The sequence below is a fragment of the Mameliella sp. CS4 genome, assembly GCF_019392335.1.
Taxonomy (GTDB): domain Bacteria; phylum Pseudomonadota; class Alphaproteobacteria; order Rhodobacterales; family Rhodobacteraceae; genus Antarctobacter.
On record NZ_JAHXRQ010000012.1, the window covers coordinates 1 to 112974 of the forward strand.

General features: G+C 64.9%; 99 protein-coding genes, 1 tRNA gene and 2 riboswitches (1 of these 102 only partly in view). Of the genes, 51 read left to right on the top strand and 49 right to left on the bottom strand.

Features of this window, described 5'->3' with window-relative positions:
- The first annotated feature begins 129 nt into the window (after positions 1 to 129).
- The 5 genes from KZZ07_RS14985 to KZZ07_RS15005 all read left to right on the top strand — a co-directional run bounded on the left by KZZ07_RS14985 (position 130) and on the right by KZZ07_RS15005 (position 3971).
- Positions 130 to 1359 (top strand): Hint domain-containing protein, encoded by a 1230-nt coding sequence (locus KZZ07_RS14985; RefSeq protein WP_219515314.1) that lies wholly within the window; start codon positions 130 to 132, stop codon positions 1357 to 1359.
- 202 nt (positions 1360 to 1561) lie between these two features.
- Positions 1562 to 2188, top strand: coding sequence for a Hint domain-containing protein (locus KZZ07_RS14990; protein WP_219515316.1), 627 nt, complete (start codon positions 1562 to 1564; stop codon positions 2186 to 2188).
- Positions 2189 to 2300: 112 nt separating this feature from the next.
- A complete protein-coding gene (locus KZZ07_RS14995; protein WP_219515317.1) occupies positions 2301 to 2588 on the top strand; it encodes a hypothetical protein in 288 nt (95 codons plus the stop codon).
- Between the two features lie 22 nt (positions 2589 to 2610).
- The gene (locus KZZ07_RS15000; RefSeq protein WP_219515320.1) at positions 2611 to 3519 is read left to right on the top strand and encodes an agmatine deiminase family protein; all 909 of its coding nucleotides are present in this window, start codon (positions 2611 to 2613) and stop codon (positions 3517 to 3519) included.
- Between the two features lie 74 nt (positions 3520 to 3593).
- The gene (locus tag KZZ07_RS15005; protein WP_219515322.1) at positions 3594 to 3971 is read left to right on the top strand and encodes a nuclear transport factor 2 family protein; all 378 of its coding nucleotides are present in this window, start codon (positions 3594 to 3596) and stop codon (positions 3969 to 3971) included.
- Here the strand turns inward: KZZ07_RS15005 and KZZ07_RS15010 are convergent.
- Complete coding sequence (locus KZZ07_RS15010; protein ID WP_219515325.1) at positions 3968 to 4978, bottom strand: Hint domain-containing protein; 1011 nt, start codon at positions 4976 to 4978, stop codon at positions 3968 to 3970. The two genes, KZZ07_RS15005 and KZZ07_RS15010, sit on opposite strands and share 4 nt — an antisense overlap.
- 129 nt (positions 4979 to 5107) lie before the next feature.
- On the opposite strand from KZZ07_RS15010, the gene KZZ07_RS15015 reads away from it, so the two are divergent.
- Both KZZ07_RS15015 and KZZ07_RS15020 read left to right on the top strand, forming a co-directional pair.
- Positions 5108 to 5887, top strand: a complete 780-nt coding sequence (locus KZZ07_RS15015) for an SDR family oxidoreductase (RefSeq protein ID WP_219515326.1) — start codon at positions 5108 to 5110, stop codon at positions 5885 to 5887.
- Positions 5888 to 5891: 4 nt separating this feature from the next.
- The gene (locus KZZ07_RS15020; RefSeq protein WP_219515327.1) at positions 5892 to 7031 is read left to right on the top strand and encodes a YhaZ family DNA alkylation repair protein; all 1140 of its coding nucleotides are present in this window, start codon (positions 5892 to 5894) and stop codon (positions 7029 to 7031) included.
- 6 nt (positions 7032 to 7037) lie between these two features.
- On the opposite strand, the gene KZZ07_RS15025 is transcribed toward KZZ07_RS15020, so the two are convergent.
- From KZZ07_RS15025 to KZZ07_RS15040, 4 genes are all read right to left on the bottom strand, one after another.
- Positions 7038 to 7724 carry a M48 family metalloprotease gene (locus KZZ07_RS15025; protein ID WP_219515328.1) on the bottom strand — a complete coding sequence of 229 codons (687 nt, stop codon included), beginning with the start codon at positions 7722 to 7724 and terminating at the stop codon, positions 7038 to 7040.
- Positions 7725 to 7763: 39 nt separating this feature from the next.
- Positions 7764 to 8240: a DUF6653 family protein gene (locus KZZ07_RS15030; RefSeq protein ID WP_219515329.1), complete on the bottom strand. Its 477-nt coding sequence runs from the start codon at positions 8238 to 8240 to the stop codon at positions 7764 to 7766.
- A gap of 97 nt (positions 8241 to 8337) precedes the next feature.
- A complete protein-coding gene (gene purL, locus KZZ07_RS15035) occupies positions 8338 to 10497 on the bottom strand; it encodes a phosphoribosylformylglycinamidine synthase subunit PurL (protein WP_219515331.1) in 2160 nt (719 codons plus the stop codon).
- A 583-nt stretch (positions 10498 to 11080) separates the two neighbouring features.
- A complete protein-coding gene (locus tag KZZ07_RS15040) occupies positions 11081 to 11986 on the bottom strand; it encodes a LysR family transcriptional regulator (protein WP_219515333.1) in 906 nt (301 codons plus the stop codon).
- Between the two features lie 165 nt (positions 11987 to 12151).
- On the opposite strand from KZZ07_RS15040, the gene KZZ07_RS15045 reads away from it, so the two are divergent.
- The 3 genes from KZZ07_RS15045 (at position 12152) to murI (ending at position 17431) form a co-directional block, all read left to right on the top strand.
- Entirely contained in the window at positions 12152 to 15571 is a 3420-nt protein-coding gene (locus tag KZZ07_RS15045; RefSeq protein WP_219515337.1) for an indolepyruvate ferredoxin oxidoreductase family protein, read from the top strand.
- Positions 15572 to 15685: 114 nt separating this feature from the next.
- On the top strand, positions 15686 to 16582 hold the full coding sequence (locus KZZ07_RS15050) for a lysophospholipid acyltransferase family protein (protein ID WP_219515583.1): 897 nt from the start codon (positions 15686 to 15688) through the stop codon (positions 16580 to 16582).
- Positions 16583 to 16618: 36 nt separating this feature from the next.
- Positions 16619 to 17431: a glutamate racemase gene (murI, locus tag KZZ07_RS15055; protein WP_219515340.1), complete on the top strand. Its 813-nt coding sequence runs from the start codon at positions 16619 to 16621 to the stop codon at positions 17429 to 17431.
- 33 nt (positions 17432 to 17464) lie between these two features.
- Here the strand turns inward: murI and KZZ07_RS15060 are convergent, their stop codons facing one another.
- Positions 17465 to 18208: a DUF3592 domain-containing protein gene (locus tag KZZ07_RS15060; protein ID WP_219515343.1), complete on the bottom strand. Its 744-nt coding sequence runs from the start codon at positions 18206 to 18208 to the stop codon at positions 17465 to 17467.
- Between the two features lie 239 nt (positions 18209 to 18447).
- Between KZZ07_RS15060 and argC the strand changes: the two genes are divergently transcribed.
- Positions 18448 to 19476, top strand: coding sequence for an N-acetyl-gamma-glutamyl-phosphate reductase (gene argC, locus KZZ07_RS15065; protein WP_219515345.1), 1029 nt, complete (start codon positions 18448 to 18450; stop codon positions 19474 to 19476).
- A 239-nt stretch (positions 19477 to 19715) separates the two neighbouring features.
- Positions 19716 to 20165 carry a cytochrome c maturation protein CcmE gene (gene ccmE / locus KZZ07_RS15070; protein ID WP_219515349.1) on the top strand — a complete coding sequence of 150 codons (450 nt, stop codon included), beginning with the start codon at positions 19716 to 19718 and terminating at the stop codon, positions 20163 to 20165.
- Here ccmE and KZZ07_RS15075 read toward each other — a convergent pair.
- The 6 genes from KZZ07_RS15075 to KZZ07_RS15100 form a co-directional block, all read right to left on the bottom strand.
- Entirely contained in the window at positions 20144 to 21493 is a 1350-nt protein-coding gene (locus KZZ07_RS15075; protein ID WP_219515352.1) for a sensor histidine kinase, read from the bottom strand. The two genes, ccmE and KZZ07_RS15075, sit on opposite strands and share 22 nt — an antisense overlap.
- A gap of 177 nt (positions 21494 to 21670) precedes the next feature.
- Entirely contained in the window at positions 21671 to 22945 is a 1275-nt protein-coding gene (gene eno / locus KZZ07_RS15080; RefSeq protein ID WP_219515354.1) for a phosphopyruvate hydratase, read from the bottom strand.
- Positions 22946 to 23158: 213 nt separating this feature from the next.
- Positions 23159 to 24028, bottom strand: coding sequence for a DMT family transporter (locus tag KZZ07_RS15085; protein WP_219515355.1), 870 nt, complete (start codon positions 24026 to 24028; stop codon positions 23159 to 23161).
- Positions 24029 to 24201: 173 nt separating this feature from the next.
- Entirely contained in the window at positions 24202 to 25161 is a 960-nt protein-coding gene (locus KZZ07_RS15090) for a glucokinase (protein WP_219515358.1), read from the bottom strand.
- 11 nt (positions 25162 to 25172) lie between these two features.
- Positions 25173 to 26495 carry a GH1 family beta-glucosidase gene (locus tag KZZ07_RS15095; RefSeq protein ID WP_219515359.1) on the bottom strand — a complete coding sequence of 441 codons (1323 nt, stop codon included), beginning with the start codon at positions 26493 to 26495 and terminating at the stop codon, positions 25173 to 25175.
- A gap of 9 nt (positions 26496 to 26504) precedes the next feature.
- Positions 26505 to 27527 (bottom strand): substrate-binding domain-containing protein, encoded by a 1023-nt coding sequence (locus KZZ07_RS15100; RefSeq protein ID WP_219515361.1) that lies wholly within the window; start codon positions 27525 to 27527, stop codon positions 26505 to 26507.
- 243 nt (positions 27528 to 27770) lie between these two features.
- Here KZZ07_RS15100 and KZZ07_RS15105 point away from each other — a divergent pair, with 243 nt between their 5' ends.
- The 5 genes from KZZ07_RS15105 to KZZ07_RS15125 all read left to right on the top strand — a co-directional run bounded on the left by KZZ07_RS15105 (position 27771) and on the right by KZZ07_RS15125 (position 34357).
- A complete protein-coding gene (locus KZZ07_RS15105; RefSeq protein WP_219515365.1) occupies positions 27771 to 29036 on the top strand; it encodes an ABC transporter substrate-binding protein in 1266 nt (421 codons plus the stop codon).
- A gap of 83 nt (positions 29037 to 29119) precedes the next feature.
- Entirely contained in the window at positions 29120 to 30121 is a 1002-nt protein-coding gene (locus KZZ07_RS15110; protein WP_219515367.1) for a carbohydrate ABC transporter permease, read from the top strand.
- Between the two features lie 48 nt (positions 30122 to 30169).
- A complete protein-coding gene (locus KZZ07_RS27735) occupies positions 30170 to 31504 on the top strand; it encodes a carbohydrate ABC transporter permease (protein WP_255564377.1) in 1335 nt (444 codons plus the stop codon).
- Between the two features lie 91 nt (positions 31505 to 31595).
- Positions 31596 to 33248 (top strand): beta-galactosidase BglA, encoded by a 1653-nt coding sequence (bglA, locus tag KZZ07_RS15120; protein ID WP_219515368.1) that lies wholly within the window; start codon positions 31596 to 31598, stop codon positions 33246 to 33248.
- A gap of 20 nt (positions 33249 to 33268) precedes the next feature.
- Positions 33269 to 34357, top strand: coding sequence for an ABC transporter ATP-binding protein (locus KZZ07_RS15125; RefSeq protein WP_219515371.1), 1089 nt, complete (start codon positions 33269 to 33271; stop codon positions 34355 to 34357).
- Between the two features lie 96 nt (positions 34358 to 34453).
- On the opposite strand, the gene KZZ07_RS15130 is transcribed toward KZZ07_RS15125, so the two are convergent.
- From KZZ07_RS15130 to KZZ07_RS15140, 3 genes are all read right to left on the bottom strand, one after another.
- Positions 34454 to 34813: a group I truncated hemoglobin gene (locus KZZ07_RS15130; RefSeq protein WP_219515373.1), complete on the bottom strand. Its 360-nt coding sequence runs from the start codon at positions 34811 to 34813 to the stop codon at positions 34454 to 34456.
- Positions 34814 to 34906: 93 nt separating this feature from the next.
- Positions 34907 to 35599 (bottom strand): winged helix-turn-helix transcriptional regulator, encoded by a 693-nt coding sequence (locus tag KZZ07_RS15135; protein ID WP_219515375.1) that lies wholly within the window; start codon positions 35597 to 35599, stop codon positions 34907 to 34909.
- A 212-nt stretch (positions 35600 to 35811) separates the two neighbouring features.
- Entirely contained in the window at positions 35812 to 38271 is a 2460-nt protein-coding gene (locus tag KZZ07_RS15140; RefSeq protein ID WP_219515377.1) for a vWA domain-containing protein, read from the bottom strand.
- 234 nt (positions 38272 to 38505) lie between these two features.
- Here KZZ07_RS15140 and uvrA point away from each other — a divergent pair, with 234 nt between their 5' ends.
- A complete protein-coding gene (uvrA, locus tag KZZ07_RS15145; RefSeq protein WP_219515380.1) occupies positions 38506 to 41364 on the top strand; it encodes an excinuclease ABC subunit UvrA in 2859 nt (952 codons plus the stop codon).
- Complete coding sequence (locus tag KZZ07_RS15150) at positions 41361 to 41699, top strand: hypothetical protein (protein WP_219515382.1); 339 nt, start codon at positions 41361 to 41363, stop codon at positions 41697 to 41699. The genes uvrA and KZZ07_RS15150 overlap by 4 nt, the downstream gene beginning before the upstream one ends.
- A 73-nt stretch (positions 41700 to 41772) precedes the next feature.
- Here KZZ07_RS15150 and KZZ07_RS15155 read toward each other — a convergent pair whose 3' ends face one another.
- The 5 genes from KZZ07_RS15155 to KZZ07_RS15175 form a co-directional block, all read right to left on the bottom strand.
- A complete protein-coding gene (locus tag KZZ07_RS15155; protein WP_219515383.1) occupies positions 41773 to 42099 on the bottom strand; it encodes an excinuclease ABC subunit A in 327 nt (108 codons plus the stop codon).
- A gap of 106 nt (positions 42100 to 42205) precedes the next feature.
- A complete protein-coding gene (locus KZZ07_RS15160) occupies positions 42206 to 42409 on the bottom strand; it encodes a YgaP family membrane protein (protein ID WP_219515385.1) in 204 nt (67 codons plus the stop codon).
- A gap of 73 nt (positions 42410 to 42482) precedes the next feature.
- A complete protein-coding gene (gene mmsB / locus KZZ07_RS15165; RefSeq protein WP_219515386.1) occupies positions 42483 to 44393 on the bottom strand; it encodes a 3-hydroxyisobutyrate dehydrogenase in 1911 nt (636 codons plus the stop codon).
- 97 nt (positions 44394 to 44490) lie between these two features.
- Positions 44491 to 45630 (bottom strand): acyl-CoA dehydrogenase family protein, encoded by a 1140-nt coding sequence (locus KZZ07_RS15170; protein ID WP_219515387.1) that lies wholly within the window; start codon positions 45628 to 45630, stop codon positions 44491 to 44493.
- 144 nt (positions 45631 to 45774) lie between these two features.
- The gene (locus tag KZZ07_RS15175; RefSeq protein ID WP_219515388.1) at positions 45775 to 46911 is read right to left on the bottom strand and encodes a glycosyltransferase; all 1137 of its coding nucleotides are present in this window, start codon (positions 46909 to 46911) and stop codon (positions 45775 to 45777) included.
- A gap of 222 nt (positions 46912 to 47133) precedes the next feature.
- Here KZZ07_RS15175 and KZZ07_RS15180 point away from each other — a divergent pair, with 222 nt between their 5' ends.
- The 3 genes from KZZ07_RS15180 to KZZ07_RS15190 all read left to right on the top strand — a co-directional run bounded on the left by KZZ07_RS15180 (position 47134) and on the right by KZZ07_RS15190 (position 50770).
- The gene (locus KZZ07_RS15180) at positions 47134 to 47760 is read left to right on the top strand and encodes an NADPH-dependent FMN reductase (protein WP_370631183.1); all 627 of its coding nucleotides are present in this window, start codon (positions 47134 to 47136) and stop codon (positions 47758 to 47760) included.
- Positions 47761 to 48001: 241 nt separating this feature from the next.
- A complete protein-coding gene (locus KZZ07_RS15185) occupies positions 48002 to 49432 on the top strand; it encodes an NCS1 family nucleobase:cation symporter-1 (RefSeq protein ID WP_219515390.1) in 1431 nt (476 codons plus the stop codon).
- A 177-nt stretch (positions 49433 to 49609) separates the two neighbouring features.
- Positions 49610 to 50770 (top strand): hypothetical protein, encoded by a 1161-nt coding sequence (locus KZZ07_RS15190; RefSeq protein ID WP_219515392.1) that lies wholly within the window; start codon positions 49610 to 49612, stop codon positions 50768 to 50770.
- Positions 50771 to 50777: 7 nt separating this feature from the next.
- On the opposite strand, the gene KZZ07_RS15195 is transcribed toward KZZ07_RS15190, so the two are convergent.
- The 3 genes from KZZ07_RS15195 to KZZ07_RS15205 form a co-directional block, all read right to left on the bottom strand.
- Entirely contained in the window at positions 50778 to 51905 is a 1128-nt protein-coding gene (locus KZZ07_RS15195) for a carboxylate-amine ligase (RefSeq protein WP_219515395.1), read from the bottom strand.
- Between the two features lie 69 nt (positions 51906 to 51974).
- A complete protein-coding gene (locus tag KZZ07_RS15200; RefSeq protein WP_219515397.1) occupies positions 51975 to 52412 on the bottom strand; it encodes a hypothetical protein in 438 nt (145 codons plus the stop codon).
- A gap of 259 nt (positions 52413 to 52671) precedes the next feature.
- Positions 52672 to 54171: a CoA-acylating methylmalonate-semialdehyde dehydrogenase gene (locus KZZ07_RS15205; RefSeq protein ID WP_219515399.1), complete on the bottom strand. Its 1500-nt coding sequence runs from the start codon at positions 54169 to 54171 to the stop codon at positions 52672 to 52674.
- Positions 54172 to 54274: 103 nt separating this feature from the next.
- Between KZZ07_RS15205 and KZZ07_RS15210 the strand changes: the two genes are divergently transcribed.
- The 4 genes from KZZ07_RS15210 to KZZ07_RS15225 all read left to right on the top strand — a co-directional run bounded on the left by KZZ07_RS15210 (position 54275) and on the right by KZZ07_RS15225 (position 57097).
- Positions 54275 to 55186 carry a LysR family transcriptional regulator gene (locus KZZ07_RS15210; RefSeq protein WP_219515402.1) on the top strand — a complete coding sequence of 304 codons (912 nt, stop codon included), beginning with the start codon at positions 54275 to 54277 and terminating at the stop codon, positions 55184 to 55186.
- Between the two features lie 105 nt (positions 55187 to 55291).
- Entirely contained in the window at positions 55292 to 55729 is a 438-nt protein-coding gene (locus KZZ07_RS15215; protein ID WP_219515404.1) for a CBS domain-containing protein, read from the top strand.
- Between the two features lie 88 nt (positions 55730 to 55817).
- Positions 55818 to 56315 (top strand): pantetheine-phosphate adenylyltransferase, encoded by a 498-nt coding sequence (coaD, locus tag KZZ07_RS15220; RefSeq protein WP_219515406.1) that lies wholly within the window; start codon positions 55818 to 55820, stop codon positions 56313 to 56315.
- Positions 56316 to 56383: 68 nt separating this feature from the next.
- Positions 56384 to 57097 (top strand): hypothetical protein, encoded by a 714-nt coding sequence (locus KZZ07_RS15225; RefSeq protein WP_219515408.1) that lies wholly within the window; start codon positions 56384 to 56386, stop codon positions 57095 to 57097.
- A gap of 135 nt (positions 57098 to 57232) precedes the next feature.
- On the opposite strand, the gene KZZ07_RS15230 is transcribed toward KZZ07_RS15225, so the two are convergent.
- The 6 genes from KZZ07_RS15230 to KZZ07_RS15255 all read right to left on the bottom strand — a co-directional run bounded on the left by KZZ07_RS15230 (position 57233) and on the right by KZZ07_RS15255 (position 60349).
- Positions 57233 to 57391 carry a DUF1127 domain-containing protein gene (locus KZZ07_RS15230; protein WP_219515411.1) on the bottom strand — a complete coding sequence of 53 codons (159 nt, stop codon included), beginning with the start codon at positions 57389 to 57391 and terminating at the stop codon, positions 57233 to 57235.
- Positions 57392 to 57661: 270 nt separating this feature from the next.
- Positions 57662 to 58663, bottom strand: coding sequence for a type I glyceraldehyde-3-phosphate dehydrogenase (gap, locus tag KZZ07_RS15235; protein ID WP_219515413.1), 1002 nt, complete (start codon positions 58661 to 58663; stop codon positions 57662 to 57664).
- A gap of 139 nt (positions 58664 to 58802) precedes the next feature.
- Complete coding sequence (locus KZZ07_RS15240; protein ID WP_219515416.1) at positions 58803 to 58946, bottom strand: hypothetical protein; 144 nt, start codon at positions 58944 to 58946, stop codon at positions 58803 to 58805.
- Positions 58947 to 59003: 57 nt separating this feature from the next.
- A complete protein-coding gene (locus tag KZZ07_RS15245) occupies positions 59004 to 59501 on the bottom strand; it encodes a helix-turn-helix transcriptional regulator (RefSeq protein WP_219515420.1) in 498 nt (165 codons plus the stop codon).
- A complete protein-coding gene (locus KZZ07_RS15250) occupies positions 59498 to 60037 on the bottom strand; it encodes a cytochrome b/b6 domain-containing protein (protein WP_219515423.1) in 540 nt (179 codons plus the stop codon). Before KZZ07_RS15250 ends, KZZ07_RS15245 begins: the two co-directional genes overlap by 4 nt.
- A 54-nt stretch (positions 60038 to 60091) precedes the next feature.
- On the bottom strand, positions 60092 to 60349 hold the full coding sequence (locus tag KZZ07_RS15255) for a PepSY domain-containing protein (protein ID WP_219515425.1): 258 nt from the start codon (positions 60347 to 60349) through the stop codon (positions 60092 to 60094).
- 286 nt (positions 60350 to 60635) lie between these two features.
- Here KZZ07_RS15255 and KZZ07_RS15260 point away from each other — a divergent pair, with 286 nt between their 5' ends.
- Complete coding sequence (locus KZZ07_RS15260; protein ID WP_219515426.1) at positions 60636 to 61232, top strand: imm11 family protein; 597 nt, start codon at positions 60636 to 60638, stop codon at positions 61230 to 61232.
- A gap of 271 nt (positions 61233 to 61503) precedes the next feature.
- On the opposite strand, the gene KZZ07_RS15265 is transcribed toward KZZ07_RS15260, so the two are convergent.
- Positions 61504 to 61965, bottom strand: a complete 462-nt coding sequence (locus KZZ07_RS15265; protein WP_219515429.1) for a disulfide bond formation protein B — start codon at positions 61963 to 61965, stop codon at positions 61504 to 61506.
- A gap of 87 nt (positions 61966 to 62052) precedes the next feature.
- Positions 62053 to 62667 carry an exopolysaccharide biosynthesis protein gene (locus KZZ07_RS15270; protein WP_219515430.1) on the bottom strand — a complete coding sequence of 205 codons (615 nt, stop codon included), beginning with the start codon at positions 62665 to 62667 and terminating at the stop codon, positions 62053 to 62055.
- Between the two features lie 191 nt (positions 62668 to 62858).
- Here KZZ07_RS15270 and KZZ07_RS15275 point away from each other — a divergent pair.
- Positions 62859 to 62942 (top strand) — tRNA-Leu (locus KZZ07_RS15275).
- A gap of 218 nt (positions 62943 to 63160) precedes the next feature.
- On the opposite strand, the gene tenA is transcribed toward KZZ07_RS15275, so the two are convergent.
- From tenA to thiM, 4 genes are read right to left on the bottom strand one after another with little or no spacing between them, the layout of a single operon-like run.
- Positions 63161 to 63880 (bottom strand): thiaminase II, encoded by a 720-nt coding sequence (gene tenA / locus KZZ07_RS15280; protein ID WP_219515432.1) that lies wholly within the window; start codon positions 63878 to 63880, stop codon positions 63161 to 63163.
- Positions 63877 to 64680, bottom strand: a complete 804-nt coding sequence (thiD, locus tag KZZ07_RS15285; protein WP_219515436.1) for a bifunctional hydroxymethylpyrimidine kinase/phosphomethylpyrimidine kinase — start codon at positions 64678 to 64680, stop codon at positions 63877 to 63879. The genes tenA and thiD overlap by 4 nt, the downstream gene beginning before the upstream one ends.
- A complete protein-coding gene (gene thiE, locus KZZ07_RS15290; RefSeq protein WP_219515438.1) occupies positions 64677 to 65288 on the bottom strand; it encodes a thiamine phosphate synthase in 612 nt (203 codons plus the stop codon). The genes thiD and thiE overlap by 4 nt, the downstream gene beginning before the upstream one ends.
- Positions 65285 to 66073 (bottom strand): hydroxyethylthiazole kinase, encoded by a 789-nt coding sequence (gene thiM / locus KZZ07_RS15295; RefSeq protein WP_219515442.1) that lies wholly within the window; start codon positions 66071 to 66073, stop codon positions 65285 to 65287. Before thiM ends, thiE begins: the two co-directional genes overlap by 4 nt.
- Positions 66074 to 66128: 55 nt before the next feature.
- Positions 66129 to 66223, bottom strand: a riboswitch (TPP riboswitch).
- Positions 66224 to 66419: 196 nt separating this feature from the next.
- Between thiM and KZZ07_RS15300 the strand changes: the two genes are divergently transcribed.
- The 10 genes from KZZ07_RS15300 (at position 66420) to KZZ07_RS15345 (ending at position 78311) form a co-directional block, all read left to right on the top strand.
- The gene (locus tag KZZ07_RS15300) at positions 66420 to 66944 is read left to right on the top strand and encodes a hypothetical protein (RefSeq protein ID WP_219515444.1); all 525 of its coding nucleotides are present in this window, start codon (positions 66420 to 66422) and stop codon (positions 66942 to 66944) included.
- Positions 66945 to 67276: 332 nt separating this feature from the next.
- Positions 67277 to 68536: a hydroxymethylglutaryl-CoA reductase gene (locus tag KZZ07_RS15305; RefSeq protein WP_219515447.1), complete on the top strand. Its 1260-nt coding sequence runs from the start codon at positions 67277 to 67279 to the stop codon at positions 68534 to 68536.
- Positions 68533 to 69438 (top strand): UbiA family prenyltransferase, encoded by a 906-nt coding sequence (locus tag KZZ07_RS15310; RefSeq protein ID WP_219515448.1) that lies wholly within the window; start codon positions 68533 to 68535, stop codon positions 69436 to 69438. Before KZZ07_RS15305 ends, KZZ07_RS15310 begins: the two co-directional genes overlap by 4 nt.
- Positions 69435 to 71879: a PEP/pyruvate-binding domain-containing protein gene (locus KZZ07_RS15315; RefSeq protein WP_219515450.1), complete on the top strand. Its 2445-nt coding sequence runs from the start codon at positions 69435 to 69437 to the stop codon at positions 71877 to 71879. The genes KZZ07_RS15310 and KZZ07_RS15315 overlap by 4 nt, the downstream gene beginning before the upstream one ends.
- Entirely contained in the window at positions 71872 to 72963 is a 1092-nt protein-coding gene (locus KZZ07_RS15320; protein WP_219515453.1) for a BtaA family protein, read from the top strand. Before KZZ07_RS15315 ends, KZZ07_RS15320 begins: the two co-directional genes overlap by 8 nt.
- Entirely contained in the window at positions 72960 to 74288 is a 1329-nt protein-coding gene (locus KZZ07_RS15325) for a hypothetical protein (protein WP_219515455.1), read from the top strand. Before KZZ07_RS15320 ends, KZZ07_RS15325 begins: the two co-directional genes overlap by 4 nt.
- On the top strand, positions 74285 to 75133 hold the full coding sequence (locus tag KZZ07_RS15330) for a hypothetical protein (protein ID WP_219515458.1): 849 nt from the start codon (positions 74285 to 74287) through the stop codon (positions 75131 to 75133). The genes KZZ07_RS15325 and KZZ07_RS15330 overlap by 4 nt, the downstream gene beginning before the upstream one ends.
- On the top strand, positions 75126 to 76544 hold the full coding sequence (locus tag KZZ07_RS15335) for an AMP-binding protein (protein ID WP_219515461.1): 1419 nt from the start codon (positions 75126 to 75128) through the stop codon (positions 76542 to 76544). Before KZZ07_RS15330 ends, KZZ07_RS15335 begins: the two co-directional genes overlap by 8 nt.
- Before the next feature lie 312 nt (positions 76545 to 76856).
- Positions 76857 to 77051 carry a hypothetical protein gene (locus tag KZZ07_RS15340; RefSeq protein ID WP_219515463.1) on the top strand — a complete coding sequence of 65 codons (195 nt, stop codon included), beginning with the start codon at positions 76857 to 76859 and terminating at the stop codon, positions 77049 to 77051.
- Positions 77052 to 77069: 18 nt separating this feature from the next.
- Positions 77070 to 78311, top strand: a complete 1242-nt coding sequence (locus KZZ07_RS15345) for a cytosine deaminase (RefSeq protein WP_219515465.1) — start codon at positions 77070 to 77072, stop codon at positions 78309 to 78311.
- A gap of 169 nt (positions 78312 to 78480) precedes the next feature.
- Here KZZ07_RS15345 and KZZ07_RS15350 read toward each other — a convergent pair whose 3' ends face one another.
- From KZZ07_RS15350 to KZZ07_RS15360, 3 genes are all read right to left on the bottom strand, one after another.
- Complete coding sequence (locus tag KZZ07_RS15350) at positions 78481 to 80100, bottom strand: GMC family oxidoreductase (protein WP_219515466.1); 1620 nt, start codon at positions 80098 to 80100, stop codon at positions 78481 to 78483.
- 105 nt (positions 80101 to 80205) lie between these two features.
- Complete coding sequence (locus KZZ07_RS15355) at positions 80206 to 80661, bottom strand: hypothetical protein (protein ID WP_219515467.1); 456 nt, start codon at positions 80659 to 80661, stop codon at positions 80206 to 80208.
- Positions 80658 to 81737: an isopenicillin N synthase family dioxygenase gene (locus KZZ07_RS15360; RefSeq protein WP_219515468.1), complete on the bottom strand. Its 1080-nt coding sequence runs from the start codon at positions 81735 to 81737 to the stop codon at positions 80658 to 80660. The genes KZZ07_RS15355 and KZZ07_RS15360 overlap by 4 nt, the downstream gene beginning before the upstream one ends.
- A 236-nt stretch (positions 81738 to 81973) precedes the next feature.
- Here KZZ07_RS15360 and KZZ07_RS15365 point away from each other — a divergent pair, with 236 nt between their 5' ends.
- From KZZ07_RS15365 to KZZ07_RS15390, 6 genes are read left to right on the top strand one after another with little or no spacing between them, the layout of a single operon-like run.
- Positions 81974 to 83047, top strand: a complete 1074-nt coding sequence (locus KZZ07_RS15365; RefSeq protein WP_219515470.1) for an ABC transporter substrate-binding protein — start codon at positions 81974 to 81976, stop codon at positions 83045 to 83047.
- Between the two features lie 6 nt (positions 83048 to 83053).
- Positions 83054 to 84118 carry an ABC transporter ATP-binding protein gene (locus tag KZZ07_RS15370; RefSeq protein WP_219515473.1) on the top strand — a complete coding sequence of 355 codons (1065 nt, stop codon included), beginning with the start codon at positions 83054 to 83056 and terminating at the stop codon, positions 84116 to 84118.
- Positions 84115 to 85092 (top strand): ABC transporter permease, encoded by a 978-nt coding sequence (locus KZZ07_RS15375; protein WP_219515474.1) that lies wholly within the window; start codon positions 84115 to 84117, stop codon positions 85090 to 85092. The genes KZZ07_RS15370 and KZZ07_RS15375 overlap by 4 nt, the downstream gene beginning before the upstream one ends.
- The gene (locus tag KZZ07_RS15380; protein ID WP_219515476.1) at positions 85089 to 85889 is read left to right on the top strand and encodes an ABC transporter permease; all 801 of its coding nucleotides are present in this window, start codon (positions 85089 to 85091) and stop codon (positions 85887 to 85889) included. The genes KZZ07_RS15375 and KZZ07_RS15380 overlap by 4 nt, the downstream gene beginning before the upstream one ends.
- An 11-nt stretch (positions 85890 to 85900) precedes the next feature.
- On the top strand, positions 85901 to 86515 hold the full coding sequence (locus tag KZZ07_RS15385; RefSeq protein WP_219515477.1) for a cysteine hydrolase family protein: 615 nt from the start codon (positions 85901 to 85903) through the stop codon (positions 86513 to 86515).
- The gene (locus tag KZZ07_RS15390; protein ID WP_219515479.1) at positions 86512 to 87264 is read left to right on the top strand and encodes a hypothetical protein; all 753 of its coding nucleotides are present in this window, start codon (positions 86512 to 86514) and stop codon (positions 87262 to 87264) included. The genes KZZ07_RS15385 and KZZ07_RS15390 overlap by 4 nt, the downstream gene beginning before the upstream one ends.
- A 91-nt stretch (positions 87265 to 87355) precedes the next feature.
- On the opposite strand, the gene KZZ07_RS15395 is transcribed toward KZZ07_RS15390, so the two are convergent.
- Positions 87356 to 88138 carry an MBL fold metallo-hydrolase gene (locus tag KZZ07_RS15395; RefSeq protein ID WP_219515481.1) on the bottom strand — a complete coding sequence of 261 codons (783 nt, stop codon included), beginning with the start codon at positions 88136 to 88138 and terminating at the stop codon, positions 87356 to 87358.
- A 160-nt stretch (positions 88139 to 88298) separates the two neighbouring features.
- A riboswitch (guanidine-I (ykkC/yxkD leader) is annotated at positions 88299 to 88411 on the top strand.
- A gap of 93 nt (positions 88412 to 88504) precedes the next feature.
- On the opposite strand from KZZ07_RS15395, the gene KZZ07_RS15400 reads away from it, so the two are divergent.
- The 5 genes from KZZ07_RS15400 (at position 88505) to KZZ07_RS15420 (ending at position 93445) form a co-directional block, all read left to right on the top strand.
- Positions 88505 to 89560 (top strand): putative urea ABC transporter substrate-binding protein, encoded by a 1056-nt coding sequence (locus KZZ07_RS15400; protein WP_219515482.1) that lies wholly within the window; start codon positions 88505 to 88507, stop codon positions 89558 to 89560.
- Between the two features lie 89 nt (positions 89561 to 89649).
- A complete protein-coding gene (locus KZZ07_RS15405) occupies positions 89650 to 90462 on the top strand; it encodes an ABC transporter permease (RefSeq protein WP_219515484.1) in 813 nt (270 codons plus the stop codon).
- The gene (locus tag KZZ07_RS15410; RefSeq protein WP_219515486.1) at positions 90459 to 91229 is read left to right on the top strand and encodes an ATP-binding cassette domain-containing protein; all 771 of its coding nucleotides are present in this window, start codon (positions 90459 to 90461) and stop codon (positions 91227 to 91229) included. Before KZZ07_RS15405 ends, KZZ07_RS15410 begins: the two co-directional genes overlap by 4 nt.
- 319 nt (positions 91230 to 91548) lie before the next feature.
- Entirely contained in the window at positions 91549 to 92790 is a 1242-nt protein-coding gene (locus KZZ07_RS15415; protein WP_219515489.1) for an agmatinase family protein, read from the top strand.
- Positions 92791 to 92995: 205 nt separating this feature from the next.
- Complete coding sequence (locus KZZ07_RS15420) at positions 92996 to 93445, top strand: hypothetical protein (RefSeq protein ID WP_219515491.1); 450 nt, start codon at positions 92996 to 92998, stop codon at positions 93443 to 93445.
- A 76-nt stretch (positions 93446 to 93521) separates the two neighbouring features.
- On the opposite strand, the gene KZZ07_RS15425 is transcribed toward KZZ07_RS15420, so the two are convergent.
- From KZZ07_RS15425 to KZZ07_RS15435, 3 genes are all read right to left on the bottom strand, one after another.
- On the bottom strand, positions 93522 to 95510 hold the full coding sequence (locus KZZ07_RS15425) for a DUF4214 domain-containing protein (RefSeq protein WP_219515494.1): 1989 nt from the start codon (positions 95508 to 95510) through the stop codon (positions 93522 to 93524).
- A 77-nt stretch (positions 95511 to 95587) separates the two neighbouring features.
- A complete protein-coding gene (locus KZZ07_RS15430) occupies positions 95588 to 96397 on the bottom strand; it encodes a hypothetical protein (protein ID WP_219515495.1) in 810 nt (269 codons plus the stop codon).
- Positions 96394 to 97455, bottom strand: a complete 1062-nt coding sequence (locus KZZ07_RS15435) for a GSCFA domain-containing protein (protein ID WP_219515496.1) — start codon at positions 97453 to 97455, stop codon at positions 96394 to 96396. Before KZZ07_RS15435 ends, KZZ07_RS15430 begins: the two co-directional genes overlap by 4 nt.
- Before the next feature lie 762 nt (positions 97456 to 98217).
- Between KZZ07_RS15435 and KZZ07_RS15440 the strand changes: the two genes are divergently transcribed.
- Positions 98218 to 101481, top strand: a complete 3264-nt coding sequence (locus KZZ07_RS15440; RefSeq protein WP_219515498.1) for an Ig-like domain-containing protein — start codon at positions 98218 to 98220, stop codon at positions 101479 to 101481.
- A gap of 196 nt (positions 101482 to 101677) precedes the next feature.
- Here the strand turns inward: KZZ07_RS15440 and KZZ07_RS15445 are convergent, their stop codons facing one another.
- Both KZZ07_RS15445 and KZZ07_RS15450 read right to left on the bottom strand, forming a co-directional pair.
- The gene (locus tag KZZ07_RS15445) at positions 101678 to 102295 is read right to left on the bottom strand and encodes a nucleotidyltransferase family protein (RefSeq protein ID WP_219515500.1); all 618 of its coding nucleotides are present in this window, start codon (positions 102293 to 102295) and stop codon (positions 101678 to 101680) included.
- Between the two features lie 121 nt (positions 102296 to 102416).
- The gene (locus tag KZZ07_RS15450) at positions 102417 to 104822 is read right to left on the bottom strand and encodes a GcvT family protein (protein WP_219515502.1); all 2406 of its coding nucleotides are present in this window, start codon (positions 104820 to 104822) and stop codon (positions 102417 to 102419) included.
- 166 nt (positions 104823 to 104988) lie between these two features.
- On the opposite strand from KZZ07_RS15450, the gene KZZ07_RS15455 reads away from it, so the two are divergent.
- Complete coding sequence (locus KZZ07_RS15455; RefSeq protein WP_219515504.1) at positions 104989 to 107409, top strand: GcvT family protein; 2421 nt, start codon at positions 104989 to 104991, stop codon at positions 107407 to 107409.
- Between the two features lie 2 nt (positions 107410 to 107411).
- Here KZZ07_RS15455 and KZZ07_RS15460 read toward each other — a convergent pair whose 3' ends face one another.
- The 5 genes from KZZ07_RS15460 to KZZ07_RS15480 all read right to left on the bottom strand — a co-directional run.
- Positions 107412 to 108797, bottom strand: a complete 1386-nt coding sequence (locus tag KZZ07_RS15460) for a coiled-coil domain-containing protein (RefSeq protein ID WP_219515505.1) — start codon at positions 108795 to 108797, stop codon at positions 107412 to 107414.
- 13 nt (positions 108798 to 108810) lie between these two features.
- Positions 108811 to 109467 (bottom strand): hypothetical protein, encoded by a 657-nt coding sequence (locus KZZ07_RS15465; protein WP_219515507.1) that lies wholly within the window; start codon positions 109465 to 109467, stop codon positions 108811 to 108813.
- A gap of 118 nt (positions 109468 to 109585) precedes the next feature.
- Positions 109586 to 110908, bottom strand: a complete 1323-nt coding sequence (locus tag KZZ07_RS15470) for an HlyC/CorC family transporter (RefSeq protein WP_219515508.1) — start codon at positions 110906 to 110908, stop codon at positions 109586 to 109588.
- A gap of 352 nt (positions 110909 to 111260) precedes the next feature.
- The gene (locus tag KZZ07_RS15475; protein WP_219515511.1) at positions 111261 to 112190 is read right to left on the bottom strand and encodes a site-specific tyrosine recombinase XerD; all 930 of its coding nucleotides are present in this window, start codon (positions 112188 to 112190) and stop codon (positions 111261 to 111263) included.
- A protein-coding gene (locus tag KZZ07_RS15480; RefSeq protein ID WP_219515512.1) for a hypothetical protein crosses the window boundary here: on the bottom strand, positions 112187 to 112974 show its 3' portion. 685 nt of this gene lie beyond the right edge of the window; only the last 788 of its 1473 coding nucleotides appear in the window; the start codon falls outside the window, past its right edge — the gene reads right to left on this strand; it ends in the stop codon at positions 112187 to 112189. The genes KZZ07_RS15475 and KZZ07_RS15480 overlap by 4 nt, the downstream gene beginning before the upstream one ends.

Consider the following 112974-nt stretch of genomic DNA (forward strand, 5'->3'; position numbering starts at 1 on the left):
GTTCGGCGAGCGCTTCGACGCTTGAGTATCTGAAACCGCATGGACCGGGACAGATACACAGACTTCAGGACACTCCCATTTGCGTTGGCGGGATTGTTCCCTCGAAATTGCAGACGCAAAGGCCATTCTATGACGCTCAATCCCGGCTCACTCTATTTCACCGCCGTCATCACCGATGCCAACGCACCATATGCGGAATCCTTTTCATTCGTGGTGACCCAGGCCGTGGCTCCGGGTGAACAGATCCAGTTCTGGGATGCCGACACCACGCCCGCGGGTTTCACCTATACGGTTGGTGCTGGCGGCCTCAGTCCGCTGGACCGGGTTACCATCGCCGAGTTTTCGACGCCCGCCAGCACCTTCACGATCCTGCAGGATCCGTCGGGCGGTTCGGTCTCGGGGCTGACCCTGGGCAGTGCCGCCACCTGGACCAACAACAACGCGGAAACCATCATGGCCGTGTCCGGCAACCAGGTGATTGCGGCGATCAACTCGCGGGACGCCTGGGACGAGAACTTCTCGGACATCGCGGCGTACGGTGTCAGCCGGACCGCGATCGACTCTTATCTGGCCGGAACGCCCGATCCCTCACCGGTTCTGTCGAACATCATCGGCACCCCGGCGGGGGCGGACAACTACATGTTCACCGGCACCGACCTTACGGGGCTGGACGATCCCGCCAACTGGACCGGGAACATCGACCCGGTCGACCACACGAACCCCAATGTGAACGGCACCACCTACGCGACGCAGGACGCCAACATCAGCTGTTTCGCGCTGGGCACCCTGATCGCCACGCCGCAGGGCGAGGTGGCGGTCGAGACCTTGTGCGCCGGCGACATGGTGCTGACGGCAGACGGGCCAGCGGTCGAGGTTCGGTGGATCGGGCGACAGACCGTCGTGAAACGCTTTGCCGGGGAAAAGGCTCAACTGGTCCGCATCGCGTCTGGGGCGCTGGGCAACCATTCAGAGCTTTTCGTGACCGGCGATCATGGCATGGTGCTTGACGGATATGTTGTGAATGCCTCGGCGCTGGTGAACGGCGGCAGCATCGACTGGGTGCCGCTGTCCGAGACGCCGGAGCGCTTCACCGTCTACCACGTCGAGACTGAGGCGCATGACGTCGTCCTCGCCAATGGCGCGCCGGCGGAAACCTTTGTCGACTATGCCACGCGGCGGACTTTTGACAACTACGCCGAGTACCGGGCGCTATATCCGGAAGACCGCAGCATTCCTGAACAGGCAGGGCCCCGGGTGTCCAGTGCCCGGCAAGTTCCGGCGCACATCCGGTCCAGGCTGAACGGCGGGCCAAGTCCGCACCGCGCCGCATCCCTGGCGCGGAGCTGTCCGAGCATTTGACTGACGCCTGCTCAGAGCAGGACTTTCCCGGTCGCTGTGGTCTTGCCGGGGGCCGGGCAAGAGATGATCGCAATCGTCCGGCGGCTGGCGCTGGCCGGGGCGCCCTGACATCGGGGTGGCACGACTGTCAGAATTGCGCGGTTGACGGGTGGTCTGGCGGATGGGTTGCCGTCCCAGGCAATAATGTCATGTTTCCAGTGGTTTGATCTCTGCATACCCAGTTCCGGGCGCGCTTCTGGGCGCCCCGCAGGCCCGGACCTACACCTACTGCTTTGCCGCCGGAACAGGGATCGATACGCCCTCGGGGCCGCGCGCGGTCGAGGAGCTGCGCGAGGGGGACGACATCCTGACCGCCGATGGCCGGGCCGTGCCGATGCTGTGGCTGGGCCGTCAGACCTTGGTCAAGCGGTTTCGCGGGGCCCGGGCGCAGCTTGTCCGCATCGCCGCGGGGGCGCTGGGCGGTGGTTTGCCCCGCCGCGACCTGCTGGTGACGGGCGACCACGGCATGGTGCTTGACGGTCTGGTGATCAACGCCGGGGCATTGGTGGGCGGAGCGGGCATTGACCTTGTGCCCCTGTCGCGAACGCCGGACCGGCAGACCGTCTACCATGTCGAGACCGCACGCCACGAGGTGATCCTGGCCGAGGGGGCCGCCTGCGAAACCTTCGTCGACTATGCGGGGCGCGCGGCATTCGACAACTACGCCGATTACCTGGCGCGACATGGGGCCGGGTGGCTCATCCCGGAAAACCCGCTGCCCCGGATCAGTGCCGCGCGGCAGATCCCCTGGCATCTGCGCCGTCGGATCGGCCTGGGCCGGGCGTCCTGACCCGCACGATTCCGGTAAGGTCTTGCCGGTTTCGGGGGCTTATGGCGCTGTCATTGGCAGAAAGGCGGTTGGCGGCTATGCTGACGGGACCATTTGAGAAGGAGTATCTTTCATGTCGGACTCGTCCCGCATCAAGTCGCGCCTCAATCGGGCGCTCTGTGCCTTTGTCTCGGTCCCGCTTAGTGCGCTGCCCGTGGCCGCCCAGGACGGCAAGCTGTCAGACCGCATTCCCGGACGGACGCAGGGCCGAACGCAAATCCGCATCGACCGCAGCAGCAAGATCCGCGTTCCGGGTCGCACCACTATCGGCAAGCGCCTGACCACCGGCGCCCGCATCGATGGCGGGCAGCTACGCACACCCAGCGGCATCCGGGTGAACCGGACCAGGATCGGCGACTGATTCCGCGTGCGGGCGGCATGTGATGGGGCGCGCCCGGTGCCTTGTGCCGGATTATGCGCTGCCTGACGCGCTCTGCGTGCCTTACTGGCGTTTCGACGTGCGCGAGGCACTGGAGGCCGTCGCCCGCACTGCGGCGCGCCACTGTGGCGTGATCCTGATCACGCCCGACCCGGCAAGTGCCCGCGACTTCATTGCCACGGTGGATCACCCCGATCACTTCGGTATCGTGTCGGGCGCCTTCGACAGCCCCTGGCTGCGCGATCACGCACCGATTGCCGTTAGAGAGGGGGACAGCATTCAGCTTGTGCGGCCTGCGCGGCCCGAAGGGGATCGCAAACACGATCTCTCCCTGTTCGAGACCATCCTGCCCGGAGCGGAGGAGGTGACCCGGCACATCGTGGCGGGCGGAAACCTGGTCGGCGGGCCGGGCGGCTCGGGATTCTCCACCACGGATATCCTGCGCGAAAACGGGTTGGACGAGCCTGAAGCGCTGGTCGAGACCGGACGCCAGCTTGGCCTCGATCACTGGCAGTTCCTGCCGCCTTTTCCGGACGATATCAGCGCCCATGCGGATTGCATGTTGCGGTTCCTGGGGCCGGGGCTGTGCGCGATCTGCGCGCGCGACGATACCCCCGAGGCGCGCGAGGTCAGTGCTGAAATACGCGCCCGCGTCGCGGAGACCTGCCCGGAGGTGGCCATCCTTGCGCTGCCCTGCGCCGCCACGGAGGCGTTCAACAGCCCGCTCAACTGGATCCAGCTGGGCCGCTGCCTGCTGTTGCCGCACTTTGATCATGCCGACCCGCTGACTGCGACGCGCACGCAACTGTTGCGCGAGGCCGGGTTCGACCCGGTGCCGATCCCCGCCATGACAGAGGGCCTGGGCGGGGCGCTGCACTGCCTGACCGCCTCGATCTTTGCCGCCGGGCCGTAAGGGGGGGGATTTGTCTTGCTCCTGTTACAAGGCCATGACATTGTGAACGTATAGTGAACATTTGGGGGTGTGACATGGATCTCAAGACGATTGCGCAAGAGCTGGTCGCGGGGTGCCGCGAGGGGCGCGAACTGGAAAACCTCGACAAACTCTATGCCGCCGACGCCGTTTCGGTCGAGGCTATGACGATGCCCGGCAGCGACAGTGCCGAAACGCATGGGCTGGACGGGATCAAGGGCAAACACGCCTGGTGGTCCGAGAATTTCGAGGTTGTCGAGGGCGACGTCGACGGGCCCTATGTCCACGGCGCAGGCAGTTTTGCGGTGATCTTCGACATCAAGGCAAAGAACCGGGCCACGGGTCAGGTGGACGCGATGAAGGAAGTCGCGATCTATACCGTCGCCGGCGGCCGGATCGTGCGCGAGGAATTCTATTACAACAGCGGGGACTAGCCGCCGGACGACTTGCGCAGCACCTCGGCCGCATCGGGGCGGGCCAGCAGTCGTTCCTCGACCTCCAGTGCCCGGGGATCGCTGCGGCGGTGTCCGGGCAGCAGGTCGGCGACTTCGAGATCCTTGGGCAGGGCGGCGCGGGTGCGGGTGTCGACCAGCATGGATTCCGCGGCGATCCCTTCGGCATAGATGATCTGATGTGTATCGAAGAGCATCTGGTAATAGTCCACGAACCCGCCCTTGCGACGGGCCACGGTATCGCCGTTCACCAGATGGCGGGCGCGGACCAGCAGTTCCGACCGGCCGGCGCCCAGGTGGTCACGCCGCTGGTAGATGAACAGCCGATGGTCGGGAGACACCAGCAGGTCACGCGTGTTGTTCAGCACACCTTCGCGAATGCAGATCGGGGCAAAGGCGCCCACGGCGCGCACCGTCTGTTGGCCGATCCAGCGGATCGGCTGCGGGCCGTCGTCGCGCGTCAGGATGCGGTCGCCGACCTGCAGATCCTCGACCGCGCGCTGCGCGCCGTTGGCCAATGTGATCATCGTGCCGGCGGTGAAGGAAACGCAGGCGACCTGGGCATAACGCTGCAGGGCGCCGTCACAGTCCACGCCGACCAGCACGTAATCCGCCCGTGGGTTCATCGGGGCCAGCGGCAGCAGATAGATCTCTGCCGCGTTGCCCTCATTATCGGTTTCGACCAGCACCAGCGCCTCTGTCGTCTGGCCATCGCCGGACATGAAGGTTACGCAACAATCCAGGTGCAGGTCGGCCCCGGCGGATCCCAGGGCGCTGGCGTCAGAGATGCGAAAGGGCGGCGTCGCCCCGGTCACGACGGTCAGCGGTTTCAGCGCCGCCAAAGGCGAGAGACGGTAGACATCGTCATGCACCAGCTCCTCGGCAAAGCCGATGGAATCGCCCAGGTTGGCGCCGTTCACCACCCGCAGCGCATCGGCGCGGTAGACCTGCAGGCTTTGCGTGGCGCGGGCGGGATCGGTCTGGGGCATGGCTCTTTCGCAAAGGGTTTGGTCACTGGATAGACAGGGTGGGCCATTGTATGCCAGCACAATGTGTCTTCAAATGGCCCCATATTCGACGTTTTGTCGGCAGGGCGGAAACAAAACAGGGAGCGGAACATGGATCTGGGAATTCGCGGAAAGAGGGCCTTGGTATGCGCATCGTCCAAGGGGCTGGGGCGCGGTTGTGCCGAGGCTTTGGCAGAGGCGGGCGTCGACCTGGTGATGAACGCGCGCGGTGCCGACGCGCTGGAAGAGGCGGCGCAGGACCTGCGTGACCGTTACCAGGTTTCGATCAAGACGGTCGCGGCGGACATCGTGTCGGAAGACGGCCGCGCGCAGGTTCTCGAAGAGGCGGGGGACGTCGACATCCTTGTGACCAACGCGGGCGGCCCGCCGCCGGGCATGTGGTCCGACTGGGGGCGCGAGGATTTCATCAAGGCGCTGGACGCCAACATGCTGACGCCCATCGCGCTGATGACCGCCCTGATGCCCAAGATGATCGACAAGGGATGGGGCCGTGTGGTCAACATTACCTCTGTCTCGGTCAAGGCGCCGGTGGCGGTTCTGGGACTGTCGAACTCGGCCCGCACCGGGCTGACGGGCTATGTCGCGGGCACCGCGCGGCAAGTTGCCCCCAACGGCGTGGTGGTCAACAACCTGCTGCCGGGGCTTCATGCCACGGATCGGGCGGTTTCGCTGGACCAGGGGGCGGCGAAGTCCGGCGGGATCAGCTATGAAGAGGCCAAGGCCCAGCGTGAGGCGACGATCCCGGTCGGTCGCTATGGCACGCCCGGGGAATTCGGCGCGATGTGCGCGTTCCTCTGCTCGCAGCATTCGGGCTTTATCGTCGGCCAGAACATCCTTTTGGATGGCGGTGCCAGCAACATGACCATGTAGGCGCATGGCACGCGGACCGGACGGGCAGGGCGGCGGCGCGGGGTTTTCCCTTGCTGACCAGTTGTTCAACGCGGACAGCTTGGGGGATCTTGCGCAGGACTATGCCGTCTTGCCCGGCTTTGACGCCGATCGTTTCCACCGGGAGGCGGTCGGCGGGCTCGAGGGGCGTGGGCTGCTGGAGCGGCTCGATTGGATTGCCACCTGTGTCGAGCGCCAGTTGCCGGCACCATTCCCCGCGATGGCCGAGGCGCTGGAGGCGGCCCTGCCGCCGCCTCTGGACCCGGCGCTGAGTGATGACGACTTTGGCCGCTTCATCCATGCGGTGCCGGGCATTCTGGCCGTGCGGCACGGGCTGGAGGATCACCGGGATCGCGCGCTGGACCTGCTTTACGAGGCCACCAAGCGGTTCTCGATGGAGTTCTATATCCGGCCCTTTATCAACCGCTGGCCGGACCAGACGCTGGCCCGGCTGGAGGATTGGACGGGGGATGACAACTACCACGTCCGGCGACTGGTCAGCGAGGGTACGCGACCGCGTCTGCCCTGGGCCGCGAATATCACGCTGGACCCGGCGGTGCCGCTGCGGTTCCTCGACCGACTGCATGCGGATCCGACGCGCTATGTCACGCGGTCGGTGGCGAACCACATGAACGACCTGTCGAAGGTCATGCCGGATAGAGTCGTTGCGCATCTGCGCGACTGGCAAGCGCGCAATGCGCAGGACCCGAAGGAAATGGACTGGATCACCCGTCATGCCCTGCGCACGGCGGTCAAGCGGGGCGAAGGCCCGGCGCTGGAGCTGCTGGGCTATCGCCCGGGCCATGTGCGCGCGCGGATCGAGGGGCTGGCAGACCGGGTACAGATTGGCGACACGCTGGCCTTTGACGTGTTGCTTGAGGCGGACGAGGCGCTGCCGGTGCTGGTGGACTATCGCCTGCGCTTCAACCGGCCAAAAGGCACGGCGGAAAAGGTTTTCAAGCTGAAGACCGGCAAGCTGGCCCCGGGCAAACCGTTGCGCCTGTCCAAGCGCCACGCGCTCAAGGGCAATGCTACAACTTACACCCTGCACCCCGGCGCGCATCGGATCATCGTGCAGGTCAATGGACAGGACGTGGCAGAGGCAGAGTTCGACCTGACTGCCTGAGTGGGCTCAGGCCTGATCCCAGCGCGCCTCGAGCACTTCCAGCGCCTTGATCCGTTCGGACGTCTTCGGGTGCGACATCAGCCAGGCGGGCACGGCGCCCGCACGCGACTTGGTCAGCTCCTCGAGCTTGCCAAAGAGCGATTTCTGCGGTGTCACGCCGATCCCGGCCTTTGTCAGCAGGGCGGCGGCATAGGCGTCGGCCTCGTATTCGTCAGAGCGCGACAGCCGTGCAGCCAGAAGAGAGGCCAGCCCGTTGGCGATGAGGACGCCGATGCCGGGCAGAATGCGCCCCAGGACCATCGCCAGAGCCGTTCGCAAGGCGTTCTGGCCGGAAAAGTCGATCATGCGCCGCCGCGTGTGCCCCAGCGCGACATGTCCCAATTCGTGGGCGATCACGCTGGCCAGTTCCTCGGCGCTGACCTCGCCCTGCTGGTACTTGCGATAGAACCCGCGCGTGATGAAGATCCGCCCGTCCGGCGCCGCCAGCCCGTTGATCGGGTCGATCTCGTAGATGTTCACGCGGATGCGCGGCAGGTCCAGCGCCGCGGCCATGCGGTCGGTCAGCCGCTTCAGCCGGGGGTCGGCCAGTTCCGTCGACTGGGAATCCAGCTCTTTTGCCGTGCGCCAGGCGGAGAAACGGTAGTAGATCAGACCATAGGCCAGGGCGAGCAGGATCGGGGTGAGTTTCAGCATGAGGGGAATATGGGGGCTTTGCGCCAATTGGGAAAGGTGTCAGGGCGCCATGTCGCGCTGCACCCATGTCATTCGGTCGAGCAGCCAGAGCTTGCCGAGCATGGTGACGGCGAGGCCAGTGAGGGTGAGGGACAGATTCAGCGCGACAAGGCCGACAAGCAGGACCAGCGTCCCGGCTGCGGTGAGCCCGGTTAGGGTCTTCACGACCGGGGCGTGATGGGCAAGGCGTGGATCGGTGCGGTTCTCGATCCAGGTCTTCTCACCGAGGACGCCCCGGCTCATCCAGTTGTCTCTTTTTGCCGGCTCGGGGAAGAGGCGGGGATTGAGAAAGGTCCAGAGCAGGACGAGGGCCAGCAGGAGCAGCCAGTACCAGCCGAGCCAGAGGCGGGAGAAGGCGGCGAGGGACAGCAGCGGGAGCACCGAGAGGCGGGACCAGCCGCTCCACGGGTTGGCATGGCGGGCCCAGGTGTCGTCCGTCATGGCGAGCAGGCGTTCGGATCGGTCGAAGGCGCCCATGAAACGCTCCATTCGGCTGGTTGAGCGTTGAGTGTCCGAAATCCAGGAAAAACCCGCAAGTCTGGCGCGCTCGCGGGTTTTCCCGATCGGTTTCAGCTTAACCGAAGGTCTTGCCAAAGCTCTCGCGGTGGAGCGCGGAGAGCTCTGCCAGCGGCGCCTCGGACTTGCCAAAACGCAGCGTGTCGCCGGTAAAGCGGCCCACGGCCGTGATGGAGACCCCGGCCTGGCCCGCGGCGATCATCAGCGCCTCGGCCGAGTCGAAGTTGCAGGAGATCAGGTAGCGGCCCTGGTCCTCGCCGAACAACAGGGCGGTGTCGTCCGTGTCCAGGTGCAGACCCACGCCCGAGGCCGCGGCCATCTCGAAACCCGCCAGTGCCAGCCCGCCGTCCGACAGGTCGGTGCAGCAGCGGATCCAGTCCCGGTTGGCGCGGATGAATTCGCCCGCCGCCTTTTCGGCGGCCAGGTCGACCGCAGGCGCATCGCCGTCCTCGCGGTTGAAGACTTCGTAGAGCAGGGCGGATTGGCCCAGGTGGCCCTCGGTCTCACCGACCAGCAGGGCGACATGACCGTCGCGCGCATAGTCGAGGATCGGGTCCTCATCCGCGGCGATCAGGCCTACGGCCCCGATGGTGGGCGTCGGCAGGATGCCCTGACCGTCGGTTTCATTGTAGAGCGAGACGTTGCCCGAGACGATCGGCATATCAAGCGCTAGGCAGGCCTGCCCGATCCCGTCCAGCGCGCCGACGAACTGGCCCATGATCTCTGGCTTTTCGGGGTTGCCGAAATTCAGGTTATCGGTGGTGGCCAAGGGTTTGGCGCCGACGGCGCAGAGATTGCGATAGGCCTCTGCCACCGCCTGCTTGCCGCCTTCGACCGGGTTGGCGCGGACATAGCGGGGGGTCACGTCGCTGGTGAAGGCCAGTTTCTTGTCGGTGCCGTGCACGCGGATCACGCCTGCGCCAAAGCCCGGCATGCGCATGGTGTCGGCCATGACCTGGCTGTCGTATTGCTCGTAAATCCAGGCGCGCGAACAATAGTTGGGGCTGTGCAGAAGCAGTTTCAGCGCGTCCACGGGATCAACCTGCGGCACGTCCTCCAGGGGAGTGGCCGGTTCGGTCGGCTCCCAGGGGCGGTCGTATTCCGGGGCGGAGGACGACAGGCGCGACAGCGGCATGTCCGCCTTGCACTCGCCGTTATGCATGATCAGGAAGCGGTCTTCGGGGATGGTCTCGCCGACGATGGCAAAGTCCAGGTCCCACTTGTCGAAGACAGCCTTGGCCTCGGCCTCTTTCGACGGGTCCAGCACCATGAGCATCCGCTCCTGGCTTTCGGACAGCATCATCTCGTAGGCGGTCATGTTGGTTTCGCGCTGCGGCACGTTTTCAAGGTCCAGCCGGATGCCCAGCTGACCCTTGTCGCCCATTTCGACCGCCGAGCAGGTCAGGCCCGCCGCGCCCATGTCCTGGATCGAGATCACGGCGCCGGTCTGCATCAGCTCCAGCGTCGCTTCCATCAGGCGTTTCTCGGTGAAGGGGTCGCCGACCTGGACGGTAGGGCGCTTTTCTTCGATCGACTCGTCGAATTCGGCGCTGGCCATTGTGGCCCCGCCGACACCGTCGCGGCCCGTCTTGGCGCCCAGGTAGACCACTGGACGCCCGACGCCCGAGGCCGCCGAGTAGAAAATCTTGTCCGCATCGGCGAGGCCCGCCGCAAAGGCATTCACCAGGCAGTTGCCGTTGTACGCTGGGTGGAACCGCACTTCGCCGCCCACGGTGGGCACGCCGAAGGCGTTGCCGTAGCCGCCGATCCCCTCGACCACACCATGCACCAGCTGGCGTGTCTTGGGGTGGTCCCTTTCGCCAAAGCTGAGGGAATTCATCGCCGCAATGGGCCGCGCGCCCATGGTAAAGACATCGCGCAGGATGCCGCCCACACCGGTCGCCGCGCCTTGGTAGGGTTCGATATACGAGGGGTGGTTGTGGCTTTCCATCTTGAAGACCACGGCCTGACCATCGCCGATGTCCACGACGCCCGCGTTCTCACCCGGGCCGCAGATCACCTGCGGGCCGCTGGTCGGCAGCTTCTTGAGGTGGATCTTGGACGACTTGTAAGAGCAATGTTCGTTCCACATCGCCGAGAAGATGCCCAGCTCGGTAAAGCTGGGGTCGCGATTCAGGATGCGCAGGATCTCGGCGTATTCGTCGGGCTTGATCCCGTGCGCCTCGATCAGCTCTTCGGTGATGGCCGGTTCCTGCATCGTTTGTCCCCCGTCTGCACTGTCGAGCGGTCTTTACGCGATGGCTAGACGCAGGGAAAGGGGGCGGATTGCGGCGCATGTGCGCGGAGACCGGTTATGCTGCAGGTGCGAAAGGCGCGGGCGGTTTGGTCTGTGGAATTACATCCTCATGGCGAACCCCTAGCGGAGCGAATTGTCTTTTGTTCACCCTAGGCGTGCAATGGTGGACTATGCCGAGATGTGAATTTTCGGCCATTTGTCAGAGTGGGTGATGAAAATGCGGGCAGATCTCACGGGTTGCCACTGGTTGACGCTTGGTCAACTGTTGGTCTGTGGCCCAGATCAAGCAAATGTCCTGCCAGGCGCCACATGATCTAGAGGCAAATCATGCGCAGACCGTCGGGCCAAAAAAAAGGCCGAGCTCAAAGCTCGGCCGAAGTCCAACAGGGAGGTATGAAGATGAACCGCGAATGAGCGTTTCATCGTTCATTTGCCGAATATGTCATCACGACTGACTCGATCAACCCATTTTACGTCGCAGTCGCAGCATTCCCGCTATGCGTGATGCGCATACCACAGTGATTAATGCACGTTTGGGGCGAGTTCAATCGTCTCCCATCGCGCGAACTTGGCGGCGATGGGCCATGATTTCTTCCTGCACGAAGTCGCGGAAAGCGGCTACACGCTTGGATTGTCTCAACTCTTCCGGGTAGGCGAGGAAAACCGGCACCTCAACCGACTCGACCTCTGGCAGGACGCGCCTGACGTTCGGGAAATCCTCGATGATGTAATCGGGCAAAACGCCGATTCCGAGGTTCGAGATCACGGCCTGCAACACGCCGAAATAGTTGTTCACGGTCAGCGTGGCCGGCAATTCGTAGGTCAGCAGCTCCTGAACCAGTGCCTTGCCCGAGGCGACCTGCGCGGAATTCGGATTCTGGCAGATCAGCCGGTGGACCTGCATGTCCTCCAGCGCCTTGGGTTCGCCATGCGCCTCCAGGTACTGCGGCGAGGCGTAAAGGCGCATCCGGATGCTCATCAGCCGTTTGCGGATCAGGTCCGCCTGGCTGGGTTCCTTCATGCGGATGGCCACGTCGGCCTCACGCATGGGCAGGTCCAGAACACGTTCCTCCAGCATCAGGTCGATGTTCAGCTCGGGGTACTTCTCGTAGAGCTTGAAAAGGCGCGGTGCCAGCCAGAGGGCGCCAAAGCCATGCGTGGTCGTGACCCGCAGCTTGCCAAAGACTTCTTCCTCGCTGTCGCGGATGCGGGCGGTGGCGGCGTCGATCCGCTTGATCATCGACGAGGTGGCGTCGAACAGCAATTCGCCCTGTTCGGTCAGGATCAGCCCGCGCGCGTGACGGTGGAACAGGGTGGTGTTCAGCGATTCCTCGAGCGCACGGATCTGCCGCGACACCGCCGATTGTGACAGGTGAAGCGTATCGCCCGCGTGCGTAAGGCTGCCTGCATCAGCAACCGCGTGAAATATTCTGAGCTTATCCCAATCCATGCCGCCACAGTCTTGTTTGTCTGTCTCATTATACGACAGAATGCGTTTGTTAAGGGGCTTACACGACTAACACGTCATTTTTGCAATATTTTCCCTGTTCGGGTCAGCGTGTATGACCTATATTTGAGCCTGAATGCACATATCTTCTGCGTTAGGAGGCGCGCGATGAGCAAGCACCAGATTACGCTGAACGACCGGTTCGACCTGGACAAGGACCAGGTCCTGCTGAACGGCACCCAGGCCCTTGTCCGGCTGATGCTGACCCAGAAGGCCCGCGACCGGGCCGCCGGACTGAACACCGCGGGCTATGTCACGGGGTACCGGGGGTCGCCGCTGGGCGCGGTCGACATGCAGATGCGCCGGGCCGAAAAGCACCTGCGCGCCGCTGACGTGAAATTCGAGGAAGGGCTGAACGAGGATCTGGCCGCGACCGCGCTCTGGGGCAGCCAGCAGGCCGAACTGCGCGGCGAAGGCAAGTTCGACGGCGTTTTCGGACTCTGGTACGGCAAGGGGCCGGGCGTCGATCGCTCTGGCGACGCGATGCGCCATGCCAACATGGCGGGAACGTCGAAACATGGCGGCGTGCTGATGGCGATGGGGGACGACCATACCGGCGAATCCTCGACCGTGCTGCACCAGTCGGAATGGGCGCTGGTGGATGCCTACATGCCCGTCGTGTCGCCCGCCGGGGTGCAGGAGATCCTGGATTACGGCCTTTATGGCTATGCGCTGTCGCGCTTTTCCGGCCTCTGGGTCGGTCTCAAGACGATGAAGGACACGATCGAGGCAACAGCCGTGGTCGATGGCCGCCCCGACCGTGTGCAACTGGTCACGCCTGACTTCGACATGCCCGAGGGCGGTCTGAACATCCGCCTTCAGGACACGCCGCACGCGCAAGAGGCGCGGATGATCGACTACAAACGCTTTGCGGCCGAGGCGTTTTCGCGCGCCAATGGCATGGACAAGCGCGTCTGGGGCAAGCCGGGGGCCAAGATCGGCCTTGTGGCGGCGGGCAAGAACTGGCTCGATCTGCAGCACGCCATGGCGCTGCTGGGTATCGACGAGGCCGAGGCCGAGCGGCTGGGGATCACCAACTACAAGGTCGGGCAGGTTTTCCCGCTGGACATGCAGGGGTTCTATGACTGGGCTGAGGGGCTCGACCTGATCGTGGTCATCGAGGAAAAGCGCAAGCTGATCGAGGTGCAGATCAAGGAGGCGCTGTTCGACAACCGCCAGGGCCGCCGTGTCTATGGCTGGTACAAGGGCGGGTCGGGCGGAATGCACAGCGAGGAACTGTTCCCGACCCGCGGTGCGCTGGACCCGATCTGGATCGCACGCAAGCTGGGTGAGATCTTTGTCGAGGAAGGCCGCGGCACCGACCGCATCAAGGCCGGGCTGACCAGCATCGAAGAGGCGGCGCGCGCCGACAACCTGCCAGAGATCGCGGCACGTCTGCCCTATTTCTGCGCTGGTTGTCCGCACAACACCTCGACCAAGGTGCCCGAGGGCAGCCGCGCTTATGCCGGGATCGGCTGTCACTACATGGTTCAGTGGATGGACCGCGAGACGCTGGGCTTTACCCACATGGGGGCTGAGGGCGCGAACTGGATTGGCGAGGCGCCGTTTTCCAAGCGCGGCCATGTCTTTCAGAATCTCGGCGACGGGACCTATAACCATTCCGGGGTGCAGGCGATCCGCGCGGCGCTCGCCGCCGGAACCAACATCACCTACAAGATCCTCTTCAACGACGCGGTCGCCATGACCGGCGGACAGAAGAACGAGGGCGGGCTGACCCCGGAACGCATCGCCGCCGAGGTCAAGGCGATGGGTGTCGCGGACCTGGCCGTGGTCTATGACGAAAAGGAAGACGTGAATACCGCCGCTTTCCCGGACGGCGTGCAGTTGTTCGAACGCGCCGAGCTGGAGACGGTGCAGAAACGCATGGCCGAGGTCGAAGGTGTTTCTGCCATCATCTACGTCCAGACCTGCGCCGCCGAGAAGCGCCGCCGCCGCAAGCGCGGCAATTTCCCCGATCCCGATCAGCGCGTGTTCATCAACACCGATGTCTGCGAAGGCTGCGGCGATTGTGGGGTGCAGTCCAACTGTGTCGCCATCACGCCCAAGGAAACCGAACTGGGCCGCAAGCGCGAGATCGACCAGAGCGCCTGTAACAAGGACTTTTCCTGCCTCAAGGGCTTCTGCCCCTCTTTCGTGACCCTCCAAGGCGCGCAGGTGAAGAAATCCGCCACCACCGAATTGCACCTGCCGGACATGCCCGCGCCGCAGCTGCCCGCGATCAACGGCACGCATAACGTCGTCATCACCGGCGTCGGCGGCACCGGCGTGGTGACCATCGGCGCGGTGCTGGCGCAAGCCGCCCAGATCGACGGAAAGGGCGCGGCCATGATGGAAATGGCCGGCCTCGCGCAAAAGGGCGGGGCGGTGCACATCCACCTGCGGCTGGCCGATAAGCCTGACGACATCAACGCCGTGCGCGTGGCCACCGGCGAGGCCCATGCGCTGATCGGCGGCGACCTTGTGGTCTCCGCCGGGTCCAAGACGCTGGGCCTGACCCGCACCGGCCAGACCGGCGCCGTGGTCAACAGCCACGAGATCATCACCGGCGATTTCACCCGCGACACGGAATTCACCCTGCCCACGGACCAGTTGCGCCTGGCGCTGGAGGCGCGGTTGCAGGAGAAAGTGGCCTTTTTCGACGCATCGGAATTGGCGCGGGCGACGCTGGGCGACTCGATCTTTTCCAACATGATGATCCTCGGCGCCGCCTGGCAGCAGGGGCTGATCCCGCTGGGCCATGAGGCCATCGCCGAGGCGGTCGAGCTGAACGGCGCAGCGGTGGAAAAGAACCTGCGCGCTTTCGAGATCGGCCGCTGGGCGGTGTTGAACCCTCAAGAGGCACGCGATCTGCTGACCCCCAAGGTCGTGGCAAAGCCCAAAGGGCTGGACGAAAAGATCGCCTTCCGCGCCGATCATCTGGTGAAATACCAAGGCAAGGGGCTGGCGAAACGCTATCGCAAGCTGGTCGATCCGATCGAGGACAAGCGCCTGAAAGAGGCGGTGGCCAAGGGGTATCACAAGCTGTTGGCCTACAAGGACGAATACGAGGTCGCGCGCCTGCTGCTGGAAACCCGCGACAAGGCGACGGGCACCTTCGATGGCGATTTCAAGATGACCTTTCATCTGGCGCCGCCGATCATGACCAAGACCGGCGCCGATGGCCGCCCGGTGAAAAAGACCTTTGGCGAGGGCATGTTGCGCTGGTTCCGCCTGCTGGCCCGGCTCAAGGGTCTGCGCGGCACGCCGCTGGACATCTTTGGCCGCAGCGAGGAGCGCCGCATGGAGCGCGCGCTGATCAAGCAGTATGAGGCCGACATGGCTGAATGGCTGCCCAAGGCGCGCCCCGAAACGATGGATGCGCTTGTCGCGCTGGCCGAATTGCCGCTGCAGATCCGCGGTTTCGGTCCGGTCAAGGCCGGGAACGAGGGCAAGGCCGCCAAGCGGCGCGAGGAACTGCTGTCCGTTCTGCGGCAGGGCGGAACCCCCTTGAAGGAGGCCGCCGAGTAAGGGAAAAGGCGCCCGCAGCGGGTCACGAGAGCTCTATCGGAATGTCACATATTCTGGTCACAACGGTCGAACGGCAGTAAAATGGCGCACGATACCAAGAAGGACCCGTTGCCGATGCCGAACCGGCGTCAGATCGCCCGTGACATCTCGTACAGCTATTCGGCTAGCACGCGGGGCGGGCGCGCCATGATCCGGCTGATGGAAAACGCCACCGGCCGGATCGGATTGATCCGGCGCGCCGAAGGCTATGAACACGAGGTCGCGCAGGGCCGCGATTTCTGGCAGGTCATGGTGGAACGCTATGGCCTGGGGCTTGAGGTGATTGGCGGCAATCTCGACAATCTGCCCAAGGACGGGCCGCTGATCGTCATCGCCAACCATCCCTACGGGATTCTCGACGGTCTGATGATGGGCCATATCCTGTCGGTCGTGCGTGGCGATTTCCGCATTCTCGCGCACAAGATCTTTCGCAAGGCCGACGAGCTGGACCGGATCGTCCTGCCCGTCAGTTTCGAAGAGACCAAGGAAGCGGTGCAGCAGAACCTTGCGACCCGGAAAGAGGCGCTGGACTATCTCGCGGGCGGCGGCTGTATCGGCATCTTTCCTGGTGGCACAGTGGCCACGGCGGGCAAGCCCTTTGGCCGTCCGATGGATCCGGGTTGGCGGACGTTCACGGCCCGTATGATCGGCAAGTCCAACGCCACCGTGGTGCCGATCTATTTCGACGGCCATACCTCGCGCCTGTTCCAGCTGGCCAGCCATTTGCATACCACCCTGCGCATGGGTCTTTTGATCAAGGAATTCCGCAAACGCGTGGACACGCCGGTGCGCGTCGTCATCGGCGATGCGATCCCGCGGGCGGAAATCGACGCACGCGCCAAGGATGCGCGGGCGATGATGGATTTCCTGCGCAAAGCGACTTATGAGCTTTCTCCGACTCCCCTGGGGTCTTACGACTACGGGTTCGAGTTCCAAGAGAAACACAAGGAAAAGCCGAAGGCGCGCCACTGACAAGACGCGCCGCAGGGCAGGCGGGAGCGCAAGAGCATGGCGGTAGGGATCTTTGACAGCGGCCTGGGCGGGCTGACGGTGCTGGATGCGGTGTCGGAACGCCTGCCGGATGTGCCCTTTGTCTATTTCGGGGACAACAAGCACGCGCCTTACGGGGTACGCGACGCCGACGATGTCTATAACCTGACCTGCGCGGCGACGGAACGGCTGTGGGAGGCGGGCTGCGACCTGGTCATCCTGGCCTGCAACACCGCAAGCGCGGCGGCGCTGCGCCGGATGCAGGAAAGCTGGATCCCGCGCGACAAGCGTGTGCTGGGCGTCTTTGTGCCCCTGATCGAGGCACTGACCGAACGGCAGTGGGGCGACAACAGCCCGCCGCGCGAAGTGGCCGTCAAACATGTCGCGCTCTTTGCCACACCCGCCACCGTGCGCAGCCGTGCCTTTCAGCGCGAGCTGGCCTTTCGCGCCATCGGTGTCGATGTCGAGGCGCAGGCCTGCGGCGGCCTGGTCGATGCCATCGAAGAGGGCGACATGATCCTGGCCGAGGCGCTGGTGCACAGCCATGTCGATGCGCTGAAACGCAAGATGCCCGACCCGGAGGCGGTGATCCTCGGCTGCACGCATTACCCGCTGATGCAGGAGGTTTTTCAGGAGGCGCTGGGGCCAGAGGTGTCGGTCTATTCGCAGGCCAACCTCGTGGCGGAATCGCTCTCGGATTACCTGCAGCGGCATCCGGACATGATGGGCCCCGGTATGGAAAGCGGTTTCCTGACCACGGGCAATCCGCTGAAAGTCTCGCAGAACGCGACACAGTTCCTGCGCCGCAAAATCACCTTCGACGCCGCCTGAGCGAAGGGGCGGGGCGCGCGGATTGGTCCGGGGCTAGTCCGTCGTGCCGGGCCGTTCGCCCACGTCGCCGGACCACCAGGCGCGCTTGATCCCTTGGTAGACGGTAATTTCCTGACCCGGCTGAAAGGGGGTCAGGTGGTGTTCCTTGTAGGCTAGGCTTTCGCCGCGGCGTCCGCTTTGTTCTTCCCAGGTGAGTCGATAGCGATAGCGATTGTTGACGCGGTAGTTGGTGCGTTTCGTGCCTGTCACCCGCGCGGTTTCGCGCGCGCCGTAGCGCCGTGCGCGCACGGCGGCCACGGCCTTTTGTCCGGGGAACCACATCGCCAGCAGGGCCGCGATGCCAAAGACCAGCGCCATCCAACGCGTGATGATCGAGGCGGTCCGGTTTTCGCCACGGCGCATCTCGGTCGTGTCGGGGTCGCTCTCCAGGTACCAGATCGGGACGCGGTCGCCGATGACGTTGTTGCGATAGAGGCTGGAGCCGACAGAGCGGGTGAGATTGATCGTCTCGCCCCTGTTGGTCTCGAAGCGGAGCTGGAAATAATAGGTGACCTCGCGGTCGCCGTCGCTGTCGGTGGTGACGCGCTCGTATTTGTCCAGAAGGTCCGCCGCGGTCTCGCGCCCCTCGGCGTCAAAGCGATGCGCAAGGGTCAGCGTGAGATGGCTGATGAAGGTCAGGATGCTGAGGATGAGCACAAAGACGAGCGTGAGCCATCCGCCCATCTGCCAGAATAACCGCCAGAGCGGTACGGGTCCGTCGCCTGCCACCTGTGCCATGCCGGCATATTGGCGGTGCCTGTGCCGGGGATCAACCGTAGAGGCCGGGTTTTATTCATTGATTGCAACGAAGCGGGCGGCTATAGGCATCTGGCAAAGGAGCCCTGTCATGATCGCCTTTCACGCCCTGCGCCTGCGACGATGACCCGCCCGCCGTCCCCATCGGCGGCGCCCTTCTCCTTTTCTTCCCGCATTTCGCGCGGTGCGACCCGTGCGCCCCTTCCTGCAAGTGACCTGACATGACCCATTCCATCGCCATCATCGGCGCTTCCGGCTATACCGGGGCAGAGCTGATCCGGCTGATCGCCACCCACCCCTCGTTCGAGATCAAGGCGTTGGCCGCCAATTCCAAGGCCGGGCAGAGCTTGGCCCAGGTCTTTCCGCACCTGCGCCACCTGGACCTGCCGGACCTCGTGACCTGGGAGCAGATCGACTTTACGGGCATCGACCTGTGTTTCTGCGCCCTGCCGCACAAGACAAGCCAGGAAGTGATCTCGCAATTGCCGAAATCGGTGAAGATCGTCGATCTCTCGGCGGACTTCCGGCTGCGTGACCCGGCGGATTACGAGAAATGGTACGGTAACTCGCATGTGGCCGTGGAGACGCAGGCAGAGGCGGTCTATGGCCTGACCGAGTTCTACCGCGAACAGATCAGGGACGCACGGTTGGTGGCGGGCACGGGATGCAACGCGGCGACGGGGCAGTACATCCTGCGGCCGCTGATTTCCGGCGGGTTGATCGACCTCGACGAGATCATCCTGGACCTGCAATGCGGGGTCAGCGGCGCGGGCCGGTCGCTGAAGGAAAACCTGCTGCACGCGGAATTGTCCGAAGGGACCAATGCCTATGCTGTCGGCGGCACGCACCGGCATCTGGGCGAGTTCGACCAGGAATTCAGCGCCCTGGCGGGCCGTCCTGTGGAGATTCAGTTCACCCCGCATCTGGGGCCGTTCAACCGGGGTATCCTGGCAACCGCCTATCTCAAGGGCGATGCCCAGGCGATCCACTCGGCGCTGGTTGCGGCCTATGCGGATGAAGCCTTTGTCGAGGTGCTGCCCTTTGGCGAAACCCCCTCGACCCATCATGTGCGCGGCTCGAACTTTTGCCATGTCGGGGTTGCGGCCGACCGGCGCGCGGGGCGGGCCATCGTCGTGGCCGCGCTGGACAACCTTACCAAGGGTAGTTCCGGGCAGGCACTGCAGAACGCCAACCTGATGCTGGGGGAGGCGGAAACCGCGGGGCTGATGCTGGCGCCCTGTTTCCCCTGATCCTGAGGCGATCCACCTGAGGCGATCCAATGGCGCGCGCGGGGCGCGCGCACAGGGGAATTTGCGTTCAGGCCACGCAGGCCTTGAGGAGGGCGCTGCCCTCCTCAAACTCCTCCCGGAGGTATTTTCAGCCCAAAGAAGCCGAAAAGGCGCGGCAAATTGTGCAAGGCCCTCCCCAAGGGCCTGCGGTTTCTCTATATTTGCGGCATAGCTTCGCGACGCGGTGAAAGAGGATCCACATGGCCCTGAAATCCCTCAAGAAACAAAGGCGGATCCAGATCGTTGCGCTGGCTGCGGTGGCGCTGATCGTCTCGACCGGGTTGATCGGCTATGCCATGCGCGACGGGATCAATTTTTTCCGTTCGCCCAGCCAGGTGATGGAAGAGCCTCCGGCGCCGCACGAGGTGTTCCGGATCGGCGGACTGGTCGAGGACGGCTCGTTGGTGCGCGGGGCGGGAGAGCAGATCCGGTTCAGCGTGACCGATGGTGGTGCGACGGTGCCGGTGGTTTATACCGGCGTGCTGCCGGACCTTTTCGAGGAAAACCAGGGCATGGTCGGCACAGGGCGGTACGTCGACGGCGTGTTCGAGGCCTCGGAGATCCTGGCCAAGCACGACGAGACCTACATGCCCAAGGAAGTGGTCGATGCGCTGAAAGAGCAGGGCGTCTACCAGGAACCCGAAAGCTGAGCGCCGGGTTTGCCCGGGTTGCTGGGCGTTTCGACGAGGTAGAGCACCACGCGTAGCCCGCCGCGCAGCGGGCGATCCAGCATCATGCCACCGCCGGACTGGCGTGCGAAGCCGGCGACGGAGGACAGGCCGAGGCCGCGGCCTTCGTGCGGGGGTTTGGTGGTGTAGAAGGGTTCGGCCAGGCGCGGCAGGGCCTCGTCCGGCACGCCCGGTCCATCATCCTCGACGATCAGCGCGACATAGGGCGGCGGCGCCTCTGGTGCCGGCACCAGCCCTTCGGCAGAGCCGCGACGCTCCGCGGTGATCCGGATCGTGCCTTGTCCGCCCGTTGCTTCCTGCGCGTTCAGGCACAGCTGAATGGCGCAGGTTTCCAGCATGTCGCGGTCGGCCAGCGCCACGATGGCGTCGTCCGGGGGCGGTGTCTCGACCCGCATGTCGGGGCCGAGCATGTCGCTCAGGACCTCGGTCAGGTCGACGAGAAACCCCTCCATCGGGATCGGCGTGGGTGACAGGCGGGTGCGACCGCTGGCGGCCATGAGCTGGCGGACCTTGACCGCGGCACGCCCGGCGGCGGCGCGACTTTCCTCGATGGCTGCCTGTCTTTCCTCGGCGTCCGGCAGGGTTTCGAACAGCTCAAGATTGCCGAGGATGACGGTCAACTGATTGTTGAATTCATGCGCGACACCGCCGACGAACTGTCCAAGGGCGCGGGCCATCTGGGCGCTGGCATAGCGTTTCTGGGCGGTGCGCAGGTCTGCCTGCAAGCGCCAGCCCACGATCATCGACCCTATGTAGTATCCCAGCACCGCCAGGGCGACGAAGGCGACCAGCAGCCGGCTGGTCCAGTCATCGAGGAGCGGCTGCAGCAGAATTACGAGCGACAGCATCATGATGGAGACAAGGACGCAGTCGGCGACCAACAGCCCGGATTCGCGCTGTGGGCGTTGCAGGGTGTAGAGAGCGTAGCCCACAAGCCCCGCCGCGCCTGCAAAGGTCGTGCCCGGCTGCATGTGTTCGGCCACGAGGTAGAGTGGCAGCGCCAGGAAACAGAGGCCGGCCAGAACGTAGCTGGCCAGCGCGCTCCAGTAGCGTATCCATGCCGGACCCCGCCGCAGGCGGAGCAACAAAAAGGCCATGCCGCCTTCGAAGACGAGGTAGGCCGCGCTCCAGATCAGGGCGATCTGCCTGTCGATGACAAGCAGCAATACGGCAACCACCACGGCGATGACGACATAGCGGATCACCACTTCGAGCAGCGATCCGTATTCGGCGCGACGCATCTCGTCCAGCCGTGATTGATAGCTGTCACGGGAAGGGAGCCGGGCCATGTCCTGCGTCTCTCCGCCGGGGTCGCGCGAACCTGCGGCTGTGGTCACGGTAAAACATGGCTCAGGGTACGCAATCTCTTGGGCCACGTCACTTGGGTTATTCGGAATGCTACCCGAATGAACAGGGCCCGGAGGCGTGCCTTAGGGCCCTGTTAAGATTTTGAAACCAAAAGGTTGTCAGCGCAGGATGCTACGTCCCGCATAGATTGCAGTGTCTTCCAGCATCTCCTCGATCCGGATCAGCTGGTTGTATTTCGCGAGCCGGTCCGAACGCGCCAGCGAGCCGGTCTTGATCTGGCCGCAGTTGGTGGCAACCGCCAGATCGGCGATGGTCGCGTCCTCGGTTTCGCCCGAGCGGTGCGACATCACGTTGGTCATGCGGGCGCGGTGCGCCATGTCAACCGCCTGCAGGGTTTCCGTGAGCGTGCCGATCTGGTTGACCTTGACCAGCATCGAGTTGGCGCAGCCTTGCTCGATGCCCATCGCCAGGCGCGCGGGGTTGGTCACGAACAGGTCGTCGCCCACCAATTGCACCTTCTGGCCCAGGACCTCGGTCAGCAGGCGCCAGCCGTCCCAGTCGTCCTCGGCGCAGCCGTCCTCGATCGAGACGATCGGGTAGTCGTTTACCAGGGCCTGCAGGTAGGCCACGTTTTCATCCGGGGTCAGCGAGAGGCCTTCGCCCTTCATCTCGTATCTGCCGTCCTTGAAATACTCGGTCGAGGCGGCGTCGAGGGCCAGGTACATGTCCTCGCCGGGCTTGAAACCGGCCTTCTCGATCGACTTGAGGATGAAATCCAGTGCGTCGCGGGTGCTTTTCAGTTCCGGCGCAAAGCCGCCCTCGTCGCCGAGGCCGGTGGACATGCCTGCCGCGCTCAATTCCTTTTTCAGGGTGTGGAAGACCTCGGACCCCATGCGCACCGCCTCGCGGATGTCGCTCGCCGCGACCGGCATGATCATGAATTCCTGGATGTCGATCGGGTTGTCGGCATGTTCGCCGCCGTTGATGATGTTCATCATCGGCACGGGCAGGGTGCGGGCCGAAGTGCCGCCGACATAGCGGAACAGCGGCTGGCCGGTGAATTCCGCCGCCGCCTTGGCGGTGGCCAGGCTGACGCCCAGGATGGCGTTGGCGCCAAGCCGGCCCTTGTTCTCGGTCCCGTCGAGTTCGCACATGGCCAGGTCGATGGCGACCTGCTCTATCGCGTCAAAGCCCAGGATCGCCTCGGCCAGTTCTCCGTTCACCGAAGCCACCGCATCCAGAACGCCTTTGCCCAGGTAGCGGGATTTGTCGCCGTCGCGCTTTTCCACCGCTTCGTGAACGCCGGTCGAGGCGCCCGAGGGCACGGCGGCGCGGCCCATCGACCCGTCTTCGAGGGTGACGTCGACTTCGACGGTCGGGTTGCCGCGGCTGTCGAGAATCTCGCGTGCGTGGATGTCGATAATGGTGCTCATGGATCTGGTCCCTCAAGGCTGTCCGTTCGCCGGTGTCATAACAGGCGCGCGGGGAAAGTAAACGCGGGCGATAGCGCTAACGCCCCTTTGTGTGTGAGGGTTGCGCTAACGTCGCGCGCTAACGGCCCCGGGTGGCGCAGGCCGAAGAGAAAAGAAACCAAGTCTTTGTAACCCCTTGATGACGTTCCGTCGCTTGAGGAATGGCGAGGGGTGTCAGGCTGCGGCGGCCCGTGCCAGCCGCCGCTCACGCAGGAAGGTATAGAGACCGGCGACCAGGATCAGGGCGGCGCCGGCCAGTGTCCAGAAATCCGGGCGGTCGCCGAAGATCAGAACGCCCAATCCGGTGGTGAAAACCAGCCGGGAATAGCGAAACGGGGCCACGATTGACGCCGGGGCCATGCGCATGGCCGAGGTGATGGCCAGATAACCCGAGGTTGTCACCACGACCGCGCCCAGCGTTGGCCAGAGCGCGGCGCCGGTAAAGCTCGAAGGTTCCGGCGACAGCGCCCAGAGCGCCAGCCCCGGCAGCAGGGTCGAGCCGAATCCCCAGGTCGAGATCGCCAGTGCCGGGATGTGGTCGGGCGACAGGCGGGTGACGAGGTCACGCGCGGACAGCGCGGTGATGCCCATGACGGCGAAAAGTTCCCATCCCGTAAACCCGGCGCCAAAGGGACGGATCACCATCATCATGCCCAGGATTCCGACCCCCACGGCGACCCAACGGCGCCAGCCCACATGTTCCTTCAGGAAGATCGCAGCGCCCAGTGTCACAACCAATGGTCCGGTCTGGATGATCGCGGCAAAAACCGGCAGCGGAACATAACGCAGACCGACCACCATGCCGATGGCGCCGAAGACCTCGAAGAAATTGCGCAGCAGGATCATCGGGTGCAGGGCGTCGCGGCTCCAGACGCTGACCCGCAGGGCGCGCGCCATCGTGATGAACAGCAGCGTGCCGCCGAGGCCCACTAGGGTCATGACCTGGCCGATGGGCGCGGCCAGCGTGGCGAGCTTGAAAAACGCATCCGCTCCGGCTAGCAGCGCCATCGAGAGGATCATCAGGGAAATGGCGCGCAGGATCATGCGGGCGCCTGCTTGGGGCGGGTGCGGGTCATGCCGAGGCTTTCGGAGAGTGTCGTGCCAGGCAGGTATCGCCCGTGTGCGCGGGCGGGGCAAGGGGCAAGCCGCTTCGAAGCGGCTTGGCAACGGGTTTGGAAACCCGTTGCAAGGGCTTTCGAAAGCCCTTGCGCGCCCGATCAGGCGGCCATGATCTCGGCCAGATGCGCGGCGCAGCCCCGAAGCGCGGCGTAATCGTCCGTCACCAGATCGACCGGAAACTGTGTCATGTAAGCGTTGAACCGGCCCTTGTCTGCAAAGGCCTCGGCAAACCCCAGGTGGCACAGGTGGGGACCAAGATGGCGCGTCACGCCGCCGACCAGATAGATGCCGCCAAAGGGCAGGGTGACCAGCGCCAGGTCGCCGGTGTAACGGCCCAGAAACCGTACAAAGAGCCGTGCCGCCCGCTGCGCGCGCGCCTCTCCGGCCTCGAATCCGGCCATGATCTCGGCGGCGGGCAGGGGCAGGCCGTCCCCTTCGTCGTGACAGACCCAGGCGTAAAGCCGTTCCAGCCCGCGGCCCGACAGGATCTCTTCCAGGCCCGGATGCCCGGTCTTTTCAGCGACCCAGTCGACCAGCCGCAATTCCTCGGCATCGCGCGCCAGAAGCGAGACATGCCCCGCCTCGGCTGGGGGCACCAGAGTGCGCGCCCCTTGGGTGTAGACGGGCACGGCGTTCAGCCCGGTGCCCACATTCACCACCAGCCGCACGGCATCTGCCGGGGCCTCGCGTCCGGTCAGGACGGGCGCCAGGCTGTCATGGCCAAGATGGGCGACGGCATAGCCCTGCGCCTGAAGGTCGTTCAGAACCGCGACACGCGCTGCTCCGATGCGCTTCTTGAGCGCGGCCGAATCCACCGTCCAGTCCAGGTTGGTCAGCGTGCCCACCCCGTCATGCACCGGCCCGGCCATGTCGATGCAGACACCGACGGGGGCCACTTTCTGGTCGGCCAGGTAGCTGTCCAGGATCGGTTCGATCCCGGCGTTCTCGGAGTTGCGAAAGCGGCGGATGCTGTCGTCCTGCACCTGGCCGTTCCGGCTCAGGGCAACCCGCGTGTTGGTGCCGCCGATGTCGGCGACAACGGAAAGCTCTTGCGTCATGGCGTGGCCTTTCAGGTGGTCAGGGCTTTGGCAAGCGCGTGATACGACGCCTTGGGTGTCCGCGCCAAGGTTTCGAAATCGACGTGGACAAGGCCAAAACGCTTTTCGTACCCCAGCGCCCATTCGTAGTTGTCCAGCAGCGACCAGGTGAAATAGCCCTTGAGCGGCACACCCTCGGCGATGGCCTGCCGGACCTTGTCCAGGTGCGCATCCAGGTAGGCGGTGCGGGCCGGGTCCTCGACCGTGCTGTCCTCCAGCACATCCGCGGACGCCATACCGTTCTCGGTGACGTAGAGGGGCAGGTCGCCGGTGTAGTCGCGCGCGGTGCGGGTCAGGAAGTTGTAGAGGCCCTCGGGGTAGATTTCCCAGTCCATGAAGGTCTTGGGCAGCGGGCCGTCGACCTCGCGGTAGTCGGGCCAGGGATGTCCGGCGGGGGCAATCAGCTTGCGCGTGTAGTAGTTGATCCCGCACCAGTCGAGAGGGGCGGTGATCGTCGGGAAATCCTCCTGCCAGCCCTCGGGCAGATGCGGCTCCAGCCCGTCCAGTGCTGCCTGGGGATAGGCGCCCTTGAACACGCCGCTCATGAACCATTGGTTGTAGATCGCGTCATAGCGGTCGGCGGCGGCGCGGGCGCCCTCGCTGTCGTCGGCGGGGTCGGCCCACTCCATGTTGAAGACCCCGCCCAGGTTGTTCATGCCCAGCCCGCGCATGGTTTCGATGGCGCGGCCATGCGCCAACAGGACATGGTGCATGGCGCGGGCCGTGGCGCGGATGTCGCGGACGCCGGGGGCGTGGTGGCCGTCGAAATGACTCAGCCAGGCGACGCACCACGGCTCGTTGATGGGCGCGACAGAGAACATCCGGTCGCCGATGCGTTCCATGATGACCTGTGTGAAATCGGCGAACCAGCTGGCGATGTCGCGATTGCGCCACCCGCCGAGATCCAGGAGGGGCGAGGGCAGTTCCCAGTGATAGAGCGTGGCGCAGGGTTTTATCCCGCGTTCCAGCAGCGAGTCGGCCAGGCGGTCGTAGAAATCCAGCCCTGCCTCATTCACCTGTCCGCGCCCCTCGGGCAGCACACGCGCCCAGCTGAGCGAAAAGCGGTAGGCATCGAACCCGGCTTGTTTGACCAGGTCCAGGTCCTCGCCGTAGCGGTGGTAGTGATCGCAGGCTTTGTCGCCGTTCTCGAAGCGGGTGACATTGCCCGGGGTGGCGGCGAAATCGTCCCATTGGGTACGACCGGCGCCACCAAAGGCGTGGCCCTCGATCTGGTAACTCGAGGTGGCGCAGCCGAAGAGGAAATCTCCGGGGAAATCGGATCTCTGGTTTTTCATGTTCAACCTTTATTGCGCGGGTCCGGTCGAGCTTCCTATGATCAGCTCGGCCTCCATCAACTGGGTCAGGGGCGCACGCGCGGGATTGCGGATCAGGTCCAGCAACATCTCCGCGGCCCGCATCCCGGCCAGGCGCACCGAGGAGCGCGTGGCGGTAAAGATCGGCACGTCATGGCCGTTACGCAGGTAGCCCAGGTCGTCGTCGTGGGTGATGACGGACACGTCCCGTCCCATTTCCAGCCCGGCCTCGTGAATCGCCCGGCGGACGCCGATGGCGGTGATCATCGAGGACACCAGGAACCCGGTGGGCGGATTGTCCAGCGCCAGCATCTCTGCCGCGCTGCGGTAACCATAGACCTCGGTCATCTCTTCGGAGCGCATCAGCGCCGGGTCCAGCGCGATGCCCCGGTCGGCCAGCGCCGCGCCATAGGCGACACGGCGGCGGTGGGCGAAATCCATGAATTCCAACCCGTTGATCAGGGCGATCCGCCGGTGGCCGAGGTCCAGCAGGAACTCGGTCGCCCGCTGGAAGGCGCGGCCGTTGTTGGTGTCCAACCAGGAATAGGGCAGGCTGACCTTGGAGGCGCGGCCATGCACGACAAAGGGCAGGCCGAGTTCTGTCAGCAGCGCGATCCGGCCGTCGGTCATGCGCGGGCCATGCACGATGATCCCGTCGACATTGCCCCGGCTGCGGATTGAACGGTAGGCCTGTTCCTCGTCCTTGTCGTCGACCAGGCTGATGACCACCTCGTAGCCGGCCTTGGAATAGGTTTGCCCCGCACCTGCGATGAAGTCGCCGAAGATCGGGTTCACCATCTCGTGCTGATCGCTGATCGGCAGGACGTGACCGATGGCATGGGCGCGCCCCGTGGCCAGCCCCTTGGCCCGGGCGTTGGGGCTGTAGTTCAGGTCCCGTGCAGCACGCAGAACCTTCTCCCGGGTCTTTTCACTCACCTCGGGGTAGCCGTTCAGCGCGCGGCTGACGGTGGTTTGCGAAAGGTTCAGGTGTTCGGCGAGCTGCTTCAGGTTCATGTCACGATAAGGCCCAAAGCGCTTCGGATTTGTCAAGAGAAGACAGGAGAGTCATTGCTGTGGTGCAGAAATCCTAGCTGCATTGCGGCATAAAATGTTCGGCAGATATAGGCGATCGTTGACAGATGGGGACGACTCGCAGATAGTGGCGCCACCCAAAGCGCTTTGAGAAACGCCGGTTTCGACAAGCGTGGGAAACGCAGGAGGACCCGCGCGAAGTGGCGCGGGATGGGAGGATCATCAATGAAGTCACCGTTTTACCTGAGCGTCGCGGCACTGGCCTTGGGCGCCAGCATGGCGCATGCGGAAAAACTGACCGTCTTCGGTCCCTGGCTGGGCCCGGACCAGGAACTGGCCGAGGACGTGCTGGATGCGTTTGCCGAACAGACGGGGCATGACGTGTCCTATGTCGGCTCGGACAGCTTCGAACAGCAGATCGTCGTGGATGCAGAGGCGGGGTCCGCCCCGCATATTGCCATTTTCCCGCAGCCCGGGCTGGCCTCCGACATGGCGTCGCGCGGCTTCCTTGCGCCGCTCAAGGATGGCACCGGTGACTGGATCCGCGACAACTACGCGGCAGGCGAAAGCTGGGTCGACCTGGGAACCTACACGGACAAGGACGGCGAGGACAAACTGTTCGGCTTTTTCTACAAGGTCGATGTGAAATCGCTGGTCTGGTACAACCCCGAGAACTTCCTCGATTTCGGTTACGAAGTGCCCGAGACGATGGAGGAGCTTCGCGAACTCGAACAGCAGATGATCGCCGATGGCGAGACGCCCTGGTGCGTCGGTCTGGGGTCGGGCGGGGCGACCGGCTGGCCGGCGACGGACTGGGTCGAGGACCTGATGCTGCGCACCCAGCCGCCCGAGGTTTATGACCAATGGGTCACCAACGAGATCCCCTTTGACGACCCGCGCGTGATCGCCGCAATCGAAGAGTTCGGCACCTTCATCGAGGATGGCAAGGTCGCCGGTGGCCGTGGCGCCGTCGCTTCGACCGACTTTCGCGACAGCCCCAAGGGCCTGTTCTCGGCACCGCCGCAGTGCATGATGCACCGTCAGGCCTCTTTTATCCCGACCTTCTTCCCGGAGGGAACAGAGGTCGGCCTGGACGCGGATTTCTTCTATTTCCCGGCTTACGAGAGTAAGGACCTGGGCCAGCCGGTGCTGGGCGCGGGCACGCTCTGGGCGATCACCAACGAGAACCAGGCGGCGCATGACCTGATCGCTTTCCTGCAGACCACCGAGGCGCATGAGATCTGGATGGCCAACGGCGGCTTCATGACGCCGCTGAAATCGGTCGATCCGTCCAAGTTCAAGGATGAGGCCACCGCCAAGATGAACCAGATCCTGCTGGATGCGACGACCTTCCGCTTTGACGGCTCTGACCTGATGCCCGGTGGCGTGGGCGCGGGCAGCTTCTGGACCGGCATGGTCGACTATGCCGGCGGCAAGCCCGCGGCAGAGGTAGCAAAGGAAATCCAGGACAGCTGGGACTCGCTGAAGTAATCGGCCTTTGCCTCAGGGGCTGCCCCCGCGCTGGGGGGCAGCCGAATTGACAGCCGAACCAAAAAAACAGGGGGGAGAGCGCCATGCATCCGGCATTGCAGGGGCTTCTGACAATCGTGATCGGTGTGGGGTCGTGTATCGGCTACTTCTGGGCGTCGAACCAGTTCCTCGACCGGGTGCTCTTCCCGGCGAAAGGCCCGAACGCCGGGCGCAACATCAACCGCGCCAACATGATCCGGCCCTGGCTGTTCCTGTTCCCGGCGCTGTTTGCGCTGTCGCTCTACCTTGCCTATCCGGTCTTTGAGACTTTGCGCCTGTCGCTGACAGACCGTGACCAGGGCGGGGCTTTTATCGGGTTGGCGAATTACACCCAGATGATGGGCGAAACCAAGTTCTGGGAGGCGATGGGCAACAACATGCTCTGGCTCATCGTGGTGCCCGCGCTGTCGACGGCCTTTGGCCTGCTCGCGGCGCAGCTGACCGACCGCATCGGTTGGGGCAATGTCGCCAAGTCACTGATCTTCATGCCGATGGCGATTTCCTTTGTCGGCGCGGCGGTGATCTGGAAGCTGGTCTATGATGCGCGCCCGCCGGATGCCGAACAGATCGGCGTGCTGAACGCGATCTATGTGTCGATCACCGGCAACGATCCGCAGCAATGGCTGACGATCCCCTTCTGGAACAACTTTTTCCTGATGATTGTGCTGGTCTGGATCCAGACTGGCTTTGCGATGGTGATCCTTTCGGCGGCCCTGCGCGGCATCCCCGAGGAAACGGTCGAGGCGGCCATCGTGGATGGCGCCAACCCGTTCCAGATCTTCTTCAAGATCAAGGTGCCGCAGATCATGCCGACGATCATGGTAGTCTGGACGACGATCACGCTTGTGGTGCTCAAGATCTTCGACATCGTCTTTGCCATGACCAATGGCCAATGGGGCACGCAGGTCCTGGCCAACTACATGTTCGACAAGCTGTTCCGCGCCAATGACTGGGGCGTCGGATCGGCCTCGGCCATCGTCATCATGCTGCTGGTCACGCCGATCCTGGTCTGGAACGTGCGGCAGGCCCGCAAGGAAATGCGGTAAGCACCCCTCAAGCAGCGAAGCGGTAGGGCAACAAGGAAAGCAGGCATCATGGACAATATCGCTGGTCACAAGTCCTCGCTCACCTGGGCTGTGCATATCTCGGTCGTGCTGCTGGTGGCGCTCTGGCTGTTCCCGACGGTGGGGCTGTTCGTCTCCTCTTTCCGCACGGCGGACCAGATCGCCTCGTCGGGCTGGTGGAACGCGCTGTTCCCGACCGAACAATCGCTGACCCTGCGCACGGACTCTCCCGAGGCACAGGTGCAACAGGAGGGGGTCTACGTGCTGGAGGGCAACCTGTTCGCGGTCGAGGGGCGCGAGACCGCGCCGATCTCGTCCTTTGGCGTGTCCTCTCGTGACATCTCGGCCTTTGCGCCCGGCGACACCGCCGAACTGCGCCGGGGCGGGACGATCACCGTGCAGGAAAACGGTGACTACCGGCTTGTCTCCGAAGAGGAAATTCGGGGCGGGCGTGGGGCCCGGATCTTTGTCACAGCAGAGATTCCGCCTGAGTTCACATTGCGTAACTATGACACCGTCCTGGGGCAGGACGTGGTCAAGCAGCTGGCGATCTACATCGCGGCGGCGGCCATCCTTTGGGGGGTGATGCGGTATACCCTGGCTTCACAGCCCGCGATCGTGGCGCAGGGGGCGCCCGTCGTGGGGGGGATTGTGCTGCTGGTCCTGCTGGCCGCGACATTCGGCCTGTCCAGTGGCGCCGCAGAAGGGGCGCAGACCACAGACGACATGGGCCGCGCCTTTTTCAGCACGTTGACGGTGACGGTTCCGGCCACGATCATCCCCATCGTGGTGGCCGCCTTTGCCGCCTATGCCCTGGCCTGGATGGATTTCCCGGGCCGGGCGCTGCTGATCGCCTTTGTCGTGGGCCTGTTGGTGGTGCCTCTGCAACTGGCGCTGATCCCGCTGTTGAAGCTGCATCTGGCCATCGGCATCGGCAAGGGCTACCTCGGGGTCTGGCTGGCGCATACCGGGTTTGGCCTGCCGCTGGCGGTCTACCTGTTGCGCAACTACATGGCCGGCCTGCCGCGCGACATCATCGAGAACGCCCGCGTGGACGGCGCGACGGAGTTTCAGATCTTTACCAAGATCATCCTGCCGCTGTCCTTCCCTGCGCTGGCCAGTTTTGCCATCTTCCAGTTCCTCTGGACCTGGAACGACCTGCTGGTGGCCAAGGTCTTTCTGATCGACGCGACGGGACAGACCACGGTCATGACCAACCAGATCGTCGAGCTGCTGGGCACGCGGGGCGGCAACTGGGAAATCCTGGCGACGGCGGCCTTTGTCAGTATCGCGGTGCCGCTGGTCGTCTTCTTTGCCATGCAACGCTACCTCGTGCGCGGCCTGCTGGCCGGCTCTGTCAAGTGAACACTGCGCCCCGGACCCGGTCCGGGGCCCAACCCTGCGGGCACCGGGACAAGAGGTCCCGGGGCAAGCCCGGGACGCGAAGGACCAAGACATGAACGCGCAACTTCAAACCCAGACCGACCCCAGCGCCGACAAGGACTGGTGGCGCGGCGCGGTGATCTACCAGATCTATCCACGCAGCTACCAGGACAGCAACGGCGACGGCGTGGGCGACCTGAACGGCATCACGGCGCGGCTGCCCTATGTGGCCAGCCTCGGTGTCGACGCCATCTGGATCTCGCCTTTCTTCACCTCGCCGATGAAGGACTTCGGCTATGACGTCAGCGATTACTGCGACGTCGATCCGATGTTCGGCTCGCTGTCCGATTTCGACGTCATGGTGGACACGGCGCATAAGCTGGGCATTCGGGTGATGATAGACCTGGTGCTGTCGCATACCTCGGACCAGCACCCCTGGTTCGCGCAAAGCCGGGCCAATCGCGACAATCCAAAGGCAGACTGGTACGTCTGGGCCGACCCCAAACCTGACGGCACCCCGCCCAACAACTGGCTGTCGATCTTCGGCGGCTCTGCCTGGCATTGGGACGCCCGGCGCGAGCAATACTACCTGCACAACTTCCTGACAGAGCAGCCGGACCTGAACTTTCACAACCCGGATGTGCAGGAGGCCCTGCTGAATGTGGTCCGCTTCTGGCTGGATCGCGGCGTCGACGGCTTCCGCCTGGATACGATCAACTTTTACGTCCACGACCAGCAGCTGCGCGACAACCCGCCCTTGCCGGTGGATCAGCGCGATGCCTCCATCGCGCCGCGGGTGAACCCCTACAATCACCAGCTGCATCTTTACGACAAGAACCGCCCCGAGAACCTGGACTTCCTGGCCCGCTTCCGCGCGGTGCTGGACGAATACGACGCCACCACGGCGGTGGGAGAGGTCGGTGACGCCCAGAAGGGGCTGGAGATCATGGGCGAATACACCGCCGGGGACGAGCGGGTGCACATGTGCTATTCCTTCGAGTTCCTCTCCGGCACCCAGCCGGACGCGGCGCGCATTGCCGATGTGATGGAGCGGGTCGACACGGTGGTGCCGGACGGCTGGGCCTGCTGGGCCTTTTCCAACCATGACGTTGTGCGCCATGCCTCGCGGTGGGAACTGTCACCCTCCGCGCAAAAGGCCTTTGCCACGCTGATGATGTGCCTGCGCGGGTCGGTCTGCATCTACCAGGGCGAGGAACTGGGCCTGCCCGAGGCGGATGTGCCCTTCGAGGATCTGCAGGACCCCTACGGGATCGAATTCTGGCCCGAGTTCAAGGGCCGCGACGGGTGCCGCACGCCGATGGTCTGGGAAAAGTCCAACCAGAACGGCGGCTTTACCACCGGCGATCCCTGGCTGCCGGTCAGTCACGCGCATCTGGGCCACGCGGTGTCCGAGCAGGAACATGACCCCGGCGCGCTCTTGCACCACTATCGCAAGGCGATCCATTTCCGCGCGACCCATCCCGCGCTGGTCAAAGGCACGCATGACAAGGTCAAAGCGACAGGCAGCATCGTCCATTTCATCCGCAGCCACGAGGGCGAAGAGGTCTTTGTCGCGGTCAACATGAGCGGTGAGCCCGCCGTGATCGAGATGCCCGCCGGCAACTGGCAGCAGATCGGGCAGGAACTGGGCAGCGCCACGGCGGCGCCGGACGGCAAGCTGCACCTGGGACCCTGGCAGCCCGCGCTCGCGCGGCGGCAGGCATAAAGAGAAAAAGGGGAGGGGACATGGCCAATCTGAGACTGACCGATGTCGAAAAGACCTATGGCGGCACCGTGCAGGTGCTGCGCGACATCAACCTCGAGATCGACGAGGGCGAGCTGATCGTCTTCGTCGGCCCCTCGGGCTGTGGCAAGTCCACGCTCTTGCGGATGATCGCCGGGCTGGAAAAGATCACCGGCGGCACGCTGGAAATCGACGGGCAGGTGGTCAACGACGTGCCGCCCGCGCAGCGCGGGATCGCGATGGTGTTCCAGAGCTACGCTCTGTACCCGCATATGACCGTGCGCGAGAACATGTCCTTTGCCTTGAAACTGGCCAAGAAATCCCCCGACGAGATCGAGGCGGCGGTGGATCGTGCCGCGAAGATGCTGCAACTGGAACCCTATCTGGACCGCTTGCCCAAGGCCCTGTCGGGCGGGCAGCGTCAGAGGGTGGCCATCGGCCGGTCGCTGGTGCGCGATCCCAAGGTCTACCTCTTCGACGAGCCGCTCTCGAACCTCGACGCGGCCTTGCGGGTGGCGACGCGGATCGAGATCGCGCAGCTAAAGGAACAGATGCCCGACCGGACCATGATCTACGTCACCCATGACCAGGTCGAGGCGATGACGCTTGCCACCCGGATCGTCGTGCTGGCCAACAAGGGCATCGCGCAGGTTGGCAGCCCGCTGGATCTGTACGAGCGGCCCAACAGCGAGTTCGTGGCGCAGTTCATCGGTTCTCCCTCGATGAACCTGCTGCCCGGCGAAGTGATCGAGACCGGCGCGCAGACCCGCGTGAAACTGGATGGCGGCGGCACGGCCCTGTCCGACTATCCGACCACCGAGGCCGACAAGGGACTGCGGGTCAACGTTGGCGTCCGCCCCGAGGATTTCGTGCCCACCGAGGACGTGCCGATTTATTCCGGCAAGGTCGAGATCACCGAGGCCCTGGGCGAGGTGACGCTGCTCTATTTCGAGGCCGAAGGCGAGGGCGACCCGGTCATCGGCAAGCTGCCCGGCATCCACCGCGAAATGCGCGGCAAGGAGGTCTCGCTGGGGGCAGAGCCGCACAAGGTGCACCTCTTCGCGGAGGGCGTGTCTCTGCTCTATCGGTGAGGGGCAGGAGTTCGGGCGCGGACACCCTGTATGTGCCTGCCTCCAGAACTCTCCGGGGCTGTCCTGTCGTGCGTCGGGCTGGCCGTTTAGTCGTGCTCAGACCCCAACGACGTCGGGACGCAGAGAGTAGAAAATATAGAGTACCTCGGCCTTTTCGCGATCCCCCGCTCCGGCGTTGGTAAGCGCCTTCATCAGGTCATCGACGGCCGCCATGTACTCATTGTCGGAGATGTTCATGTGCTTGTGCGCGCTGAGCATGTCCAGCCCGTCGTAGGTGTTCGGACCGCCAGAGCCCATCGAAAAGAACCCGGCGGCCTTTTTCTTCATGGCTACCGGATCGCTGCCCGCGAAACGCTTTCCGATCAGAGGGTTGGCAATGTGATTATCGACAAGGTCGGAGGCAATCCGGGCAATGCCTTCGGCCCCTCCGAGGCGGGTGTACAGGGTGTCGGTCATGGGTTTCTCCAATCTTTTGGGTGTCTGCGGCAAGGATGAAAGAAACCGGAACAACCCGATAGTCCTGAAACTGGACTCGACCAGCGCCACCTGTCAGCCGATGAGTTTCCTCTGGCCCGCAAATGTGCTGAGGCCCATCCACTTGGTGATGGTCCGGGCCAATGCCGGGTCCCCGTCAATGCGCAGCCGGGACCCGGCGTCTCCGACCGGGATCAGCCCCAGCCAGATCGCTGTCATGGTCCTGAGATCGGTGGTGATCCAAAGATCCACGTCAAAGCCAGGATCGGTGGCGCAGAGATCGACCCGCGCCTCTGGATCGACGATCAGCCACCAGGTCTGGCGATTGATGGGAAGATCCGGATAGCGGAACTGCACGACAGTTCGGTGGGGTGGCAGCGGGGCCGGGTTGATGTTGCGCCTCATGTCCCACATCAACAGGGAGACATCGAGATTTTCGAGCGTGGCTTCCGTCTCGACCCATTTCTGCCCCCAAAGGCCAAAGGCTTCGATGACGGGTTTCAGATCACGCCCGGCCTCGGTCAGCCGGTACTCGTGAACACCCTGTTCCCGCTCCGATGGGAGCCGCGAAACGATACCGGCGGCTTCAAGGTCTTTCAGCCGTTGCGACAGAAGCGTGGGCGACATCCGCGGGACACCCCGGCGCAGATCGCCGAACCGCGTCGACCCGGCGATCATTTCGCGGATGAGAACCAGCGTCCATCTTGTGCAGAGTATCTCTGACGCCATCGCGACCGGGCAGAATTGCCCGTAAGAGCCTCTTGTCATGCCATCGTCCTCCAAGACCGACGTGGCCCAGGAGCCGAGCGTAGCAGGCCCGACGCCAATCTCAATTTGCGTGGGCATGGTCCCATCCGAAAGAGATGCGTGCCAGTTTTCGTGTGGCTTGTTTTTCCTGGGGGCTGGCATTCCTCCGCAGGCATGAACGACACAGGCCGGCCCCCTTGCGAGGACCGGCCTGTGTTTTTCTTGCGCCAGCTTTACTCCGGCTCGTAGGTCAGTTCGATAGGCTTGCGGAACAGGACCGTGTCGTCCTGGCCCATCACGTAGCGCAGCTCGTACTTGCCTGGACCTTCGGGCAGTTTCAGCACCAGCGGGCTGTCCTCGGAGGTGTGCTTGTAGGTGCTGTACTTGTTGTCGGGCTCTCCGACACGGGCAAGACTGATGTAGTCGCCCTTGTAGTCCGGCCCGTCCCAATCCAGCCCCAGGACCGCCCCGGCCGGCACCTGTTCCGGTGCGTCGATGCTGGCCGTCACCTCTGTCAGGGTGATCTGGTTGCTGGCCACCACGCGGGGGCTGTCTCCGGCGGCGACATAGCGGATTTCGTAGGTGCCCGGTTCCGCCGGCAGCCGCAGCAGCAGGGGAGAGCCTTCGCGGGTGTAGGTGTAAAAGTGGTACTTGTTGTCGGCCATGTCGGCGTCGGCCACGGTGACATAATCCTTGTCGTAGCCGGGGCCCTCCCATGTCACCAGCACAGAGGCACCGGCCCGCGCCTCGGTTACCACGTCGAGCGTGGCGCTGACGTCAGAGACCTCGATCGTCTGGCTCGCCAGAACGGTACGGTCCTGCCGCATGACATAGCGGATTTCGTAGGTGCCGGCATCGGCGGGCAGCGTCAGGTCCAGAGGCGAGCCGTTACGGGTGTAGGTGTAGTTCACATACCCATCGTCGCCGATCTCGGACACGGTGATGTAGTCGCCGTCATAGTCCGGCCCGGTCCAGGTCACCGGGATGTCCGATCCCGCCGCGCCCGTGGGCGCCACGTCCAGCGTGGCCGCGACCTCTGTCACCTCGATCGCCCGCGTGGCCAGAACGGTCCGGTCCTGGCGCATGAAATAGCGCAGCTCGTAGGTGCCCGGTTCGGAGGGCATCTTGAGCGTCAGGGGCGTGCCGTCACGGGTGTAGGTGTAGTTGACATAGCCCTTGTCGTCTGGCCTCGAGACGGCGATGTAATCGCCCTCGTAGTCCGGTCCCGTCCAGGTCACCGGGATGTCGGCGCCCACCTCCGCCGTCTCTGCGGCCTCCAGGCTGGCGTCCAGCGCCGTCACCTCGATCATGCGGGTGGCCAGCACGGTCCGGTCCTGGCGCATGAAGTAGCGCAATTCATAGGTGCCCGGCTCGGGCGGCATCACCAGCGAGGCGGGAGAGCCGTCACGGGTGTAGCTGTAGTTGACATAGCCCTTGTCGCCGGGTTCCGAGACGGCGATGTAGTCGCCGTCATAATCCGGACCGGTCCATGTCACCGGGATGGTTGCGCCGGTGGGCACGCTGCCGTCCGCATCAAGGCTCGCCTCGGCCGCAGTGACGGTGATCGCCTGCGTGGCCAGCGTCTGGCGCCCATCCCGCAGGACGTAGCGCAGCTCATATTCCCCGGGTTCGGGCGGCATGACCAGTTGCGCGGGCGTGCCGTCGCGGGTGTAGGTGTAGTTCACATACCCCTTGTCGTCGGGCTTGGAGACGGTGACGTAATCGCCGTCCTCGTCCGGGCCTTCCCAGGTGACGGGGATCGTCGATCCGGCCACCGCCTGTTCCGGCCCGCTGACCAGCGCCTCGGGCAGGGAGCTGGGCAGGACAAGGTTGACGGTCTGGGTTGCGTCGGTCACGTCAAAGCTTTTCTCGACGCTGGTTTCGTCCTCGGGGCGCAGCACGGTCACGGTATAGCTGCCTGCGGTCAGGTCGACGTCCAGCGAGGCGCTCTGCTGGAAGTCCACGATCACCTCTTCACCCCGGCGCAGATCCCAGACCAACGGGGTTTCGATGGTGCCGCCGTCGGCGCCATCCTGTGCCACGAAACGGGTTGTATAGGTGGCCGCCGGCTGTGCCTGCGTCACCTCGGTCAGGGCCTTGCCCAGCTCGCTGGCATTGGCCGCCAGCAGGAACTGGCCGCCGGTCTCGTCGGCCATGCATTGCATCTGGCGGCGCGCCTCTGGGTCGCTGACGTCAAAGCCGATCACATGGACGGTCAGGTCCACTCCGGCCTCTTCCAGCGCGCGGGCGGCGGCGCAGGGATCGGGGTTGCAGGTCTCGATCCCGTCGGAGACCAGGATCACCGTGGCCGGATCCTCGGTGTATTTCAGCGCCTGGGCGGCCTGGATGACGGCATCGGTCATCGGCGTCTTGCCGCGCGGGCGCAGCTTGTTCACCTGGGCTGCGATGGCGTCGCGGCTGGCGGCGCCCGGTTCCACAAGGGTCTGGATGTCAGTGCAATCGCCCTTGGTCCGGTGGCCATAGGCGGTCAGTCCCAGCGCCTGAGTCTCGGGCAGGGAGGACAGGAGGTCGCCGACCACGCCCTGCGCGATGGTGATTTTTGCGACCCCGTCGATCTGACCCCACATGGAGCCGGACGCATCGAGGACGAGAATGGACTTGCTGTCTTCCTGTGCGGCGGCAAAGGCCGGAACAAGGCAAAGCGCCAGAGCGGCGCGGCGAAACCCGGTCATGAAATCCCCCTTTTTGGCGGTAATATGCTGCTACCCTGCACCGAAGGGCCGCGCCCGGGCAAGGAAAGGTTTACCCCACTGGCGCCCGCTTTCCGACCAGCCTGCGGCGTGAGGAAGCACGCCGGCGGAATTCCGGGCGCTGTCGCGTTTGTTCACACTTCGTTCACGTTTTTCGATTGGCGGTCTCGTCGAATTCCACTATGTCTACGCAGGTTGCAATGCCGGGGGTGAGTGATGCCGGAACTCAAGCAGATCGAAGTCCGAGGGGCGCGCGAACACAATCTCAAGTCGATCGACGTGGATATCCCGCGAGATCAACTGGTTGTCATCACCGGCCTTAGCGGGTCGGGCAAGTCCAGCCTCGCCTTCGATACCATCTATGCCGAGGGTCAGCGCCGCTATGTCGAGTCGCTGAGCGCCTATGCACGACAGTTCCTGGACATGATGGAAAAGCCCGATGTCGACCACATCAGCGGCTTGTCGCCCGCGATTTCCATCGAGCAAAAGACCACGTCCAAGAACCCGCGCTCGACCGTCGGCACGGTGACAGAGATCTACGACTACATGCGGCTGCTCTTTGCCCGCGTCGGCACGCCCTATTCGCCGGCGACAGGCCTGCCCATCGAGGCGCAGCAGGTGCAGGACATGGTCGACCGGGTCATGGCGATGGAGGAAGGCACGCGTGCCTTCCTGCTGGCCCCCATCGTTCGCGACCGCAAAGGCGAATACCGCAAGGAATTCCTGGAATTGCGCAAGCAGGGGTTCCAGCGGGTGAAGGTGGACGGCGAATTCCACGAGCTGGATGAGCCGCCGACACTGGACAAGAAATTCCGCCACGACATCGACGTTGTCGTCGACCGGATCGTTGTCCGTGAGGGCATGGAAACACGGCTGGCCGACAGTTTTCGCACCGCGCTGGACCTCGCCGATGGGATCGCGGTTCTGGAAACCGCACCGCGCGAAGGCGACCCGGAGCGGATCACCTTCAGCGAAAATTTTGCCTGTCCCGTCAGCGGGTTCACGATCCCCGAGATCGAACCGCGCCTGTTCTCCTTCAACGCGCCGTTCGGCGCTTGCCCGGAATGCGACGGGCTGGGGGTGGAGCTGTTCTTTGACGAACGCCTGGTGGTGCCGGACCAGACGCTGAAGATCAGCGATGGCGCGCTTGCACCCTGGCGCAAGGGCAAGTCACCTTATTTCCTGCAGACCATCGAGGCCATCGCCAAACACTACGAGTTCGACAAGAACGCCCGGTGGAAGGACCTGCCCGCGCATGTGCAGCAGGTGTTCCTTTACGGTTCGGGCGATGAGGAAATCCAGTTTCGCTATGACGAGGGCGGGCGCGTCTACCAGGTGAGCCGGGTCTTCGAGGGTGTCATTCCCAACATGGAGCGGCGCTATCGCGAGACGGATTCGAACTGGATCCGTGAGGAATTCGAGCGCTATCAGAACAACCGCGACTGCGGCACCTGCGGCGGCTATCGCCTGCGGGAAGAGGCACTTGCGGTCAAGATTGCCGGGTTGCATGTCGGGCAGGTGGTCGAGATGTCGATCAAGCAGGCCTTTGACTGGTGCGAAACCGTGCCCGCAAGCCTGACCAGCCAGAAGAACGAGATCGCCAAGGCCATCCTCAAGGAAATCCGCGAGCGGCTGGGCTTTCTGAACAACGTCGGCCTTGAATATCTCACGCTAAGCCGTTCTGCCGGAACGCTTTCCGGCGGTGAGAGCCAGCGTATCCGGCTGGCCAGCCAGATCGGCTCGGGCCTGACCGGGGTGCTCTACGTGCTCGACGAACCTTCGATTGGTCTGCACCAGCGCGACAACTCGCGACTGCTGGACACGCTCAAGAACCTGCGCGACCAGGGCAACACGGTGCTGGTGGTCGAACACGATGAAGAGGCGATCCGCGAGGCGGATTACGTCTTTGACATCGGTCCTGGCGCCGGGGTGCACGGTGGTCAGGTCGTGTCGCAGGGCACGCCCGAGGAGGTCGCCAGCGATCCCGCCAGCCTGACGGGCCAGTACCTGAGCGTCACGCGAGAGATCGCCGTTCCCGACAAGCGTCGGAAGGGAAACAGGAAAAAGCTGAAGGTGGTGAAGGCGACGGGCAACAACCTGAAAGAGGTGACCGTCGATTTCCCGCTCGGCAAGTTCGTCTGCGTGACCGGCGTTTCGGGCGGCGGCAAGTCCACCCTGACCATTGAAACCCTGTTCAAGTCGGCCAGCATGGCGCTGAACGGTGCGCGGCAGACGCCCGCACCCTGCGAGACGATCAAGGGGCTGGAGCATCTGGACAAGGTCATCGACATCGACCAACGGCCCATCGGGCGGACTCCGCGTTCTAATCCAGCAACTTACACCGGGGCCTTCACCCCGATCCGCGACTGGTTCGCCGGCCTGCCAGAGGCCAAGGCGCGCGGCTACAAGCCCGGGCGGTTCAGCTTCAACGTCAAGGGCGGGCGATGTGAGGCCTGCCAGGGCGATGGCGTCATCAAGATCGAGATGCACTTTCTGCCGGATGTCTACGTCACCTGCGAGACCTGCAAGGGCGCGCGGTACAATCGCGAAACTCTGGAAATTCTCTTCAAGGGCAAGAGTATAGCGGACGTTCTTGATATGACGGTGGAGGACGCGCAGGAGTTCTTCAAGGCGGTTCCGGCGATCCGGGACAAGATGGACGCGCTGATGCGCGTGGGCCTTGGTTATATCAAGGTGGGCCAGCAGGCGACCACGCTTTCGGGCGGTGAGGCGCAGCGGGTCAAGCTGTCCAAGGAACTGGCCAAGCGCTCGACCGGTCGGACGCTGTATATCCTGGACGAGCCGACCACGGGCCTGCACTTTGAAGATGTGCGCAAGCTATTGGAAGTGCTGCACGAATTGGTCGAGGCCGGGAATACGGTGGTGGTGATCGAACATAATCTGGACGTCATCAAGACCGCCGACTGGATCGTCGATATCGGCCCCGAGGGCGGCGATGGCGGTGGCCAGATCGTCGCTGAAGGCACGCCCGAACAGGTGGCCGAGGTCGCGGCCTCGCACACCGGGCACTATCTGAAGCCGATGCTGAAACCGCGCAAGGTGGCGGCGGAGTGAGGCCGCTCGCGCTATTGCTGTGTCTTTGGGCAGGCGCGGCCAACGCGGACTGGCAGATCTGGTCCCTCGAGGATGCCAGCCAGATCCTGGACTGTGCGGTTGTCATCGAGATGTTCGAAGAGCCCGACGGGGAGGCCCTGCCGACAGATTTCGCCGCGGCGGCAGAGGCGCTGAGGGCCTCGGTGGCAATGTACCATGGCGACACCTTTGTCCGGCAGGTCAGCCGGGAGCGCAGGGACTATTGGAGTCGGAAGCCATCATTCGGAAGCCATCATTCGACCGGGCTGATGCCGCCGATCTGCGGCACCTGCTGCCCGAATGTGCGAAATGGGTAGAGGGGCATGGCTATTGACGCCACGCCCCGCTCCGAATGGCCTGGTATTCGGCTGCCGCAGGACGGCGGGATGATCAGTCCAGCAGCGCAGCGAGGGAGCCGATGAAATTCAGGATTTCGCCGGTCTCGCGATCCACGCGGACAACCTCGTCACCCAGGCGGTAATAGGTGCGATCCGGGTCCAGCCCATAGCGCAGCGGATCGCCAAGCACGACGTAGTCATCCGTGATGTAGTAGCGGTCGCGGTCCGGTGCCTTGACGCCCTTCTTGGCCAGGCCGGGCGGTACGCAGGCCGGGTCTTTCTTGGCCAGTCCGGGCGGACAGCCTTTCGGCTGGGCCGTGGCGGGCAGGGCCAGCGGCATGGCGGCCAGGACGAGGATGGCAAGTGAGCGGGTCTTCATGGTCGGGTCTCCTGTGTCTTCGGAGGAAATACCCCCCGGAGCCTTCAGGTTCCGACAAAAGTCATGCCCCCGGCGAAACCTTGCCGGGGACGTCGGGACCGCGCGGTTACTTGCGGGCGCAGGTCTTGATGCCCAGCAGGCTGTAGGGCGGGCAGGACCCCATCGCGGCGGTGGCCAGCATGACCACACCGACGATCAGGGCAACCCAGGCCCAGGTGCCGCTGAGCCATGCAAAGAAGGCGATCACCAGCAGGATGCCGACAACAGCGCGGATGGCGCGATCGGCGGACCCCATGTTTTTCTCGAACATAATTTTTCCCCAGACAAAGGTTCATTTCCGGGTGAGCTATGACTCGGATCACGATTCGAGAGTATGATTTGGATCAACTGCGCCCGCGCGTCTCGAACCGGGGCAGCATGGCCGAGAAGTCGCGCCCCTTGCCGTCCTCTTCCTCGACAAAGCGGCGGTACAGTTCCATCGCGGCCTGGCCCAGCGGCGTGTCGGCATCGGCCTCGGTGGCGGCCTGCTGGCTCAGGCGCAGGTCCTTGAGCATCAGATCGGCGGCGAAACCGGGCTGATAGTCGTTGTCCGAGGGCGATGTCGGGCCGACGCCGGGGGCGGGGCAATAGGTGGTCATCGACCAGCTTTGCCCCGAGGAGGTCGAGACCACGTCATACATCGCCTCGCGCGACAGGCCCAGCTTGTCGGCCAACGCGAAAGCCTCGCAGGTGGCGATCATGGTCACGCCCAGGATCATGTTGTTGCAGATCTTGGCCGCCTGGCCATTGCCCGAGGCGCCGCAATGCACCGCTTTCTGGCCCATGATCTCGAACAGGGGCAGGGCACGGGCAAAGGCCGCGTCGGACCCGCCGACCATGAAGGTCAGCGTCCCACCCGCCGCGCCGCCGACACCGCCGGACACCGGCGCGTCCAGCGACTCGACACCATGTTCGGCGGCCATTTCCGCAGCCGCACGGGCCGAGGCCACGTCGACGGTGGAGCAATCCAGGTGGATGGCGCCCTTGTCCATGACCGGCAGGGTCTCTGTCGCGACGGCCTTTAGGATCGAGCCGTTGGGCAGCATGGTGATGACCACGTCTGCACCCTCTGCAGCCTCCTGGGCCGTGGCGACGGAGGTGACGCCCTCGGCGCTCGTGCCCGCCACGTCGAAGCCCTTGACCGCATGGCCTGCCTTGGCAAGGTTGGCGGCCATCGGCGCGCCCATGTTGCCCAGTCCGATGAATCCGATCTGCATGGTCCTCTCCCTGAAATCCAGCTTGTCCTTGCCGAGCGGCATCAGCATCTTCGATACGTCCACGAGGGGCACGCTGTCGAGCGCGTGGCGCCAGTTCGGCGTTTTGTCCTTGTCGATGATGGCCGCCCGGATGCCTTCGAGGAAGTCCCCCTGTGCCATGATCCGGTGGCTGACGCGGTATTCCATCTCCAGCGCCTTGCGGATGTCGAGGCTGGGCGTGCGCAGCCGGTGGATCATTTCCAGCGTGACCGCCATCGAGAGCGGCGAGTTGCGGGACAGGCGTTTGAGTGCGTCGCGGGCCATGTCGCTGTCGCTGGCCTTGAGGGTGTTGAACACGTCGCGCAGGGCCTCGCCGCCGAACAGCGCGTCGATCTCGGGCTGGGCCGCGGCCAGCGGGCTGTCCGGTGCCTTTGGGGCGTCGCCCAGGGCGGCCACGTCGCCGCTGTCGATCAGCGCCTGTTTCAGGGCGGGCCAGACCGCTTCGGGGTGGAAGCGGTCGGCAAAGCCCGCGTGAATGGCATCGCCCGGACCCATGCGGGCGGCGGTGAGACCGAGGTATTCGCCCAGGCGGCCCGGGGCGCGCGCCAGCGTATAGGTGCCGCCGACGTCCGGGACAAAGCCGATGCCGCATTCGGGCATGGAGATCTGCGTCGACTCTCCCACGATCCGGTGCGAGCAATGACCGCCGATGCCGACGCCGCCGCCCATGACGAAGCCATGCAGGAAGCTGACGATGGGTTTCGGATATTCCGCCAGCTTGGCATTCATCCGGTATTCATCGCGCCAGAAGCTGCGGCCATAGTCGAGATCGCCCGCCTTGCCGGTCCGGTACATCTCGGCGATGTCGCCACCGGCGCAGAAGGCGCGGTCGCCTGTCGCATCCATGATGATCAGCTTGACGGTGTCATCGGTGGCCCAGGCGTCCAGCGCCTGTTCCGTTGCCAGGCACATGTCCCAGGTCAGGGCGTTCAATGCCTTGGGGCGGGTCAGGGTGATGCGGCCGGCCTGGCCTTCGGTGCGGATCTGGATGTCTGACATGTCGGTCCTGGCTGTGAGGGCGGGAGCGAGGGGGCTGTCTGCCCCCTCGCGCTCCCCCGAGAGGTATTTTCGGCCCAAAGAAACAGGGCGGCGGCGCCTAGCTGGCCAGCATCTGGCGCGAGACGATCAGGCGCATGATCTCGTTGGTGCCTTCGAGGATCTGGTGCACGCGCAGGTCGCGGACGATCTTTTCCACACCGTAGTCGGCCAGGTAGCCGTAGCCGCCAAACATCTGCAGACAGCCGTTGGCGACCTCGAAGGCGCTGTCGGTGACCATGAGCTTGGCCATCGCGCAGAATTTCGTGGCGTCCGGGGCGCCGGTATCGAGCTTCCATGCCGCCTGGCGCAGGAAGGTGCGGGAGGCCTGGAGCTTCGTCTCGTACTCGGCCAGGCGAAACTGCAGGGCCTGGAACTGGTCGATGGTCTTGCCGAAGGCGCGGCGCTCGGACATGTACTGCAGCGTCAGGTCGAGCGCGGTCTGTGCGCCGCCAAGGGCGCTGGCCGAGATGTTCAGGCGGCCGCCGTCGAGGCCTGCCATCGCATAGGCAAAGCCGCGGCCTTCTTCGCCGATGAGGTTTTCCGCCGGGACGGGGCAGTCGTCGAACTGGACCTGGGCGGTGGGGGAGGATTTCCAGCCCATCTTGTCCTCGAGCGCGCCGAAGCTGAGGCCGGGGCTGCCGTCCTCGATATAGAGCGTGGAGATGCCTTTCGGCCCGGTGTCGCCGGTGCGGCACATGGTGACATAAGCGTCCGAGTAGCCGCCGCCCGAGATGAAGGCCTTTGTCCCCGACAGCCGGTAGCCTTCGTTGGTCTTTTCCGCGCGGGTGCGCAGCGCGGCGGCGTCGGAACCGCTGCCCGGCTCGGTCAGGCAGTAGCTGAGGACCGTTTCCATCGTCAGGACCTTCGGCAGGACGCGGGCCTTGAACTTTGCGCTGGCGAAGCTGTCGATCATCTTGGCGCACATGTTGTGGATCGACAGGAAGGAGGCGACCGAGGGGCAGGCCATGCTCAGCGCCTCGAAGATCAGCGTGCCGTCAAGGCGGGTGAGACCGGCGCCGCCGGACTCTTCGCTGACGTAGAGTCCGCCAAAGCCCAGTTGCGCGATCTCGGGCCAGAGCTCTTTCGGGATGGTCCCCTCGGCTTCCCACTGGCGGGCGAAGGGCGCGATGCGCTCTTGCCCGAAAGCATGGGCCATGTCGAAGATGGCGGTCTGTTCCTCTGAAAGCGCGAAATCCATTGCGGCCGTCCTCCCCCGGGATGAAATGAACGCATGTTCAAATTGTCGCCCGAAGGGCCGCGCATTGCAACCATACACAGCGCAGGACGGCTTTGCATTTCTGCAAAGTGATTGCGCCAGCCGGGCGCGGTTGTTTGCGGTAACTCAGGTGTTGGCGAGAGTCTTGCGGATCACGTCCTCGACACGGGCAAGGCCGACATCGTTGTCGAACCTGGCCTCGGCGGTGGCCCGTGCGGCCCGGGTCATCTCTGTCCGGTCGGGCGTGTCGAGGATCCGCGCGATGCGGTCGGCAAAGCCGGTTTGGTCCCACTCGTCCACCAAAAGGCCGTTCACGCCGTCCTCGACCGCCTCGGGGATGCCCGCGTGCCGCGTCGACAGGGTGATACAGCCGCAGGCCAGCGCCTCCTGGATGGCGGTGGGCAGGCCCTCGGTGTTGCCGTCCGGGGCGGTGATGGAGTGCTGCAGGAAGACCTCGGTGGTTTGCAGGTGCTGGCGGACCGCATCATGGGGCAGGGCCCCGGTGAATGTCACCTTGCCCCCCACGCCAAGGGTCTGGGCCAGCGCCTTGCACTCTTCCAGCAGGGGGCCATCGCCGATGAAGGTCAGATGCGCGTCGCGGGTGGCGGCGGCGCTGGCAAAGGCGCGCAGGGTCACCTGCGGGGCCTTCTTGGCCACCATGCGGCCCACGGCCAGGAAACTGCCGGGGCGCTTTTCCGCCGGGGTAAAGCGGCGGATGTCCACGCCGGAGGGAACCACATGCGCGTTCCCGTGGCGGATGCCGTGGCGGGCCAGGTTATCGAGCAGGAATTGCGAGACCGAGAACATGCCGGCCAGGCGCGGCATCATCAGCTTGTACGAGCGCACGCGTTGCGCCGAGCGCAGCATCTTGGACGCATCCGTGCCGCGCCAGTAGGTGAAGACGGGAATGCCAAGGTCGTTGCCCAGCTTGGCCATGACCAGCGCCTGGGTGCCGAATTCGGCAAGGATCACCTGCACGCCCTGGTCTTGCAGGAACCCGGCGAGACGGCGACGATTGTCGCCGAAGGGCAGGCGCGAGGTGCCGTGCAGCAGCGCGCCGGTGGCGGCGGCAAAGGGTGCGCGCAGCCTGTCCATCGGGGTCAGTGGCGCGCGGCGGGTGAAAAGCGGTTTGCCCAGCGGGTCTTCGCCGTTGAACCGCCCGCAGACCACGCAGGTGTCGCCTCCGAACAGGTGGGCGATGTGGCGATTGATGAAGGTCTCGCCCATCACGAAGTAGTCGGAGGTGGCGATGGCGGTTTTCATGGGGCTCTCCACGCTGCTGCGGCCTCGTAACGCGGGCAGGGCGCGGTGCCAAGAGGATCGTCCTGTCGCGGCCAACCGTGCGGCGGGACGGGCATTTGGTCAACCGGCTGAGGCATCGAGGGAGATGGGCCGGCTGTCGCGGCGCAAGGGGGTCGGACCCTGCGGGCGGTCGGATCGCAGACCCGTCGGTGTGGTACGCGGGGCGGGACCGAGTTCGAATAGGTGAGCGCGCAAAAAGGCGCTCCCTGGCACATCATGGCGGGCAGCCGGGCCGACATTGCGGTCGTTGAAGGGGAGGGCAACGCACTGTATCCGAAGCTCATGGAGTTTCTTGCGATCTCAGGCAGTGCCCGAACGCTCTCGACCAACACGGCGATGCTGCATGCCGTGTCGGACATTGCGCGCCCGGAGCACAGGATATCCGTGTTCGACCGGATTGGCGATTTGCCGGTCTTCTCTCCCGATCTGGAGACAGACCCGTTGCCCGACCCCGTTCGGATCTTCATCGACCTGATCCGAACAAGCGACGGGCTCATCATTGCCAGCCCCGAATATGTCAGGGCAATCCCGGGCGGCCTGAAGAACGCGATAGACTGGCTGGTTTCGCGCGATGAAATCATCGACAAGCCGATCGCCCTGATGCACGGCGCGCATCGCGGCGACGATATGCTTGCGCAGCTGCGCACTGTCCTGTCCACGGTCAGCACGCGGTTTTCGAATGATCTGTTCCTGCGCTTTGAGCTGATGAAGAAATCCCCTGCCGAGATAGAACAGCAATTTGCGCTGCCCGAGAGGCGGCAGGAAATCGACGATTTTCTGCGTCGGTTCGCAGAGTTCTGCGGACAGTAAGGGCCCGGCTCAGCCGTTAGAGGCCTGTGTGGCGGCTGTCCCCGGCCTGCACCCGGAACCGCGAAGGGCTGGCCCCGCATCCGATCCTTCGGAAAATCCGAAAAGTCCTGTTTGGTTTTCATTATACCCAGTGCGTAATCTATTAACTAACATTTCAGAATTCATGCCAGCTGGCAGATCAGTGAGGATGGGAGGGCCGGGGGCGTCGAACGCTTTGGGCCGGGACAAAGGGAGAGGAAAGATGCACGCAATTGCAGCAGAGGCCGACAACGGCGAGGTGGCGCAGGACGCGCTGCGCCCGGTCACCGAACAGGAAAAGACCTGGGGCTGGTTCGCGATCTTCAACGTCTGGGCAAACGACATCCAGTCGCTGTTCGGCTATTCCCTTGTGGCGTCACTGTTCATCTCGTTTGGGGTCAGCGGCTGGACGGCCTTTGCCTCGCTGATCGTGGCGGGGCTTTTCGTGATGTTCCTGGTGAACCTCTCGGGCGCGGCGGGCGAACGTTACGGGGTGCCGTATCCGGTCTTTGCGCGCGCCAGCATGGGCACCCAGGGGGCCAAACTGCCCGCTGTCCTGCGCGCGACGGTGGCGGTGTTCTGGTACGGGGTGCAGGTCTATTTCGCCTCGACGGCGCTGGCCCTGTTGATCAAGTCGGTCACCGGGATCAGTGGTGGCACCGCCTACCTGGGCCTGACAGAGATCGACTGGCTGTCTTTCGTGCTGGTCTGGGCCTTTCATATCGTGATCTTCTGGCACGGCATGGACTGGGTCGAAGGCTTCCTGAACTTTGCCGGGCCTTTCGTCTATGCCGTGATGATCGGGCTGGTGATCTATCTGTGGGTCGCCGCCGACGGCAAGCTCTTGTCCGAGGCGCAGACGATCTTTGCCAACCCCGAGGGCACCTGGGCGACCGAGTTCAAGGGCGCGGTGGCGATCTTTGGCACGATGGTGGCCTATTTCGCCGCCGTGATGATCAACTTCAGCGATTTCTCACGCTATGCCCGCGACAAGAAGGCGATGGTGCGTGGCAATCTCGCCGGTCTGCCCTTCAACATGATCCTGTTCTCGGCGCTGGCCCTGCTGACGACCGCGGGCGCGGCCGTGGTCTATGGCGAGAAGATCATCAACCCGACCGAGATCGTCGATCGTACCGACAGCGTCGTGCTGGGGATCATTGCGGCCATCACCTTCTTTGCCGCGACGGTGGGCATCAACCTGGTCGCCAACTTCATCCCGGCGGTGAACGGCATCGCCAACCTGTCGCCGTCGAAAATCAGCTTTCGCAAGGCGGGGCTCATCACCTCGGGTTTTGCCCTCGTGATCGGCGGGCTCTGGACCAGCTTCATCAGCCAGTTCGGCATCTCGGGCTTCGTCAACACGCTGGGCGCGACGCTGGCGCCGCTCTACGGGATCATGATCGTGGATTACTACATGCTGCGCAAAGAAGCGCTGAAGCGCGACGACCTCTATAACGAGCGGGGTGGCATCTACCACTATGGTAATGGCTGGAACGAACACGCGCTGGTGGCTTTCTGCGTGGCGGCGGTCTTTTCGGTGGCGACGGTCTGGGTTCCGGGCCTGAACGAACTTGCCGGCTATGCCTGGATCATCGGGGCGGTTCTGGGCGGTGTGATCTACCTGGTCCGCGCCAAGGGCAAGGTCGCTCTCTGATCCTTCGGTCGCGGGTCCTGCTCGGGCCGCGGCCTGCACGGGACGCTCCTCTGCCCGTGCACGGCGCCAGGCTTCGGCCTGGCGCTTTTGCGTTGGCGGGGGGGCTTGATGTCGTGAACTTGCGTCACCCTTGCGGGTTATGCCTAGGTGGGCGGGTCCTGTTCGAAGGAGGCCGCGATGTACGACCTGACGCCACTGGACCCGACGGAGGTCGATCCGCGTCTGGAACGGTTCCTGGAACCCGGAGAGCGGGTCCTCTGGCAGATGCGGCCGGACCCGGCGGCATTCGGCTCTGGCGGGTCGACGCTTGGCGGTCTTCTGACCGGGGGCCTTGGTCTTGCGATCCTGACCGGGCTTTTCGACCGCGCGACCGGTCTGTCGCTGGAAGGGCAGCCGCGCTTCGTGCCTGGGCTGGCGCTTGTCGGGGTCGGGCTGGTGGCCTTTGTCGTCCCCCGGATCAGGCGGCGGCGGGTCAGGGTCTATGCGATCACCGACAGGCGCCTGCTGAGCATCCGGGACAAGGACGTCTACAGGTCGGCCAGGCCAGAGGAGATCCGCACCATCTATAAACGGCGCGGCGCCGTGTGCTGGCGACTGCTGGGGGTCGGGGACGAGGGAAATTCCTCGTCGGTCGAGGCCCGTCATCCCGGGTTTCACGGCGTCGAAGACCCCGATGCGCTGTTGCGTCTGCTGCAGGACTGGCGCGACGGGTTTTCGCGCCGGGCCGAGGCAGCGGCGACGGACTATCTGGCGCGGGAGCAGGGAGAGGGCCCCGCGGAGGCGGATGGCCAGGCCGAAGACGGCAGTGAACGGGTGCGCCATCCCGCCACCGGGTTGACCGTGGATGTCCCCGCAGGCTGGCCCATCACCGTGCGTCAGGATTACGACGGGCCGCTGGTCGTTTTCGGGGTCACGCTGCTGAGACGGATCATCCGACCGGGAGCGGAGCGGACGCTGGGCAGCGGCGGCGACTGGAACCTGATGATGGCGCGGGGCGGACCGGACGCCGGGGTCGGGATGAAGATCCTCGACGGTCCGATCCAGCAAAGCTACGAAGAGGTCCTGAACGATCCCTGGGCGCGGCGGTTCAACCTGAAACTGCTGCAGTCAAACCCGGATGTGCAGGTCGGGCCCTTTCGCGGGTTCTCGGTCGTCCGGCAGATGCCGAAAGGGGCCAACCTGCAGATGTTTGGTCAGGTCGCCGCCCCGGTGGCAGTGCGTCAGATCTGGCTGGCGCGCGGCGACATGCACATACAGTTCATGGGCATCGCGCGGCTGGACCAGCACGAGGTGCAGAGCGCCGTGGATGCGGTGGTGGAAACCCTGCGCGTGACCTGACCCGACCTCACAGGTCGGCGTGAAATTCCTCGATCAGGTGGTGCACGACGGCGCGCATCTGGCCCTCGTGGTCGGCGCCCGCGTCCCGCGCTTTGGCCAGCGCGGCGCGCTGACGGTCGGCCGAGGTGCCCTCGGCGGCGATCTCCCGCGCGCGGGACACCTCGGTCAGGCATTTCAGCGCGGCCGCGTCTTCCTGCAGCAGTTCCATCAGTTCATCGACCAGTTGCGGGAAGGGCACCACCTGCGCCGCGCCGAAGTCGATCAGCCCCTCGGAGACGCCGTAGCGCTGCGCGCGCCAGCGGTTTTCGCCGATCAGGAAGCGATCATACAGGCGCCAGCGCTGGTTGCGCACCCGCAGCCGCCAAAGCATCCGCATCAGACATTGCACCAGCGCCGCCAGCGTCAGCGCATGTTCCATGCGCGGCTGCACGTCCATGATGCGCGCCTCGAGCGTGGGGAAATTGGACGAAGGACGCAGGTCCCACCAGATGCGGCTGCGATCCTCGATCACGCCGGTCTCGATCAGCACCTCGGTCGAGCGGTGATAGTCCTGCCAGCTGTCGAACTGCGGCGGCAGGCCCGTACGGGGCAGGTTGTCGAAGACGGAGATGCGGTAGCTGGCCAGCTTGGTATCCTCGCCCTGCCAGAACGGGGAAGAGGCCGAGAGCGCGAGCAGGTGCGGCAGGAAATAGCTGGTCTGCGCCAGCAGGTCGGCGCGCAGCGGATTGTCCTCCAGCCCCACATGCACGTGCATCCCGCAGATCAGCATTCGCCGCACCACGCCGCCCAGGTCACGGTCCAGCGCGTTGTAACGCTCCTTGTCGGTGTGGTGCTGGTTCTTCCAGTCCGCCAGCGGATGGCAGGAGGCGGCGATGGGCGACAATCCGTAGCTGGCCGCGTGGCGGGACACGGCCTCGCGCAGGCGGCGCAGGTCCTCGCGGGCCTCGGCCACGCCGGGGCAGGGGCGGGTGCCGATCTCGATCTGGCATTGCAGGAACTCGGGGCTGACCTGGCCTTCAAGCTCGGCGGCACAGGCCTCCATCAGCCCGTCCGGGGCTTCGACCAGCGCGCAGGTCTCGCGGTCGACCAGCAGGTATTCTTCTTCGATGCCGATGCTGAACGGTGGCTCGGTCATGGCTCCCCCCGGGTTTTGTCGAAGAAAAGCAGAGCACCGGGTCAAAGGAAAGGGGGCAATGCGCGCGGATCAGCCCGTTGCCAGGTTGGGCCACAAGGCCAGTTCGAGCGCATTGAAATTCGTTTCCGGCTGCCCGGCGAGGGCCAGTGCCTCACCTTCGTCCCGCAGGATCTGGAACCGCAAGGTCGAGACCGGTTCGACCACCTGCTGCAGGATCCGGGCCATGCCGAAGGTCAGGTCGCGCGGGGCGTAGATGATGCTGCTGGCCTCATCGGGAAAGCTGCGCAGGAAGGTCATCGCGCGCTGCACTCCACCGACGATGCCGAGGAAATCCGCATCAACCGCGCCCACGTCCTGGGCATCGGTCAGCATCACGTACGACGGGTCGAACAGCGGGTTCCGGACGTAGCCGGAAAAGGAAGCAAGGGTCTGGGGAACGTCGATCGTGCCGCTCATTCGGAAATGGACAAGGCCGCGGTCCGGATGAATCGAATAGGAAATCGGCATAATGACTGTTCCGGCACATACGGTTTCAGGCTGGTGACCTGTTCCGGGTCCGGCCTCTGATACGAGAGCAGGGCGCCCCCGGGTCTTGAAAGAGTTCATTTCAGCCCAGAGGGTTACTGAACACTATCCTTGCAGTTGAACGTGACATGGCGCCGGGAGACCTGTCAACAACTCGTGCATGCTTTATAATTTTGGTGTTGTTGCCGTGTGCGAGGCGCGCAACAAATAGGCGCGCCTCGCAGGACAGTCAGTTCGGCAATCAGTCCATCGCCTTGAAGTTGAACTCGCCGCCTTCCTTGATGCCCGAGAACCAGCGCGCCGTGACGGTCTTGGTCTTGGTGTAGAAGCGGAAGGCATCGGGGCCGTACTGGTTCAGGTCGCCGAAGGCCGATTTCTTCCAGCCGCCGAAGGTGTGGTAGCTCAGCGGCACCGGGATCGGGAAGTTGATGCCGACCATGCCGACATTCACCCGGTGGGCAAAGTCGCGCGCGGTGTCGCCGTCGGCGGTGTAGATCGCGGTGCCGTTGCCATAGGGGTTGTCGATCACGAGGTTCAGCGCGTCTTCGTAGCTGTCGGCGCGCACCTGGCTGAGCACCGGGCCAAAGATCTCTTCCTTGTAGATGTCCATCTCTGGTGTGACGTTGTCAAAGAGCGACGGGCCGACGAAAAAGCCGTTCTCGTAGCCCTGCATTTCAAAGCCGCGACCGTCGATGACCAGCTTGGCGCCCTGGTTCACGCCGCTGTCGATCAGGCCCTCGATGCGCGACTTGGCCTGCGCGGTGATGACCGGGCCATAGTCGACCTCGTCCTCGGAGGTGTAGGGACCGACCTTGAGCTTTTCGATGCGGGGAACAAGGCGTTCGATCAGCCCGTCGGCGGTTTCCTTGCCGACCGGGACCGCAACCGAGATCGCCATGCAGCGTTCGCCCGCCGCGCCGTAGCCCGCGCCCACCAGCGCGTCGGCGGCCTTGTCGAGATCCGCGTCGGGCATGATGATCATGTGGTTCTTGGCGCCGCCAAAGCACTGGGCGCGCTTGCCGTTGTTGGCGGCACGACCGTAGATGTACTGGGCGATGGGCGTCGAGCCGACAAAGCCCACACCGGCGATGTCCTCGTTGTCGAGGATCGCGTCGACCACTTCCTTGTCGCCGTTCACGACCTGCAGGACACCGTCAGGCAGGCCCGCCTGCTGGATCAGTTCGGCCAGGCGCAGCGCGGTGGAGGGCACGCGCTCGGACGGTTTGAGGATCATGGCGTTGCCGCAGGCCAGCGCCGGGGCCATCTTCCACAGCGGGATCATGGCGGGGAAGTTGAAGGGCGTGATGCCCGCGACCACGCCCAGCGGCTGGCGCATGGAATACAGGTCGATCCCCGGGCCGCCATCGTCGGTGAACTCACCCTTCAGCATGTTGGGCGCGCCCATGCAGACCTCGACCACCTCAAGGCCGCGCTGCACGTCGCCGCGCGCGTCGGGCAGGGTCTTGCCGTGCTCGCGGGACAGCATTTCGGCCAGTTCGTCCATGTGCTCTTCGATGAGGGCCCCGAACTTCATCATCACGCGGGCGCGGCGTTGCGGGTTGGTGGCGCCCCAGGCCTTCTGGGCTTCCTTGGCCTTGGCGACGGCCTCGTTCAGCTCGTCCACGGTGGACAGCGGGGTCTTGGCCTGCACCTCGCCGGTGGCGGGGTTGTAGACGTCCGAAAAGCGGCCCGAACCGCTCTTGACGTGGCAGCCGTTGATCCAGTTGGTGAGTTCGGTCATCGGAATCCTCCTTGTTCCCTTGGCGCGGACTGTATCCTTGCAAAAATGCGCTGAACAGACAGAATGCGGCAAAAGCATTTTGCGTTTTTGCAAGGGTAGGTGAATGGACAACTGGGACGATCTGCGGATCTTCCTCGCCGTGGCGCGGGACGAAAGCCTGTCGGCGGCAGGGCGGCGGCTGCGCATGGACGCGGCAACGGTGGGTCGCCGGGTGGCCCGGCTGGAAGAGTCTCTGGGGGCGCCGCTCTTCGCCAAGTCCCCGCAGGGCTATGCGCTGACGGAGGCAGGTACGCGGCTGGTCCGCTTTGCCGAAGAGGCGGAACAGGCCGCCTCCCAGGCCTCGGAGGCTCTGGTGGGTCGGGCAGAGGGGCTGTCGGGACAGATCCGGATCGGCGCGCCGGACGGCTGCGCGAATTTCCTCTTGCCGCAGGTCTGTGCCCGCATCGCCGCCGCGAACCCGGATCTGGACGTGCAGATCGTGGCGTTGCCCCGGGTGGTGAACCTCAGCCGACGCGAGGCCGACATGGCCATCGCCGTCTCACCCCCCTCTGCCGGTCGGCTGGTCGTGCAGAAAATCACCGATTATCGCCTGCATCTTGCGGCAAGCGACGACTATCTTGCACAAAACGCCGCGGTCACCTGTCCCGAGGACCTGCGGGCCCATCGCATCGTCGGTTATATTCCCGACATGATCTTCGACAAGGAACTGGATTACCTCGGAGAGCTGGGGTTGGACCGTGTGCCGCTGGCGTCGAACTCCGTCGCGGTGCAGTTCCAGTGGCTGCGACTGGGGGCGGGGCTGGGCATCGTGCATGATTTTGCCATGCCCACGGCGCCTGCCATGCGGTTCGTCCTGCGTGACGAGATCTCGCTGACCCGCAGTTTCTACCTGGTCCGCCATGCGGACGACCGCCGCCTGGAACGCCAGACCCGCTTTGCCGAAGCGCTGGTCGCCGGCATGCGCGAGGAACTGGCGCGGCTCGAGGCACTGGCGGATCGCGCCGGCGCGGGGTGAGCCGGGACGGGCAGCCACTGGGGACTTAAGACTTTCAGGCACTTGACAGGCTGCGCCCGCCCGCGTCACGCTGTCGCATAGGGTATCATACAAGGAGGTTCGACGATGCAGGTCCACCAGATCCTGAAGAGCAAGGGCACGGACGGGGTGTTCACCGTCAAGCCGGACACCAAGGTGGCCGATGCCGCGCGGATCCTGGCCGAGAAACGCATCGGTACGGTCGTGGTCTCGAACGACGGCTCCACCGCGATGGGCATCCTGTCGGAACGCGACATCGTGCGTGAACTGGCGGCCCACGGCGGCGCATGCCTTGATGCCAGTGTCGACACCTACATGACCCCCGATCCGATCAGCTGCACGCGCAACGACCGGGCGGACGCGATCCTTGCCAAAATGACCGAAGGCCGCTTTCGCCATATGCCCGTAATCGAGGACGGCAAGATGGTCGGTCTGGTCACGCTGGGCGACGTGGTCAAGGCGCGCCTGACCGAACTGGCCGCCGAAAAGGACGCGCTGGAGGGGATGATCTCGAACCCCTGGTGAGGGATTTCGCCCCAGTCGGCGGTTCCGGGTTGCATTCACGCACGCAATATTGTTGCGTGCGAACCAACGTACCACAAGGGAAACAGCCATGCGCGTTGGTCTTTACCCCGGAACCTTCGACCCAATCACACATGGGCATATCGACATCATCCGGCGCGGCGCCCTGTTGGTCGACCGCCTGGTGATCGGTGTTGCCATCAACCGTGACAAAGGCCCGCTGTTTTCGCTCGAAGAGCGCGTGGCGATGATCGAGTCGGAATGCCGTCTCCTCTCGGAAGAGACGGGAACGGAAATCGTCGCCCATCCTTTCGAAAACCTGCTGATCGACTGCGCCCATGACGTCGGCGCCCAGCTCATCATTCGCGGTCTGCGCGCCGTGGCGGATTTCGAGTATGAATTCCAGATGGTCGGCATGAACCGGGCGCTGGACGACAGCGTCGAGACGGTGTTCCTGATGGCCGAGGCACGGCACCAGGCGATCGCCTCGAAACTGGTCAAGGAAATCGCGCGGCTGGGGGGCGATGTGTCGAAGTTCGTCAGCCCCGAGGTCAAGGCGGCGCTGGACGGCCGTTTCAAGGCGGGTTGATCTGTATCATGGGGCGCGCGATGCGGCTGGTCTAGGCCCGCAAGGGTAACGCGTCACAGGAGTTTTCCATGCGCAGACTGATTTCGGGCACCTCGCTGGCGATGATCTGGATGGCGGGGGCGGCCTTTGCCGGACCGGTCGCGGACTTCGAGAGCGAGTTCAGGGAGATGTACGCCGACTACAGGACGGCGCTCTTCATGACCAATTCCGGCAATAGGGAGAAATCCGGCGCAAGCCTGAAGGCCCTTGGCGCTGGCTGGAGCGCGATCAAACTCGGCTATGCCACCACTCCGCCTCCGCAATACGAAGACGACCCGCAGTGGGGTGAGGTCATCGCCGAGGTCGACGCCCTGCTGGCCGAGGCCGGCGCGGAAGTCTCTGCCGGAGAGCTGGTCGAGGCGCATGACACGCTGGAAGGGGTGCGCGAGGTCTTTTCGGCGCTGCACCTGCGCAACGGGGTGCAGACCTTCTCCGATCGGATGAATGCCTATCATGCAGAGATGGAGCATGTTCTGGCCATCGACCCGGCGACCCTGACCAAAGCGGATCTGCCCGGTCTGACCGGCCAGGCGGCGGTTCTGGCCTATCTTGCCGACGAGGTGGCGGCGCATCCCCCGGCCGAGGCCAGGGAAGATGAAACCTTCGCAAAGCTGCTGAAAGCGTTGCAGGACTCGGTTCAGGCCTTGAACGTGGCAGCGCGGGCGGGAGACATCGAGGCCCTGCGCGCAGCAATGGCCGGATTGAAGAAACCCTATTCGAAGCTGTTCCTGAAATTCGGCTGATCAGGGGCCTTCGCGCAGATCCGCGTCACCTCTGAGCCGCCCGCGTGCTCAATTCGCGGGGAAGGGGCGGCCAAAAAAAGAAAGGCGCCGTCCCGCAATCCGGGGTCGGCGCCTTTTCGCAACGCTTTGATCCGCTCAACCGTAGACGGCCTCATGTGCGATGCGGCGGATCTGCGACGGTGCGATATTCAGGTCGCGGGCGACCGAGGCATCGAGGGCGCTCAGTTCGCGTACGGTGGCGCGGTATTTGGCGCGTTTCTGCATCGAACTGCGGAGTTCTGTGAAAACACTCATGTGTCTGTGTCCTGTGTCTGCGTTTCTGTTATCGCAAACATAGGCATGCTGCGGCGCAGCACAATTGACAGTTCCGGAAAGGCGCCTTGCATTTCCTGCAGGGCTGGGCGCGAGCCTGCCGGCTTCTTCTTGGTGAAAACAGCCCGGGGGGTCTGGGGGGCAGCGCCCCCCAGCCGGTCGGATCGCGTAAGCGATCCGAAACCGGATCACCCAAACCGGAAAGGGCCGCCCAAAGGCGGCCCCGATCCCCGTGAAGGCATCATGTGCTCGTCAGATCAGCTTGCCCATCGCGACGGCGGTGTCGGCCATGCGGTTGGAAAAGCCCCATTCGTTGTCATACCAGGTCAGGATACGGACCATGCTGCCATCCATGACCTTGGTCTGGTCGGTGTGAAAGATCGAAGATTGCGGATCGTGGTTGAAATCCATCGAGACCAGCTTGCGGTCGGTATAGCCCAGAACGCCCTTCAGCGGGCCGTCGGCGGCGGCGCGGATGGCGTCGTTGATTTCCTCGACGCTGGTGTCGCGCGTCGCTTCGAAGGTCAGGTCCACGACCGAGACATTGGGCGTGGGCACCCGGATCGCAACGCCGTCCAGCTTGCCCGCCAGTTCCGGCAGCACCAGGCCCACGGCCTTGGCGGCGCCGGTCGAGGTGGGGATCATCGACATCGCCGCGGCGCGGGCGCGGTAGAGATCCTTGTGCATCGTGTCCAGCGTCGGCTGGTCGCCGGTGTAGCTGTGCACGGTGGTCATGAAGCCGCGCTTGATGCCGATGGTGTCGTTCAGCACCTTGGCCACCGGCGACAGGCAGTTGGTGGTGCAGGAGGCGTTGGAGACCACCTGGTCTTCGGCGGTCAGCGTGTCGTGGTTGACGCCGTAGACGATGGTCTTGTCCGCATCCTTGCCGGGGGCCGAGATCAGCACACGGCTGGCGCCATTGTCCAGATGCGCCTGGCAGGCCTCCTTGGAGGTGAAGATGCCGGTGCATTCCATCACAACGTCCACGTCCGACCAGGGCAGGTCGGCAGGGTTGCGGATGGCAGTCACGCGGATCGGGCCGCGGCCCACGTCGATGCTGTCATCGGTATGCGTGACCTCGACCGGGAAACGGCCGTGCACGCTGTCGAACTGCAGCAGGTGTGCATTGGTTTCGACCGGGCCGAGATCGTTGATCGCGATCACCTCGATATCGGTCCGGCCGGACTCGATGATCGCGCGCAATATGTTGCGGCCGATGCGGCCAAAGCCATTGATGGCGACTTTAACACTCATGGGGCGTGTCCCTTTGTGGCTTGCGGACAGGGCGGGGACGGGGCGTCTGAGGCACCGCCCGGCGTTTCGTTAACGCTAACAATCACCTGCGAGCGAAAAAGTCAACCTCGCTTCCCGCAACGCGGCGAAGGCGGGCCGCCTAACGCCAGAAAGCCAGCCAGTCGAGAAGCACGAAGAGTTTGCGCCCGAGGAACAGCATCGTGTCGCCCCCGTTGAACTGCAGATCGGCGGCGATGGCCGCGATCACGGCCAGGCCAAGGAGGATCGCAAGCCGGTTGGTCATGGCGGGGCGCCTTTGCTGTTGGTCTTTGCCCCGTCATGCCAGAGCGGCGCGGGGCTGTCACGAGGGCGCGGGCGCCGCCTCCATCAGCTCTTCGATGAAATAGGCCAGGAAGGCGCCGCGCCCCGAGACCCCGGCCTTGCGATAGATCGCGCCCAGGTGCGCCTTGACCGTACCCTCGGCATTGCCGCGCATGTGGGCGATTTCCGGGATGGCCAGCCCCTTGAGCGTCAGCAGCGCCACGTCCTGTTCCGAGGGCGTCAAGCCCCAGGTTTCAAAGTGCTGCGCCACGATGTCATGAAAGGCCCCGGCCGCCAGCCCAAGCTGTTGTTCAAGGTGCGCCTCGCGGCGCAGCATCTCCATCAGGATACGGAAGCCGAAGACCACCCCGGCAATCAGTGCCACGGCGGCCAGCGCCTCGACCATGAAATGCCAGTGAGTGAAAGGCGGCCAGCCCAGTTCGACCCCGTCGCGCAGAACGTCGAGCAGGAAGAAAGCCGCGCAGGCGGTCTGCGCGGCGATCAAAAGGCCAAGGCGAAGCGGTTTCTTTCCGGTCATGGGTCCAGTCGTACCGTATCGGGCACGCGCTTGACACCGGTCACCATGGCGCGGGGCAGATTGATGCCCGTGCGGCGGCTTTCCCAGATGACGGCGGCGATATGTGCCACGACAGAGATCTCGGCCCAGGTCACCAGCACCTCGTGCATTTCCTCGACCCATTCGATGCCCCAGAAGGCGTTGGTCGTCATCATGTAGCCGGTGACGGAGATCCCGATCAGCGTGGCGATCAGGTTGAAGATCATCAGGGCGCCCAGCGGCGAATGCCCCAGGTGTGCCGATTTGCGTGCCGCGGCCATGTCGGTCAGCTGGGCGCGGATCCCGGCGGGGCTGGGCACGAAGCTGGCGAAACGCGCCGGGCGCGGCCCGATCAGGCCCCAGGCCAGGCGCAGGGCGATCAGGGCGGCGATGGCATAGCCCACCCATTCATGCAGTGTGCCGTCCGGGTCGGTAAAGACGGCGTTGGCCAGGAAAAGGATTGCCAGGCTCCAGTGAAAGAGGCGCAGGAAGGGATCCCATATGCGGTGTTCGGTCATGAGCGGTCTCCGGGATAGGGCCGGACCCCTCTGCGGGGTCCGGCACGGCTGCGATCAATCGTCGATCTTGGTGCGGACGATGTTCAGCTCCTTGTCCAGGTACAGCTCCAGACGCTGACCGTCCTTGAGCGCGTAGACTTCGATCATGCCGTCTTCGCGGTCGATGCCGCGGACCTCGTAGCCCTGTTCGGTGAGCTTCGTCGTGATCTCTGCCTTGAGGGCCTTGTCCATGCTGCCGTATTCGCTGCTGGAGGCATAAGCGGGCAGGGCGATCAGCGCGGAAAGGGCGGCGGCGATAATGGTGCGGGTCATGGTGTCTCTCCTGTGTTGCGGCCTGCTGTGATGCAGGACGTGACAGCAAGATGTGCCGTCGACAGCCGGAAAGATATTGGCCCAAAGCCGGGGAACGGGCGGGTTGTGACTTTGGTTTAGTACTGATTTCATGGGATTTTTTGCGGAAAGCCCGGGGGCGCCTGCCGTCACGACGCAAAAGGCCCCGCAGAGCGGGGCCAAGCCCCTTACCAGATGTGTTGCAAAGGAAATCCACGCACGGTTCGATACAGTGAAGCGGTGACGCTCCAGCAAACAGGCAGACCACATGCGATACTACCTATTGAACGATGATAAACTTTTCCCCGATCGATGGTTTTTGGGGGCGATAGAGCATGCCGACAACTGGCGCTTTCTGAAGCCAGAGATGCAGGACATGGAACCTGGTCGCTACACGCTGCACTTGCAGCGAGAGGGCACTCCAATGGATTATACCCAAACGCTGCTCTACGGGTTGCCGGTTCTGAGCGAGAAGGCACGGAATTCACTGCGGGGTATTTCCGAAGTGGATGAACCCTTCAAGAACGTGGTCATGGAACCGGTAGACATCAATGGTGGGCCGTGGGCCACCCTCTATTATCTCATGATCGTGGAAACGCGGTTCGATTGTGTGGACGAGGTCCGTTCCGAGTTCAGGAAGTTCGAAGAGAACGATCCGGTCCGCCCTGACAAGGCGGGTGAATATGCGATCTTCACGAATTTTGTCATTGATCCGGACAAGACCGAAGGGCGGCATATCTTTCGAGTGTCAACCTACCAAAGCGCCCTTATCGTCAGCGAAGAGGTCAAGCGGCGGTTCGAAGAGGCGCAGGTTAGCGGCTGTAATTTCATCTCCGTGATGGGAGATCGAGAGGTTGTTGTCTGATCGCCTGGCGTCGGAACGAGACGAGGAAGGCAGCAGCTTCACGGCAACGGTTCCCGCGGCTTTTTCCGAAATTCTACGGACAGGTCGTTCATCGGCACCGCCCCCGCGGATCCTCGCGAGACTGACCGCACCTGACGCCTTCATCTCGAGATTTCGTAGAGCCAGTCCTTTAAGGGAACTGTTGGCCACTTTGTGGCCAACCCAAGGGCTATCTACAACACATCTGGCAAGGGGCTTGGAGCGGGGCCGGTGGTCTGGATCTGGCGAAGGCTCAGCGCGGCGCGCGCATCGCCATGAGAAAGAGACCGGCGATCACGGCAGAGGCCGCGACGTTGTAGTTGGCCATCGACAGGCCAAACAACTCCCAGGGGATCTGGTCGCAGGGCACCATCGGCGCGTTCATGATCGCCTCCAACGCCTCTTCGGGCGACAAGCCCTGCAGCGAGGGGGCGGTGCAACTCTTGAGTCCTTCCCACCACTGCCGCTCGACCCCGCTGTGAAAGATGGCGATCACCGAACTGGACAGCGCCGACAGCGCCGCCAGCGCCAACAGGATGCGGTTCGGCACCGCGAGGGCGATGACCCCGATGGCCAGCGCGCCAAAGTGGCCGTAGCGTTGCCAGTAGCACAACTGGCAGGGCAGCAGGCCCTGAAAGTACTGAAAGTACAGCGCGCCCAGCAGCAGCCCGGCAGAGCCAAGTACGCCAAGAATGGTCAAGACAGCACGGTTCATGGCAACCTCAAGTGTTCGATCTTTGCTTACAGGTGGCTCAGGCGGACGGGGCGCGCAAGCCCAAACAAGGCGATGGCGGGGATGTGATCAAAGCCCAAGCCATGTCTTGATCAGGCTGGCCAATGTCGCCCCGGCCAGGACAAGCGTCGAGATCCAGGCGGTTCCGATCACGGTTCCGATCACGACAAGCACGCCATCCCGTTGCAGCAACCCCATCGCGATGACGACCACGGCAATTCCCGGAACGGTGTTCGTGCCAGGCAATGGCACAAGGATCGAGGCGCTGAAGACCACCAGCGCGATCCCGATGATCCGATCCAGGGGTGGACGGGTCAACGCGCCCAGCCTCGGACGGCTGACCGCCTCGATCCGTCGCAGCCAGGGGCCTGCGCGACGCGCCAGAGAGTGCAGCCCACTGGTCGTGACGGTGCGGTCTCCGAGCTTGCCGGGCAGCCAGGGAACCTGCCGACCGAAAAGGATCTGTGTCGACACGAACATGAGCGGCAGGGCGACGACCTGTGGGATGCCATAAAGAAATGGAATGCAGCAAGGCAGGGCCAGGATCAGCAGAAACAGGCCGAAGGCCCGTTCGTGAAGTTGCCCGAGCACCCAGTTGAGCGACACGCTATCGCCTTGGGCGTCAGCGGCCAAAGCATCAAGCCGGTCCGAGATTGCCGCGTCCGTTTCGTATTGGGCTGTCATCCAGGGCACTCCTTGAGTTGCAGACCGCAAGATTTTCCTTCCGCTAGCAGGTCATGTTCCCCTAGGCCAGCGTCCGACCGTCGCATCCCTGGGGAGCGCTGAAAAAGTGCTTCGAAAGTGCTTCGGAATGGGCAGTAGGGCGCCCAACCCTGCTTGCCCCCATTCTTGGCCATGTGTATATGGGCCTACGGGCCCAAGTGGCGGAATGGTAGACGCAGGGGATTCAAAATCCCCCGCCTTCGGGCGTGCCGGTTCGAGTCCGGCCTTGGGTACCAACGATTTGGCAGGCTTCCGCCCCCTGCCACCCGTATCAGGTCACACAATGGGGTCACAGTGCCCCTACCGTCCTGATACCAGATTTCCCCAATTGATTTCCCCGATGCCGTCAGACGCGGGCTTTCTGCCTCGGAAAAACAAAGTCACCGGGACGTGGGACCTGCGTCTCACGCCCCGCAATGGGAAAGATCAGAGCTTTCCTATCTGGGCAGGGTCCTCAGGCCACACCAACCGGGGTGCCGGTCGGTTCGGCCAGGCTGTGCCTGGCTTCGGGCGGCTGTGCCCAATTCTCCATCCGGTAGGCGCTGTCCCAGAATCGCCATTCGTGCCAGCAGGCGCGACGGAACGCCCGTTCCATGCGTGCCCGTGTGGGGCCGTCCGCGTCGGCGCCCAGCGTGTCGGTCAAGGACAACATGCGCGCGACGCTCTGGTCGAAGGCCTCGCCTGAATAGGTGTCGATCCAGGCCGCGTAGGGATTGCCGGGCTGGCTTTGTCCGGCGATCTCGCGACCGACCTCGCGGTAGATCCAGAAACAGGGCAGAAGTGCCGCAACCGCTTCGGGGAAATCCCCCAGTGCCGCGGTGCGCAGAAGGAAGGACAGGTAGTGGTCGCAAGCCGCAGAGGGCTGGATTCTGGTGAACGCCGTGTCGGACACGCCGAACAGCCCCATGTAATGCGCGTGAAGCGCCCGTTCGACGGAAATCGCCCCGCTCGCCGATCCTGCCAGTTGCGCCAGAACAGTGGCCGTGGGCGCCTTGGCCGCCGCCAGTGACAAGGCCCGGGCGAAACCTTCGAGGTAATGCGCATCCTGCACGATGTAGCCCTGGAACACGTCACGGCGCAGAGTGCCTGCGGCCATCTCGCGGTTGAAGGGCATGGCGTGGATCTGTTGCCAGAGGTCGTCAGTCTGTCGGGCAAGGTCCTCTGTGAACGTCATCTGTCTGTCCCCTTGATGAAATGAAAGTGATGGACCGGGCCGTGCCCGGAGCCGACCGTCAGCCGGTCTGCCGCCGCGATGGCGGCACTGATGTATCTCTTGGCCTGCCCGGCGGCGTCGGATAGCCCCAGCCCCGACCCCAAGGCGGTGGCCAGGGCCGAGGAGAAGGTGCAGCCGGTGCCATGCGTGTTGCGCGTCGCGGTGCGCGAACCGTCGAACCAGGCCTTGGCGTCGGGCGTGAGCAAGAGGTCGGGGCTGCGGTCTCCGGCGAGGTGGCCGCCTTTCAGCAGCACCGCACTTGGTCCAAGCTCCAGCAGCGCCCGGGCCTGCGATATCATCTCTTCCGGGGTGGTGGCTTCGGCGCAGCCGAGAAGGTCTGCCGCCTCTGGCAGGTTCGGAGTGATGACGCTGGCCAGGGGCAACATCGCCCGCAACGCCGCCACCGCAGGTGCCTGCAGCAGGCGGTCGCCGCCCTTGGCGACCATCACGGGGTCCAGCACGACGGGGCAGGCAAGGCCAGAGATGCCCTCTGCCACGCTCTCGATGATGGGGGCATCGCCCAGCATGCCGATCTTGATCGCGTCGATCCTGATATCGTCGCGGATCGCGGCGATCTGGGCCGTCACCATATCCGTGTCGCACAGGCTGACCGCTGTCACGCCCCGGGTGTTCTGGGCGGTCAGCGCGGTCAGGACGCTCATCGCATAGCCGCCATTGGCCGAGATCGCCTTTATGTCGGCCTGGATCCCGGCCCCGCCGGAACAATCGGAACCGGCGATGGAAAGAATGTTGGGGATCATGCGGTCCTCCATGCCTGGATCAGGGTTCGGGTCGCGGCGGTCATGTCCTCTGCGCGCGAGATCGCCGAGACGACGGCCAGTCCCGCGCCGCCGCAGGTCTTGATCGGGACGGCGTCGCGGGCCGTGATGCCGCCGATGGCGAGGCAGGGCAGGGAGCTGCGCCCGGCAATCGCGGCAAAGCCGTCCAGCCCGATGGGCGCGGCGTGATCGGGCTTGGACCCGGTGGCGTAGACCGGCCCGACGCCAAGGTAATCGACACCGGCAGGCACCGCGTCCAGTTGCGCCGCCGTTTCGATCGACAGGCCAAGGATCATGTCTGGGCCGACCCGCTGGCGGATCCGGGCCGCGTCGCCGTCCCCTTGCCCGACGTGCACCCCCGGCGCGCCGATGGCGATGGCCAGGTTCACCCGATCATTCACGATCAGTTTGGCCCCGAAGGGCGACAGCGCCTCCATCAGGGTGCGCGCAAGCGGGGCAAGATCCGCATCCGGCGTGCTCTTGTCGCGCAATTGAATCCATTGAGCGCCCCCTTGCGCGGCGGCACGCGCCTGGACGATGACCGACGCAGGCGCCGAGGCATCGGTAATGAAACAGAGCGGCGGGATCATGGCAGCGTGATCCGGGCACCGCGCGACAGGTCTGCCGCCTCCATCGTGTAGAGCGCGTCAAGGAAGGCCCCCTGGAACGCGCCCGGACCCCGGGCGCCTTCGGCGGCCCGTTCGCCCGCAAGCCCGTAGTAGGCCAGCGCCGCGACGGTTGCCTCGAATGGGTCCTGCCCGACGGTGAAAGCGCCAACGATACCGGTCAGGGAACATCCCAGAGCCGTCACGCGGGGCATCAGGACATGGCCATTGGCGACCTCGGCGCTGCGCTTGCCGTCGGTGACGAAATCCACGGGTCCGGTCACGGCAACCACGCCCCCGGTCCGCTGCGCAAGGTCCCTTGCCGCCTGATGCGCATGGGCGACCGCGTCGGCGGCGTCGGCCCCCTTGCCGCTTGCCTCCGCCCCGGCGAGGGCCATGACCTCCGAGGCATTGCCCCGGATCACGGTCGGGTTGCGCGCCAACAGCTGCGCGCCGATGTCCCGGCGATAGCCTGTCGCCCCCACGGCCACGGGATCGAGAACCCAGGGCGTTCCCTGCGTGTGAGCGGCCGCTGCGCTGTCCAGCATGGCGTCGGCCCATGCGGGCGAGATCGTCCCGATATTGATCGTCAGCGCCTGCGCCAAAGCGGTGAATTCGGCGGCCTCTTCGCGGGCATGCACCATCGCGGGGGAGGCCCCGCCAGCGAGCATGACGTTCGCCATGATGTTCATGGCGACGTAATTGGTGATGTTCTGAACAAGCGGCGCGGCCTGGCGCATCCGATCCAGGTACAGTCCGGGGTGGTCCATCGTGATCTCCTTTCGCCTGACGGCACGAGAGATCACGAGACGACGGCCATTGGCTGGCCTGCCCTGTGCGCCTCCCTCCGCCGGCATTATCCGGTTCAGGTTCGAAGGGTACGTCTCAGCCCGGTTTCCCGAGCGCCCCTGTCGCTAACGGGGCGAACGTCGCATCAGAGGGAACCGGCGTCAATCAGCTTTGCCGAGCTGCCGTCGAGAATTCCTGGCCTTTCGCGGGCCGGTGGCGGGAAATGGCTGGTCCAACATGGGAAGGTGTCACAAGGCATTGTTAAAGCTGGCCTTTCAAATGGTGTTGCGAGTAGACTCGACATCGACCAGTTCCAGAAAGCTCGGGATGCCTGACTGCGACCACCTGACTGCAAAGAAGATATTCGATGACCTGTTGCATCGGGCGCAATGGTTGATCCGGGCCAAGGACTTTGACGGTTACAAAGAGGTCTTTGACCTGCCGTTCGGTCTGGTGAATCTCGATGCCGCGCATGTCTTTTCCACGCCGGACGATCTTGGGCTGATCTTCGAGAACATCCAGCACCGCATCTTCTGTCTCAATCTCACCTCCTATTTCGCGGTCTGCCTCGACGCGCGGCGCGTTGACGAGACGACGATCGTCGCGACCCACGAGACACGGATGATCACGGACAACCTGCTGGTCGGAGACCCTGTGCCCTCGGTTGCCGTCCTGAAATATGTTCGGGGGCAGTGGTTGCTGACGGAGGTCTGGAACTTTCGCCCGGATCACTTCGGGACAAGCTTTCTGCGGGTCGACCAGGAGACGCGGCCCGCCGCGCAATGGTTTGCGATGCAGGCCCGTGTCTATGGCGCCCTTGGCGGGCGTAGTGGTCTTTCTTCGGCGCGCTGAGCGCCCGTGACCGTCCGAAGATCGGTGCCCGGCGGTACAGGGGGTCCATAAGTCCATGACCTGCAAATTGGTTCTGAAAACGGATGCCGGCCCGAGGAGCAATGAAATCGATCCTTCGGGTGGTCTGCAAGCTGCCCCGCAAGGCTCCGAATGCGCGTCGCGCTTTACGCCGGGTGTGGGGCCGATGCCGGGCCACTGGTCCCCTGATTTTCGGCGAAAGCCTATCTAACGAGTTGTAAACACGGCATGGACCGCCGACAATCGCCGCCGTATTCCCCCGCGACACCCGGCCCTCCGGGGTTGCGACCGGCCTATCTCGCGGAAGTCCTTGCATGATCGTCCCTTTTCACGTCTCCGAAATGCTGCGCCGGGTGCGGCAGCGGATTGCCGGGACGGGCGCGTTGCCCGACATGGCCCCCAGGCCAGAGGGCAGCCGATCCTTGCGCATGTCGCCGCGCGTGACCCCGGAGGCGGTCGCGCGCCTGCACCGCGACCTGGCCCTGGACGCGGACAGCATCGCCTGTCTCTTCGACGCGCGGACGCAGGCGGACCTGCCACGCTATGCCGCCAATATCGAGAACATGATCGGGACGGTGTCCGTGCCCGTGGGCGTCATCGGTCCCTTGCGCATCAACGGCGTCAACGCGGTGGGCGACTACCCCGTGCCGATGGCCACCTCAGAGGCGGCGCTGGTCGCCTCTTACGGACGGGGCGCGCGGGCCGCGAACAAGGCGGGCGGGATCGGCACGGCGGTGCTGTACGAGGGTGTCCTGCGCAGCCCGGCCTTTGTCTTTGAAACCCTTCTTGAGGCGGGGCAGTTCGTCGACTGGGTGGTGACGGAGGCGGACAGGCTGAAGGCCCGGGCCGAGGAAACCACGCGTCACGGGCACCTGGTGTCGCTGGAACCTGTGATCGACAACAACGTGGTTTTCCTTCTGTGCCGCTACACGACCGGCGATGCCGCCGGGCAGAACATGGTGACGATCGCGACCGAGGCGCTGTGCCGCCATGTCGAGGCGCATTGCCCGATCCGCCCGCGCAACTGGTATGTCGAGGGCAATTTCTCGGGCGACAAGAAGGCCTCTAGCCTGGGCCTGATCACCGGGCGCGGGCGCAAGGTCAGCGCCTCTGTCGTGCTGCCGGAGGCGGTTGTGGAAAGCACGCTGGGCACGACGATGGAGGCCATGCTGGAGTATGGCCGGGTGGCCAACCTGGGGGCGCTTCTGTCGGGGCAGTTCGGCGCGCAGGCGCATTTCGCCAACGGGCTGGCCGCCGTTTATATCGCCACCGGTCAGGACGCGGCCTGTGTCGCCGAAAGCGCCGTCGGCTATACCCGCATGGAACGCCGCGAAGAGGGGCTGTTCTGTTCCGTCACCATGCCGTCGATCCTGGTCGGCACCGTGGGCGGCGGCACCGGCCTGCCGGCGCAGGCCGCCTGTCTGGACCTCATGGGTCTGCGCGGCGCAGGTCACGGCGAGGCGCTGGCCGAGGTGGTCGCCGCCACCTGTCTCTGTGGCGAGATCTCCATCGTCGCGGCAATGGCCTCGGGCACCTTCGCCTCGGCCCATGAAAAACTGGCGCGTCTCAGATGAGCCCGTTTCAGCGTTTCCTGATCTACCAGAAAGAGCGCTTTCCGCTGGCCAAGACCGCGCCGCTGCTGGCGGTGTTTTCCGCCGCCAGCATCACGGTTTCGGCGTTGCTGGCCGGGCGTCCGCTGCCGGGGGCGGGCAGCTATGCGGCGGGGTTTGTCCTGGCCATGATCCTGTTTTTCCAGATGCGTGCGGCGGATGAATGGAAGGACCGCGAGATCGACCGGCTTTATCGCCCCGACAGGCCCATTCCGCGCGGAGTGGTGCGGTTGCGGACCGTGCTCTGGCTGGCGGTGGGGCTGATCCCCTTGGGGCTGATCGCGGCGGCGGGGGCCGGGGTGGTCTGGCTGCTGCTGCTGTGCTGGCTTTGGCTGGCGCTGATGACGGTGGAGTTCGGCGCCCCGGACTGGCTGCGCGGGCATATGCTGGTTTATCTGGTCAGTCATATGGCGATCATGCCGATTTTGGATCTGATGCTGACCGGGATCGAATGGCGCGGGCAGGGTGGTCCGGCGCCCGGCCTCTGGCTGTTCCTGGCGCTCTCCTTCGCCAACGGCTGCGTGCTGGAAATCGGGCGCAAGACCTGGGCGCCCGAGGCCGAGCGCGACGGGGTTGAGAGCTATTCCTCGCTCTGGGGGCCGGCGCGCAGTGCGGGCATCTGGCTGGCGCTGGTGGCACTGGCCGCCGGTCTGCTGGTCGGTCTGGGCGCCGCGCTGGGGCTGTTCTGGCCCTTTGTCGTGCTGGCGGGGCTGGGGTTGGCAGGCGCCGCCTTTGTCACTTTCGCCTTCATGCGTCAGCCGTCCCCCGGCACGCAGGCCCGATTGGACGCGGCGGCGGGGATCTGGGTTCTGGTCTGTTACGCCGGGGCGGCGGGGCTGCCTCTGATGCTGGGCGGCGGCACATGAAGGGGCTGATCCCGGCAAAGAGGGCGCAGGAGCCGCAAGAGGTCGGCGGCAAGGCCGCTGCCCTGTCGCGGCTGATGGCGGCGGGCTTTGACGTGCCCGCGTTCCTTGTCCTGACGGATGACGCTTTCGCGGATCATGGCACCAACCTGCTCGACCCCGTGACCGGGGCATTGCCGGATGCGCTTGCCGCCCTTGGTCCGGGGCCCTACGCGGTGCGGTCCTCGGCCCGCGCCGAGGATGGAGCCGAGGCCAGCCATGCGGGTCAGTTCGACACCGTTTTGAATGTCCCCGCCGAAGGGATTGCGGCGGCGGCGGCGCAGGTGCGCGCCTCGGGAGAGGCCGAACATGTCGCGCGCTACCGGGCCGACCGGGGTGTGGCAGACAGCGGCCTTCCGGCGGTCCTTGTGCAACGCATGATCGCGGCGCGGACGGCCGGTGTGGGCTTTTCCGCTGATCCGGTCAGCGGGCAGCGCGACCTTTGCGTGGTGTCCGCCGTGCAGGGGCTGGCCGACGCGCTGGTCAGCGGCGAAGTGGACGGCGAAAGCTGGACGGTCTCGCCCGATGGCGTCGTCGATGCGCCTGACCCTCCCGAGGTCCTGACATCGGAAGAGGCCGCCGAGGTCGCCGACCTGGCCCGCCGGGCCGAAGCGGCGTTCGGCCTCCCGCAGGACATCGAATGGGCCTACGAGGGCGCCCGCCTGCACCTGTTGCAATCCCGGCCCATCACCACCGACCTGCGCCCTGCGCCAACGCCGGACGTGGCGCTGGTGGTGCTGGACAACTCCAATATCGTCGAAAGCTATCCCGGCCTCGTCAGTCCGCTGACCTACAGTTTTGCCGCCTATTGCTACAACCGCGTCTACCGAGCCTTCGTCCGCATGCTGGGGCTGCGCGAGGCGCAGATCGCGGACAATGCCGCCGTCTTCGACAACCTGCTGACCCGCATCGACGGGCGGGTCTACTACAACCTTGGCAACTGGTATCGTGCCTTGGCGCTTTTGCCCGCCTTCTCGCTGAACCGAGGCTACATGGAAACCATGATGGGCGTGGACGCGCCGCTGCCCAGTGAACTGACCGACCGGCTGGCGCCGGACCCGGCGCGGGGGTGGCAGAAGGTTCTGGCGTTCCTGGGGCTGGGGCGCGTGGCGGGCGGCCTTGTCTTCGAGGCCATGAGGCTGGGCCGCACGCGGCGGCATTTTCTGGCGCGGTTGCAATCCGCACTGGACGAGGGGGCCAATACCGACAGCGCCAACCTGACCCAGTTGGCCGCCATGTACCGCCGGATCGAGGGCAGGTTGCTGGACCGCTGGGATGCGCCCCTGGTCAATGATTTTCTCTGCATGATGGGGTTCGGCGCCTCGCGCGCGGTGCTGAAACGGTGGGCGGGTGAGGCGGGCGAGGCCTTCCACAACGATGTGATGATCGGGCAGGGCGGGATCGTCTCGGCGGAACCGGCCCGGCGCATTGCCGCGATGGGCCGCATGGCGCGCGAGACACCCGGCGCGCAAGGGGCGCTGGCACAGGGGCGTGCCGCGCTGAATGGTTACCCCGAGCTTGAGGCCGCCATAGCCGCCTATCTCGATGATTTCGGTGATCGCTGCACAGAGGAGTTGAAGCTCGAAAGCCTGCCGCTCTCCGAGGACCCCTGGCCGCTGCTGGCTGCCATCGCCAGTGCCGCCCGCCGTCCCGATGCACCGCAAGCCACCCGCAGCGCACCCGACTGGCAGGCGCTTTTTCCGCGCCAGCCGGTGCGCCGTACCGTGGCGCGCGCCCTGACCGGTTGGGCCGCCGCGCGCGTGCGCGACCGCGAGAACCTGCGCTTTGAACGCACGCGCATCTTTGCCCTCGCGCGGCGGTGTTTCCTTGCGATGGGGCGCGAATTCCACGCGCGGGGATTGCTGGACGCGCCACGCGACGTGCTGTTCCTGACCGTGCAGGAGGTCATGGGCACCGTCGAGGGCAACGCCCCCGGCGATGACCTGCGCGCGCTGGTTGCCATGCGGCAGGCCGAGATGACGGCCAGCGCCGCCCGACAGCCGCCGCCCGAACGCATCGAATTGCGCGGCGCGGTTGGCCTGTACCGTCCCGCGCAGACGGTCCCGCCAGACCCCGCAGGCGGCGACAGCCGCACCGGCACCGGCTGTTCCAGGGGCATGGTCACCGGGCTTGCCCGCGTCGTGCGCGACCCGCGCCGCGAAATGCTCGAACCGGGAGAGATCCTCGTGGCGTCGAACACCGATCCGGGATGGATCGCGTTGTTTGCCGGGGCGGCGGCGATTGTCGTCGAACGTGGCTCGCTCCTGTCGCATTCGGCCATCGTCTCGCGCGAGATGGGCATTCCCTGCGTCGTGGGCATCCGCGACGCGACCCGCTGGCTGCAGACTGGTGATCTGATCGAGGTGGACGGCGGCACCGGCGAGGTGAGGAAACGCGATGGATGACCGTGGCATCGACCAGCGCGCCTCTTTCGAGCGCATCCGCTATGCCCAGGCCTGGGAGGACGCCGATGTCCTGACGCAGGCGATGGGCGATGTGTCGGGGGGAGACGTGATTGCCGTCTGCTCCTCTGGTGACAATGCGCTGGCGCTGCTGCTGAACGATCCGGCGCGGGTCTTTGCCGTCGACATCTCGCGCGCGCAGATCGAATGTCTGAACCTGCGACTGGGCGCCTACAAGGCCCTGACCCATTCCGAGTTCCTCGAACTGATGGGCGCGCGCCATAGCTCTCGGCGGGCCATGCTGCTGGCCCGCGCGCTGTCCGACGCGCCAAAGCAAACCCGGGCTTTCTGGACCGCGCTGACGCCGCAGGTCGAGGCGCATGGCGCGGGCGGTCTGGGCAAGTTCGAGGGCTATTTTCGCATGTTTTCGCGCTATCTGCTGCCCTTGGTGCACGGTCGCGCGACCGTGGACGCGATTTTCCAGCCGCGCGACCGGGCCGCGCGCGAAGTCTTTTTCGACACGCGGTTCAACACCTGGCGTTGGCGATTGCTGGTGCGGCTGTTCTTTTCGCGCGGCGCGATGGGGATGCTGGGCCGCGATCCGGCCTTTTTCGAACATGTGCAGGGCAGCGTGGCCGATCACGTCTTTTCCCGCCTGCGACATGCAGGCGTGGACACCGACCCGGCGCAGAACCCCTACCTGCACTGGATCATGAAACGCTGTCACGGCACCGCGCTGCCTCTGCCCTGGAGGGCAGAGGCCTACGAGGTCATCCGGTCCCGGCTGGACCGCATCCAGCCGGTGCAGGGCACGGCAGAGGCGCTGGACCTCGACGGCGTGGCGGGATTCTACCTGTCCGATATCTTTGAGTACATGTCGCCAGAGCTGGCCGCACAGGTCTATGGCACCTTTTTGGACATGGCGCGGCCCGGCGCGCGCCTGGTCTACTGGAACATGATGGCGCCGCGCCGTGTGCCGCCCGCGCTGGCCCCGCGTGTCACCACGCAGATCGCGCTCGAAACCCGGCTGAAGGCGCGGGACATGGCCTTTTTCTATTCCGATTTCGTGGTCGAAGAAGTCGGATGAGTATCGTCTGGCAACTGGCCCTGGCGCTGGGTCTGATCCTGGGCCTTCTGACCATCATGTCGCTGCTGTCGCGGGCGGCGCGCAAGGGCGACTGGCACCCGGAACTGGCGCGCAAGATCGTGCATGTTCTGGCGTCCGGGCTGGCCATTCCGCTGCCCTGGCTCTTTGTGGATGACTGGCCGGTCTGGCTGGTGCTTGGGCTGGCGGTGGCTGCGATGATGGCGATGCGCACCCCTCTGCTGGCGGGGCCGGGCCGCGCGTTGCACTCGGTCGCGCGCAAGTCCTGGGGGGACGTGCTGCTGGTGGTTTCGGTGGGCCTGTTGTTCTTGCTGCAGGGGATGCACCCGGTGCTCTATGTCCTGCCGCTCGCCGTGGTTGCGCTTGGCGATGCCGCCGCCGCGCTGGCCGGCAGCGCCTATGGCCGCAACTTCTACCTGACCCCGGATGGCCACAAGAGCGTCGAGGGCAGCACCATGTTCCTGCTGGTGACGCTGATCCTGGCCATGATCTGCCTGCTTCTGCTGACCGAGATGGGGCGTGGCGAACTGATCCTGGCGGCGTTCTGCATCGCGGTCTTCGCCACGGTGATCGAGGCCGACAGCTGGGCCGGGCTGGACAATCTCTTTCTGCCGATGGGGGTCTATCTCTTCCTGGTGAATTTCTACGGCTGGCCGGACTCGGGCGGGCTGACGCGGCTGGTGGCGGCGGCGGTGGCCATGCCACTTGCCTACGGGCTCAGCCGGGCTGCCGGGACCACCGGACAGATCGCCCGCATTCACGCGGTCGCCTTGTTCATGATCCTCTGCGCCGTCCATGTCTGGAACGCGGTCCTGCCGGGGCTGGTCCTGCTGGCGCATGCGCGGCTCTCGGTCAGGCAAGGCGACGGACAGACCGACCGGGACGCCCTGAACGTGGTGACCGGACTTGCGGCGGTCAGCTTTGCCTTCCTGGCCATCGACGTGCCCTGCGGTGCCAGCGGCATCAGCTTTTACGGCATCGGCTGCGCCGCGATTGCCGCCGGGCTGGTGTCCCACGGCCTGCCGGAGATGTCGCGGCTGCTGCGCCTGGGCGCGGCCCTGGCGGCCTGCGCCACGCTCTGGCTGCTCTGGTTCGTTCTGAGAGATCTGAACACCGGCAGCATGGCCTGGCATCCGGGACAAGAGGCGCCGGCGGCGGTGCTGATCCTGCTGGCAGGTCTCTCGCCGCAGGTCTGGCCCGCGCTGTTCCGGCGTGGCGCCGAAATCCGGATCACCGCGCTTGGGGCGTTGCCTGCGCTGTGTCTATATGGCGGCAACTGCCTGCTGAACGGGGGAGCGGGGTCATGACCAAAGAGCTGCGAGAGGCGAGGGGCGCCCGCGCCAACCTGTATCATCACGGGCCAGAGTGGGAGGGCGCGCTGACTGCCACCATCGGCGAGTTCAAATGTGAGTCCGCCGAGGAGGGGGCGAAGCTGCTGCGCGCCATCTGCGACGAGGTGACGGCGCAGGGCATCACCCGCATTCTCGGCCCCATGAGCGGCGACACATGGCACAGTTACCGGCTGGTGACCGAAAGCGACGGCACGCCGCCCTTCCTGATGGAGCCGCAGAGCGGCCCACATGACCTGGCCGCCTTTCAGGCCGCCGGGTTCAGCCCGGTGTCGCGCTATGTTTCGGCCCGGGTCGCGCCGGAGGCGGGTATCGGGCCAGAGCCGGTTCCGATGCCGGGCATCGAGATCGCCAACTGGGATGGCAGCGCGCCCGAGGCGCATTTCGCCGAGGTCCACGCCCTGTCGACCCGTGCCTTTGCGGGCAACGCCTTTTATCAGCCCATCGGGCTGGACGCCTTTCTGGCGCTCTACATGCCCTTCGTGCCGCTGCTGAAGCCCGACCTGATCTTTACCGCCCGCGACACGGACAGCGGCGCGCTGCAGGGCTATCTGTTCGGCATTCCGAACTACGGGCATGGGGCCAGTCCCGACACCGTGATCCTCAAGACCTATGCCAGCCTGCGACATGGACTTGGCCATCACCTTGCCCAGGCCTTTCACCTCCGGGCGCGCGACCTGGGCTATGCGCAGGTGATCCATGCGCTGATTCACGAGGACAACGCCTCTGCCGACCGCAGCCGCCGTCACGGCGGAGAGGTTTTTCGCCGTTATGCGCTGTTGGGCCGTGTTCTCGATGACTGACCTCGCGCGGCGCTTTTCGCGGGTCGCGGCGGAGCAGGGGGACAGCACCGCCCTGATCACTGCGTCGGAAAGCGTCAGTTTCGCGGAACTTGACCGCCGCGCCAGCGGGTTCGCCGCCACCTGTGCCGCGCGGGGTCTGGGCAAGGGGGACCGGGTGCTGGTCGCCATGCCCGTTGGCGTCGATCTTTACGTCGCGCTGGCCGCCTGCTGGCGGTTGGGGGCGGTGGCGGTCTTTCCCGAACCGGCAATGGGGCTGCGCGGGTTGCGCCATGCCATAGCGGTGACTGCACCGAAATTCCTGCTGGCCAGCGGTCTCTATCGGTTGATCCGTCTCTTGCCCGCGCTTTGGTGTTGCCCGCGGCTTGCGCCGGGGCGCATGGACCACGGGCAGGTGTCACCGATCGAGCTGACGCCCGACGACCCCGCCCTGATCTCCTTTACGTCCGGCTCCACCGGCGCGCCCAAGGCAATCCCGCGCAGCCACGGATTCCTGACCGCGCAGTATCAGGCCGTGCGGCAGCTCTTGGCCACGGAGCGGCACGAAACCGATCTTGTGGCCTTTCCCGTCTTTGCCCTGGTCAACCTGGCCGAGGGACGCCCAACGGTGCTGCCCGACTGGAAGCTGACCCGTCCCGACGAGGTCCGCCCCGGGGCCCTGTCGGGTTGGATCGCCCGGACAGGCGCGACCCGCGCGCTCTTGCCGCCCGCCTTGTGCGAAACTTTGGCGGGGGCTGAGATCCCCAAGGCGCTGCACAGCGTCTTTACCGGGGGCGGACCGGTCAAACCCGCGCTTGTCGACCGGCTGCAGGCGCGCAAACCGGGGCTGCGCGTGGTCTCCGTCTACGGCTCGACCGAGGCAGAGCCGATTGCCGAGCTGGACTGGGCCGATGTCGGCGCCGCAGAGCGTGACGCGATGGCCGGGGGCGCCGGGCTGTTGACCGGCGCGCCGGTCCCGGGAACACAGGTGCGTATCGTGACGGATGAGATCCAGGTGGCAGGCGCGCATGTCAACGCGCATTACCTGAACCCCGCGCAGGAAACCGGCACCAAGATCCGCGAGGGCGCGACCATCTGGCATCGGACCGGCGATGCGGGGCGGCTGGACGGGCAGGGGCGGCTCTGGCTGTTGGGGCGGCACGACGGGGTTGCACAGGGGCGCGAGGGGCCGCTTTATCCCTTTGCGGTCGAATTGGCCGCCGAGAGCTGGCCGGGCGTTTCCCGTGCCGCGCTGCTGCCCGGCCAGGGTGGGCCTCTGCTGGTCTACGAGGGCACGGCAGATCCGGTGGCGTGTGCCGGCAAGGCGCGCGCGCTGGGGCTGACGGATGCGCGCCGGGTTGCGGCGATCCCGCTGGACCGGCGTCACCGCTCCAAGGTCGATTACACGGAGCTGCGCAGGTTGGTCGCGGGCTAGGTGTTTGACCCCAGGGTATGATGGTTCGATCTTCTCGCCGCTGAAATTCGCATGGAAGGCGAACCAGAGGATTGACCCGGTCGAGGCGATACGTTCGGGCCTGATCGAGGGCGCGAACCGGTCACAGAACAGGAGCGGCGCCTCAGTGTCCTGATCGTGCCGGTCTTCACCTTTTTCTTGTGGGGATCTGTTCCCGGCAGAACGCGGGCCGATCCACGCATTTTAGGTTTTGTCACCGCCCATTTCCGATGTTCGTTACGGCGTTCGGTGCAATGATGCCGATCTGCCATTGGCCCTGCCGCCGCCGATTGCATGCAGGTTAGTGCCAACGATCCGGGCGATCACGCGCTTGCGGCGGATGTCCTGTCGGAAGAATTCGCCGGCACCACGATCATCTGCTATTTTGAAGGTCCGCATGGCGTGGATCTCGCGGCGCTGGTCACTGAGGACCGGCGGTTCTCGCGGGCATGGGCGCCCGGCGCGGCACATGTGATGGCCAAGACGTGACAGGAAAGGACAGGGCGCATGAGCATCGACATCCTGGTCAAAGGCGGGCTGCTGGCCGATGGCACGCAGGCAGACATTGCCATTGCGGACGGGATCATCACGGCGGTGGAATCGGGCATCACCGCCGAGGCGGGTGAGGTGATCGACGCCAGCGGAAAGCTGGTCTCACAGCCGTTTATAGATTGCCATTTCCACATGGACGCGACGCTCAGCTATGGGCGTCCGCGGGTCAATGCCTCGGGCACGCTGCTCGAAGGGATCTCGCTCTGGGGAGAGCTGAAACAGGAACAATCGCGCGAGGATATCGTGGAACGCGCGCTGGACTATTGCCGGCAAGCGGTAGGAAAGGGCGTCCTGGCGATCCGCAGCCATGTTGACGTGACCGACCCGAACTTCCGGACCGTCGAGGCGCTGCTGGAGGTGCGCGAGGCGGTCCGCGACGTGCTCGACCTCCAGCTTGTCGCCTTCCCGCAGGACGGTTGGTACCGCGCGGAGGGCGCGGAACAGCAAGTGATCCGCGCGCTGGATGCGGGTGTCGACGTGGTCGGCGGCATACCTCATTTCGAACGCACGATGGGAGACGGCGCGACCTCGGTCCGGGCGGCCTGCGAATTGGCGGCGGAGCGCGGCCTGCGTGTCGATCTGCACTGCGACGAAAGCGACGACCCCCTCAGCCGCCATATCGAGACATTGGCGGCTGAGACCATCCGCTGCGGGTTGCAGGGCCGGGTGGCAGGCTCACACCTGACCTCGATGCATTCGATGGACAATTACTACGTGGCGAAACTCCTGCCGCTGATTGCCGAGGCCCGGGTGGCGGCGATCCCCAACCCGCTCATCAACATCACCCTGCAAGGGCGGATGGATACCTATCCCAAACGGCGCGGGCTGACCCGGGTGCCGGAACTGCGCGCCGCAGGCGTGACGGTGGCCTTCGGGCAGGACTGCGTGCGCGATCCCTGGTATCCGCTGGGGTCGGGCGACATGCTGGACGTGGCGCATATGGGGCTGCACGTGGCCCTGATGACCGCACCCGACCAGATGCGCACGGCCTTCGACATGGTCACCGCAAGCCCGGCGGCGATCATGGGGCTGGACCTCGGCCTGACCCCCGGCAAACGCGGCAGCCTTGTGGTCCTGGACGCGCCCGACCCGATCGAGGCGCTGCGCCTGAGGCCCGCCCGGCTGGCGGTGGTCTCGAACGGCCGCATCGTGGCCCGCACGGAACCGGCCCGCACCGCGCTTTCGGCGGGGTTCTAGATCCCCGTTTGCCGCCGGGGAAACCCGCCCGTGCCATCCGGGCCTCTTGGCGGGTCAGCCGGGAAGAGCCTCCTGTTTCTTTGGGCTTGAAATACTCGGGGGGTCCGGAGGGCAAAGCCCCCCGGCGGTCGCCGCGCGCCAGCGCGGCGAAACCCCAAGACGACAAGGCTCAGGCCGTCAGGTGGTCGCGCGCTGCCGCCTTGATCATGTCGGCGGCCTTCTCGGCGATCATGATGGTCGGAGAGTTGGTGTTGCCAGAGGTGATGCTTGGCATGACAGAGGCATCCACCACCCGCAGCCCGCCGATACCATTGACCTTCAACTCCGCATCCACCACCGCCCCGGCGTCAGTGCCCATGCGCGCCGTGCCCACGGGGTGAAAGATCGTCGAGGCGACCTGCCCGGCGCCTTCGGCAAGGTCCGCATCGCTCTGGTAGCTCGGGCCCGGTTTGAATTCCTCGGGGCGGTAGCGTGCCAGCGCCGGCTGCTCCATGATCCGCCGTGTCAGCCGGATTGCCCGCGCGGCCACGATCCGGTCGCCCTCGGTCGACAGATAATTCGGCTGGATCTCCGGATGCGCCTTCGGGTCGGGCGAAGAGAGACGCACGTACCCTCGGCTCTCGGGCCGCAGGTGGCAGACGCTGGCGGTGATCGCATCGAAGTCATGCGGCGGCTGGCCAAAGGCCTCCAGCGTCACGGGCTGGACGTGGTATTCCAGGTCGGGCGTCGCCACCTCCTCCGAGGAATAGGCAAAGGCCCCCAGCTGGCTGGGCGCCATCGACATGGGCCCTGTGCGCCGCGCGAGGTATTCCAGCCCGATCTTCGCCTGTCCCCACAGGCTCGACGCCATGCTGTTCAGCGTCTTCGCGCCCGAAACCTTGTAGGCACAGCGGATCTGAAGATGGTCCTGCAGGTTGGCGCCGACACCGGGCTGGTCCAGGACGGTCCCGATCCCCTGATCCTGCAACAGCGCGCCGGGTCCGATCCCCGACAGTTGCAGGATCTGAACCGAGCCGATCGACCCCGCCGACAGGATCACCTCGCGCCGGGCATGAACCTGCATCGGGGCGTTCTCGCGCCGGAACCGTACCCCCGTCGCGCGCCGACCGTCGAACAGCAGCCGCTCTGCCTGAGCATGGGTGATCACGTCCAGATTGGCCCTTTGACGCGCCGGTTTCAGGAACCCCTTGGCCGTGCTCCACCGCCAACCCTTGCGCTGGTTGACCTTGAAATAGCCGACGCCGAAATTGTCGCCACGGTTGAAATCGCCGGTCTCGGGCAGGCCCGCCTCGACGGCCGCCGCTTTCCAGGCGTCGAGGATCTCCCAGCGCAGGCGGGCCTCTTCGACCCGCCATTCGCCGCCCTCGCCGTGCATCTCGTCGGCGCCGCCGTAATAGTCCTCGGACTTGAGGAAATAGGGCAGTACGTCGTCCCAGCCCCAGCCGGTCAGCCCCATCTGTCGCCAGCCGTCGTAGTCCGCCGCCTGTCCGCGCAGGTAGAGCATCCCGTTGATCGAGGAACAGCCGCCCAGCACCTTGCCGCGCGGATAGAGCAGTTCGCGCCCGTTCAGACCGGCGCAGGCGGCGGTCTTGTAGCCCCAGTCGGTGCGCGGATTGCCGATGCAATACAGGTATCCGACGGGGATGTGAATCCAGTGGTAATTGTCGCGGCCACCGGCCTCGAGCAGCAGGACGCGGGTGTCCGGGTCCTCGCTCAACCGGTTGGCCAGCACACAGCCGGCGGTGCCGGCACCGACAATGACATAGTCATAGGTTCCAAGATCCTGCATGGCCCGCCTCCCGTTGCCTCGGGCCGCAGTATTGGCGGGCGGGGCCACGGGAGGCAATCTGGAAAACCGGTGCGGGGCGCGCCACCGCGGATCCCGGCGGGCGGGTCAGCCCGGGGGCTGATGCCAGGTGACGGTGACGGGCTGCGCCACAAGCCCGTTCAGCCAGGGGGTCATTTCGTCGATGACCGTGGCCTGCAAGGCCAGCCGTTCCGGCCGGTCCACGACCCAGACATAGCCGTTCGCCGCGCCCCTTCGCCCCATCTCGGGGTAGAGATAGGCGCAGCCGGTATAGCCCCCAGCCTTGTCGCGGACGATCCAGGCAAAGGAGCGGCCTTCAAGGAACTCGCGATCATGCCAGCCCATGTCGTAGAGGTTTTCCTCCAGTGTCAGGCCGTTCGGCCAGTCGCCAAAGAGTCCCCTGAGCACATGGGCCGACCCGGTCACTGCGGCGAAATCCTCTTCGACCTCGGCGGGCGACAGCGGTGTCAGGTCGAACCCCTGCATCGTGGCGCTGCGGGGCAGGGGGTTGGGATCGAAATCCGGATGGGCGCGGGGATTCATGTGCCGGGCTCTTTTGCCTCGCGCTTGAAGGGGTTCTCGTCGGGCACGTCGAAATCCAGCACCAGCTCACCCTTTTCGCGCGCATCCGCCATGTAGCGGAAGGCGTTCACGGACATGCGCATCAAGTGATCCCCGGCTTTCATCGGCGGGTATTTCTCCATGACCTCGGGGGTGCGGAATTTCTCCAGCGGTTCGATCACCGCGTGATAGTCCAACCCAAAGAACAGCGGGAAGGAGTACCGCTCTTCCCCAAGGTTGGCGACACGGTGCTGGGTGGATTTGAATTGCCCGCCCGACCAGGTTTCGAAGATGTCGCCGATATTGACCACGAAACAGCCCGGGATCGGCGGCGCCTCGATCCAGACATCCTCGGCGTTCATGACCTGAAGCCCCGGCGCGCCGGTCATCAGGATGGTGAAACATTCGAAATCCGAATGTGCCGCGATGCCGACGAGTTCCTTGGTCGCGGGCATCTCGTTGGGGATGTAGCGCAAGAGGCGCAGTTGCGAGGTGGGATAGGTGATGTGCCGAGTCAGTTCCTCGGTCTCGACCCCCAGTTCCAGCGCCAGCGCGTCCAGCAGGCGCAGGCCAAGCCCGAAGGCCTGGTCGTAATAGCTCGCAACCGTGTCCTTCCAGCCGGGAATGTCGGGCCAGACGTTGGGGCCGGTCATGCGCCAGCCCGCGAGGTAGTCCGGGTGATCCGCCGGCGCTTCAAAGGACATGTCCCAGGCCTCGTTGAAGTTGATCGACTTGGGGAAGTCGGCGCCATTCTCCTCGAAGGGGACGTAGCCGCGATGATGGGTGGTGAAGCCGGACCAGTACTTCATCTTGAAGCTGCGCGGCTTGTCGTGGAATTCCTTCGACGCGGCAAAGACCGCGTCGATCAGCTCCTGCGAGATGCCGTGCCCGGTGATGTAGAAGAACCCCGATGTGCGCGCCGCAGCGCCGAGGTCGGCGGCGACCTTCGCCTTGTCCGCCGCGTCCCCCGTGAACAGCCCCGAGAGATCGACGACCGGCAGGGTCGCGTCCTCAACCGTCAGGGCCTTTTGGTCGTCTGAAATCGTGCTGCGCGCCATGCGTCGTCTCCCGAGTCGTTTGCCTGTCTTCAGGCTGGCGCGAAAAGGCCGATCGGGTATCAGCGGCGATTAAGAATGCCGCCGGATCGGCGCGGTTTGCCTTTTATTTGATCAATTTTCGGGGCCGGTGGTCTCTTTGCGGTCGGTTTCTTTGACCAGTCCCGGGTCTGCGCGCGCTCATGAGGGCATGACGGGCCGCCAGCGTTCACGCCGGCCGGGGAATGAGGAAGCTTACCATGACAAAGCTCAACAGACGTACACTGCTCAAGACCGGGGCCGCCGGTCTCGCCGCCTCCAGCGTGCTGGGCACGCCGCTGATCGCGCAGTCGCGCAGCCTGAAGATCGGCAGCTACGGCGGCTACTTCGAGGACAGCTTCAAGGAATTTGTCTATCCCGCCTTCACCGATGCCACCGGCATCGCGGTGGAAAGCGTGACACAGCCCAATTCGACCGACTGGCTGGTGACGATGCAGCAGGCGACGGCGGCGGGCAGCGTGCCGGCGGACCTGTCGCTTTACGCCCGCGATACCTTGATCAAGGCCAGCCGGATCGGCGGGCTGCTCAAGCCGCTGAACCTATCCGCCATGCCGGCCACCAGCAACCTTGACCCCTATTTTGTCTTCGAGGCCTCCGAGGGTCCGCTGGGCGTGGGCGCGATGTCGTGGTTCACGGCGATGGTCATCAACCCGGGTGAGGTCGAGGCACCTGCCAGCTGGGCAGAGTTCTGGGACAGCTCGGTCTACGAGGCCTCGCTGGGGCTGTCGCGCAACTACAACTCGCAGTTCCTGGACATCGTGGCGGCGACCTTCTTCGAGGGCGAAGAAACCTTCAAGACCGACGAGGGCATCCTTGCGCTGATCGAGAAGGCGGCCGAGATCAAGCCCAACGTCGCCCTGTGGTGGTCCGCCGAAAGCCAGATGGAACAGTCCATGAAGAACGGCGACGTGATCGGCGGGCAATATTACCTGGACGTGGCCAACCTGATGATGGCCGACGGCTTTCCGATCAAGCCGATCTTCCCCAAGGAAGGCAACCCGCAGGACTATGGCTCGTGGTGCCTGTCGTCGCTTTCGGACAAGGCCGACGAGGCGGCGGAGTTCATCAATTTCTCTTCCGATCCGGCCACGCAGGCGCTGATGAGCCGCAAGATCGGCACAGCGCCGCTCCTGGATCAATCCAAGACAGACCTGACGGACGAGGAATTCGCCTTCGTCTCGGGCACGCCGTCGATCCGGCCCGCCTACGAGGCCTATCTCGACAAGGAGACCTTTATCAAGGAGAGCTGGGACAAGATGCTGGCGGGGGCGTAACCGCCCATGTCCGGCCTTGTCCTCAAGGGCATCTCGAAGAGTTTCGGCGGCACCCGTGCCGTCGATCGCGTGAACCTGACCTTTGCCGAAGGGCAGTTGACGGCGCTTCTGGGGCCCTCTGGCTGCGGCAAGACCACGCTTCTGCGGATGATCGCCGGGCTCGAGGCGCCGTCCTCGGGGTCGCTTATGCTGGGCGGGCGCGACATCACCGGGCTACCCGCGCACAAACGCAAGTTTGGCATGGTTTTCCAAAGCTTCGCTCTGTTCCCGCACCTGTCGGTGCGGGACAACGTGGCCTATTCGCTGCATATCTCCGGGGCGTCCAGGACCGAGGCCGCGGAAACGGCCAAGAGGCTTCTCGACCTCGTGCAACTGTCGGCCTTCGGCGACCGGCGCATCGGCGAGCTTTCGGGCGGCCAGCGCCAGCGCGTCGCCATCGCCCGCGCCCTTGCGCAGGAACCGGAGGTTTTCCTGCTGGACGAACCCATGTCGGCGCTGGACGCCAAGCTGCGCGAGGAGATGCAGGTTGAACTGCGCCTGCTGCAACAGCGCCTTGGCATCACCACGATCGTCGTCACGCATGACCAGCGCGAGGCCATGACAATGGCCGACAGCATCGTGGTCATGTCGAACGGTGTCGTCGAACAGGTGGGCAGCCCGCAGGACATCTATCACCGGCCCGACAACGCCTTTGTTGCGGATTTCATCGGCAAGGCGAATTTCTATGACGGTGTGACCGTTCCGGGTGGCATCCGTATCGGTGCCACGCGTCTGGCGGCCAGCCCGCATTTCGTCAACGGTTCTCCCGTGCGGGTGGCAATCCGGCCCGAACGCGCCTGCCTCGACGATGAGCCGGGTGAGAACCGTTTGAAGGCCAAGGTGACCTTCGTGCGCGACCTCGGCCCGATCCGCGAATACCACCTTGAGACGGTTCTTGGTCCGATGGTGGTCGAATACGCCCTGGGCGAGGGCGGCAAGAGCTTTGTCATCGGCGACGAGACCGAGGTGCGCCTGCCACCCGAGGCGCTGCATGTCTTCCCCGATCCGCAAGCCGCGGTGGCCGCCGAATGACGGCGGTGGAGCGGATCGAGGCCGATACGGCCCAACGCCCGGCGCGCGAGGGACCGGGCCTGCGCCGCATCCTGCCCTGGTTCCTGACCGGCCTGATCACCCTGCTGTGTGTCGTGCCCTTCCTTCTGGTCATCGCCATCAGCTTTGGCCGCAAGATCGAGGGCGCCGCCTGGACCTGGGATTTCACGCTGGCCAACTATCAAAGGTTTTTCGTCGGCGCGCTCTGGCCCGACGATGTGACATTTCTCTACCTGCAACAGCTTGGCTTTTCGTTCTGGTACGCGGTCATCGCCTCTTTGCTGGCGGTACTGACCGCGCTCCCCTTCACGCTGTTGCTGACGCGCCTGTCGCGCCGGGCACAGGCGGCCTGGCTGGTCTTCATCCTGTCGTCTCTGTCGCTGTCCGAGGTCTTTATCGTCATGGGCTGGGACATCCTTCTGTCCAACAACTCGGGCCTTCCGGCGCTGTTCAAATCCACCGGGTTGACGCTGTGGCTCAAGGACGTGGGCTGGTTCCAGACGCTGCGCGACTGGGGGCTGGCCAGCCCGCGCAACGTCAAGTTCAAGACCTCGCAATTCGCGACGATCCTGACCATGAGCTATCTCGTCTGGCCCTACGCGGTGATCCTGCTCTATCCGGCGCTGTCGCGCCTCGACCGCTCGCAGAGCGAGGCGGCGCGCACGATGGGGGCAGGGGGCTGGACCGTGGCGCGCACGGTGATCCTGCCGGCGATCCGGCTGCCGCTCTTCGGATCGACCCTGCTGCTGTTTGTCTTCCTGCTGGGCACCTATGTCGCCGTGACGGTCTTTGCCGCGCCCGCGCAGCATACGACGGCGGTGGCCATCTACACCAACATCCGTGGCGCCAACCTGAACGCGCCTTTCGGGGCGACGCAGGCGGTGATCCTGCTGATCTCGGCAGGGCTCTGCCTTGGTCTTGGACACCGGCTGAACAAATGGGCGGAGGCGCGATGATGCGGAGTCTGGGCCATCTTTACATGGCGCTCTGCGCGGTGCTGCTGGCGCTGCCCATCGCCGTGGTCTGTGGCGCGGCGCTGAACGGCGGGCGCAGCATGTTCTTTCCCCCGCGCGATCCGACGCTGGCGCGTTTTGGCGAGTTCTTCGTCTCCGAGCCGGTCTGGACGCAGGCGCTGCTGAACTCGGTGATCGTCGCGGTGGGGGCCGCCATGCTGGCGGTCTTGCTGGCCTGGCCGGTGGCCTATCTGCTGTGGTCGACGGGATCAAAGCTGTCGCGCACACTGGCGGCGCTGGGATCCATGCCCTTTGCGGTGCCGCCCATCGTCTTTGGTGTCGGGCTGGGGTTCTTCTGGGGCTTCCTCGGCGGGCTGGGCACGATCTGGGCGGGGGTGGTCAGCCACGCGGTCCTGCTGATGGCGCTGCCCATGGTGACCATTTCGATCGGGCTGCAAAGCATCGACCGGTCGCACCTGGATGCCGCCGCAACAATGGGGGCAACCGAAGCTGTCACCTTCCGCACCGTGATCCTGCCGCAGACCATTCCCTACACGATCTCGGGGTTCTTTTTCGTGCTCGTGCTGTCATTCAACGAGTTCATCGTGATGTTCTTCGTCTCGGCCTCGGGCTTTGCCACCGTGACGCTGCAGATCTTCAACTCGCTGAGGAACGGCTACACGCCGACGATGGCCGTCGCGGCGATCACCTTCATCGGTGTCTCGGTTCTTGTCTTTTCCGCCGTCGCCCGTTGGGGCGACCTTCCGCGCCTGATGGGCGCGGATCAATCCCGCAACTGAAGGAGAGCGTCATGGCCCGCCAGCCCACCATCGTCGGAAACCCGGTCCTTCTGGTCATCGACATCCAGAAGAGTGCCTTCATGGAGGTCAAGGCCGGCATCCCCGTCATGCCCGGCTACAAAGAGAACATGGAACGCGCCCGCAGCGTCGTCGACGCCGCCCATGATGCGGGTATTCCGGTCGTCTTCGTGCAGGAGATCCACCGCCGCGACATGGTGGATTACGGCCGCGAACTGGACGGGTCCGAGGACATCCACTGCATGGAGGGCGAACCGGGCACGCCGGTCGCCTTCGAGGAGATGGGCCGTCAGCCGGGCGACTACTACGTTCCCAAGCGGCGGTATTCCTGTTTCTACGGAACAGAGATGGAAATCCTGCTCAAGGGCCTGAAGGCACAGACGCTGATCCTTGTCGGTGGAATGACCGATGTCTGTGTCCACTACAGCTTCGTCGACGGACACCAGGGCGATTACCATTGCCGCGTAGTGGCGGATTGCGTCGGCGGCACCTCGCCCGAGGCGCATCAGGCTTCGTTGAACGCGATGGAATACCTGCAGGAAGGCGCGGTCCTGAGCGCCAGGGAAATCATCACGGCAATGGGTGAACAGAGGATGGCAGCGGAATGATCACGACACAGACACTCCAGGGCCATTGGCACCGGGCCTGGCTCAAGTCGCAGGCCTTCTGCGACACGGAAACGACGGTTCACTGGATGCAGTGCGGGCCGCTTTACGTCGATGTCCGCATCCCGCCGAACCGGCCAGACACGCGGGGCGCCACGGCGCTGGCGGACCTCCCGGATGCGGCGCTGCTGTCGCTCTTGCGGGCCGAGGGGTTTGCGGGCGTGGTCGAGCTGAACGCGGATGTCTGCACCTGGCAACGGCTGATCAACTGGCATGGCCGCCCCGAGCAGGAGGACAGCGGTCAGCTGGAATTCCGTGGCTCCGACCAGTTGATGGAAACCGGGGTGCTGGGCGACTATGCCGAACTCTGGAACCGGCGCAGCGACCATCCGGCCAGCGCGGTGCACATGATGGCGGGTTCGGCGGATGCCTATCTTGTCACCATCGGTCGGCGCTTTGTCTTTGGTGTCGGACTGGCCGAGGCCGAGAACTCGCGCAACATGATCGCCGCGCTGGAGGCCGGGCAGAGGACATGGGCCCTGCAGCAACAGTTCGGCAATGCCTTTGTGTTCGGGTGCTGGGACGGGGCGCACGGGATTGCGGAACTGTCCACCAATCCCCTGATCGAGGGTCAGCCGGTGCTGAGCTGCACCGGAGATGGCGAACTGGTCTGGCACGCGGTGGATTTCTTCGGCCAGCCGCGGGACGTGCCGCTTACGCGCCCGGTTGAGGTGCTCAACGACGTGGCGTGACCGCCGGCCGATACTTCGCGCTTGCGGTAAAGCGGCGCGAAAGCGATTTCGAAATCGCTTTCCAAGGCCCTTCGAAGGGCCTTGTCCCGCCTCAGACGTCCCAGAGCGCGAGGTAATGATCGACGATTTGCTGACAGCGGTCACGGCCGAAGGCCGGGTCGTGGCCGCCCAGAACGCGGTTGACCGGCAGCGCGCGGATGCGGCGAAGGGTTTCGGAATAGGCGGCAATGTCCATGTCCTGCCCCTGATAGATCAACGGCCCGTCATAGATCGCATCGGCCCCGAAAAGCGTGCCGCTCTCGCCATGCCAGAGGCCGACCTGGCCGGGTGAGTGTCCGGGAAGGTGCAGGACCTCGGCCTGCCAGTCGCCAAGATCCACCACCGCACCGTCCTCGACCGTCCCGGTCGCCGGGGCCGGATGCAGCCTGTAGGCGTCCAGGTCGTACCCCGCATGCGGCAGTGCATCCACCAGGTGTGGCCAGAGCGGCGGATAGCCCGCGTCGGCAAAGAGCCTGCGGATCCGGTCCGGAATGCCGGCGGTGTCCAGGCTGTAGGGCTCCGGCGCGGCCAGTTCCCCGGCCTCCAGCGGGTGCACCAGCCGTGTCTCGAACTCATGCGCGGCGCCGATGTGATCGACATGCGTATGGGTGGTGAACAGGATCAGCGGTTTGGCAGGATCGGGACGCAGCGCATCGACTACGGGCCGCAGCGGGGCCACACCCATGCCGCTGTCGACAACCATGTCGGTCTCTGATCCCAGCACCAGGAAGATGTTGGCGGAAAAGATCGGGTGCACATGCGGTTCGCTCAGAACCCAGGTGCGATCGTCGATCTGATGTGTGCCGTACCACGGCGAGGCAATGGGATAGCTCATGCGCTTCAGCCTTGTTCGGCGCGGCGAGATGCGCAACAAGATTGCCGGTTTTTCAACCAGGTGTCGGGAAAATCGCTTATACTTTCAGCGAATCCATTTTGATCCGCCCTGAATTGAAGCACCCGAGGTGACAGAATTCCCATGCGCAAGATGCTGAACCATGCAGGGCGCCTAGGGTTCCGCCTCACTCTCTCCCTTGAGGGTCTGGTCCAAGAGGCGCCACCGGCCGGGCAAATTCCCGGCGGGACACGGCGGGGCAAAAACCCGGGAGAACACTGCGCATTGGGGGCTACCGTTCTCTCGAGTTCCGCCTCGGTCCCCCGATTTGCGAACCTTTTGGCGGAACGCTGCACGAGGGGACTACCCATGTTTGCAAGACGCCATTTCATGGCCGCCACCGCCGCGCTGGCCATGCTGGCCGGCGCACCCGCGCTGGCGCAGGAGAAAACCGATTTCCGCGTGGCCTGGTCGATCTACGTCGGCTGGATGCCCTGGGGCTATCTGGACGAGTCCGGGATCATGGACAAATGGGCCGAGAAATACGGCATCACCGTCGATATCGTGCAAATCAACGATTACGTCGAGTCCATCAACCAGTATACCGCCGGCGCCTTTGACGGTGTGTCCGCCACCAACATGGACACGCTGTCGATCCCGGCAGGCGGCGGCGTGGACACCACCGCGCTGATCGTCGGCGATTTCTCGAACGGCAACGACGCGGTGATCGTCAAGGATGGCGGGTTGGCCGACCTGGCGGGCAAACCGGTGAACCTGGTGGAACTGTCGGTCTCGCATTACCTGCTGGCGCGCGGGCTGGACAGCGTCGATCTCTCCGAACGCGACCTGGACGGGGTCATCAACACATCGGACGCGGACATGATCGCGGCCTTTACGACCTCTGACGTGCAAGCGGTGGTGACCTGGAACCCGCTGGTCTCGACCATCCTCGAGGAGCCGAACGCGAAAAAGGTCTTCGACAGTTCCGACATCCCCGGCGAGATCATCGACCTGATGGTGGTCAACACCGACACGCTGGAGGCCAACCCGGATTTCGGCAAGGCGCTGGTCGGCGCCTGGTACGAGGTGCTGGGCCTGATGGCGGCGGGCGACGAAGACGTGCTGACCGCGATGGCCGAGGCCTCGGGCACCGATCTTGCGGGCTACAAGGCGCAGCTCGACTCGACCGAGATGTTCTATGATCCGGCTGCCGCTGTGGCCTTTGCCAAGGGCGCCGAACTGCCCACGACGATGGTCAACGTGGCCGAGTTCCTCTTTGACAAGGGCATTCTTGGCGAAGGCGCGCCGAGCCCGGATTTCGTCGGCGTGGCATACCCCGACGGCACCACGACCGGTGATCCGAACAACGTGAAGTTCCGTTTCGACACCACCTACATGCAGATGGCGGCGGACGGGGCTCTCTGAGCGACCCCCGGCCCGGTCGGCGCACCGGGCCGGGCCCACTACCACCCTGTCCCGGGCTTGACCCGGGACCTCTGCCCCTGAGGAGTCCCATGCGCTGGATCAATCGAAGACCGGGCCCGGTTCTGGCCACGGTGCTGGCCGCCTTGCCCTTTCTCGCCGTGCTGGCCATCTACATGATCGGGTCGGACATGCGGCTGGCGGTGAACCCGTCGGACAAGCTGTTGCCCGCGCCCACCACGATCCTGTCGACCGCCGAACGCCTGCTGACCGAGCCTGACCGGCGGTCTGGCGAGATCCTGTTCTGGCTGGACACCTGGGCGAGCCTCAGGCGGCTGTTCATCGGGGTGATGATCGCCTCGTCGCTGGCGCTGGTCATGGGCATCCTGATCGGGATGCTGCCCTACATGCGCGCGCCGTTCGCGCCCTTCGTGGCGGTGTTTTCAATGGTGCCGCCGCTGGCGGTTCTGCCGATCCTCTTCATCATGCTGGGCTTGGGCGAAGTGTCCAAGGTGGCGCTGATCGTCATCGGCATATCGCCCTTCCTGATCCGCGATATGAGTCAGCGGGTGATCGACCTGCCACGCGAACAATTCATCAAGGCGCAGACCCTGGGGGCGTCCTCGATGGCAATCGGACTGCACGTGATCCTGCCGCAGGTCCTGCCGCGCCTGATCGGCGCGGTGCGCCTGTCGCTGGGGCCGGCCTGGCTGTTCCTGATCGCCGCCGAGGCCATCGCCGCCGACCAGGGGTTGGGCTACCGCATCTTCCTTGTCCGGCGCTACCTCGCGATGGACGTGATCCTGACCTACGTCGTCTGGATCACGTTCCTGGCCTACCTGCTGGATTTCGCGCTGCGCCAGATCTCGAAACGGGCCTTCCCCTGGGATGGAGAGTCGCTATGAGCTATGTCGAAGTCAAAGGCGTGGCCAAGGCCTATGGCAAGCGTACCATCATCGAGAACATCAACGTCTCGGTCGCCAAGGGGCAGTTCATTTCCATCGTCGGGGCCTCGGGCTGTGGCAAGTCCACCTTTCTGCGGCTGCTTTTGTCGCAGGAACTGCCGACGCGGGGCGAAATCCACATCGACGGCGCGCCCATGGCGCAGGAGCCGGGGCGCGATCACGGCATCGTTTTTCAGCGCTACTCGGTCTTTCCGCACATGACGGTGATCGACAACCTCGTGGCGGCCATCGCCTTCGACTCGAATTTCTGGGGGCGTCTGTCACGGGCGCGCAGAAAAGAGGAACGCACCAAGGCGCGGCGGACGCTGGACCGGATCGGGCTGGGCCATGTTGCCGGGCAATACCCGGCGGATCTCTCGGGCGGGATGCTGCAACGTCTGGCCATCGCGCAGGCGCTGGCCAGCGACCCCAAGATCCTGTTGCTGGACGAACCCTTTGGCGCGCTGGACCCGGGCACCAAGATCGTCATGCACGACTTCCTGCAGGAGCTGCGGGACGAGACCGGCATGACCGTCTTCATGATCACCCACGACCTCGAAGAGGCCTTCAAGCTGGGGGATCGGGTCTGGGCCTTCGACAAGCCGGTCTGGGACGAGGAAGACCCCGAAAAGAACGCGGCGACCATCACCTATGATTTCGATGCCCGCGACGACGGCATCCCCTTCCAGACCCTGAGGGAGCGCACCAATGTGTTGCACGCGCGCTAGGGCCGGGGCAGGGCAGCTATTCCCGACTGGGCCGGAGGCGGGCGTCTTTCTTTCAACAGAGGCGCGGCGGGACGGGCTGCCGGCGATGCCGGTGCCGGGTCTGCAAATTGGCCCATTGCAGAGCGATCGTCAGGTCGGCGCCCGGAGGTCCGACCCGCCAGGACCGCGACCGCGAGGGCGTGGGGCCGCGGGCGGTGCCGGACGTGTCGATCCGCAAACAGGAGTCGCCCGGGCCTGGGCGGCCCACCACATCCACCAAATTCTGCCGGCGCCCGACAGTGCGGCTCTGGCCTGATATCCAAAAAGGAGATCGAGCATCATGTTCCCGACGAAAAACCGCAGCCGCTCGCACCACCCGCGCGACGCGCGCCATGACGAGCGCCGCGCGCACCACCCGGACCTGACCAAGCTGCAGGGCTGGAGGTCGATGAAGGCCGAGGCCGACCTGCCCGAGAACCGCTGGGACGAGGAACGACGCTGGGCGTTGCGCATGGGCCTGACGGGCGCCGACAGCATCGAGGACAAGTCGATCCCCACTTTCGCGCGGGGCGAGCTGCCGCACTACGCGGGCATCAACACTTTTCTCAAGGCGCCTTACGCCGAGGACGTGACAGAGGTGCAGCACTACGATGCCACCGTGTTGGGCATCCCCTTTGACGGCGGCACCACCTACCGGCCCGGCACCCGGTTCGGGCCGCAGGGGGTGCGCAAGATCAGTGCGCTCTACACGCCTTACAATTACGAACTGGGGGTGGATCTGCGCGAGCAGATGACGCTTTGCGATGCGGGGGACGTGTTCACCATTCCCGCGAACCTCGAAAAGTCGTTTGACCAGATCAGCCGGGCTGTCAGCCACGTTTTCTCGTCCGGCAGCTTTCCGGTGATGATCGGCGGTGACCATTCCATCGGTTTCCCCTGTGTCCGGGGCATCGCGGAATGCACCTCCAAGAAGATCGGGATCGTGCATTTCGACCGCCATGCCGACATCCAGGAAAAGGACCTGGACGAGCGGATGCACACGACGCCCTGGTTTCACTCGACGCTGCTGCCCAACGTGCCCGCCAAGAACCTGGTGCAGGTCGGCATCGGTGGCTGGCAGGTGCCGCGTGAGGCGGTCAAGGTCGCGCGCGAACGCGAGACCAACATCATCACCATGTCCGACATGGAGCGGATGGGAGTCGACAAGACCGCCGAGATGGCGTTGGAGATGGCTTGGGACGGGGTCGACATGGTCTACATGTCCTTTGACATCGACTCGATCGACTGTGGTTTCGTGCCCGGAACGGGCTGGCCCGAGCCGGGTGGTTTCCTGCCGCGCGAGGCCTTGGCGCTGGCGTCGAAAGTGGCGGCAGAGGGGCTCTGCGGGATGGAGCTGGTCGAGGTTTCCCCGCCCTATGACACCTCCGACATCACGGCGCTGATGGGGACGCGGGTGATCGTGGACGTGTTGGGCAGCATGGTGGCTGCCGGAAAGATGGGCGCCCACAAAAAGCACATCGACAAGCCGGTGACGATCCCGCACGGCGAGTTCGAAGGCAACCGCTGGAGCAACAAGCCGTGAGGCCGGGATCTCGCGCGCTCATGCCATCTGCCGGGCGCGGGCGTCAGCCCGGGCCGCGCCCAACCCTCCCCCCGGGAGGGCGCATTGGGGATGACGCACATTGTAGGCAGGACGTTGAAGCTTTTGAGCGCAGCCTGACCACAGCCGAAGCAAAGCGCCCACCCAGGGTCGGGCGCGCCCCATGTTGCGTTGAACGAGGTATCCCATGCCGCATGACATCGTGAACGGCCATATCGGCCACCATCACCACCCGCACGACCACAACCACCCGCATGACCACGACCACCTGCACAGCCACCTCCCGCCCGAGGACGAGGCGGCGGAACTGCAGGTGCTGGCAACCCAGTTCATCGACGGGTTTGTGCAGGCCGCCGACAAGACCGCCTATCTGCGGCTGACAGGCGTGCCTTTCGAGCGGCCCGGGGCCGGGGGCGCCAAGGCGCTGAAACTCGTGGACGTGGAGCTGAAGACGGAATGGCAGGTCGGCACCGCCTCGCCCTCCTTCGGGTCGCGCGAGCTGAGCTACCTGCCGTTCCCGGGCGAGATGGTGAGCGAGCGGACCAACATGGCGCTGGTCTATGTCTCGATGGAGGAAAAAACGCTCTGGGACATTCGCCAGTTCCTGCGAGAGCGCATGGCCGGGCAGGGGGGCTGACACGGTCGGGTTTCCGCTCGGCTATCCCGGGGCGGGTTGGGCCGGTGTCAGATCACCGGCCCGCACACGGCTGCGGTTACAAAAGCAACGCGTCCGGCCCAAGGTCATCGACGGTGGTATCTTGCAACACCACGGTGACGCCCGCGTCCTGGAACACGAGGTCGTCACCCTGCTGGCGGAATTCGGCCAGCGCATCCGCCATGTCAGCATACCCGAACCCCCGCAGGTCCAGCGTGTCCCAGCTTTCGAAATCGGTGACGACATGGGTGCCATCCGAGGTGGGCGCAAAGACGAAGGTATCCGAAAGATCGCCTCCCGACAGGGTGGACTCCCCGGCGCCCGGGTCCAGCACGTCATCCGGTCCCAGCGCGCGGGTCCAGTGTGCCAGTTCCGCTGCCATCAATCGTTTGAATTCCGGGCTTTCGGCAAAGTGCGAAACCACGAATTCCCGGCTCTGGCCGTCCTCCAGATATCCCATCCACACGGCCTTGCCGGTTGCGTCGGAGGCGCGGTTCAGGACGTTCTTGTAGAGCATCTCGACAAAGGCCTCGTCGGTGAGATTGCCGTAGGTGGCCTGAAATTCCGGGCTGTTGACGAAACCCGCTATGACATTGAAATAGTTGGCCCCATCGGCCAGTTGTTCGGTCCAGTAGCCGTAGCCGTTGGCATCCGGCGCCCGGTCCAGCGTGGCCTGGTAGAGGCGAAAGGCCATGCCGGCATAGGTGGTCGAAGCACCGGTCACCTGATCGCCATAGAGCACGTCGTCCCCGGCCTGTCCCAACAGCGTATCGGCCCCGGCCTGGCCCAGCAGCGTATCCGCACCGCCGCCACCTTCCAGCAGGTCGCGCCCGCGCGCGCCGTCCAGATAATTGGCGCCGGTATTCCCGATGATGTGGTTGTCACCTCTGTTGCCGATGCCGTCGATCGCGGCGGAGCCTGTCAATACCAGGTCCTCGACCTCGGGCGCATCGGCCCACATCCGGAAGGTGACGGAGGACTTGATCAGGTCATGCCCCTCATCGGGAAGCTCGATCACCATGTCGTCTGGGCTGTCGACGAAATAGACGTCATTTCCGGTGCCACCGACCAGCGTGTCGGTGCCCTTGGTGTCCTGCAGCGTATCGTCACCCGCCATGCCGTAGATGACGTCATTGCCCCAGGCGCCGTTCAGCGCGTTGTCGCCGGAATTGCCGGACAGCACATTGTCGACGCCGTTGCCCGTTCCACTCAGGTCGGCGGTGCCGGTCAGCGTCAGGTTTTCAAGGCTGAGACCGAAGGCGCGCAGCTCGAAATCGACCGAGGCCCGCACCAGGTCGATTCCGGCGTTCTCTTCTTCGACGATAATGTCGCCCGGGTGATCGACCACGAAGACATCGTTTCCGCCAGTGCCCACCAGCGTGTCGGCGCCCCCGGTGCCCGCGACCTGCATGTCCATCAGCGTGGACACGAGGCTGTCGGCCAGGGCGATGCTGGCGGGGTCGGAATAATGCAGCCCGTCGGCAAAGATCTGGGTCGGGGCGAGGCCGGCGGCTTCCATGACCGGGTCGGGACGCACCGTGACGATGCCGGGAGTGTCGGCGCCGAGGCGGATCAGCTCTGCCTGGATGGCGTCCCAGTGCAGCCGCTCTGACGCGGCGGGCGCGTGGTCGGACAGCCCGGAGATCACGATGGGCGCGTTTTCGACCCCGGTAGGACGGTCGATCGCCGACGCGACGCCCGCGCGGAACTCTGCCATCAGGTCATGGAAATCCGGGGCGTAGTCGGCGGGTGTGCCCGAGCGGTCGGTATCGCCTTCGCCCTGCACCCAGATCACCCCGGCGACATAGCCATCTGGCGTGTCGCGCAGAGCCTTGACCGTCTCATCCACGATCACCGCGCGCATTTCGCCCGGGGTTTCCCAGTCGGTCTTGCCGTCCCGGGCGCTGGTCAGCGGCGCGCCCGAGGAATAGGCGCGAACCAGGACGTAGTTCCCGGCCCCGTATGTTTCGTCCAACGCGTCGATGATCTCGCCCGCGATGCGGCCTGCGTTGCTTTGCCCAGCCAAAACGACAATCGGTGTTCCCACGTGTCACCTCCAGTCACCCCCACGCGGGAAACTGGCAATCGGCGATTAACGCAGCCTTTGAACCTTGGCTGGAAATCTCAGGGATTTGACGTGGTTTCGACGGGTGTCCCGAGGCGCTGGCGCAGGGCGGTCCAAAGCATGGCCCCAAGCGCCGCGTTGCCGTGCAGGACGTCGTCGGTTTCCTGCTGCCCGCCTTCGGCAAGGCGTGGCCCCGCACGCATCAGATCGGCCCGTGTCAGGCAGTGGTGGCTGCGCGTGTCAGCGGGTTGAAGTAGGCAGGTGACGCCTTGTACCCCCTTGAAAACATGTCTGTAAGCGCTGTCCAGGTCCTCTGCCAGGGCGGCGCCATCGCCGTTCCGGACGACGCGGCGAAACACCGGGTACTTCCCCTCCATCTGCAAGAGTGCGTCCGAGGGGAAAGGTTGTGGAATGACCAGTGCCGGACCCGGCGCGGCCCGGGCGAGCGTAGCGCCCAGAGAGCTTTCCGTCAGCGCCAGCAGGGCCGCTCGATAGGCCGCACGTGTCATCAGCGGGCGAGGCGCGCCGGCCCCGTCCGAAAGCGCCCGGGCGAGCGCCCGCGCGCCCGAGGGCCAGCCGGAAATCGCATGCCCCTGTTGCAGCCGCACGGCGGCAAAAGCCGATGGCACCGTCCCCGCAATCACCACGGCGTCGAAGTCGCGCAGATCCAGCCTGTCGGATGTGCCCATCCCGTTCAGACGGGTGCGCAGCTCCTCCGAGACTGCCCGCAGGACGCCATCCTCGACCTCGATGTCCGACGGCACGAGGCCGGGTTTGGCAAAGACGGTCAGGTCGTCGCCCGCCGGATTCGCACGATGGGCGGCGATCAGCATGGCCACATGGGAATCCCCGATCAGGCAGAGCTTCATGTCCCGGCCTCCGGCGTGGCAAAAGCCTCGAGCAGGGCCTCTTCACAGATCTCGTCCTGGCGCCCGGTATCGGGGGCCGCGGCGGGAAGGGTCAGTTCCGGGCACGGGACGCCGCCAAGCTCCGGGTGCGCGCCGAAAAACACCGACATGACCGTGGTCACACCCTCGGGTGTGACGGTGCGCAGGTTGTCGTTGTAAAAGCGCCCGCCGAAAGGCGTGCCGGTGATGATCTCGTAGGAGGGAACATAGTCGATCCCCTCGTCCAGCGCGGTGAGGTCTCCGGCGACGGCGCGCAGGACCGACTTGGAATAGGTGGTGGCCGCAAGCACATGCGCACCGCTGGCGGTGGCTGTCAGCGGCACCGGAGAGACCGTGAGCAAGACCTTGATGCGGGGATTCCAGCACCGCAGCCGGGCGATGGCCTCTGTCAGGTCCTCATGCACCTCGGCAAAGCCCTGGTTGACGAAGACGTGCCGGTCCGGGTCGAAACAGCCGCCCAGAACGCCGGGAACACTGGGATAGACCAGCCCGCTGTACCGATCTGCCCAGCATTCGGTCAGGCCTAGCGTGAAGACGAAGACATCTGTCGTGTCGAACATCGCCCGCACGCGGCGCAGGTGATCCCGGCGGAAGGCGCAAAGCTCTTCCTCGCTGGTGAACCCATCCGGCTCGACATTGGGGCGCAACCCGTCGATCCAGGCATCGCCCCGGCGCCAGAGTGCTTCTTCGTGCAGGCAGGCGCCCTCTGCGTCCTCGAGCAACTGGCGCAGTTGCCGGGCAGTGTAGATATTGCCGTAGCGCGCTGAAAACAGGCCATAGCCGTAGCGCCGCGCGACCTCGGGCGGCATCAGGGCCGGGGCGGGTTCCGCCTCGACCAGGTCCAGCGTCGAGGCGCGGACATAGGTGGCGATGTGCTGCGCGAAACAACTGCCCGCCGTGGCGATGCGCATCCCGGGCCGCAACGCGACCTTGGGGGTGTAAAGTGCGCCCAGGTGAAAGTCGCCAGCCGCGCGGCAGGGTTTCCAGAAGGCCTGAGGGGGCAGGGCGGAATAAGGCATGATCGCAGGTTAGGCCGGGTGACGTGCCAAACTAAGGCAATTTCGCAGAAATGCTGTGGCGCAGCACCTTTGGAGGCGCCCCGAGAGGCAAATACGTGATTTGTTTCGAATGATTCGGATTTCCATCACCATTGCCTGACAAGCTCTCTGCCCAATCCCGTGTCGGTTGCAGGATTGATGCCTGTGCCGCGACAGTCCAGTCCGAATTGTGGCAGGAACAGGGCGGGCATCCGGTGGGAAAGGGCAATTCCTTAACTGTTTATCAATTGATGACAATATTTGCCCTCGATTTGAGTGAAAAGTCTATATTTGGTGTGTTTTTGGCGGCGGCACACCGTTTGTTGTGTTCATTTGTTTCCAAAATCGAAGAGGTTGTCGGGTCAAACCGAGTCGAATTCACGGTAAATGCGCTGCAAACTGTCCATTTCAGGGCAGGACTGTGCCGGAACGCGCCATTTTCTCCTTCTCGGAACAGGGCGGGCAAAGTATTAATTTTGCAAGCCCAACTGGGGGGTGAAGTCTGCTGGCCACGGGGGCGGCCGCTGAACCGCTCGCATCCAAGATGCGAAGTGAAGCGAGGATGGAGAACCATCCGTGCCGTCAAGGTATCCTCGTCCACGTCACGACGTGGGCCTGGGGCGCGATCACTTCGCATAAGCACTGGCATGGCGAGCACGCGAATTTAAGGGCAGTGCCACGGGCATTGCCAGTGCAATGGCGCGGGGCGCGGCCCGCCGTCTGTATTGGAAGAGGGTCGAAAGAATGGCTGATTTGGTTTTGCAATGGGGTGCCCTTGGTCCGTTTGGCACCAACCTGCCGGATGCGGACGGGGGCGTCTCTGCCAGCGTGGACGCGGGCGGCGTGGCAGTCGACATCTCGTTTGATGCTGTTCAGGACGGCGCGACGGCCTTCACCTTCAACGCACCGGGTTATGTCGCTCCGGACGAGACATTCTCGAACCAGTCGTTCCTGAAGCTGTTTGGCGAAGGAGACGTTGCGGGCACCGACACTTCGACCACGGTGCTGGACTTCCGCGCCACCAACACCGATCTCTACACCGATTCGGCGCAGAATGTTTCGTTCCGGATCAACGATATCGACCTGGGCGCCGGGGGCGACCTCTTTGAAAGCGGGTCGGGCTTCGAGGATATCCTCAGCGTCACCGCCTTTGCGCCCGATGGCACCGAAGTGCCCGTGACCCTGACGCTGGGCTCTTCCGTGACCAATACCGGCGGCCTGTTGAGCGGCCTTTCGGAAACCGGCTTTGAGGATCCGACCTCGTCGGTCCTGGTGGAAATCGGCGGCCCGGTGGCGAGCATCCAGATCGAATATGCCAATGGCGCCGTCAGCCAGCAGGGCGTGACGGTTTCGGACATCGAGTTCTCGACTGTCGACGTGGTCGACGAGAACGAAGATCCGGATGCCGTGGACGACAGCGCCACCACGGAGATCGGCACGCCGGTCGATGTCACTCCCTTGGCGAATGACACGGACCCGGACGGCGACACGCTGACCGTGACCAGTATCACCCCGGCGACCAATGGCTCTGCCGTGCTGAACGGCGACGGCACCGTGACCTACACGCCGGACCCGGGGTTCGAGGGTGAGGACACGATCTCCTACACCATCTCGGACGGCAACGGCGGCACGGATACGGCCACCATCACCTTTACCGTGGAAGATCCGAACCGGCCTCCCGTTGCCGAAGACGACAGCGCCTCGACGGACGTGGACACCGCGGTCCTGATCGACGTGACCGCCAACGACAGCGACCCGGACGGCGATCCGCTGACGGTGGTGTTCAACACCGACCCGGCCAACGGGACCGTGGTCGACAATGGCGACGGCACCTTTACCTATACGCCGGACGCCGGATTTGAGGGAACCGATACCTTCGAATACGACATCTCCGACAGTTCCGGGGACAGCGATACTGGTGTCGTCACCGTTGCCGTGGGTGGGGAGCAAAGCGGCAACGCGGCGCCAGATGCGGTGGATGATTTTGCGACGACCGACATTGACACGCCGGTCACGATCGATGCACTGGCCAACGATAGCGATCCCGATGGCGATCCGATCACTGTAGATTCCGCTATCGCGACCGACGGTATTGCGACGGTCAACGCCGATGGTTCGATCACCTTCACGCCGGATGCCGGTTTCACTGGTACGGCGACGATCGGTTACACGATCACGGATGGCGAGCTTTCGGATTCGGCGGACATCACGGTTACGGTCGACGCACCATCTCCTCCTCCTCCGCCGCCGGCGGATCCGCGCATCGATACCGACGTGTTCCCGGTGGATCCCGCCGATCAGGCGCTGGACCCGCTCGACGGTCTGGACGAGGATCCTGATCCTTCGGATGACCTCGACGACATCGTGGGTGACGGCTCTGCCGAACTGATCGAGACCGGCGACGACGCCGACACGATCTCTGCCGGCGGCGGCGACGATACGGTGAATCCGGGCATCGACGATGACCTGGTCGATCTGGGCGGCGGAGACGATTCGCTGTTCGATGTGCAGGGCGCCGATACGATCTTTGGCGGCCAGGGCGACGACACGATCATCGCAGGCATCGATACCTTCTCGGACTACGAGGGGGACGATCCCGCCTTTGCCCCCGGAACCACGTTGGCCGATCTCGGCTTTACCGCCGACCCGAACCAGGACGACGGCCGCGACTCCGTTCAGGGCAATCGTGGCAACGACTTCATCGCCACCGGCGACGACGCCGACACCATCGACGGCGGCGGCGAGAACGATACGCTGGACGGCGGTATCGACGACGACAGCATCATGGGCGGCCAGGGCGACGACTCGCTGATTGGCTCGCACGGCTCGGACACGCTGGACGGCGGCCAGGGCAACGATACGCTGGACGGCTCCAACCTTGCGGCGCTGGAACTGACCGACGACATCGACCCCAACACCGAGAACGACCGAGACCTGCTGCAGGGCTTCCTGGGCGACGACTCGATCATCGGGGGCGACGACGACGACACGCTGATGGGCGGATCCGGCATGGACACGCTGGACGGTGGCATCGACGACGACATCCTGATGGGTGGGCGCGACGACGACACGCTAATCGGCGGTCAGGGCAATGACACGCTGAACGGCGGCTCCGGTGACGACAGCATCATGGGCGGTAGCGACCGCGACGTGATCGTGGTCGACAGCGCGGCTGACGGGATCGGCGACACGGTCGACGGTGGCTCGGGCGGGTTTGTCGACCAGGTCAACCCCGAAGATCCGCCGAACCAGGACTACGACATCCTCGATCTCTCTGGCGTTGGCGCCGAGGGCGTGGACTGGCGCGTGGTCAATACCGTGGTGGACAGCAACGGCAACGGCCTGGACGGGACCGTCGAATTCCTGAACGCCGCGGGCGATGTGACCGGCACGATGGATTTCTTCGAGATCGAGGAAATCGTGCCCTGCTTTACCCCCGGCACGCTGATCGCGACGCCCGAGGGCGAGCGCCTTGTCGAGGAGCTGAAAGTCGGTGATCGGGTCATCACCCGCGACAACGGCATCCAGGAGATCAAGTGGGTGGGCCGCAAGGACCTGACCGGCTTCGACTTGGCGCGCAAGCCGCACTTCAAGCCGATCCTGATCCAGCAGGGCGCCTTGGGCAACAACCTGCCTGAGCATGACATGCTGGTTTCGCCGAACCACCGCGTCCTGGTGGCAAACGACAAGACCGCGCTGTACTTCGAAGAGCGCGAGGTCCTGGTCGCGGCCAAGCACCTGACCGGGCTGGACGGCGTGGACGAGGTCGAGGCAAACGGCGTGGCCTACATCCACGTGATGTTCGACAGCCACGAGGTCATCCTGTCGAACGGCGCCTGGACCGAAAGCTTCCAGCCCGGCGATTACAGCCTCAAGGGGATCGGCAACGCACAGCGTCAGGAAATCCTCGAGCTCTTTCCCGAGCTGGAACATGCCGAGGGTCTCAAGGCCTATGCCTCGGCGCGCCGCTCGTTGAAAAAGCACGAGGCCGCGCTGCTGACGCAGTAAGCGCTTCGCCGGAACGGAATATGCAGCCCGTTCCGGCGCTCGACGACCCTCGCGCCCGGAACGGAACACATGGAAACGGGGCGGCCCTGGCCGCCCCGTTTCTCATTTGACGAAGATACGGCGGGTTGCGCATCGCAAAGAAACGGGCGCTCCTCAGGTGAGAAGCGCCCGGCAGCATTCTGAATTTACGGGAACTTCACCCAGTCAGGCAGGCGTCTCCCTGGGATGCGCGCCAAGCTTGCCAAGCCTCTGGTGTATCCAGATCAGTCAGGGCACGGCGGTCCGGCAGGGGGATCTGGCGAAGCCTATGCGCATTCGCCTTCAGCACGTCACGTGCGCCCTGGTCGCCGGTCAGTGTCTGCAAGGCCATAAAGCAATCCCGCGGGAAAAGCACCGGATGACCCGGCGTGCCATCGGCGGCCGTGGCCTGTTGCAGCATGGGGAAGGGAACGGATTCAAAGCTTGTGATAAGCTTTTGAATATCCTCGGTTTCGATCTCGGGCATGTCGGCAGGCAGGATGATCATTGCCTTGATGCCGCGTGGCATATGGCCCACGCCCCGGCGGATCGAGGCGGACATGCCAAGATCGGAATCCGGCACCTCGATCACCTGCACGGGGAGGCCCTGCAGGGCCGCGGTGCGCGGGTGATCCGGGTCAGGAAGGGTCACGGCCACATGAGCGCCCGTGTCGATCGCGCGCAGCGCCTGGCGGCGCAGCAGCGGAAGACCATCTACTGTTTCGGTCAACTTGTCGCGGCCACGCATCCGCGAAGATGCGCCCGCGGCGGGGATGAGAATCGAAATATCCAGCATGTGGCAGACACTAACACAGGTTGAGCAAGAATGTGGCGTGTCTTGTGCAAAGTGCGCAACTTTTTGCGCCTCCCTGTCAGGGAAACGCTAGATGCTGCGTTGCGGCGATGCATGCGCCGCATCACCCCCGCATGCGCTGGCCCTCCGGATCAAACAGCGGCTGTGTGATCAGCCGCGCCGGGCGCATCTCACCCAGGATCTCGATTTCGGCGCTCAGGTCCGGTTGGATTTTATCTCTTGGGATCAATGCGATGGCGAGCGACTTTTCGGCGTAGTGTGAATAGCCACCCGAGGTGCAGAACCCTTGGACCGCGCCGTCGATCCAGACCGGCTCGTAGGCATTCACATCCGTGTCCAGTGCGTCGACCTCGAAGACCGCCAGGGCGCGATGCGGCGGCGCGGCGCGCTCGGCCTCGGCGGCGGCGCGGCCGATGAAATCGCCCTTGGACCACTGGATGAACCGATCCAGGCCGGTTTCCGCGCAGGTGTAGTCGGGTGAGAACTCGCGCCCCCAGGAGCCAAAGAACTTGTCCAGACGCAAGCTCATCATCGCGCGCATGCCGAAGGGTTTCATGCCGCGCGGGCGGCCGGCGGCCCAAAGCGTCTGCCACAGTTGCCGCTGCGCCATCGGATCGCAGTAGATCTCATAGCCCAGGTCGCCGGTATAAGAGACGCGCTGCACGAGGCAGTCGCTCATGCCCACGACCATGCCGCGCACCTCCATGAATCGCATGTGGCTGATGTCGGTCCGGGTGCAGGCCTGCAGGATCTCGCGCGCGCGCGGCCCGGCGACCTGAAAGCCGGTGGATTTGTCACTTATATTCTCTATACTTACGCCGTCTTCCTGATGTTTCAGGAACCAGCGCATGTGATAGGCCTGCGCGCCGTAGGAGGCGGTCAGGCGGAACTCGGTTTCGGACAGGCTAGCCACGGTGAAATCGCCGATGATCCGCCCGGCGGGTGAGAGCATGGGGGTCAGGGACATGCGGCCCGGGACGGGGATGCGGCCCGCCATGATCCGGTCCAGCCACGCGCGGGCTTTCGGCCCTGTCACGCGGTACTTGCCGAAGTTCTGGACCTCGTTGATGCCTGCCGCCTCGCGCACCGCTCGAACCTCGCGCGCCGTGGCCTCCCAGGCGTTGGAACGTCGAAAAGAGGGTGTCTCAAAGCGCGGCTCACCCTCGGCGGCGAAATAGTTGGCCACCTCCAGCCCGTATTGGGCGCCCCAGACCGCGCCCATACCGTCAAGGATGTCGTACATCGGCGTGGTGCGGTTGGGCCGCGCGGCGGGCAGTTCCTCGTTCGGATAGCTGACCGAAAAGCGTTTCTGATAGTTCTCGATGACTTTCGGCAGGGTGTAACCGGGCGAGATCCAGTCGCCAAAGCGCGCCACGTCCATCGCGCCGGTGTCGCGCTCGCACTCACCAGTTGTCATCCATTGCGCCAGCATCAGGCCCACGCCGCCGCCCTGGCTGAAGCCCGCCATGACACCGCAGGCCGACCAGTAGCCGCGCAGGCCCGGGATCGGTCCCACCAGCGGGTTGCCGTCGGGCGCAAAGGTGAAGGGCCCGTGGATCACGGATTTCACTCCGGCGCGTTCCAGCACCGGAAAGCGTTTGTATGCGAATTCAATGCTTTGCTCGATCTTGTCAAAGTCATCGGGCAACAACTCGTGCCCGAATTCCCAGGGCGTGCCATCCACCGCCCAGGGGCGGCAGGGCTGTTCGTAGAAACCGATGCACAACCCGCGCCCTTCCTGTCGCAGATAGCTTTCGCCCGCCGGGTCCATGACATGGGGGTGTTCGGCGTCGCGCTCGTAGATCTCGGGCGTTTCCGCGGTCACGAGGTACTGATGCTCCATCGGGTGCAGCGGCAGGTAGACACCGGCCAATGCGCCCACCTCGCGCGCCCAGAGACCGGCGGCATTGACCACGTGTTCGGTATGGATGGTGCCCTTGTCCGTCACCACCTCCCATGTGCCATCTGCACGAGGATTGGTTTCCAAGACTTTGGTGTGCAGATGAATTTCGGCCCCGCCCATGCGCGCGGCCTTGGCATAGGCGTGGGTGGTGCCGGAGGGATCGAGGTGCCCGTCCAGCGGATCGTAAAGCGCGCCGATCACGCCTTCGAGGTTCACGATGGGAGCAAGTTTCGCGATCTCTTCCGGCCCGACGATCTCGGTCTCCAGCCCCATGTAGCGATGCTTGGCGCGTTCCGCGAGCAGCATGTCAAACCGGTCGCGGTTGTCGGCCAGGGTAATGCCGCCGACGTGGTGCAACCCGCAGGACATGCCGGTCAGCTCTTCGAGTTCCTTGTAAAGGCGGATGGTATAGCCCTGCAGCGCGGCCATGTTGGTGTCGCCGTTCAGCGTGTGAAAACCGCCCGCCGCGTGCCATGTGCTGCCGCTGGTCAGCTCGGATCGTTCCAGCAGCATCACGTCCGACCAGCCCAGCTTGGTCAGGTGGTAGAGTACGGAACAGCCGACGACTCCGCCTCCGATCACGACGACTCGGGTTGTGGTTTTCATGCTGTGCCTCCATTCCATGCGGGCCGTCGCAACGGTTCCCTGTCATCCGTATTTGACGAAAGATGAAGCGCCAAGCGTTGTGAAGGGGCGACGAAATCTGTCGCAAACGGGCATTTCTTGGTCTCAATTGCGGGGCAGGGTGACGCGCAGAATTGCGGAGAAAACCATGCGCAGCCAAGCCCAAGCCGTCGTCATCGGAGGCGGCGTGATCGGATGTTCAATCCTCTACCACCTCACCAAACTCGGATGGAGCGATGTTGTCCTGCTCGAACGCGACGAGCTGACGTCGGGGTCCACCTGGCATGCGGCTGCCAATATCCACGGGCTGCACGACAGCACCAATATCAGCCGCCTGCAGCACTACACGATGACCCTGTACAATAGCCTGGAGGAGGAGACCGGCCAGAGTTGCGGCGTCTTCCAACCTGGCAGCCTCTACCTTGCGCAAACGGTCGAGCGTGAGCACCAGTTGCGCCTGCAGGCGGCCAAGGCCAAGCTCTACGGGATGAATTTCTACGAGATCACCCGGGACGAGGCCGAGCGCCTGCACCCGCTGGTCGATTTCACCGGCATCCGCTGCATCATGTACGAACCCGACGGCGGCAATGTCGATCCCTCGGGCGTCACGGCGGCCTATGCGGCGGGCGCGCGTCAGCGGGGGGCGGAGATCCATCGCTTTACCCCGGTCGAGGCGACGGAACAGCAGCCGGATGGCTCATGGATCGTGCGCACGCCCAAAGGCGAGATCGCGACGCCCTGGGTGATCAACGCGGCGGGGCTCTGGGGGCGAGAGGTGGCGGCGTTGGCGGGGCTGAAACTGCCGCTGCAACCGACCGAGCACCAGTATTTCGTCACCGAGACCATCGCCGAGATCGACGGGATGGACCGGCGGTTGCCCTCTGTCGCGGATCGGGATGGCGAGTATTACCTGCGTCAGGAGGGCAAGGGCCTCTTGATCGGCGCCTATGAGCGGGACGTGCGGCTATGGGCCGAAAACGGCACGCCGCTGGATTTTGCGCATGACCTGTTCCCCGATGACCTGGAGCGGATCGAGGACAACATGATGCGCGCCATCGACCGGGTCCCGGCGGTGGGCATGGCGGGGATCAAGCGGGTCATAAACGGGCCGATGATCTGGTCGCCCGATGCCAACGTCCTGATGGGGCCTGTGCCCGAGCTGAAAGGCTATTTCTGCTGCAACGGCATCATCCCCGGATTCTCGCAGTCCGGCGGCATGGGGCTGATGGCAGCGCAATGGATCGTCGAAGGTGAGATGCAGTACGACATGTTCGCCTGGGACATGGCGCGGTTCGGCGACTGGGCGGACGAAAAATTCACCAAGGCGCGGGTGATGAACCAGTACGCGCACCGCTTTTCCATCCATTTCCCGGGCGAGGAGCGCGAGGCCGGCCGCCCGGTGCGGCTGCGCCCGGTCTACGAGGCGCAAAAGGCGATGGGCGCGAAATTCGGCCTGAACTATGGCTGGGAACACCCTGCCTATTTCGACGCCGACCAGCCCGATACGCCCGGGTTTACCCGGCAGGGCTGGTGGGAGAGCGTGGGCCGCGAGGCGCGCGGCTTGCGCGAGACAGGCGGGATCATCGACATCTCGAACTTTGCCAATTACCGCGTCAGCGGGCCGGGCGCAGAGGACTGGCTGAACGCGTTGTTCGCCAACCGGATGCCGCGCAAGGTGGGGCGGTCCTGCCTGACACCGCTGATCGGCAAACGCGGCGGTATCGCCGGGGATTTCACCGTTACAAGGTTGGGCGAGGAGGAATTCTGGGTGATCGGTTCGGGCATGGCCGAACGCTATCACCAGCGGTTCTTCGGGGATGTGCCGCTGCCCGAGGGGACCACCTGCACTTCGATGACCGATGCCATGTGCGGCTTCAACGTGGCCGGTCCGAAATCGCGCGAGATGTTGTCCCGGTTGACCAATGCCTCGCTGGCCACCGACGACTGGCCCTTCATGGCCTCGCAGTGGATCGAGTTGGCCGGGGTGCGGGTGCTGGCGCTGCGGGTCTCCTTTACCGGTGACCTTGGTTGGGAACTGCATTGCGCCGAGGACGACCAGGCACAGCTGTACGAGGCCCTTCTGAAGGAAGGCGAGGCCTTGGGGATCGGTCCGGTGGGCAGCCGGGCCCTGATGAGCCTGCGGATCGAAAAGGGCTATGGCTCTTGGGGCCGCGAGTATTCGCCCGAATACTGGCCGCAGGAGGTGGGGCTGGCGCGGTTGTGCAAGCTGGACAAGGATTTCCTGAACAAGGTGGCCTTGCAGGGCGTGATCGACAAGCCGGCGCGCGAAGAGCTGGTGGTCCTTGCCCTGGACGAAGAGGCGGTGACGGCGTCCAACGCCGATGCCACCGGCGGTGAGCCCATTTTCCGCGACGGGCAGGGGATCGGGCGCGTCACGTCGGGCGGCTATGGCTACTCGGTGGGGCGCAGCCTGGCGCTTGGCTATGTCAAGGCGGGCACGGCGGCGCCGGGTGACAGGGTCGAGGTCATGGTGCTGGGCCGTCCGCACGGCGCGGAAATCCTGGCAGAGCCGCCGTTCGACCCGTCCGGCGAACGTCTGCGCGCCTGACCCTATTGCATCGCGGGCCAGCCGATGCTGGTCCGCAGGTCTGCGCATTTGTCGGTGCAATCCGCGGTGCACCGGCGCGCGCGGCCGTCATGGGTGAAATAATCGCATTTTCCCAAGGTGCCGTCCGGCTCGCAGAAAACGACCATTGCGCTGCCGTCGTCGCCTTGCAGGCGGTATTTGGCGATGGCGCTGGCGGAATGATAACCGCAGTCCGAACCGCTCTGCCTCTGGCCGTGGATATTGTGGATCTGGTCGAGGTGGTGCCCGCCGTCCTGCGTGAAATAGGCGGAGACTCCGCTTTCCTTGCCATCCGCGTAGCGGACCTGTGACTTGATCGGACCGGCGGCCTGACCGCCGTCCGGACTGGCGAAATAGCTGCAGGAGAGATAGTTCCGGTCATCTCCGGGCGGGATGCGGTGGGTCAGAGCCTGTCCTGTCAGGTCGGGATTGCGGGCGGGGCAATTGGCGCCGTCCGGCTGGGGGGCGCCTGGGCCCGCCGTCGCGGACAACCGACGGTCCAGAGCGGCGATCTGGTCATCCAGAAAATCGATCCTGTCCCCGATCCGTTGCCGCATCTGCGCCGAGCTTTGCTGTACCGCGTGCACCAGCGCCGCGATCTCGTCCCGGAACGCGGGGCTGGCGATGTCATTGGTGGTGCCGATCTCGAAGAGGGTCAGCGTGATTTCGACCGTCAGATCGTCTTTCGTCAGGATGCGGGGCGGACCGCCGGGCGTCAGCGATGGCAGGATGAACCGATCCGGGTTCTTGAGCATCTCGCTGTAACGGCTGCGCTCTGCCGTCAGCTTGTCCTTTTCGACCGCCAGCAGCTTATCGCGCGCCGCCTTGTTGTCGGCCAGCTTGTCCTTTTGCGCCTTGATCCGCTCATCCAGCCGCAGGGAGTTCCGATTCAGGTCGGCCAGTTCGGCGACCAGTTCTTTTTCGCGCTGAACACGAGCCTCGTATTGGCGGAACAGCTGGTGAATATCGGCACAGGGCGGGTCGCAATCGTCGACCGTGCCGTTTCGCAGCTTTTCCAGCGCCGCCCGTTCCGCCAGCAGCGCCCGCATCTGGTCGTTCAGTTTGCGGGAGTTCTGGTTAAAGGCCCGCATCCGCTTGAGGGCCTCGATCTCTGCCGTCAGGTTGCGGATTGCTGTGTCATTGGCTTGCCAGGGCTGGATCCAGGCCTTCCAGACGCGCCATTTGAAGGCGCGGATCGCGGTCAACTCACTGTCAACCTTGCCGGTCCGGGTAATGGTCTGCCCGACCTGCTGGCGCAACTGTGCGATTCTGGCCTCGATCTCGGCGTCAGTGTCCGCACGGGCCGGGGTTGCGGCCAACAGCGTGACCAGGGGAAGGGCCAACAGGGGCATCAGGTTGTGCCGTTTCATCCGTGATGCTCCCTCATTGGTTCGATCTGGTGAAAGTGCAGGGTGTCACCGGCTCGACAAAGCGCAGGACCAAACCCCCGGTGTCCGGTTGGCGGGCAACCAGAAGGGCCACGGGGTAGTCGTCGAGCATGTCCGCGACCTGGCCCGAGGCATCGGTCCGCGTGATCCGGGCCGCGTATTGCCGAGCGAAGGACAGGTAGGCGTCGGGCTGGCCCGGCAGGGTCTTGCCTGCGCGGGTGCGGTCTGCCCGGGCGGTCACGCGTGTGGTGAGGGTGCTGCCATCGACCGGGTCGGTCCACAAGCTTTGCCCGTCAAAGCCATCGTCGCTTATCGTGAACGTGATGGAAAACCGACTGCAGCCCGATCCGAGGCCGGTCCAACTGCCTGCGAGCGCTGCGTCGGGGAAGGCGCTGACGGCGCGTGCGGCGGGAAGGGGCGAGGGCACTTCCATCGCCTCGGCACCCGGCACGGGGGCGCCGCGCAACAGATCCGTCGGGTCTGCCGGGCGGTTGGTCTCTGGCGCGGGTGAGGCGGGGCCGTCCTTGAGAAGGTTGTTGATATCCAGCCCCTGCGCAAGGCGCAGCGACCCTGGGGCATCCGGCTCTGCCCAGCCGACTGTCGCGGCAAGGGCAAGCCATGCTGCCAAGTACTGCGGGCGAAGCTGTTTCATCGCGGCGGTCCTCCCGGCCCGGCGCGGGCGGGACGCCCCGCGCACGCTGGCCATGAGGACAGGGTATCAGGCAGGACAGGGCGGGCCTTGAGCCAAATCAAGCCCGGCCCTGAGGCGGTCAGGCCGTTCCTGAGACCAGCGGACGCACCTTGAGCTTGGTGATACGGTTGTTTTCCCGCGCCATGACCTCGAAGCGGAAACCGTGAAAGCTGAAGACCTGGCCCACCGTGGGGATCATCTGTGCCTCGTGGATCACAAGGCCCGCGACGGTATTGGCCTCGTCGTCGGGCAGCGACCAGTCGGTGGCGCGGTTGAAATCGCGGATCGTCATGGCCCCGTCGATCCAGTAGTGCCCGTCCTCGGCCCGGCGGATCGGGTGTTCGGCATCGGGATCGAATTCATCGGTGATCTCGCCCACGATTTCCTCGAGAATATCCTCGAGCGTGATCAGCCCCTGAAGGCTGCCGTATTCATCCACCACCAGCGCGAAATGCGTCCGGCGGCGCAGGAACTGGCGCATCTGGTCGTCGAGCGAGGTGGTGTCGGGCACGAAATAGGGCTTCATCGCGATGTCGGTGATGTTGAAATCGGAGATGGCCCCAGCCATCGTCTGGTCCTCGTCCACAAGCTTGTACATGGCGCGCAGCAGGTCCTTGGCGTGGATGACCCCGATGATGTTTTCGGGGTCGTCGCGGAAGACAGGCAGGCGCGTGTGACTGCTTTCAAGGCATTGCTCCAGGATTTCCTGCGGCCGTGCGTTGGCGTCGATCATCTCGATCTTGGAGCGGTGGAGCATGATTTCCTCGACCGTGCGCTCGCTGAGGTCGAGCGCGCCGAGGATGCGGTCACGGTCTTCCTTTTCGACCACGCCTTCGGAATGGCCCAGTTGCAGCGCACCGGCGATTTCCTCGCGCACCGCCAGGATCTGGCTGTCGGGATCGGTGCGTACGCCGACGATGCGCAGCAGGGCTCGGACAAGCACGCGCACGGCGGAGACAACCGGCGCAAAGAGCCGCACGACCAGCGCGATGGGGGCAGAGACGCGCGCGGCGGCGGTTTCGGGGTTGGTGATGGCATAGGTCTTGGGCAGGACCTCGGCAAAGATCAGGACCAGCAGCGTCATGACCAGCGTGGCGTAGACGACGCCGCCCTCACCGAAGGCCTGCGTGAAGATGCTGGTGGCCAGCGCCGTGGCCAGGATGTTGACCAGGTTGTTGCCCAGGAGGACCGAGCCGATCAGCCGTTCGTTGTCTTCGGTGATGCCGAGCGCGCGCAGGGCGCCGGAATTGCCTTTGTCGGCGGCTGCGCGCAGCTTGCCGCGCGAGGCGGCGGTGAGGGCGGTTTCGGAGCCGGAGAAGAAGGCCGACAGCATGATGAGGGCCAGAATCGCGGCAGATGAGATCCAGAAAGCAGCGTCGAATGCGCCGGTCGATGCGTCCATGTAAGCGGTCCCTTGGGTTTGATCCGGTTATGGGGGCGCGGATGGAAGGGATCAAGGGGGCGGCGGGATGGGACTGTTTGCGGCATGCGCCGCAAAGACGCCCGCCCGCCGGCCCTTTGCAACAGGCTGCGCCTGTTTTTCGCTTCGGGAGTCACCAGCGAACAGGCCTCGCCTGATCCCCTGACCCCTCCCTCGCTTTTTGAGGGCCTGAGCCAGGGCGCGGTGGGATGCAAGGACAAGCCGCCTGTCGGCGGGCCTGCGGCCCCTTGCATTCCACCGCGCCCCGGCTCTGATCGGCCTCAAGCGACGGAGGGCTCCGGGGAACAGGCTGGGGGTCGGTTTGGGCGTTGCGTCAGTCGTCGCGGGCGAGCGGGTGATGATCCAGAACCAGGTCGCGCAGGCGCTCTTCGAGCACATGGGTGTAGATCTCTGTCGTGGCCACGTCGGCGTGGCCCAGCAGGGTCTGGATGGCGCGAAGGTCGGCACCATTGGCCAAAAGATGCGTGGCAAAGGCGTGGCGCAGGGTGTGTGGCGTCACCTTTTCCGGCGAGACACCGGCCTCGACCGCGAAATCCTTGATCAGCATGTAGAAGGCGTGCCGCGTCAGGTGCCCCGCCTTGCCACGGGACGGAAAGAGGAAGGTGGAGGCGGGCTTGCCCTGGGCCCTTGCGCGGTCCTCCTGTGCTTCGCGCGCGGCCAGCCAGTCGGCCAGCGCCGTCCTTGCGGGAGGAGAGAGCGGGACCATGCGTTCCTTGCCGCCTTTGCCGCGGATGAGCAGCATGCGCGGATCGCCCCGGGCCGCGGCCAGCGGCAAGGAGACCAGTTCGCTGACCCGCATGCCCGTGGCGTAGAGCACCTGCATCAGGCAGGCGTTGCGGCTGCGGTCCGCGGGACTGCGCCCGTGGGCCTGCGCCGCCTCAAGCAGTCGGTCGACCTCTTCGACCGACAGCGTCTTGGGCAGGCGCTTGTCTCGGCCGGGGCCGGCGATCTGCAGCGCCGGGTTGTCCTGGCGCAGGCCTTCTTCGAAGGCGAACCGGTAAAGTTGCTTCACGGCGGACAGACGGCGGGCGCGGGTGGCCCGGGAGAGGCCCTGAGTGTCGCAATGCACGAGGTAGGCCGTGATGTCATCCTCGGACGCGCTGGCGAAGTCCTGTCCCGTATCGGTCAGCCAGTCCTGCACATGGGCCAGGTCGCGGTCATAGGCGGCCAGGGTATTGGCCGCGGCACCACGTTCGGCGGCCATCGCCTCGAGGAACAGCGGCACCCAGCGCGCGGGTGTCATCGGCGCGCCCTTTCCGCGTCGAGGATCATCAGTTCCAGCGCCGAGCGCCGGGCGAGATCCTCCAGTCCCAGGCTGCGGAAGCTGGCAATGGCATCGGTCAGATCCTGCCCGTTGCCATCGGCCCCGGAGGAAAAAAGCACCATCGCGCGCAGGATGACCTCGCCCAGGCGGCCCTCGGCCAGCTGGGTCCGGAGCGCGCGGGGCATGGCCGCGCCTGAGAAGCCGGCGGCCACGGCCTGCGCATGGGGCAGGTCGGCCATCTCTGCCGGGGCTAGGCCCCGGGCAATGGCGGTCAGGAAACGGGTTTCGCGGCTGCTGTCGGTCAGGGTCAGCGCCAGCGCCTCGTAGGCCGGGGACAGAAAGCCCGCGCGCCGGGCGATGCCGGCGGCGCGCCCGTCGAGCGCAATCTGCGACAGGCGTTCGCCGTAGAGGTCCGCAAAGGGAACAAGAAGGCGGCCCGAGGCCATTTGCGGCCAGACCCGTTCCAGATCCTGCGCGATCGCGCCCGGCGTGCCGCGGTTCAGCGCGCGTTCGAAATCCTGCAGTGCATCGACCCGGTCCCAGACCCCGCCCGAGGCCGCGGGCTCGCGCAAGGTGTAGATGCCCAGAAGCCGGTTGGCCGGCAGGCTGCCGGCCCGCGCCAGCCGTTCGGCCGCCTGGATCTGGGCACGCCAGCCATTGTCGCCGCCAAGGTCGAGGACGGCGAAGGGCAGGGGCAGCGGCGCGGTGGGCAGCGGTTCTCCCAGCGCCTCGAACAGGCGGAATTCCAGCGGTGTCGGGCGTA

Coding starts and splice junctions, on each gene's coding strand:
- KZZ07_RS14995 (WP_219515317.1), top strand. CDS start 2,301: ATGTCGGACTCGTCCCGCATCAAGTCGCGCCTCAATCGGGCGCTCTGT.
- KZZ07_RS15360 (WP_219515468.1), bottom strand. CDS start 81,737: ATGGCGCGCAGCACGATTTCAGACGACCAAAAGGCCCTGACGGTTGAG.
- KZZ07_RS15090 (WP_219515358.1), bottom strand. CDS start 25,161: ATGACGCAAGAGCTTTCCGTTGTCGCCGACATCGGCGGCACCAACACG.
- KZZ07_RS15395 (WP_219515481.1), bottom strand. CDS start 88,138: ATGAGCTATCCCATTGCCTCGCCGTGGTACGGCACACATCAGATCGAC.
- KZZ07_RS27735 (WP_255564377.1), top strand. CDS start 30,170: ATGGACAATATCGCTGGTCACAAGTCCTCGCTCACCTGGGCTGTGCAT.
- murI (WP_219515340.1), top strand. CDS start 16,619: ATGGCGGTAGGGATCTTTGACAGCGGCCTGGGCGGGCTGACGGTGCTG.
- KZZ07_RS15030 (WP_219515329.1), bottom strand. CDS start 8,240: ATGGGCGCCTTCGACCGATCCGAACGCCTGCTCGCCATGACGGACGAC.
- argC (WP_219515345.1), top strand. CDS start 18,448: ATGACCCATTCCATCGCCATCATCGGCGCTTCCGGCTATACCGGGGCA.
- KZZ07_RS15340 (WP_219515463.1), top strand. CDS start 76,857: ATGCAGGTTAGTGCCAACGATCCGGGCGATCACGCGCTTGCGGCGGAT.
- KZZ07_RS15190 (WP_219515392.1), top strand. CDS start 49,610: ATGTACGACCTGACGCCACTGGACCCGACGGAGGTCGATCCGCGTCTG.
- KZZ07_RS15200 (WP_219515397.1), bottom strand. CDS start 52,412: ATGCCGATTTCCTATTCGATTCATCCGGACCGCGGCCTTGTCCATTTC.
- KZZ07_RS15470 (WP_219515508.1), bottom strand. CDS start 110,908: ATGGACGCATCGACCGGCGCATTCGACGCTGCTTTCTGGATCTCATCT.
- KZZ07_RS15410 (WP_219515486.1), top strand. CDS start 90,459: ATGAGCTATGTCGAAGTCAAAGGCGTGGCCAAGGCCTATGGCAAGCGT.
- KZZ07_RS15330 (WP_219515458.1), top strand. CDS start 74,285: ATGACCAAAGAGCTGCGAGAGGCGAGGGGCGCCCGCGCCAACCTGTAT.
- KZZ07_RS15380 (WP_219515476.1), top strand. CDS start 85,089: ATGATGCGGAGTCTGGGCCATCTTTACATGGCGCTCTGCGCGGTGCTG.
- KZZ07_RS15155 (WP_219515383.1), bottom strand. CDS start 42,099: ATGAAGACCCGCTCACTTGCCATCCTCGTCCTGGCCGCCATGCCGCTG.
- KZZ07_RS15315 (WP_219515450.1), top strand. CDS start 69,435: ATGAAGGGGCTGATCCCGGCAAAGAGGGCGCAGGAGCCGCAAGAGGTC.
- KZZ07_RS15415 (WP_219515489.1), top strand. CDS start 91,549: ATGTTCCCGACGAAAAACCGCAGCCGCTCGCACCACCCGCGCGACGCG.
- KZZ07_RS15125 (WP_219515371.1), top strand. CDS start 33,269: ATGGCCAATCTGAGACTGACCGATGTCGAAAAGACCTATGGCGGCACC.
- KZZ07_RS15105 (WP_219515365.1), top strand. CDS start 27,771: ATGAAGTCACCGTTTTACCTGAGCGTCGCGGCACTGGCCTTGGGCGCC.
- KZZ07_RS15175 (WP_219515388.1), bottom strand. CDS start 46,911: ATGAAAACCGCCATCGCCACCTCCGACTACTTCGTGATGGGCGAGACC.
- KZZ07_RS15370 (WP_219515473.1), top strand. CDS start 83,054: ATGTCCGGCCTTGTCCTCAAGGGCATCTCGAAGAGTTTCGGCGGCACC.
- KZZ07_RS15225 (WP_219515408.1), top strand. CDS start 56,384: ATGCGCAGACTGATTTCGGGCACCTCGCTGGCGATGATCTGGATGGCG.
- KZZ07_RS15240 (WP_219515416.1), bottom strand. CDS start 58,946: ATGACCAACCGGCTTGCGATCCTCCTTGGCCTGGCCGTGATCGCGGCC.
- KZZ07_RS15405 (WP_219515484.1), top strand. CDS start 89,650: ATGCGCTGGATCAATCGAAGACCGGGCCCGGTTCTGGCCACGGTGCTG.
- KZZ07_RS15060 (WP_219515343.1), bottom strand. CDS start 18,208: ATGGCACAGGTGGCAGGCGACGGACCCGTACCGCTCTGGCGGTTATTC.
- thiD (WP_219515436.1), bottom strand. CDS start 64,680: ATGATCCCCAACATTCTTTCCATCGCCGGTTCCGATTGTTCCGGCGGG.
- eno (WP_219515354.1), bottom strand. CDS start 22,945: ATGAGCACCATTATCGACATCCACGCACGCGAGATTCTCGACAGCCGC.
- KZZ07_RS15335 (WP_219515461.1), top strand. CDS start 75,126: ATGACTGACCTCGCGCGGCGCTTTTCGCGGGTCGCGGCGGAGCAGGGG.
- thiM (WP_219515442.1), bottom strand. CDS start 66,073: ATGGACCACCCCGGACTGTACCTGGATCGGATGCGCCAGGCCGCGCCG.
- KZZ07_RS15460 (WP_219515505.1), bottom strand. CDS start 108,797: ATGAAACGGCACAACCTGATGCCCCTGTTGGCCCTTCCCCTGGTCACG.
- KZZ07_RS15195 (WP_219515395.1), bottom strand. CDS start 51,905: ATGACCGAGCCACCGTTCAGCATCGGCATCGAAGAAGAATACCTGCTG.
- KZZ07_RS15075 (WP_219515352.1), bottom strand. CDS start 21,493: ATGGCCCGGCTCCCTTCCCGTGACAGCTATCAATCACGGCTGGACGAG.
- coaD (WP_219515406.1), top strand. CDS start 55,818: ATGCGCGTTGGTCTTTACCCCGGAACCTTCGACCCAATCACACATGGG.
- KZZ07_RS15310 (WP_219515448.1), top strand. CDS start 68,533: ATGAGCCCGTTTCAGCGTTTCCTGATCTACCAGAAAGAGCGCTTTCCG.
- KZZ07_RS15300 (WP_219515444.1), top strand. CDS start 66,420: ATGCCTGACTGCGACCACCTGACTGCAAAGAAGATATTCGATGACCTG.
- KZZ07_RS15440 (WP_219515498.1), top strand. CDS start 98,218: ATGGCTGATTTGGTTTTGCAATGGGGTGCCCTTGGTCCGTTTGGCACC.
- KZZ07_RS15045 (WP_219515337.1), top strand. CDS start 12,152: ATGAGCAAGCACCAGATTACGCTGAACGACCGGTTCGACCTGGACAAG.
- KZZ07_RS15350 (WP_219515466.1), bottom strand. CDS start 80,100: ATGCAGGATCTTGGAACCTATGACTATGTCATTGTCGGTGCCGGCACC.
- KZZ07_RS15160 (WP_219515385.1), bottom strand. CDS start 42,409: ATGTTCGAGAAAAACATGGGGTCCGCCGATCGCGCCATCCGCGCTGTT.
- mmsB (WP_219515386.1), bottom strand. CDS start 44,393: ATGTCAGACATCCAGATCCGCACCGAAGGCCAGGCCGGCCGCATCACC.
- KZZ07_RS15445 (WP_219515500.1), bottom strand. CDS start 102,295: ATGCTGGATATTTCGATTCTCATCCCCGCCGCGGGCGCATCTTCGCGG.
- KZZ07_RS15215 (WP_219515404.1), top strand. CDS start 55,292: ATGCAGGTCCACCAGATCCTGAAGAGCAAGGGCACGGACGGGGTGTTC.
- KZZ07_RS15265 (WP_219515429.1), bottom strand. CDS start 61,965: ATGAACCGTGCTGTCTTGACCATTCTTGGCGTACTTGGCTCTGCCGGG.
- KZZ07_RS15230 (WP_219515411.1), bottom strand. CDS start 57,391: ATGAGTGTTTTCACAGAACTCCGCAGTTCGATGCAGAAACGCGCCAAA.
- KZZ07_RS15170 (WP_219515387.1), bottom strand. CDS start 45,630: ATGGATTTCGCGCTTTCAGAGGAACAGACCGCCATCTTCGACATGGCC.
- KZZ07_RS15255 (WP_219515425.1), bottom strand. CDS start 60,349: ATGACCCGCACCATTATCGCCGCCGCCCTTTCCGCGCTGATCGCCCTG.
- KZZ07_RS15205 (WP_219515399.1), bottom strand. CDS start 54,171: ATGACCGAACTCACCAACTGGATCAACGGCTGCCACGTCAAGAGCGGT.
- KZZ07_RS15435 (WP_219515496.1), bottom strand. CDS start 97,455: ATGCCTTATTCCGCCCTGCCCCCTCAGGCCTTCTGGAAACCCTGCCGC.
- KZZ07_RS15375 (WP_219515474.1), top strand. CDS start 84,115: ATGACGGCGGTGGAGCGGATCGAGGCCGATACGGCCCAACGCCCGGCG.
- uvrA (WP_219515380.1), top strand. CDS start 38,506: ATGCCGGAACTCAAGCAGATCGAAGTCCGAGGGGCGCGCGAACACAAT.
- KZZ07_RS15345 (WP_219515465.1), top strand. CDS start 77,070: ATGAGCATCGACATCCTGGTCAAAGGCGGGCTGCTGGCCGATGGCACG.
- KZZ07_RS15420 (WP_219515491.1), top strand. CDS start 92,996: ATGCCGCATGACATCGTGAACGGCCATATCGGCCACCATCACCACCCG.
- KZZ07_RS15000 (WP_219515320.1), top strand. CDS start 2,611: ATGGGGCGCGCCCGGTGCCTTGTGCCGGATTATGCGCTGCCTGACGCG.
- KZZ07_RS15085 (WP_219515355.1), bottom strand. CDS start 24,028: ATGATCCTGCGCGCCATTTCCCTGATGATCCTCTCGATGGCGCTGCTA.
- KZZ07_RS15185 (WP_219515390.1), top strand. CDS start 48,002: ATGCACGCAATTGCAGCAGAGGCCGACAACGGCGAGGTGGCGCAGGAC.
- KZZ07_RS15135 (WP_219515375.1), bottom strand. CDS start 35,599: ATGACAAGAGGCTCTTACGGGCAATTCTGCCCGGTCGCGATGGCGTCA.
- KZZ07_RS15325 (WP_219515455.1), top strand. CDS start 72,960: ATGAGTATCGTCTGGCAACTGGCCCTGGCGCTGGGTCTGATCCTGGGC.
- bglA (WP_219515368.1), top strand. CDS start 31,596: ATGAACGCGCAACTTCAAACCCAGACCGACCCCAGCGCCGACAAGGAC.
- KZZ07_RS15390 (WP_219515479.1), top strand. CDS start 86,512: ATGATCACGACACAGACACTCCAGGGCCATTGGCACCGGGCCTGGCTC.
- KZZ07_RS15010 (WP_219515325.1), bottom strand. CDS start 4,978: ATGCCCCAGACCGATCCCGCCCGCGCCACGCAAAGCCTGCAGGTCTAC.
- ccmE (WP_219515349.1), top strand. CDS start 19,716: ATGGCCCTGAAATCCCTCAAGAAACAAAGGCGGATCCAGATCGTTGCG.
- KZZ07_RS15305 (WP_219515447.1), top strand. CDS start 67,277: ATGATCGTCCCTTTTCACGTCTCCGAAATGCTGCGCCGGGTGCGGCAG.
- KZZ07_RS15385 (WP_219515477.1), top strand. CDS start 85,901: ATGGCCCGCCAGCCCACCATCGTCGGAAACCCGGTCCTTCTGGTCATC.
- KZZ07_RS15475 (WP_219515511.1), bottom strand. CDS start 112,190: ATGACACCCGCGCGCTGGGTGCCGCTGTTCCTCGAGGCGATGGCCGCC.
- KZZ07_RS15100 (WP_219515361.1), bottom strand. CDS start 27,527: ATGAACCTGAAGCAGCTCGCCGAACACCTGAACCTTTCGCAAACCACC.
- KZZ07_RS15110 (WP_219515367.1), top strand. CDS start 29,120: ATGCATCCGGCATTGCAGGGGCTTCTGACAATCGTGATCGGTGTGGGG.
- KZZ07_RS15355 (WP_219515467.1), bottom strand. CDS start 80,661: ATGAATCCCCGCGCCCATCCGGATTTCGATCCCAACCCCCTGCCCCGC.
- KZZ07_RS15260 (WP_219515426.1), top strand. CDS start 60,636: ATGCGATACTACCTATTGAACGATGATAAACTTTTCCCCGATCGATGG.
- KZZ07_RS15400 (WP_219515482.1), top strand. CDS start 88,505: ATGTTTGCAAGACGCCATTTCATGGCCGCCACCGCCGCGCTGGCCATG.
- KZZ07_RS15005 (WP_219515322.1), top strand. CDS start 3,594: ATGGATCTCAAGACGATTGCGCAAGAGCTGGTCGCGGGGTGCCGCGAG.
- KZZ07_RS15250 (WP_219515423.1), bottom strand. CDS start 60,037: ATGACCGAACACCGCATATGGGATCCCTTCCTGCGCCTCTTTCACTGG.
- KZZ07_RS15465 (WP_219515507.1), bottom strand. CDS start 109,467: ATGAAACAGCTTCGCCCGCAGTACTTGGCAGCATGGCTTGCCCTTGCC.
- KZZ07_RS14985 (WP_219515314.1), top strand. CDS start 130: ATGACGCTCAATCCCGGCTCACTCTATTTCACCGCCGTCATCACCGAT.
- KZZ07_RS15320 (WP_219515453.1), top strand. CDS start 71,872: ATGGATGACCGTGGCATCGACCAGCGCGCCTCTTTCGAGCGCATCCGC.
- KZZ07_RS15140 (WP_219515377.1), bottom strand. CDS start 38,271: ATGACCGGGTTTCGCCGCGCCGCTCTGGCGCTTTGCCTTGTTCCGGCC.
- thiE (WP_219515438.1), bottom strand. CDS start 65,288: ATGATCCCGCCGCTCTGTTTCATTACCGATGCCTCGGCGCCTGCGTCG.
- tenA (WP_219515432.1), bottom strand. CDS start 63,880: ATGACGTTCACAGAGGACCTTGCCCGACAGACTGACGACCTCTGGCAA.
- KZZ07_RS15430 (WP_219515495.1), bottom strand. CDS start 96,397: ATGAAGCTCTGCCTGATCGGGGATTCCCATGTGGCCATGCTGATCGCC.
- KZZ07_RS15365 (WP_219515470.1), top strand. CDS start 81,974: ATGACAAAGCTCAACAGACGTACACTGCTCAAGACCGGGGCCGCCGGT.
- KZZ07_RS15025 (WP_219515328.1), bottom strand. CDS start 7,724: ATGCTGAAACTCACCCCGATCCTGCTCGCCCTGGCCTATGGTCTGATC.
- KZZ07_RS15450 (WP_219515502.1), bottom strand. CDS start 104,822: ATGAAAACCACAACCCGAGTCGTCGTGATCGGAGGCGGAGTCGTCGGC.
- purL (WP_219515331.1), bottom strand. CDS start 10,497: ATGCAGGAACCGGCCATCACCGAAGAGCTGATCGAGGCGCACGGGATC.
- KZZ07_RS15455 (WP_219515504.1), top strand. CDS start 104,989: ATGCGCAGCCAAGCCCAAGCCGTCGTCATCGGAGGCGGCGTGATCGGA.
- KZZ07_RS15050 (WP_219515583.1), top strand. CDS start 15,686: ATGCCGAACCGGCGTCAGATCGCCCGTGACATCTCGTACAGCTATTCG.
- KZZ07_RS15015 (WP_219515326.1), top strand. CDS start 5,108: ATGGATCTGGGAATTCGCGGAAAGAGGGCCTTGGTATGCGCATCGTCC.
- KZZ07_RS15040 (WP_219515333.1), bottom strand. CDS start 11,986: ATGGATTGGGATAAGCTCAGAATATTTCACGCGGTTGCTGATGCAGGC.
- gap (WP_219515413.1), bottom strand. CDS start 58,663: ATGAGTGTTAAAGTCGCCATCAATGGCTTTGGCCGCATCGGCCGCAAC.
- KZZ07_RS15095 (WP_219515359.1), bottom strand. CDS start 26,495: ATGAAAAACCAGAGATCCGATTTCCCCGGAGATTTCCTCTTCGGCTGC.
- KZZ07_RS15130 (WP_219515373.1), bottom strand. CDS start 34,813: ATGACCGACACCCTGTACACCCGCCTCGGAGGGGCCGAAGGCATTGCC.
- KZZ07_RS15020 (WP_219515327.1), top strand. CDS start 5,892: ATGGCACGCGGACCGGACGGGCAGGGCGGCGGCGCGGGGTTTTCCCTT.
- KZZ07_RS15210 (WP_219515402.1), top strand. CDS start 54,275: ATGGACAACTGGGACGATCTGCGGATCTTCCTCGCCGTGGCGCGGGAC.
- KZZ07_RS15270 (WP_219515430.1), bottom strand. CDS start 62,667: ATGACAGCCCAATACGAAACGGACGCGGCAATCTCGGACCGGCTTGAT.
- KZZ07_RS15245 (WP_219515420.1), bottom strand. CDS start 59,501: ATGACCGGAAAGAAACCGCTTCGCCTTGGCCTTTTGATCGCCGCGCAG.